We start from the raw sequence: 113,815 nt of genomic DNA on the forward strand, positions 1-113,815 counted from the left end.
CCGGCCGGCCGATTCCGTGTCTGTCGCACGAGGTGATGAACACTCGCACGGTACTCGGGTCGAGCCGAATCGGCGTAGGCACCATCGCATGAGACGTTGCCCAGGGCATCGATCCATCGGGGCCATAGACCAAGCCTAGTTTCTGCCAGCGCATGCTAAGACCTGATCTTGAAGAAGCGTGGAGCCGAAACCTTCGACTTCTCCGACGCATGCGCCGCGAAGAAATCGCCGTCCTGCGTGTTCTGCATGATCACGCTCCCTGGACTGAGCCAGTTGTCGCGCCCCACGCTCACGTTGTTGGAGATTGTCGAGTTCACCCCCAGAAAGCAATTTTCGCCAATGTCGCAGAAGCCCGAGATCACGACGTGCGACGAGACGAAGCAGTTGCTGCGGATGGTCGAATGGTGGCCGACGTGGTTGCCGCTCCAGAGCACGACGTTGTCTCCGATCTTCACGAACGGCTGCACGGTGTTGTCTTCGAAGATGAAGCAATGCTCACCGATTTCGGCGTTGCGCCAGACGAAGGCACGCGAGCTGACATACGAGGCCAGCGCGTAGCCCTTGGCCTTGGCGGCCGCCGCCAGTCGTGCCCGCAACCGGTTGAGCTGGGTGTAGACGATCGCGACATAGACATCGTGCTCGGCGGGATCGAATGTCGCTTCGATGTCCTCGAAGGCGACGACGCGCAAGCCCAGCAACGTGTCGCGCTTCTGGAATGCGCGCTCGACCGCGAAGGCCACGACCTCGTAGGCCGAGTCGGCATCGAAGTACTCGAACGCGATCTCGGCGAAAGCGGAATCGCCGACGATGATCAGTTTGCGAGTTTTGGACACTGCAGGCTCCTCCTCAAGGCCGGACGATCAGGATGTCTTCGCGGCGGTTCGCCATCGGAAGTTCGGGCGATTGCGGCAAGACGTAGCCGTGGAATCCGGCCGCGCGGGCACGGCCCAGGATGGCGAAGACGACCGCGTCATCGATGTGCGCCGGTTCCATGCGGTTGAAGCGGACCTCGGGCACCGCGTCGGCGGTCCGGGTGAAGACCCGGTGATGCGCGACACCACTGTCGCTGCCGAAGAAACGCTTGCGCATGGAGATGTTCGGGATGTCGCCGATCAGCAGCCTCCCGCCCGGTGCCAGCAGTCCGAGCGCCTCGTCGACGAAGCGGAAGACATTGCCATCCGCGAACACGTATTGCAGGACCGAGTAAGTCACGATCGCGTCCAGCCGTCCCTCGGCCTCGCGCAGGAGTTCGGGACAGTCGGGGAATTTTGCTGCGATTTTGACGATCGACGCGGCCGGCACGGCCGTCGAGCTGGCGCTTTCGGAGCCGTCGGGCAACTGCCCGAGCATCTCCGCCGAATCCAGGAGGAACAGCTGCTGCTCCCGGACCTGTGCGGTGCGCATCATCCATCGGGGCAGGTCGCTGCAACCGCAGCCGATGTCCAGGATGCGCGAGCCCTGCGCGGTCAGGGCGGGCACCTTGGCCTGGATGTCGGCGTAGATGCGCTCCTCGTGCTCGGCACGATAGGCATCCGGGAAACCGACCTTCTCGTAGACGGAAAGGCCGGGGTCGAGTGCCAGGCGTTGGAAGTCCTCGAAGCTCAGGTTCTCGAAAAAAGAAGGATCTCTGGGCATGATGGCCTCCATTCATTCACCGACGGGGGCCAGCGCGATGGGCGCGGTACCCCGTACGCAGGCCACGCTGAAGTCGACCGGCTGCCACACCATGCCCGGGAAGATGTCGTGCGCATCGCTGCCGAAGCTGCTCTGGAAGGTCACGACGTTCTCGACCACGTCGACGTACTCGTGTGCCCGGTTGTTGTCGACGACGCTTTCAAGGCCCAGTGTGAGCGTGTAGGCGCCCTGCGTGAGCACGTTCTCGCCCGCGATCTCCACCACATAGCTCTCGCCGGCCACGAGATCCGGCACGCTGCAATCCCGGTAGTTGGAGGTGAGCGAGCTGATGATCTGGTTGCCTTTGAGGTCGCGGAAAGAAAATCCGATGGCCGGGTTGGCCACCGCCTCGGTCGCGGTGATCAAGAGCCGGATCACGAACCGCTCGTGCAGCAGCAGCGTCTGGGCGCTGACGCCGCCGCTGTTGTGGATCATCACGTTCTGAATCCGCGCGCGGCCATCGCCGTAGCGCCGCCACCCTTTGGCGAAGGTGGCATGGGGCGCCATCGTGGTCATCGAGTCCTCCACAAAGTCGAGTTCGACGTCCTTGGAGCGGGTATCGACGTGGACCTGCGAAAGATGGTCGTTCATCGACAGGTGCGCCTCGGCCACATATTCGCCGAGGATCGACTCCGGGTCGCCGAAGGCCCTGACCTTGCCGCCCTCGAGCCACAGCACCTTCTTGCACAGGTTGCGCACGCTCGACGTGTCGTGGCTCACGAACAGCACCGTCGTGCCGTTGTCCATGAGCCGCTTGAGTTCGACCATGCACTTCGCCTGGAAGGCGATGTCACCGACCGCGAGCGCCTCGTCCACGATCAGGATGTCGGCGTCCACGTGGATCACGACGGCGAACGCGAGCCGCACGTACATGCCCGACGAATAGGTCTTGACCGGCTGGTCGAGGAAGTCACCGATGTCCGCGAACGCGACGATCCGGTCGAAACGTTCCTCGATCTCCCGCGTCGACAGGCCGAGCACGCCGGCGTTGAGATGGACGTTCTCGCGCCCGGTGAATTCGCCGCTGAAGCCCGCTCCCAGTTCGAGTAGCGCCGCCACGCGGCCGCTAATTTCGACCTCGCCCCCGGTCGGATTGAGCGTGCCGCAGAGCACCTGCAGCAGCGTCGACTTGCCTGCGCCGTTGCGCCCGATGATCCCCACCGTCTGCCCGCGCTCGACCTCGAACGAGACATCGCGCAGTGCCCAGAACTCTCGGAAATACGTCGGCGCCCGCTTGCCGAGCAGGCGGAACAGTCGCGGCAGGACGAACTGCTTGAGGCGATCTCGGGGTGTGCCGTAGATCTCGTAGCATTTCGCCAGGCTGCTGATGCGGATGGCAGCGGAATCAGAGGACATCGGCGAAGCCCTTGCGCGTTTTCTGGAACCAGGCGAAGCCGCCCCATGCGACCAGGGAGGCGACCACGGTGTAGATCACCAGCCCGATCCAGTTCGGCTGACGGCCCCAGACGAGCACGTCACGCGCCTGCTCGATGATGAAGGTGAGCGGGTTCGCCATGATGAACACTCGGAATCGCTCGGGCACGGCCGTGATCGGGAAGAACACCGGCGACAGGAACATCAGCACGGTCGTCAGGATGCCGATCGTCTGCCCGATGTCCCGCAGGAACACGCCCAGGGACGCCAGGAACCAAGCCAGTCCCGCCGCAAGGATCACCAAAGGCAGCAGCACGAAAGGCGCGAAGAGGACCGTCCAGTGCAGATAGCCGTTGAAGAGCAGGAAGGCCAGGAGGAAGACGCCGAGACTGATGAGCGCGTGGAACAAAGCAGCCATCATGCCGATGATTGGCAGTATCTCGATCGGGAAGACGACCTTCTTCACATAGTTGACGTTGCCCAGGATCAGGGTCGCGGAGCGGTTGAGTACCTCGCTGAAGAAGCCCAGCACGATGATGCCGACGAACAGGATCACGGCGAACTGGGTCTTGCTCTCGCCGGCACCGGCACTTCCCCAGCGGGCATTGAAGATCTCGGAGAACACGAAGGTGTAGACGATCAGCATGAAAACCGGGTTGAAGAAGGACCAGGTCAAGCCGAAGGCAGAGCCCTTGTAGCGGCCGACGACCTCCCGCCGGGTCATCTGCACGATCAGGGCGCGATGAACCACGAGGCTTCTCGCCAACGCAGCGAAGGATTTGGGATGGGCTGCATTTGGATTCATAAGCACAATCTGTCGACGCCGGACGCACCAAGGCTGCCACCGGGATCGATTCCACGTTCTAGACCGACGAAACCTCGGACAGGTTCAATCGAAGACCTCCGCATTCGCGAAGGTTGCTCCCGACCGATCTTTCGCCGACAGGTTGGGCAAGCCGCCGATATCCGGCCACATGATGCCGATGGATGGATCGTCCCAGGCAATGCAGCGCTCGGCGGCCGTGGCGTAGTAATCGGTCGTCTTGTAGAGGAAATCGGCCGTGTCGCTGAGCACCAGGAACCCGTGCGCGAACCCAGGCGGAATCCACAACTGGCGGTGGTTGTCTTCGCTCAATTCTTCACCGACCCATCGACCGAACGTCGGGGACGATCGGCGGATGTCTACCGCGACGTCGAACACCGAGCCACGCACGACCCGCACGAGCTTGCCCTGCGCATGGGGAGCGAGCTGGTAGTGCAATCCGCGCAGCACGCCTCTGGCGCTGCGACTGTGATTGTCCTGCACGAATTCGATGTCCAGTCCCGTGGCCTGGTTGAAAGAGATCTGATTGAAGCTTTCGTAGAAAAAGCCGCGTGCGTCGCCGAACACCCGGGGTTCGAGTCGGACGACGTCCGGGATCGCCAGTGGAACAGCCCTCATCAATAGACCTTTTCTTTCAATATGCGCATCAGGTACTGCCCATAGCCGTTCTTGCTCAATGGCTTGGCCAGTCGTTCCAGGCGGGCGGCATCGATCCAGCCCTGGCGGTAAGCGATCTCCTCGGGGCAGGCGACCTTCAGGCCCTGGCGGTGCTCCAGTGTCGCGATGAACTGGCCTGCCTCCAGCAGACTCTCGTGAGTACCGGTGTCGAGCCACGCATAGCCCCGACCCATGATCTCCACCCGAAGCTGTCCCTTCTCGAGATAGAGCCGATTGAGGTCGGTGATCTCCAGTTCCCCGCGCGGCGATGGCCGCAGGCGCTTGGCGAGTTCGACGACCTGCGCGTCGTAGAAATAGAGTCCGGTGACCGCGTAGTTGGACTTGGGCGCCGTAGGCTTTTCCTCAAGCGACAGCACTTGGCCTTGCGCGTTGAATTCGGCCACGCCGTAACGCTCTGGATCGTGTACGTGATAGGCGAAGACACTAGCACCCACTTCGTGGCGGTTGGCGCTGTCGAGCAGTTCTTGGAAGTGATGGCCGTGATAGATGTTGTCGCCCAGCACCAGCGCGCTCGGTGCGCCATCGAGAAACGTCTCGCCGATCACGAAGGCTTGGGCCAGGCCGTCGGGACTGGGCTGCACCGCGTACTCGATGTGGATACCCCACTGGTTGCCGTCACCGAGCAGTTGCTCGAAGCGCGGCGTATCCTGCGGCGTGCTGATGACCAGGATATTGCGAATACCCGCAAGCAACAGCGTGCTCAGCGGGTAATAGATCATGGGCTTGTCGTAGACCGGCAGGAGTTGCTTGCTGATGGCCAGCGTGGCCGGATGCAACCGGGTGCCGGAACCTCCGGCAAGGATGATGCCTTTGCGTGGAGTCGTCATGGTGTCGGGTGTGTTTATTTTTCTGACGGAAGATGGACACGACCACGGCGGGTCGTCTCCGGCATGGAGATCACAGCGTCTCGTGCAGCATCCGCGCCACGCCGACGCGCCAGTCGGACAGCACCAGGCCGAAGGTCGACTGCAGCTTGCGGGTATCGAGGCGCGAATTGCGCGGCCGCTGCGCCGGCGTCGGAAAGGCGCTGGTCGGCACGGCTTCGACGGCGTCGGGGCCGGCCTTGAGTTCGACGCCGGCTTTCGAGGCCTGCTCGAGCACGAAGCGCGCATAGCCGTGCCAGCTGGTCTCGCCACCGGCGACGGCGTGATAGAGCCCGGCCTTCGACGGATCGCGCAGGGTATCGCGGATGGCGTGGGCGGTGATGTCGGCCAGCAGTTCGGCCCCCGTCGGCGCGCCGAACTGGTCGTCGATGACGGTCAGGCGCTCGCGCTCCTTCGCCAGGCGCAGCATGGTCTTGGCGAAATTGCCGCCCCGTGCGGCATAGACCCAGCTGGTGCGGAAGATCAGGTGCTTCGTGCAATGCCGTGCCACCAGCTGCTCGCCTTCGAGCTTGGTGCGGCCGTAGACGCTCAGCGGGCCGGTGGGGGCGTCCTCGACCCAGGGCGCGCCGCCGCTGCCGTCGAAGACATAGTCGGTGGAGTAGTGGACGAGCAGCGCGTCGATCCGCTGCGCTGCCTGCGCGATGGCGCCGGGCGAAGCGGCGTTGATCAGGCGCGCGACGTCGGGTTCGCTCTCGGCCTTGTCCACGGCCGTGTGCGCGGCGGCATTGACGATGACGTCGGGGCGCACTTGCAGCACGGTCTCGGCCAGCGCATCGGGACGGCTGAAGTCGGCGGCGAATTCCTGACTGTCGAAATCGAGCGCGACCACCTCGCCCAACGGCGCCAGGCTGCGCTGGAGCTCCCAGCCCACCTGCCCGCCCTTGCCCAGCAGCAGCAGCTTCATGCGACGTCCTTCGACGTGTCGTACTGCTTCTCCACCCATTCGCGATAGGCGCCGCTCTGCACGTTGCGCACCCATTCGCCGTTGGCGAGGTACCACTCCACCGTCTTGCGGATGCCCGACTCGAAGGTCTCGGCAGGCTTCCAACCCAGTTCGCGCTCCAGCTTGCGCGCGTCGATGGCGTAGCGGCGATCGTGGCCGGGCCGGTCGGTGACGTAGGTGATCTGCTCGCGGTACGGCTTGCCGTCGGCGCGCGGGTGCAACTCGTCGAGCAGGGCGCAGACGATGTTCACGATGTCGATGTTGGGCTTCTCGTTCCAGCCACCGACGTTGTAGGTCTCGCCCAGGCGGCCACCTTCGAGCACGCGGCGGATGGCACTGCAATGGTCCTTGACGTAGAGCCAGTCGCGCACCTGCATGCCGTCGCCATACACCGGCAAGGGCTTGCCGGCGAGCGCGTTGACGATCATCAGGGGAATGAGCTTCTCCGGGAAATGGAACGGGCCGTAATTGTTGGAACAATTGGTAGTGAGCACCGGCAGCCCGTAGGTGTGGTGCCAGGCACGCACGAGGTGGTCGCTGGCGGCCTTGCTGGCCGAGTACGGACTGTTGGGCTCGTAGGTGTTTTCCTCGGTGAACGCGGGGTCGGTGGCCGACAGCGAACCGTAGACCTCGTCGGTCGACACGTGGAGGAAGCGGAAGGCGGACTTCTCCTCTGGCGGCAGCGTGTTCCAGTGGCCGCGCACGGCTTCGAGCAATCGGAAAGTGCCCAGCACGTTGGTCTGCACGAAGTCCTCGGGACCGTGGATCGAACGGTCGACATGCGACTCGGCCGCGAAGTTCACGACGGCGCGCGGCCGGTGTTCGGCGAGCAGTCGATCGAGCAGCGCGTTATCCCCGATATCGCCCTGAACGAAAATATGAGAAGCGTTGCCATCAAGCGACGCCAGCGTCTGCAGGTTGCCGGCATAGGTAAGCTTGTCGAGGTTGACGACCGGCTCGTCGTTGCGTGCGAGCCAGTCGAGAACGAAATTGGCACCGATAAAGCCGGCGCCGCCTGTGACCAGAATCATGTGGGAGCTTGTCCAGTTGACTTGTGCAACCGCCACTGCGACGGTCTGAGGGCCGGATTATCCACAAGGGGCACTTTTCGAACGTCGAACGAACTAGTTAGTCGGGCTTAAAGACGAATGTCGTTCGGAATGCTCCGCATTTCCGCGACATCCGTGACTTTCAGCCTGATCAGACTCCCTTTCATCCACTTTTCACGCTTCGCTTGCAAGACTTGAGAAACAATTGAGCGTTACATTACGCGTTCTTTTGTATTAAGTTGTCACCAAGTCGTGTGTCGCGGACGACGATGCGCATGACTGCTCCGAAACCCGTCCACCAAGACCGATCATTGCTCATGACCACTTCCATTCATCCAGTTGTTCTCTGCGGCGGCAACGGCACGCGCCTGTGGCCCCTGTCGCGCAAGGCGCTTCCCAAGCAGTTCACCCCCCTGATCGACGGCAAGAGCCTGCTGCAGATGACGCTCGAGCGCCTGCGCAGTCTCAACGACACGATCACCTGCATGGCCGCCGACGACCATCGCTTCCTGGTCCAGGAAGCCCTCGACGCCGCCAAGGTGTCGGGCAAGCTGATCCTCGAACCCGTGGGCCGCAACACCGCCGCCGCCATGGCCGCGGCCGCGCTTCTGGCCGACAGCGACGACCTGCTGCTGTTCGCCCCGGCCGACCATCACATCCCCGATGCCGAGCGTTTCGCCGAGACCGTGCGCGCCGGCGCCGATGCCGCCCTCGCCGGCAACATCGTCACCTTCGGCATCGCGCCAACCTTCCCGAGCACGGCCTACGGCTACATCGAGACCGGCGCGGCCCTGACCGGTGCGGACGGCGCCGAGGCCCCGGCCGGCAACGCCGTGGTGCGCTTCGTCGAGAAGCCGACCGAGGACGTCGCCCAGTCGATGCTGCTCAAGGGCGGCTTCCTGTGGAACGCGGGCATCTTCCTGGTGCGCGCGGGCACGCTGATCGAAGCCCTGCGCCAGCAGGCCCCGGACATCCTGGCCGCCTGCCAGCAGGCCACCGCCGGTGCCGCCGCCGACGGCAACTTCGTGCGCCTGAACCGCGAACCCTTCGCGGCCTGCCGCAGCGAGAGCATCGACTACGCGGTGCTGGAGAAGCACGCGGCCATCGCCGTGCTGCGCTTCGACGGCGCCTGGAGCGACGTCGGCAGCTGGAACGCCGTGGCCAACCTGTACCCGGCCGACGACGCCGGCAACCGCCTGAACGGCATGGCCAGCGCGCTCAACGCCAGGAACACCTTCGTGCACGCGCCGATCCGCCCGGTGGTCGCCCTGGGCACCGAGGACCTCATCATCGTCGACACCCAGGACGCCGTGCTGGTAGCCAACGTCAAGTACGCCGAGCAGGTCAAGGACGTGGTGAGCATGCTCAACCGCGAAGGCCGCCTCGAGGCCGTCGAGCACCGCCGCGTGGCCCGCCCCTGGGGCGCGTACGACGGCGTCGACTCGGGCGAGCGCTTCCAGGTCAAGCGCCTGACCGTCAAGCCGGGCGCCAAGCTGTCGCTGCAGATGCATCACCACCGCGCCGAGCACTGGGTGGTCGTCAAGGGCACCGCCAAGGTCACGCGCGACGAGGAAACGATCCTGGTGCGCGAGAACGAATCGGTCTACATCCCCCTGGGCACCGTGCACCGCCTGGAGAACCCGGGCAAGCTGATGCTCGAGGTCATCGAGGTGCAGTCGGGCGGCTACCTGGGCGAGGACGACATCGTGCGTTTCGACGACACCTACGGCCGCGTCACGCCCCTCAACGCTCGGGCAAAATAAAAGCAATGACCACGACTCTGAAAAAAGCCCTCATCACCGGCATCACGGGCCAGGACGGCTCCTACCTCGCCGAATTCCTGCTCGAGAAGGGTTACGAGGTGCACGGCATCAAGCGCCGTGCCTCCTCGTTCAACACCGACCGCATCGACCATCTCTATCAGGACCCGCACGAGCAGGATCGCCGCCTCCACCTGCACTACGGCGACCTGACCGACACTAGCAATCTGACGCGCATCGTGCAGCAGGTGCAGCCCGACGAGATCTACAACCTCGGCGCGCAGAGCCACGTGGCGGTGAGTTTCGAGGCGCCCGAGTACACGGCCGACGTCGACGCCATCGGCACGCTGCGCCTGCTGGAGGCCGTGCGCCTGCTGGGCCTGCAGGAAAAGACGCGCTTCTACCAAGCCAGCACCAGCGAGCTCTACGGTCTGGTGCAGGAGATTCCGCAGCGCGAGAGCACACCCTTCTACCCACGCAGCCCCTATGGCGTGGCCAAGCTCTACGCCTACTGGATCACCAAGAACTACCGCGAGGCCTATGGCATGTACGCCTGCAACGGGGTGCTGTTCAACCACGAGAGCCCGCGCCGCGGCGAGACCTTCGTGACGCGCAAGATCACGCGCGGCCTGTGCAACATCGCCCAGGGCCTGGAGAAGTGCCTGTTCGTCGGCAACCTCGACGCCCTGCGCGACTGGGGCCACGCCAAGGACTACGTGCGCATGCAGTGGATGATGCTGCAGCAGGAAGAGGCGCAGGACTTCGTGATCGCCACCGGCGTCCAGTACAGCGTGCGCGACTTCGTGCGCAAGTCGGCCGCCGAGCTGGGCATCGAACTCGACTTCATCGGTCGCGGCGTCGAGGAGAAGGCGATCGTGCGCGCGATCACCGGCGACAAGGCACCGGGCGTGCAGGTCGGCGACACGATCGTCTCGGTCGATGCCCGCTACTTCCGTCCGGCCGAGGTCGAGACGCTGCTGGGCGACGCCACGATGGCCAAGGACAAGCTCGGCTGGATCCCGGAGATCACGCTCGACGAAATGGTCGCCGAGATGGTCGCGCGCGATCTGGAAGATGCGCGCCAGCATTCGCTGCTGAGGAAGCACGGCTACCAGGTATCGGTCAGCCGCGAGAACTGACGACTTCGACTCCCGGCGCGTGCGGATTGATGCGATCTCCGGAGCCAAACGACAAAAACAGCGGCCATGGCCGCTGTTTTTTCTTTCGTCTTGAAATCACTGAATTTTGTTCGACAGGCGATCCGGATCGTGCAGATAGAACGGCAACCCACTGAGTCGCGAGATCGCCGTCAGTACCTGGAACGTCAAGCCGATGGCTGCGCCCACCGAAACATGCAGCAAGGACGCGAAGACGACATCGAAGGCCGCAGTGCCGACGCCGAAGCCACCCGCGAAGCCGAACGTGTTGCCGAAAATGGCCAGAGGGAAGACCGCGAATCCCTGCACGGCGGCGATCGATAGGCCGAAGGCCACCGTGATGCACAGCAGCGCCGCGCACCAGCATGCGTGATTGGCCACCGACAGCGCCATGACCCAGACCAGTTGGCGGGGCTGCTCGCGCAGCGAATTGAAGCTGCCGATGACCTGGCGCAGGAGAGAGCCACCGGGCAAACGCAGCATCGTGGCCGCCAGCCATTCGTTGCGGTAGAGGCGGCGAGAGCCGAAGATCCGGAAGAAGGCCAGCGATCCGATCGTGAACAGTGGCAACAACACCAGCAAGCGGCTGCTGCCGGGGAGTTGCTGCACGTATTTCCAGCCAGCCACGATGGTCAGGCTCGACAGCATGAACAGCCCGATCAATCCCAGGACGCGATCGAAGGCCACTGCCATGACACCACGGGTTCGCGAGCCCTGCCCGACATGCTTCACGACATAGGCCGCCTTGACGATGTCGCCTCCGGAATTGCTGGGCATCGCCAGATCGAAGAAGGAGCCGATCATCGTCCAGCGCAGCGCGATGGCGAAAGGCACGTCGATGCCCTGGTTCCTCAGCACCAACCAGAACCGACAGGAGACGATCGCATACGACGGCAGCATCAGCACGAACGCCAATGCGAGCCACGGCCAACGCTGCCCCAGTTCAGCGAAGGCACGCGGATCGATGCGGTTGAAGTGAACCAGCGTCGCCAGCACCAGCAACGCCAGCGCGATGCGGAACCAAGTCGACTTCAGAATGCGGATCACCCCGCCACGGTGGGCCGGTGCGGCCGGCACGACATCACGGTCAGTCACGTCTGAAGAACTCGAATTTGAGGTACTTGAGCAGGCGCTTTCCGGTCGGCCAGATCTTGAAGTGCGTCGTACCGTAGGCGCGGCCGACTTCCGAGGTCGGGAATTCCGCACGTGCGATCCGCAGCTTGTAGGCTCGCACCACCATCTCGATGTCGATCGACAGGCCGTGGTCGAGCACCTTCATCTTCTGGAATGCGCTGCGCGACCATCCTTTGAAGCCATGCAGGACGTCGCGGACCCAATAGCCATCGCGCTTCCACACCAGCATCGCCAGGACCGACAGGATCCACACGGCCCATTTGCGCGGTCGCCACAGGCTGACGTCCTCCTCGTTGACCGATCCGGCGATCTGCCGGCTGGCGACGACGAGTTCGTTACCCTGCGCGAACAACGGCCTGAACTTGAGAAGGTCGGTCACGGGCGTGGTCGCCTTCGGGAAGAACACGACGACGTGATCGCAGGTCGACATGTCGTTCGCGTGCACGTAGGCCGCGTTCAGGCCCTTCTTGGGCTGGACATGCACCGGGATGCCTTGCGATTCCAGGTAGGCGATGGTGCCGTCGGTGCTGCCGCCGTCGACGGCATAGATCTCGTCAAACTGGTCGCGCGGGAGTTGCGGCACGTCGATCTGGCAGCCCTGGAGTTCGTTCCAGGTGACGAGGCAGAGAGAGATCCTCATGACTGCGAACGTCCTTCGAGACGCGACTGCGCCAGGGACCGCGCGAGCGTCAGACCCTCGGCCACCGCGACATCGGAGTTCATGTGTTCCCACTTGCCCCAGCGACCGGCGCCGACGATGCCGTGCTTCGCAGCCCATTCGCAGATGCTGGCCACGGCCTCCGGCTTGCCGAGGGTGTTGATCGGATAGGCGAACTCGTTGCGATGGCGCCACGTGCCGGGTGCCACGGCGCGTGCCGAATTCGTCTCGGTCCAGTAGCCTCGCGAGCCTTTGGCGAAATTGGCGCGCAACAGCAGCCGGTGATGCGGAATGGCCTCGTCGGGCTCGTAGACCCAGTGCGAGGGGTTGTCGAGCGTCTCTTCGTGGTAGTCGACATCGATCGGAGCGTTCCGGAGCTTCGCGATAGCGGCGGCGATTTCGGCGGGAAGTTCGCAGAACCGATCCCAGAGCGTCCAGGGGACCGTGTTGATGATCGTCCGTCCCCGCCACTGGCCATTGACCACGCGCTCGTTCAGATCGATCGAGGTTACCGTCGTATCCAGTCGAAGCGAGTCGCCCAATCGCTCGCCCATGCGGCGCCAGACTTCCCCATAGCCGTGTGCCTTCGGATAAAGGAAGACACCGTGGGCCGGCAAGGCACCATAGGCGCTTCCCTCGAGGCAGCTGCGCAGCGTTTCGCGGAACGACACGTTGGGCAGCTTGTAGAGCCAGTAGGTGCCCAGCGCATTGGGGTCCATCGACCAGATCTTGCGGTTGTAGGGCAGCATGTAATCCTCGGCGATGCGCTCGCCGAGCTTCCATCGGGTCCAGTCGGCGAACGCCTCCGGCATGGGCTCGTCGCGCACGCAGCCGGCCTGGGCGATCGATTCGAGGTAGTCGACCTGCTCCGACTTGGGCAATTGCCACAGGTTGGCTTCCAGGGGATGGTCGACCTCGGTGCCCTTGATGCGGATCTTGGAGACGCGTGCGTACGTGTCCCATTCGCTCTCGGGCATGAAACGGAAGACGAAGTCCAGCACCTCCTGTCGCTTGACGTCCAGGAAATGCCCTCCGCCGATGTCGAGAGGCGCACCGTCGACCTGTTCGGAGCGACAAAGGCCTCCGGCGACGCTTTCCTTCTCGATCACGAGGATCCCGTCCTTGTCCACGCCTGCGTCGACCAGGGAATGCGCCAGGGTGAGTCCGGTGGGCCCTGCGCCCAAGATGATGTATTCGTAGTTTTTCACTGGAAATTCGTTTGAAGAAGCCATTTCGTCTCGACGAGGATTCGGGAGATTCGGCGGGTCGGGGATCGCAATCGAACCTGCAAGGATAATCGTGGTGAGACATCGACAAGACACGTCGAGTCCGACGAAGCTCCGGCGGAGCCATCGCTCTGCAGATGCGCAGTCCAGCCCCATTCAAAGGAAACGACCATGGCAACCCCTGAAGAAGACAAGGCCGCCGAGCGCATCAAGGACTCGGCCCAGCAGATCTGGCTGGCCGGGCTCGGCGCCTTCGCCAAGATGCAGCAGGAAGGCAGCAAGGCGTTCGAGGCCCTGGTGAAGGATGGCGTCGGCATCCAGAGGAAGACGCAGCAGGCGGCCGAGGAGACGCTGGCGCAGGCGCAGGCGCGCATGGCCGGCCTGGCCAGCGAGATCGGCAGCAAGGCCTCGGGCGGCTGGGGCAAGCTGGAGAACATCTTCGAGGAACGCGTGGCGCGCGCGCTGGCGAGCCTGGGCGTGCCCACCGCCGAGGAGTTCGCGGCGCTGAAAGCGCGCGTCGAGGAACTGGAGGACGAGCTCGACGCCCTTTCGAAGCCGCGCACCACTGCTCGCACCGCGCAGCGCCGGGCGCCGGACGACGACGCGTCCTGAAGCACCGCCCAGCCGGGACCCATGCGTACTTACCCGGCACAAGACTGGCACGCATCACCTGAAAGGTAACAGTTGAGCTAGAGTGTCCCGGAGACACCAACCGAGGCACCATCATGGCCAAGAAGGCGCCCAGACGCACTGCAGAGCGCATCCTCGAAGCGGCGCTGGACCTGTTCAACCGCTTCGGGGAGCCCAACGTGTCGACCACGCTGGTGGCGAGCGAACTGAACATCAGCCCGGGCAATCTCTACTACCACTATCCGGCCAAGGAAGAACTCATCAACCGCCTCTGCGAGGCCTACGAACACGAACTCGACGAGCTGCTCCACGCCGCCGAAGGCGTCAACGACGTCGAGGACGCCTGGTTCTTCATGCACAGCCTGTTCGAGCTGCTGTGGCGTCATCGCTTCCTCTACCGCGACCTGAACGACCTGCTGAGCAAGAACCGGCACCTGGAGATGCGTTTCCAGAGCGTGCTGCGCAACAAGGCCGACGCCGTGCGCACCATGCTCGCCGGACTGGGCCGGGCCGGCCACCTCGACATCGACGCGCAGGAGGCGGGCATGCTGGCGCAGAGCATGGTGGTCGTGCTGACCTACTGGCTGAGCTACGAGTACGTGCGCAACCCGCGCGAGGCGCTGGAGCCCGAGCATGCGCAGGCGGCCCTGCTGCGCGGCGCGCACCACACCCTGCACCTCATGGCGCCCTATCTCGCCCCGGCGCAGCGACGGCACCTGCTGGCCTTGAGCAGCGCCTACGCCCACGTCGACCAGGCCATGGCCGCATGACCGACCGCGACGACCGAGCCCAGGAGTCCCGCGAGACCATGCCGACATCGAACTTCAATCCACTGGGTTTCCTGCCCCGCACCGCCCGGCGATCGACCGCGGCCGGACCGGCGCCCGAACCCGCGACCGGTCCCTGGCTCTCGATGCCCCATGCCGACGTGCCGCGCTTCGACGCCGACACCCTGATGTCGCGCTGGGCGCGCCTGCATGCCGGGCAGGCGCTGGCCCGGCCCTCGTCGGCGGCCTTGATCGATGGCTGGATGCTCTATCACACGGGCCAGTTCGAGAGCGCCGCCGCTGCCGGCCTGATGCAGGGTGCCGAGGGCCTGACGCTCGCCAACCAGGCCACCGCCATCTACGCCAACTACCTGGAGCCGCGCGAGTCGGTGCGGCTGGCCCTGTTCCTGCAGGTGGCCGAACGCGCCGCCACCCAGCTCGCGAAGAACCCCGACGACCCGCAGGCGCTGTTCTGGGAGGCCTATGCCCTCGGGCGCTACAGCCAGGGCATCAGCGTGGCGCGGGCGCTGGCGCAGGGACTGGGCGGCCGCATCAAGGAGGCGCTGGAGCGCGTGGTCGCGCTGGAGCCGCTGCATGCCGACGCCCACATCGCGCTGGGCTCCTTCCATGCCGAGGTCATCGACAAGGTCGGCGCGCTGGTCGCGCGCATGACCTACGGGGTGCGCGCCGAGACCGCCATCGCCATGTTCGAGCGCGGCGTCGCGCTGAATTCCCATTCCGCCAGCGGCTGGATGGAATACGCGCGTGGCCTGATGATGCTCGAGGGCGACGCGAAGGCGGCCGAGGCCGGGCGCCTCTACGAACGGGCCCTGGCCATCGTGCCGGCCGATGCCCGCGAGCGCCTGGACGCCGAGCTGGCGCGGACCGCCAGCATCGGCTGAGCGCTCACCCTTCTTCCCTCTTTCCTTTTCATTTCTCCGCCGCTCATCCATGTCCGATCTGAACGCCCTCTTCGACACCGCACAGGCCAACTCCAAGCTGCTGACCGAACGACCCGACAACCCGACGCTGCTGAAGATCTACGGACTGTTCAAGCAGGCCACCCAGGGCGACAACACCGCCAAGCGGCCGAGCTTCAGCGATTTCGTCGCACGCGCCAAATGGGACGCATGGTCCGCGCACAAGGGCGTGTCGGCCGACGAGGCCAAACGGAAATACATCGATCTGATCGACTCACTCCGCGCCGGCTGACGCCGTGGGCGGCAACGCCGGCAGGGCGGCCCGGCGCTCGGCGGGGGGCAGCGCGGCGATGCGCCGGACCTCGGCGTAGAAGCGCGGCCAGTCGCGGCCCTCGCGCTCGAACACCGCCACGAACGCCGGCACCAGCGCGTCGTAGGCCGCCTGAGCGCCGAACATGGCGTTGTTGGCCCGCGCGATCCAGCCGTCGTAGGCCGCCTGCCGCTGCGGCGGCCAAGTGGCGCGCAGCGTGGCGAACTCGGCGCGGAAGGTGTCCATGACGGCACGCTTCAGCGGCTCCACCGTGGCCGCGTCGCCCGCGCGCGCGGCCGGCGTGTCGTAGACCGCCTGCAGGCGCTGGCGCGTCGCCAGGGTCAGGGCACGGAACTGGCGCCGCCGGGCGTCGAACTGCGCGTACTCGGCGCGTGCCGGCTCGCCGGCGCGTTCGGCCAGCCAGCGCATTCCGCCCAGACGCTCGACCGCCGTCGCGAAGGACTCGTTGAACAGCGTGTCGCCCGGCACGTAGACCACCTGGTGCGCCAGCTCGTGGAAGATCAGCCGCGCCAGCTCGCCCTCGGGATAGCCGATGAAGGTGTTGAGCAGCGGGTCGCCGCCGGCCCAGTCGAGCCAGCCGAGCGTCGAATAGGCCGGCACCGGATAGACCGCCGTCTCCAGGCCCTGCGCGGCCTGGGCCGCCGCCTCGGCGCGGGCGTCGGCCTCGGCGTAGTAGCCGCGGTAGCCGACGCAGCCCGCGACCGGGAAGCACCAGGTCTTGAGCGTCAGCGAATACGGCGGCGCCGCGACCACGTTCCAGACCGCCGCGTTGCGATGCAGGTCGGCATAGCCGGTGTAGCTGCGGTTGTCGGGCAAGGCGAGTTCGTCGACGGCGAAGCGGCGGATGCGCTGCGTGAGTTCGAGCCTGGCGCGCAGCGCGTCGCTGGTGGCCGGATCGGCGATCCACTGCGACACCGGCCGCGCCGCGCGCAGCAGGTCGACGTGGCCGTGGGCCGACTGCCAGTAGTAGCCCAGGTTGGCGCAGGCGCTCAGCCCCAGCGCCGCGAGGGCCGCCAGCGCGACGCCGACGACCGTGCGGCGGCCCGCGCGCCTCACGCCGCCGTGCTCCCCGTCGCCGGCGCCACCTCGACCAGGCAGTCGTAGAAGGTCGGCGCCCGGCCCAGGTCGGTCAGGCGCTGGCTGGTGAGCTGGTTGACGTTGGTGCCGTCGACGCCGAACTTGCGCCACCAGATGCCCAGGCCGTTGACCACGCCCGGCCGCGCCCGGCGCGAGACCTCGGCGCGGCAGCGGTGCTCGCCGCGGCGGTTCCAGACGCGCACCATCGCGCCGTCCTCGATGCCTCTTGCGGCGGCGTCGGCGGCGTGGATCTCCAGCACCGGCTCGACCTCGATGGCGCGCAGGCTGGTGACGTTGACGAAGGTCGAGTTGAGGAAGTTGCGCGCCGGCGGCGAGATCATGGCGAGCGGGAACTCGGCCGAGCTGCCGGGCGGCTCGTGGTTGGGCAGGTGGTCGGGCAGGCCGTCCTGGCCCCGGGCGGCGAGGCGCTCGCTGAAGAACTCGCAGCGCCCCGACGGCGTCGGGAAGCGGCCCTCGGCGAACGGTGCCTCGGGCAATGCGAGGGTCGCGAAGCCGTGGTCCAGCAGCCGGTCGAAGTCGACCGCCCCGGGCGCGAAGGCGCTGCGGCACAGCGTCTCGTCGTCGTCGCGGAAGCAGGGTTCGTCGAAGTCCATGCGCCGCGCCAGCTCGCGGAACACCCAGGCGTTGCTGCGCGCCTCGCCGCGCGGGGCGACGGCGGGCCGGTTGAGCAGCACGTCGGTGTGGCCGTAGCTCATGTGGATGTCCCAGTGCTCGATCTGCACGGTCGCCGGCAGCAGGTAGTCGGCGTGGTCGGCGGTGTCGGTGCGGAACTGCTCCATCACGACGGTGAAGAGATCCTCGCGCGCGAAGCCCGCCGCCACGCTGGCCGAGTCCGGCGCCACCGCGACGGGATTGCTGTTGTAGACCACCAGCGCGCGCACCGGCGGCCCGCCGTCGAGCGCGTCGGCGTCGCCGGCGAGCACCTCGCCGATGCGGCTCATGTTGAGGGTGCGCGTCGGCCGCCCGCCGGGCATCAGGTCGGGTCGCTGCAGGGTGGCGCGGTCGACCGGGAACTGGCTCGACGCGCTCATCAGCAGCCCGCCCGCGCGATGGCGCCAGGCGCCCACCAGCGCCGGCAGGCAGGCCACCGCGCGCACCGCGTTGCCGCCGCCGCGCACGCGCTGCATGCCATAGTTCAGTCGGATCGCCGCCGGCTTGATGGACGCGTAGTCGCGCGCCAGCGCCACGATCTGCGCCTCCGGCACGCCGCACACGGCGGCCGCGCGCGCGGGCGGCCACTGCAATGCACGCTCGCGCAGGGCGGCCCAGCCGAGCGTGTGGCGCTCGATGTAGTCGTGGTCGAGCGCGTCGTTCACGATCAGCTCGTGCATCAGCGCGAAGGCCAGCGCGGTATCGGTGCCGGGCAGCAGCGCGATGTGCTCGTCGCACTTGTCGGCGGTCTCGGAACGGCGCGGGTCGATGCACACCAGCCTGGCGCCGGCCCGCTTGGCGGCCTGCGCGTGGCGCCAGAAATGCAGATTGCTGCCGATCGAGTTGCTGCCCCAGATCAGGATCAGCTTCGACTCGGCGAAGTGCTCGACGCGCATGCCGACCTTGCCGCCGAGCGTCATGGTCAGGGCTTCGGCGCCGGCCGAGGCGCAGATGGTGCGGTCGAGCTGCGAGGCGCCCAGGCGGTGGAAGAAGCGCCGGTCCATCGACTCGCCCTGCACCAGGCCCATGGTGCCGGCATAGCTGTAGGGCAGGATGGTCTCGGCGCCCTCCGGCCCCGCGGCCAGGGCGCGCAGGCGCGCGGCGATGTCGTCGAGCGCCTCGTCCCAGGTGACGGGCTCGAAGCGGCCCTCGCCCTTGGCGCCGACGCGGCGCATCGGCTGCAGCAAGCGCTCCGGGTGCGCGCAGCGCTCCAGGTAGCGCGACACCTTGGTGCACAGCACGCCGCCGGTGTGCGGATGCGCCGGGTTGCCCTGCAGCCGGGTGGCGACGCCGTCCTGCACCGTCGTCACGAACGAGCAGGTGTCGGGGCAGTCGTGCGGACAGGCGCCGAGCACGGTGGCGGCAGCGCCGGCGGGAGCGGCGCCGGCGGCGAGAGCGCGGGATGCAAAAGCCTGGGGATCGGTCATCGCGCGAGTCTAAGTTCCATCGCCGCCCCCGGCTCGCCGACGCATCGGACGGCTGACCGACGCCAGGGCAAACCGCCTGCATCGCGGCCCGCGCCGGACCGGCCTACTCCGTCGCCATGGACCTCACCGACCCCACTTCCGCCACCGCCGCGGCCCACGCGCTCACCGAATTCGCCGCCCGCCATCCACGCCTGTTCGTCCTCACCGGCGCGGGCTGCAGCACCGAGTCGGGCATCCCCGACTACCGCGACGTGCGCGGCGAGTGGAAACGCCCCTCGCCCGTGACCTTCCAGGCCTTCACCGGCGAGGACGCCACGCGACGGCGCTACTGGGCACGCAGCCTGGTGGGCTTTCCGACCATGGCGCACGCGCGCCCCGGCGCCGCGCACCGTGCGCTGGCCGACCTGGAGGCGGCCGGCCGCGTCGAGTTGCTGCTGACCCAGAACGTCGACGGCCTGCACGAGGCCGCCGGCAGCCGCCGCACCATCGACCTGCACGGGCGCATCGACACCATCCGCTGCCTGGGCTGCGAGGCCCGCACGCCGCGCCCGCTGTTCCAGGCCGAGCTGCGACGCCGCAACCCGCGCTGGGCCGAACTCGAGGCCCGGGCCGCGCCCGACGGCGACGCCGACCTCGACGGCCTGGACTTCTCCGGTTTCGACGTGCCCGACTGTCCGATCTGCGGCGGCATGCTCAAGCCCGACGTGGTCTTCTTCGGCGAGAACGTCCCGCGCCAGCGCATCACGGACGCCTTCGCCGCGCTCGAGGCCGCCGATGCGATGCTGGTCGCCGGCTCCTCGCTGATGGTCTATTCCGGCTTCCGCTTCGTGCAGGCCGCCACCAAGGCCGGCAAACCCATCGCCGCCGTCAACCTCGGCCGCACCCGCGCCGACGAGCTGTTCGACCTGAAGGTCGAGCGGCCGGTGGGGGAGACGCTGGCGGCGCTGGCAAAGGCGTTGGGCGCCTGAGCGACGACTCGTTCGCTCGCAGGTGCGCTCAGCGTGGCCTGCATGAGTGCTGCATTCGCCAGGGACACCGTGGAACCGGCTCCGCCGGGCCACCGGTGTCGCCCCCTGAAAGGGGGTTGGCGAAGCGACACGAAGTGCGCGAAGACTGGGAGTGAGCCCAGACTCAGGCGGGCACGGCCTCGATCCCGGCGCGATCCCAATGCCGGTGCTTCGCGATCGCCGCGACGAAGTCGCTGGCGATCTGCAGCGCCGCCGTGGCGTCGCCAAGGTTGGTCACCGGCGTCGGCGCCACGACCACGCCGGCGGGCTTCACGCCTTCGGCCAGGCGCAGGACGTCCAGCAGCTGCGCGCCCTCGCCGACGGTGCAGATCGCCTTGCAGTGCTTGAAGGCCTCCATCACGTAGTGCACGGCCTCGCCGTTCTGCGCCAGCGCCGCGATGCCCTCCTTGCCGGCGGGCACCAGCACCGCGTCGAACATGATCGAGGGCATCGCCGAGAACGTCGCGTCGATCTCGATCTGGCGTTTGGACGCGCTCGACACCGTGCCCATGCGCGGCCCGACCACCTTGCAGGTGAGGCCGGCGTTCTCCAGCGCCTCGCGAATCGGCTTGAGCGAGGCCGAGTCGACGCCGTCGGCCACCAGGATGGCGACCTTGCGCGTCTTGACCGAGCCTTCGCCCGCATCGACCATGCTCAGCGCGCGCGACTCCTCGATGGTCGTCGCGATCTGGTGGTCGCGGAAGCCCGAGCGCCCCGCCGCGGCACGCGCGTCCGGCGCGCCGATGCCCAGCGGCTCGGCCACGCGGCGGGCCAGCTTCTCGTCGACGTGCGCGAGGTTGTCGACCACGCGCTGGCGGATCGCCGGCACCTCCAGCTTGGACAGCTCGAAGCGGAAGGCCGCGACGATGTGCTCCTTCTCGGCCGTGCTCTGGCTGTTGAAGAACAGGCGGGCCTGCGTGAAGTGGTCGTCGAACGACGGGCTGCGCCGGCGCACCTTGGGCGACTCGAGCGCCTCGGGGTACGACTGGAAGCCGGCGCTGGCGCCGTCGACCCGGTACTCGGCGCCGGTGGCCAGCGAGTTGGGCTCGTAGGCGACCTGGCCGCGCGGGATCGTCTGGCGGTGCATGCCATCGCGCTGGAAGTTGTGGAACGGACAGATCGCGCGGTTGATCGGCAGCTCGTGGAAGTTGGCGCCGCCCAGGCGCGAGATCTGCGTGTCGGTGTACGAGAACAGCCGGCCCTGCAGCAGCGGGTCGTTGGAGAAGTCGATGCCGGGCACGACGTGGCCGGGATGGAAGGCAACCTGCTCGGTCTCGGCGAAGAAATTGTCCGGGTTGCGGTCGAGCACCATGCGGCCGATCTTCTGCACCGGCACCAGCTCCTCGGGGATCAGCTTGGTCGGGTCGAGCAGGTCGAAGCCCAGCGAGTGCTCCTTGTCCTGCGGGATCATCTGCACGCCCAGCTCCCATTCGGGGAAGTCGCCGTTCTCAATGGCTTCCCAGAGGTCGCGGCGATGGAAGTCGGCGTCCTTGCCGGCGATCTTCTGCGCCTCGTCCCAGACCAGTCCATGCACGCCCAGCTTGGGCTTCCAGTGGAACTTGACGAAGTGCGACTCGCCGCGCGAATTGACGAAGCGGAAGGTGTGGACGCCGAAGCCTTCCATCATCCGGTAGCTGCGCGGGATGGCGCGATCGCTCATGGCCCACATCAGCATGTGGGTGGTCTCGGGCATCAGGGAGGCGAAGTCCCAGAAGGTGTCGTGCGCCGAGGCCGCCTGCGGGATGGCGTGGTGCGGCTCGGGCTTGACGGCGTGGATCAGGTCGGGAAACTTCATCGCGTCCTGGATGAAGAACACCGGCACGTTGTTGCCCACGAGGTCGTAGTTGCCCTGCTGGGTATAGAACTTGACGGCGAAGCCGCGCACGTCGCGCACCGTGTCGGCCGAGCCGCGCTCGCCCGCGACGGTGGAGAAGCGCACGAAAACGGGCGTGCGCTGCGACGGGTCCTGCAGGAAGTCGGCCGAGGTGAACTGCGACATCGACTTGTAGACCTGGAAGTAGCCGTGCGCGGCCGAGCCGCGCGCGTGCACCGCCCGCTCGGGGATGCGTTCGTGGTCGAAGTGCGTGATCTTCTCGCGGAGGATGAAGTCCTCCAGCAGCGTCGGACCGCGCAGGCCCGCCTTGAGAGAGTTGTGGTTGTCGGGGATGTGCACCCCCTGGTTGGTCGTGAGCTGCGAGGTCGGGTCCTGCGAGAAACCGGCGAGCTGCTGCTGCTTCGGGTTGACGGTGTCACCGGCCTTCGGACGGCGGCCGGCGGCGGCCCTGTTTCTGAGCGTCATTCCAAATCCTTGATGAAATTCTTCGATGCCCGGCCGCCCTCGTGAGGCGTCCGCAGCACGTTGCGAGAGGGGAAAAGACCATGGAGCAGGCGCGGACGCGACCGTCGACACCTTCCCTGGCCGGAACGAAGCCTATGTCGAGCAACATCCACATGGCACCTTAGGGGCGGGTGGTGGAATGCCCTCGCGGCAGCGGCCGACGGGACGCGTAGGACGCTGGATGGATTCACAGTAGGAAATGGTTCGGGGCTGCGACGATCAGCCTTCGCCTACGCCGGCACGCGTCGGCAATGCGGGGTGGAAACCACCGACACTGCATACCATCGACTGCACATTGGCATTGGGGCGGCACGTCTCGTGCTTGCACCCGTGGTGGTTTTCATTACACGAACCACTCCTCGTTCTTTTTCTTAGCTCACCCACTCCTGCGAGGCGCCATGCTCATCAAAATCGGCTACGACATCGAACTCGGCGTCAGCGCCCCCACCGCGCTGATCTACATGCTCAAGGTGCATCCGTCGCGCGCCGGCGACGTCACCCAGGGCGAGAACATCACCATCAGCCCGCCGCTGGTCACGGACTTCTACCGCGACAGCTTCGACAACGAGTGCGCCCGCGTGCACGTGCCCTGGGGCGTCAACAGCGTGCGCCTGCGCAACGAGGCCGTGGTCTACGACAACGGCCTGCCCGATCCGGTCGACTACGGCGCCAAGGAGCATGCCGTCGCCGAACTCCCGGTCGAGGCCCTGCCCTTCCTGCTGCCCAGCCGCTACTGCGAGGTCGACGGCGAACTGCTGGGCTTCGCCTGGCGCCAGTTCGGCAACGTCGCGCCCGGCTGGTCGCGCGTGCAGGCGATCTGCGACTTCGTGCACAACCACCTGCGCTTCGACTACCAGCAGGCGCGCGCCACCCGCACGGCGCAGGAAGGCTTCAACGAGCGCGTGGGCGTGTGCCGCGACTTCACGCACCTGGCCGTCACGCTGTGCCGCTGCATGAACATCCCGGCGCGCTACGTGACGGGCTACCTGGGCGACATCGGCATCCCGCCGGTGCCCTACCCGATGGACTTCAGCGCCTGGTTCGAGGTCTACCTCGGCGACCGCTGGCACACCTTCGACGCGCGCCACAACACGCCGCGCATCGGCCGCATCGTGATCGCCCGCGGCCGCGACGCCGCCGACGTGCCGATCACGATGGTGTTCGGCGCCAACACGCTGCAGCGCTTCGAGGTGGTGACGGACGAGGTCATTTGACCCACCCCCAGGCTTGCCCACTGCGTGTGGCAGCGCCCACCCCCTTCGAGGGGGCGACACCGGAGGCCCGGCGAAGCCGGTTCCTCGGTGTCCTTGGTTCACCCCCAGGCTTGCGCACTTCGTGTCGCAGCGCCTACCCCCTACCGGGGGCGACACCGGAGGCCCGGCGAAGCCGGTTCCTCGGTGTCCTTGGCCGGATGACTGTTCGCACCTGGACGGAGCTGCGCAATCGGCGCGGTGGGGCTCCCTCTCCCTCCGGGAGAGGGCAGGGGTGAGGGCCGACGGCGGTCGTTGAAGCTGAGCCACCTCCACCGCCCACGGCCTCTCACCCAGCCTCTCCCCGGTGGGGAGAGGGGCAAAACCAGTCCGTTCTCGGGCTCGGGGTCGAGTTCCGCATACAGCGAAGCGGAAGTTCTCCGCTTGTCTCCCAGTCCCGATCGCCAGGCGTGAGGGCGTCAGGGCGTCATCCGTCAGGCGCCAGCGATCGGATCCCGGCCATCAATCGGCGACCGACGCGGGCCTGAACCCGACTCGCTTCATCGCGGCCGCCAGTCCCTTGCGCGATCGCTCCATGTCGGCCCAGGGCGCGTTGCCGACGCTCGGGCGCGCGTCGATCGAGCGCAGCGTCCAGTGGGCGCCGCCGGTCAGCGAGGGCAGTTCGTCCCACGCCACCGGCACCGACACCCCCAGCCCCGGCCGCGCCCGCACCGACCACGCGCTCGCCGTGGTGGCGCCGAAGCCGTTGCGCAGGCAGTCGACGAAGACCTTGCCGACGCGGTGCCCGGCCCCGCTCTTCGCCGAGAAGCGTTCCGGGATCGTGGCCGCCAGGTGATCCGCCAATGCCTGCGAGAAGGCCCGCACCACCGCCCAGCCGTGGTGCCGACGCACCGGCACCACCACGTGCAGGCCCTTGCCGCCGCTGGTCTTGAGGAAGCCGGCGAGGCCGATCTCGTCGAGCAGCGTGCGCACCAGCAGCGCCGCCTCCCGCACCCGGTCCCAGGCCACGCCCTCGCCCGGATCGAGATCGAAGGTCATGCGGTCGGGCCGGTCGATGGCCGCCGAGGTCGCGTTCCAGGTGTGCAGCTCGATCACGTTCATCTGCGCCGCGCCCAACAGTCCCCGAACGTCGTCGATCCGCAGCAGCGGTGCGTGGCCGGGGTCGAGCGCCGAGTCGAGCCGCGTCACGCCGACGAGCCCGGGCCCCTTGGCGTGCTTCTGGAAGAACAGCTCGCCGCCGATGCCCTCGGGCGCGCGCACCAGCGACACCGGGCGGTCGTCGAGGTGCGGCAGCAGCAGCGGCGCAACGCGCTCGAAGTACGCCGCCAGTTCGCCCTTGGTGACGCCGCTGGCGGCGTCGATCACGCGCTCGGGGTGCGTGATGCGGGGGCCGCGGGCGGCAGCCGCGCGCGCGCCCGTGGCCGAATCCGTGCCCTTGCCCTTGCCCGCGCGCCCGCCCCGCGCATCGGCGGTCGCCGTGCCTGGCGACGACCCGGCCGCCGGCACCACCGCGCGCTCGCGCACGATCTCCCGCGCCGGCTTGTCGTCGCGCAGGCCGTGGAAGACGCCGTGGCGCACGCGGCCGTCGCGCGTCCATTCGCCGAAGGCCACCTCCGCCACCAGCACCGGTTCGACCCAGCGCGCCTTGACCGACCTCGGCACCTCGCCCGCCGCGAAGGGCGACGCCTCCGCCGCGTGCGCGTCGAGCCGCGCCTTGACGGCGTCGAGCGCCTCGCCGTCGAAGCCGGCGCCGACGTTGCCGCAGTAGCGCAGCACGCCCTGCGCGTCGTGCACGCCCAGCAGCAGCGCGCCGAATCGCTCGCGCACGCCCCGGGGCGCGGTGTGGCCGCCAATCACGAACTCCTGGCGCCGGCCGGTCTTGAGCTTGATCCAGTCGCCCGAACGGCGCGACACGTAGGGCGAGCCGTGCCGCTTGCCGATCAGGCCCTCGAAGCCGAGCCGGCCGACCGATTCGAGCAGTTCGCGCGGCGGCGCGTCGAAGGACTCGGAAAAGCGCAGCCGGGGCGCCTCCTCGTCGCCCAGCAGCGTGGCGAGCCGGGCGCGGCGCTCCGCGAGCGGCCGCTCGCGCAGGTCCTCGCCGTCGTGGAACGGCAGGTCGAACAGCCAGCAGACGATGCTCGCGGTGGCGCGCCGGTCGAAGGCGTTCTGCAAGGTCTGGAAGGACGGCCGGCCCTCGGCGTCCATGGCGACGATCTCGCCGTCGAGCCAACCCGAGCGCAGCTTCAGCCGGCCGAGCGCCCGCGCGATCTCGGGCAGCCGCGCCGTCCAGTCGTGGCCGTTGCGGGTGAAGCAGCGGGCCTCGCCGTGCGCGATGCGCACGAGGATGCGGTAGCCGTCGAACTTGAGCTCCCACGACCAGTCGGACGCCGGCCCGGGCGGCGCGGACGCCAGCGTGGCGAGCTGGGGCGCGAGCGAGTCCGGCAGCGCGGCGGACCCGCTCGACGCGGCCTCCGATGCCGGCCGGGCGACCGTCCGCGCGCGCGCCGGCACGCCGAACCGGGCCCGGCCCGACGCATCGGCCGACGCGGGCGCCGCGCCGTCGGACGCCGTGGCCAGCACGCTGTCGGGCAGCGCTTCCAGCACGTCGCCGTCCTCGGCGTCGCGCGCCTCGCCGTCGCGCTCCTTGATGAGCAGCCAGGGCGCCTTCTTCTCGCCCTTGCCGCGCATGCGCACCAGCGTCCAGCGCCCGCGCAGCTTGGTGCCGCGCAGCTCGAACTTCAGCTTGCCCGCGGCCAGGGCGGCGCGCGGATCGCCCTCGGGCCGCCACTCGCCCCGGTCCCAGACGATCACGGTGCCGGCGCCGTACTGGCCGGCCGGGATGGTGCCCTCGAAGTCGGCGTACGACAGCGGATGGTCCTCGACCTCGATCGCCATGCGCTTGACGGACGGGTCGAGGCTCGGCCCCTTGGGCACGGCCCAGCTGCGCAGCGTGCCGTCGAGTTCGAGGCGGAAGTCGTAGTGCAGGTGGCTGGCGTCGTGCTTCTGGATCACGAAGGACAGCATGCCCGGGCCGGCGCCGGCCCGGCGCCCGCCGTCGGCGGCGCGCTGCGGCTCGGGCGTGCGCGCGAAGTCGCGTTTCTCGCGGTAGGCGGCCAGCGATCCGCGTTCACCCGTGTCACCCGTGTCACCCATGGCGGGGCTCCTTGCGGTCGTGGCGTCGCGCGGGGTCTCAGGCGGCGCGGCGCGTCGGCGTCTTGGCCGGCGCGGCGCTCCGGCGCGCGGCGGCGCCCGTGGACCGAGCCGGCGCCTTCGCCTCGACAGCTTTCGTGGCTTTCGTGGTCCTCGGGGTCTTGGCGGTTCCGGTGGCCTCGCCGGCCTTCGCGGCGCGGGACGGCTTCGACGTCGCGCCGTCGCCGCGCGCCTTCGCACCGGGCGCCTTCGCCGCCTTTCCTCCACCAGCGCCCTTGCGCAGGCTGCGCTGCAGCAGTTCGGTCAGGTCGAGGATGCGGGCCTCGCTGCGCTTCGGATCGGGCGCGTCCTCGAGCGCCGTCGTGTCCGAGGTCTTGCCGCTGGCGACCTTGTGGTCGACCAGCTTCATGATCGCGTCCTTGAACGAGTCGCGCCAGGCGTGCGGGTCCCAGTCGCCGCTCATGTCCTCGACCAGCTGGACGGCCATCTTCAGCTCGCGCTCGCTCAGGCCGGCGGCCTCGGCACCGTCGGCGGGCAGCGGCAGGTCCTGCCAGGACCGGATGTCGGCGCCCCAACGCAGCAGGTTGAGCACCAGGCCCGGGCCGCTGGGCACCAGCACCGCCAGGTGCTGCTTGGTCTGGATCACCACCCGCGCCACGCCGACGCGGCCGGCGGCGCGCAACGCCTCGCGCAGCAGGGCGTAGACCTTGGCCGCCTTGCCCACCGGCGCGACGTAGTAGGGCCGCTCCAGGTAGATGAAGGGGATGCCGTCGGCCGGCACGAAGGATTCGATCTCGATGGTCTGCGTGGTGGTCGGATAGGCGGCGGCGATCTCGTCGTCGCCGAGCACCACGTAACGGCCGCTCTCGTACGCGATGCCCTTGACGATCTGCTCGCGCGGGATCTCGCGACCGGTCTTCTTGTTGATGCGCTTGTAGCCCACCGGGTCGAGCGTGCGCTTGTCGAGCCAGTCGAAGTCGATCGCGTGCTCGGAGGTGGCCGGGTAGAGCGCGATCGGGATGTGCACCAAGCCGAAGCTGATGGCGCCCTTCCACAGCGCGCGCGGCGCATGCGTCGTGGCGGACGGAGACGCCGAAGCGGCGGAGGACGAGGAACGCGGAGCACGGGCCATGGACGGTTCTCCCGGGACAGGACCCGTCAACCTAGTCCCGCGCCCGCCGCCGCCCTGTAGGAACCGGGCGGGTCCGGGCTTCAGGCGCCTTCAGGCATGTCCGCGCGCGCGCCCAGGTCGCGGTCGCTGGCCACCGCGAAATAGAACCACTCGGTGCCCACGCCGGCCCGGGCGTTGGGGAAGACGATGACACCGTCGCGCTCGGCGCGCAGTTCGGTGCCGTCGGCGCGCACGGCGACGAGTTCGCCGGCGGTCACGGGGTCGAAGGTCGCCCACTCGCGCACGAAGCGGTCGCCCTCGTGGTGGCGGTCCGTCACGCTCACCAGCCGCAGCAGCGTCGGCGCGGGCGGCGGCGCGGCGGCCATGGCGGCGGCGAGGTCGGCCGGCACGTCGATCAGGCCGAGCAGGCGCAGCGCGGCGTGGATGGCCTGGTAGGCGACCTCCGGCGCGGCCGGATCGCGGTGCTGGCCGCATTCGAGCGTGACGCCGTAGCCGCCGCGGCTGCGCATGTACTCGTTGGTGCCCCAGCCGAAGGCCAGCGCGGCGTCGCTCGGCGCGGCGCCGCCGGCGCGCTCGGCCAGGCTGGCGGCGTAGATGTCGAGCCAGCCCTCCACCACGCGCGGCGTGCCCAGGTGCAGCGCGAGCCGGCCCTCCTCGCGGGCGCGGGCGAAGGGTTCGAGCACGCCGGCGTTGTCGCGCGGGCCGATCATCGCGAAGGCCTCGCCCGCGCTCTGGAAGGAGTGCAGGTCGAGCAGCGCGTCGTGGCGGTCGAGCAGCGGGCACAGCAGGTTGGTCAGGCGCGCCTCGTGGTCGGCCGGCGCGGCGCTCGGGCGGAACGAGCGGTTGAGGTTGCGCTCGCCCTCGCGCCGGCCGAGCGCGCGGGCCAGCGGGTTGGCCACCGGCACCAGCGTGAGCCGGCCGCGCGCCAGGCGCAGGGCGCCGCCGTCGAGTTCGGCCAGCACGCGCTCGATGCCGACGGTGCCGCAGGTCTCGTCGCCGTGCACGCCGCCCAGCACGATCAGGCGCGGACCGGGTTCGGTGCTCTCGAAGGCGTGGACGCGCAGGGTGCCGGCGCGGGCGGGATCGGTGGCTGGGAGGGGGAGCTTCATGATCGGATCATCCTACCTACAGTCGCCGGCCCGGCGGTCCTACCGACACGCCGCGGCGGTGGACCGACAACGAGGACCAGGACATCGCCACACGGAGAGAACGACCATGAACCAGTCCACCGACAAGCCCGCATCCCGGCCCGAATCCCCGCCCCGTTCCGACGCCGGCGCCGACGGCGCCGACACCGATCCGCGCGAGAACGCCGCCGCGAGCAATTCCGACACGCCCGCCACGCCCGGTGCCGACAAGCTCGCCCAGGGCAACACGCGCGCCAGCCAGAACGGCGAGTCGCTGCCCCGCAACCCGAACGAGCGCGACCAGACGGCGGGCGGCGCGGGCACCCAGGAGCGGCGCGACGACCGGACCAAGGACGATCCGGTGGGTATCGGCAAGCGCGCCCACGACGACGCCGCCGGCGACACGCAGGACACCAGCCTGGCGCCGGTGACCGACAAGGTCTACAACGAGAAGGTCAAGCCGTGACGGTCTGATCCTGCCGCGACGCGCCCGCCACGGCGGCGAGGTTGCCGCGCATGGTGTCGATGACGCCGCGATAGTCCCGGGTACCGAAGATGGCGCTGCCGGCGACGAAAGTGTCGGCGCCGGCGGCGGCCACGCGTGCGATGTTGTCGGCCTTGATGCCGCCATCGACCTCCAGCCGGATGTCGCGGCCCGAGGCCTCGATCCGACGCCGCGCCTGCTCGATCTTGCGCAGCGCCGAGTCGATGAAGCTCTGGCCGCCGAAGCCCGGGTTCACGCTCATGATCAGAATCAGGTCGATCTCGTCGATGGCCCAGTCGAGCGCTTCCAGACCGCTGCCGGGATTGAAGACCAGCCCCGGCTTGCAGCCCGCCGCGCGGATCGCCTGGATGCTGCGGTGCACGTGCGGCGAGGCGTCCGGGTGGAAGCTGATGTAGTCGGCGCCGGCCTGCGCGAAGGCGGCGGCCAGGGCATCGACCGGCTGGATCATCAGGTGCACATCGATCGGCACCGGCGTGCCGTCGGGGCGCTTGGCGTGCGGGCGCAGCGCCTGGCAGACCATCGGTCCGAAGCTCAGGTTGGGGACGTAGTGGTTGTCCATCACGTCGAAGTGGATCCAGTCGGCGCCGGCGGCGATGACGTCGCCGACTTCGGCGCCCAGGCGCGCGAAATCGGCCGAGAGGATGGAGGGGGCGATGAGGAAGGGGGCGCGGGGGGTGCTCATGACCGGAATTGTCGCAGCGCCTCCCGGCATTCATAAGAAAGGCTCCAGTTACCATGCAGGCCATGTCCCAGAACCCACTGAGCGTGACGGTCGAACCGCGCTACCTCGCCGATCAGTCGGCCCCGGACGACCACGTCTACACCTTCTCCTACACCATCACCGTGACCCACGTCGGCAAGGTGCCGGCGCAACTGATCGCGCGCCACTGGGTCATCCACGACGCCTCGGGCCACCGGCAGGAGGTCAAGGGACTGGGCGTGGTCGGCCAGCAGCCATTGATGTCGCCGGGCGAGTCGTTCCGCTACACCAGCGGCTGCCGCCTGCGCGCGGCGAGCGGCACGATGCACGGCAGCTTCCTGGTGATCGACGAACTCGGCGAGCGCTTCGAGGTGCCGGTGCCGCTGTTCGTGCTGGAGGCCCAGGACGAGGCCGGCGAGCCGCCCGTGCCGCGCGTGCTCCACTAGCCTCGCCGCCTCCCCGCTCCCCCGCTTCTTCCCTCTCTCTTTCTCCCCTCCCATGGCCGCCGTGCGCGATCTGTCGACCCTGCTCGCCCGCCTCGACCCCGAGGCGGACCTAGCCGCGCGCCACGTCTGGCTGATCCGGATGTTCGACTGGGTGCGCGGCGACCGCGCCTCGCCGCAGGCGGCGGCCGGCCGCGCGATGCTGCTGGTCGACGCCATCGAGGCGCGCGCCGACCTGCGCGCGAAGGCGCGCGCGTGGTGGGCGGTGTTCACGCGCACGGTCGACCTCACGGCGCTGCTGGCCGACCACGGCTTCGCGCCGCGCACCGCCTTCCTGAGCGAACTGGGCGAGCGGCTGCGCCGCAAGGTCCTGCCCGGCACGCCCGAGACCACCGACGCCTCCGACCTGTTCCGCATGGTGCTGCCGGGCAATTTCGACGCCCGCTGGATCGCGCTGCTCGACGAGGACGCGCTCTCGCGCATCGGACGCCTGCTGGCGCTGCCGGACGCGACGGCGCCGACAGGCACCGACGGCCCCGCTCCCTATTGGCGCCTGACGGTCATGGACGCCGTCACCTACTGCGCCAGCCAGGTGGTGGCCGCCGGCTTCTCGCCCGAGCTGCGGCTGCGCATGGGACCGGTCGCGCCCGCCGGGCCGGACGGCGCGCCGCAGGCCTCGCGCGCCCTGGCCTTCCGCACGCTGATGAGCACCCTGGACGACCTGCGCGAGGAGGTGCTGCGCACGCCGCGCGACCCCGCCGCCTTGCAGGCCGCCTTCGTCGTCTTCCGCGACCGGCTCGACGACTGCCGGCTCGCGACCGCCTCGGTCTACGCGCACCTGGAGGACAACGGCATCTCGGTGGGCCTGGTGTTCCGCCTGCGTCAGCTGCGCGAGCGCGTGCTGCGCATCCGCGAGCTGCTCGACTGCGTGCTCGCGCCGGCCCCGGCGCCGAGCGTGGCGCGGCTGATCGGCCGCCTGGTGATCGCGGGCGGCGAGCGCAGCTCGGTCCGCGGGCTGATCGCCACCAATTCCTCGCTGCTCGCGGCCAAGGTCACCGAGCGCAGCGCCGAGGCCGGCGAGCACTACATCACCCGCGACCGCCCGGCCTACCTGCGCATGCTGCGCCAGGCCGCCGGCGGCGGCGCGCTGACCGCCGTCACGGTGCTGATGAAGTTCGCCATCGTGGCGGTCGGGCTGTCGGCCTTCTGGGGCGGCTTCTGGGCCGGCGCGATGTACGCGGCGAGCTTCGTGACGATCCAGCTGCTGCACCTCACGCTGGCCACCAAGCAGCCGGCCATGACGGCCCCGGCCATGGCCGCGCGGCTGCACCGGCTCAAGGAGCAAGGCGGCGTCGAGGCCTTCGTCGACGAGGTCACGCACCTGGTGCGCTCGCAGGTGGCGGCGGTGCTGGGCAACCTCGGCCTGGTGGTGCCGGCGATGCTGGGCGTGGCCGTGCTGGCCCGCACGGTGCTCGACCATCCGGTGCTCGACGAGGCCCACGCCCTGGCGGTGCTGAAGTCGCTCTCCCTGGCCGGCCCGACCGCCCTCTACGCCGCCTTCACCGGCGTGCTGCTGTTCGCCGCCAGCATCGTGGCGGGCTGGACCGAGAACGCCTTCGTGCTGCACCGGCTGGATTCGGCCCTGCGCCACAACCCGCGCATCGTCGCCGTGCTGGGCCCGAAGCGGGCGCGGCGCTGGTCCGGCTTCATGCGCACCCACGTCTCCGGCTTCGCCGCCAACGTTTCGCTGGGCTTCATGCTGGGGCTGGCGCCGGCGTTCGCGGCCTTCTTCGGCATCGCCCTGGAGGTGCGCCACGTCACGCTGTCGGCCGGGCAGATCGCCGCGGCGGCGGGCTCGCTCGGCCCGGACGCGCTGCACCTGCCGGCGCTGTGGTGGGCGGTGGCGGCGATTCCGGTGACCGCCACCCTCAACGTCAGCGTGAGCTTCTACTTCGCCTTCCGGCTGGCGCTGCGCGCGCACAGCGTCAGCCGCGCCGACCGGGTGCTCATCCGCGCGGCCATCCTCGCGCGCTGGCGCCGCCGCGCCACCAGCTTCTTCCTGCCCGTGGGGGCCGGCCGATGAACCCGTCCTCTCTCCTCCCCGCCGACCTGCTGGGCTTCTGGGCCGAGTGGCTGCGGCCCTCGGCCGGCCTGCCGACCGTGCTGTGGGCGCTGCTGCTGGCCGCCGCCGCCGCCGCCGGCCACCTGGTGCAGCGCTACCTGGGCCTGCCCAAGGTGGTGGGCTACTCGATGGTCGGCACCACGGTCGGCCTGGCCGGCTTCGAGGGCGCGGTCTGGCCGCTGCAGGGCATCCCGCTGTTCCTGCTGGAGCTGGGCGTGGCGATCGTGCTGTTCGAGGCCGGCGGGCGGCTGCCGCTGCGCTGGTTCCGCCACAACCCGCAGGTGCTGCTGCAGAGCCTGCTCGAATCGGCGCTGACCTACTTCGGCGTCTTCTGGACCCTGCACGCGATGGGCGTGCCCGACCCGGTGGCCAACCCGGTGGCGCTGATGGCCATCGTCGCCTCGCCGGCGGTGCTCAGCCGCGTGGTCATGGACACGCGCGCCTCCGGCCCCATGACCGAGCGCGCCATGACGCTCGCCACGCTCAACACCTTCTACGCGCTGGCGCTGGGCTACGCGCAGGCCGGCCTGCTCGAGCGCGGCCCCGAGGGCCTGCTCGGCAGGCTGCACCCGGTGCTGGTGGTGCTGGGCCTGTCCTTCGTGGTCGGGGCGCTGATGGCGCTGGCGTTGCGCTCGGCGCTGCGGGTGATGAGCCCGACGAGCGAGAACACCTCGATCCTGCTGCTGGCGATCATCGGCGCCGGCGCGGCGGTGGCGGCCCACGTCGGCGGCGCAGCGGCGCTGGCGGCGCTCATCGGCGGCATCCTGCTCAAGCAGCTCAACCCCAAGCCGTGGGCCTGGCAGCGCCAGCTGGGCACGGCGGCGTCGCTGCTGACGATGCTGATGTTCGTGCTGGTGTCGATCGTGGCGGCGCAGGGCGACTGGAGCGTGCCGGTCGCCGGCGTCGTCATGGCGCTCATCGGCGTGCGCGCGCTGGCCAAGATCGCCGGCGTGGCCATCGCCAACCCGGGCAGCGGCGCGAGCTGGAAGCAGGCCTTCTGGGTCGGCTGCGCGATGTCGCCGCTGTCCTCGATCGCGCTGCTGATCGCTTCCAACTTCTCCGCCGCCTCGCCCCTGCTGGGCGCCCTGATCACGCAGATCGCGCTGCCCACGATCCTGGTGATGGAGATGCTCGGCGCGGTGCTGGCGACGGTGGCCATCCACGCCTGCGGCGAGAGCTCGCGCCCCTGGCGGCCCGAGGCCTTCGTGACGTTCGCGGCCGACGACGACAACGACGACCGGGAGACCCGACGATGAGCACGCAGCCCCTGGACTCGCCCCAGGCCCGCCCCCTGCCGGCGCGCGAGGACCGCGCCGTCGCCCTGGAGCCCTTCAACGACTCGCGCGCGCTGTCGCTGGGCGTGGAGCTGGAGCTGCAGCTGGTCAACACGCACGACTACGACCTCGCCCCCTATGCCGAGGACATGCTGCGCCTGATGGCCGAGACGCCGCTGCCCGGCAGCGTGGTGCCGGAGATGACCTCCAGCATGATCGAGATCTCGACCGACGTCTGCCACTCGGCGCAGGACGTGATCGAGCAGCTGACCCCCATCCGCGACGCCCTGGTCCGGAGCGCCGACCGGCTCAACATCGCCGTGCTCGGCGGCGGCACGCACGCCTTCCAGCAGTGGCACGAGCAGCGCATCTACGACAAGCCGCGCTTCCGCCAGCTCTCCGAGCTCTACGGCTACCTCTCCAAGCAGTTCACCATCTTCGGCCAGCACGTGCACATCGGCTGCCCCGACGCCGACGCGGCGCTCCTGATGCTGCACCGCATGAGCCGCTACATCCCGCACTTCATCGCGCTGTCGGCCTCCAGCCCCTACGTGCAGGGGCAGGACACGCAGTTCGACTCGGCGCGGCTCAATTCGGTGTTCGCCTTCCCGCTGTCGGGCCGTGCGCCCTTCACGCTCAGCTGGGACGAGTTCGGCAACTACTTCGAGCGCATGACCCGCACCGGTGTGGTCCGCAGCATGAAGGACTTCTACTGGGACATCCGGCCCAAGCCGGAGTTCGGCACCATCGAGATCCGCGTCTTCGACACGCCGCTGTCGGTCGAGCGCGCCGCCGCGCTGGCCGGCTACGTGCAGTCGCTGGGGGCCTGGTTCCTGCAGGAGCAGCCCTTCGTGCCGACCGAGGACGACTACCTGGTCTACACCTACAACCGCTTCCAGGCCTGCCGCTTCGGCCTCGACGCGGTCTACGTCGACCCGGCCACCGGCGACCACATGCCGTTGCGCGACCACATCCTGATGACCATGACCGAACTCGAATGGCACAGCGAGGCGCTGAACGCCACGCGCGCCATCGCCGGCCTGCGCACCGACGTCGAGCGCGGCCACAACGACGCGCGCTGGCTGCGCGAGCGCCAGGCGCGCGAGAAGATGCTGCCGGAGGTGGTGCGCCAGGCGGCGCTGCGCTTCCGCGGCCCGACCTGAACCGGGCCGCGCCGGCTCACGGCGCGACGCCGCCCTGCGAGAACTGCCGCCGGTAGGCCGTGGGCGAAACCCGGAACGCGGCGACGAAGTGCCGGCGCAGCGACACCGCCGAGCCGAAGCCGGCATCGGCGGCCACCTGCTCGACCGACCGGCCGGTGGTCTCCAGCAGGCGCTGCGCCAGCGCCAGGCGCTGGTTCTGCAGCCACTGCCCGACGGTCGTGCCGGTGGATTCCCGGAAGCGCCGCGTGAAAGTGCGCCGGCTCATCAGCACGCGCCGGGCCAGGTCGTCGAGCGCGTGCGGGCAATGCAGCTCGCCGCCCAGCCACGCCAGCAGCGGCGCGAGGCGGTCGCGCCCGGCGGCCTCGGGCATCGGCTGGCGGATGTACTGTGCCTGCCCGCCCTGCCGGTGCGGCGCGACGACCATGCGCCGCGCGGCGCGGTTGGCGGCCTCGGCGCCGTGGCGCACGCGCAGCAGGTGCAGGCAGCAGTCGATGCCCGCGGCCGTGCCGGCGGAGGTCAGGACGTCGCCGTCGTCGACGTAGAGCACCTCGGGCCGCAGGTCGACGCGCGGATGGCGCCGCGCGAACGCCTCGGCCAGCTTCCAGTGCGTGGTGGCCGGCCGGCCGTCGAGCAGGCCGGCCTCGGCCAGCACGAAGGCGCCCAGGCACAGCCCGACCACGGTGGCGCCGCGGCGATGCGCCGCGCGCAGCGCGCCGACGAGCGCCTCCGGCGCCGCCCGGCCGTCGGCGTGCCAGGACGGCACCACCACGATGCGCGCGCGGCGGACCGCCGCCAGCCCGTGCGGGACGCCGATCGTGAAGCCCGCGTCGGTGCGCAGCGTGCCGGGTGCGTCGGCGCACACGCGCAGGTCGAAGCGTGGCGCGCCGGCCTCGTCGCGCTCCTCGCCGAACACCATGCAGGGCACGGACAGGTGGAACGGGCTGATGCCGTCGAAGGCGACGACGGCGACGGTCTCGACGGTTCGGTGGGCGGTCCTGCGCATGGCCCGATCCTATCGATGGATGGCCACCGGGCCACTTTCGGCCGGCGCGGCGGCGGCGAAGAATCGGGCTTCCGGCATCCGCCCCAACCTTCCAAGGACCCCTTCCAATGAGCTCCCCCGCACCGCGCCGCGCCCTCGTCGTCATCGACGTGCAGAACGAGTACTTCGCCGATGGCGGCCTGCCGATCGCCCATCCGCCGGTGGAGACCTCGCTGCCCAACATCGCCCGGGCGATGGACGCCGCCCGGGCGGCCGGCACGCCGGTGGTCGTGGTGCGCCACCACGCGGCGCCGGGCGCGCCGGTGTTCCAGGCCGACGCGCCGTCCGGCCGGCTGCACCCGGAGGTCGCGCGGCGGCCGCACGACCTGCTCGTCACCAAGTCGCTGCCCAGCGTCTTCGCCGGCACCGGCCTCGCCGACTGGATCGAGCGCCACGGCATCGACACGCTCTGCGTGGCCGGCTACATGACCCACAACTGCGGCGCCTCCACCGTCTTCGAGGCGATGCACCGCGGGCTGGCCGTGGAATTCCTGTCGGACGCCACCGGCGCGCTGCCCTACGCCAACGCGGCCGGCCGGGCCAGCGCCGAGGAGATCCAGCGCGTCTTCAGCGTCGTCTTCCACAGCAACTTCGCCGCCGTCGTCGCCACCGGGGAATGGATCGCGGCCTTGCGCGAGGGCCGTGCGCTGGAGAAGGACAACGTCGTCCTGTCGAGCCGCCGCGCGCGCGGCTGAGCCGGCACCGCTTATGCTCGATCCCCCATGGGGGAATTCGACCTGATCACGCGCCATTTCAAGCGCCCCGCCACGCGCTCGCCCCTGGGCGTGGGCGACGACTGCGCCCTGCTGGCGCCGGCGCCGGGCATGCAGCTGGCGGTGTCGTCGGACATGCTGGTCGAGGGGCGGCACTTCCTCTCCACCGTCGATCCGGCGCGGCTCGGCCACAAGGCATTGGCGGTGAACCTGAGCGACCTGGCCGCCTGCGGCGCGAAGCCGCTGGCCTTCACCCTGGCGCTGGCGCTGCCGGCGGTCGACGAGCCCTGGCTCGAAGGCTTCTCGCGCGGCCTCTTCGCCCTGGCCGGAGCGCACGGCTGCGAACTCGTGGGCGGCGACACCACGCGCGGCCCGCTCAATGTCTGCATCACCGTCTTCGGCGAGGTGCCGCCCGGCGCGGCGCTGCTGCGCTCGGGCGCGCGCGCGGGCGACGACGTCTGGGTCAGCGGCACGCTGGGGGACGCCCGGCTGGCGCTGGAGGTGTTCCGCGGCACGCTGACCCTGCCGGCCGCCGCCTTCGAACTCGCGCGGCGGCGCATGGAGACGCCCGTGCCGCGCGTCGCGCTGGGCCTGGCGCTGCGCGGCATCGCCACGGCGGCGCTCGACGTCAGCGACGGGCTGGTCGGCGACCTGCGCCACATCCTGGAAGCCAGCGGCGTCGGCGCGACGCTCGACGCCGACGCCGCCGCGGCACGAGTGGCGCTGGGCACGCCGGACGCGGACGCCGGCCTGGACATCGACACCCTGCGCCTGTGCGCGCTCTCCGGCGGCGACGACTACGAGCTGGCGTTCACCGCCCCGGCCACCGCCCGCGCCGCCGTCGAGGCCGCCGGCCGCGCCGCCGGCACGCCGGTCGCGCGCATCGGCCGCATCGACGCCGAACCCGGCCTGCGCATCGTCGACGCCGCCGGCGCGCCGGTCGCGCAGCGGTTCGCGTCCTTCGACCACTTCGCTTAGAAAAGCCCTGTGCATCCATTTGCCATGTCGCCCGTCGCCCCTCCCACCTTCGCCTTCATGCGCTCGCATCCGGCGCACTGGATCGCCTTGGGCTTCGGCTCGGGGCTGGCGCGGCGCGCGCCGGGGACCATCGGCACGCTGTGGGGCTGGGTCGCGTTCCTGGTGATGCAGAGCTTCGGCTGGTCGGACGCGACGCTCGGCGGGGTGATCCTGGCGTCGCTGCCGGTGGGCTGGTGGGCCTGCACCGTGACGGCGCGCCACATGGGCGTGGCCGATCCCGGCAGCATCGTCTGGGACGAGATCGTCGCCTTCTGGATCGTGCTGTGGCTGATCGCGCCGGCGGGCCTGTGGGGCCAGGTCGTCGCCTTCGCTCTGTTCCGCTACTTCGATGCCGCCAAGCCCGGTCCGGTGGGCTGGGCCGACGCATTGTTCAAGCCCGACCCGACCGGCCGGGCGCGCTGGCAGGCGGCGGGTTTCGGCATCCTGTTCGACGACCTGGTGGCCGCCTTCTGCACGCTGTTCGTCATCGCGCTGTGGCGCGCCTTCGCCTGACCGGCGCCTTTCCTCTCCATGCCCATCACCTCGACGGAGCCCGCGATGAACGACGGCATCCCGCACGACCCGCAAGACGCCATCGACGACAGCGACGACGTCTCCGCGCTGACCGCGCGCCTGGCCGCCCTGCTGCAGCGCGACGGCCGCCTGCTGGCCACCGCCGAGAGCTGCACCGGCGGCCTGATCGCCGGCGCCTGCACCGACCTGGCCGGCTCCAGCGCCTGGTTCGAGCGCGGCTTCGTCACCTACTCCAATGCCGCCAAGCACGACCTGCTGGGCGTCGACGCGGCGCTGATCGACGCGCACGGCGCCGTCAGCGAGCCGGTGGCGCGGGCCATGGCCGCCGGCGCCGTCGCGCGGTCGCTAGCCCGGGTGGCGGTGGCCGTGACCGGCGTCGCCGGCCCCACGGGCGGCTCGGCCGACAAGCCGGTCGGCACGGTGTGGTTCGGCTGGGCGCTCGATGGCGACGTGCGCACCGAGCGCCGCCGCTTCGAGGGCGACCGCGCCGCCGTGCGTCGCGCTACCGTGCGCCACGCGCTGCGCACGCTGGTGCTGCGGCTCGAAGCGCCCGGGAGCGCCTGAGCCGCCCGGGCGCCGGCCGTTATTTCGCCTGCGCCGCCTTGACGATCAGGTCGGCCACCGCACGCGGCTGCGACTGCATCGGCACGTGGCCGGTGGGCACCTCGACGGTCGTCGCGTTCAGCTTCTTCGCCAGGTCGCGTTCCAGCTGCGGCTGGATCATGCGGTCCTTGGCCGCAACGAGGTAGTAGTTGGGCTTGGTCTTCCAGGCCACGACGGTCACCGGCTCGGCGAAGGCCTTGCTCTGGATCGGGCCCTGGGTCGCCGCCATGACGCGCAGGGTGGCGCGCGGCAGGTCCTGCGCGAACTCGGTGGCGATGTCCTCCGGCGACATCGACAGGAAGCCCGCCGCGTCGGCCTTGACCTTCTGGATGCCGGTGGTCGGCGGGTAGTCCTTGCCGACGTCGGCCGAGGACTGGCCCTCGGAGGGCGCGAGCGCCGCGACGTAGACCAGCGCCTTGACCTTGTCGCCGGCGCCGGCCTGCGTGATCACGGTGCCGCCCCACGAGTGGCCCACCAGCACGACCTTGCCGGTCGCCGCGTCGATGGCGCGCTGGGCGGCGGCCACGTCGTCGGCCAGCGAGGTCAGCGGGTTCTGCACCGCCACCACCTTCAGGCCCTTGGCCTGCAGCAGCGGGATGACCTTGTCCCAGCTCGATCCGTCGGCGAATGCGCCGTGGACCAGCACGACGGTGGTGTCGCCCATCGCGGCGGCGGCGGTCGGCGCCGCGGCCTTGCCGGCGGCGAGGGCGGGCACGCAGGTGGCGGCGGCCAGGGCGAGGGCGGCGGCCAGGAAGGTCTTGGAAGCGGTGGGGTGCGTCATGCGAAAGATCCGATCGAGTGAAGGCATGGAAGTTAACGTCGGCACCTCGATTGGTGAATTCGATTGATCGAATCCCATCGATATCCAAATCCAATGCGAAGGATTTGGCATTCGGCTGCGACGCCGCTTCAAGTCGCATGCCGGCCCTGCCGATATCCCCGTCATGAAGCCCTCCCACTACCGCCTGAACATGGAAGCGAGCCCGGATGCGACCCCGGCGGCGCCCCCGGGTCCGGCGGTCGCCGGCCTGCGACTGTCCGAACTCATCGGCTCGCTCAGCCACGCGCTGGACATCACCGAGGGCCAGCCGCGCGGCCACTGCGTGCGCGCCTGCTGGATCGGCATGCACATCGGCCGGCAGATCGGGCTCGACGAGGCGTCGCTGCGCGACCTCTACTACACGATCCTGCTCAAGGACCTGGGCTGCAGCAGCAACGCCGCGCGCATCTGCGAGCTCTACATGACCGACGACCTGAGCTTCAAGCGCGACTTCAAGACCGTCGGCGACAGCCTGCCGCAGATGCTGAGCTTCGTCTTCAGCCACACCGGACTGAAGGCCGGCCTGTCCGACCGGCTGCGCGGCATCGTGAACATCATGCGCAACGGGCCGCGGATCGCCGACGAGCTGATCCAGACGCGCTGCACGCGCGGCGCCGACATCGCGCGCCAGCTGCGCTTCGGCGAGCCGGTGGCCGAGGGCGTCGGCAGCCTCGACGAGCACTGGGACGGCGGCGGCCGGCCGCAGCACCTGGCCGGCGAGCGCATCCCGCTGTACGCGCGCATCGCGCTGCTGTCGCAGGTGATCGACGTCTTCCACACCGCCGGCGATGCCGACGCCGCGATCCAGGAGGCCCGGCGCCGCGCCGGCGGCTGGTTCGACCCGGCGCTGGTCAAGGCCTTCGAGCGCGTCGCGCTGGACCCGGCGTTCTGGCGCCACCTGGCCTCGCCGGGCGTCGAGGCGCTGGTGTTCGCGATGGAGCCGGGGTCGGGCCGCGTGGTGCTCGACGAGGACTACCTCGACGACATCGCCGAGGCCTTCGGGCAGGTGGTCGACAGCAAGAGCCCGTTCACCAGCGGCCACAGCGCGCGGGTGGCCGACTACGTCGAGGCCATCGCAGCCGACCTGGGCATGGCGCCCGAGCGGCGCCGCTGGCTGCGCCGGGGCGCCCTGCTGCACGACGTCGGCAAGCTGGGCGTGAGCAACTCGGTGCTCGACAAGCCGGCCAAGCTCGACCAGGAGGAATGGGTGTCGGTGCAGCAGCACGCGCAGCACACCGAGGCCATCCTCTCGCGCATCGGCGCCTTCGAGGAACTCGCGCGCATCGCGGCGGCGCACCACGAGCGGCTCGACGGCAAGGGCTACCCGCGCGGCATCGGCGCCGACCGGATCTCGCTGGAGACCCGCATCATCACCACCGCCGACATCTTCGACGCCATTTCCGCCGACCGCCCCTACCGCGGCGCCATCCCCGTGGAGGGCACGCTGGAGATCATGGCCGGGAGCGTCGGCACGGCGATCGACCCGGACTGCTTCGAGGCGCTGAAGCGGGTGGTGCGGCGGGCGTGACGCCCGAACGCGCCGCGGCCTCCCAGGCGCGCCGGCCCCAGAGCGCGGCGGCCTCGCGGTCCTCGAACACCTCGGGCGGCGCCTCGCGGTAGGAGGTGCGGACCGTCCGGTCGCCGCGCGCGTAGGCGAAGGCTTCCAGTCGCAGCGCCTCGAACGCCTCGACGCTGCGCGCGTCGGTTTTCAGGTAGAGCCGGTCGCGCACCACCACCGCGAACATGCGGCCCGCGTGGAACACGCCGTGGCCGCCGAACATCCGCCGCAGTTCGACCGGGCCGAGCGGCTCGAAGAGTTCGTGGAGTTGGGCGGTGAAGTCATTCATGGCCATGGCTCGACGGAGGTGATGTGATCAATGCCGACTCTCCGGCGTCGCATCGGGGAAAGGACTCACGGCCCAATGCCCTCCTGGCTCTTGCTTGACCGACAGTCGGTCGTAGGTCTTCACCATTTCCAGCAAGCCCGAATGCCCGAAGAGCTTGGGTGAGAACGCAGGATCGACGCGCTTGAGGTAGCTGCCGAGTGCACCCAGGTGGACCCTGTTTTCCGACGTGTCGCTCGACAGCAGCGTCACGGCCTCGACGACGAACAACGGCCGACGCTTGACCACCGGCCTGGCGGCCTCCGGTCGTGGTGCATCGGCACGGATCGGTTCCGCCTTCGCCGGAGCCTTGTCGAGAGGATCGACGGCCGGCTCGGGCGGCGGCTCGGGTCGGGTCCACTCGAAGAACTGGTCGCTCGCATTGCGCAATGCGTCCGGCGTCTTCGCCTCGCCGACGATGCAGACCGTCGCACCGCGCTCGCGGAGCTTGCGGCACAGGTAGGCGAAGTCGGAGTCGCTGGTGACGAGGCAGAAGATCTCGGCGCGCTGGTCGAACATGGCCTCCATCGCATCCAGCGCGAGCGCGATGTCGGCCGTGTTCTTGCCCGCGGCGTACTGGAATTGAAGGCACGGCGTGAATGCAAGGCGCACGAGCGCCTCCTGCCACCTGTTCGCCAACGTCGAATGATTGCCATAGCCCCGTCGCAGCACCACCCGCCCGAATTGCGCGATGACGCGCAATGCATGTTCCAGGATCTCGGGCGAGACGTTGTCGCAATCCACGAGCACCGCGACCCTGGCTTCCCTGGCATGACCTGCACTCATCTCGATGCGCCCCCTGATCGACCTTGAACGCCCAGGCGAACTCAGGCCGCCCCGCAGCCCCCGGGCCTGAACACCCGTTCGGTCGACGCCGGCGCGTTGGCCAGCTTGCCCGCCGGCCGGCGCGGGCGCGGCAGCAGTTCGCCGCCGCAGTTGGGACAGGCGCCGGCCAGGCGCCGCGTGGCGCAGTCGGCGCAGAAGGTGCATTCGAACGAGCAGATCCGCGCGTCGGCGGCGTCGGGGGGCAGGTCGCGGTCGCAGCATTCGCAGCCGGGGCGCATCTGGAGCATGGCGGGGCCTTCCGGAATCAGTAGGGCACGGCCTTGCGCGCGCGCTGCTCGCGCGCCGCTTCGGTCCACCACGCCAGGTCTTCGGCGAAGCGGCCGAAGGCGCGGTCGAGCGATTCGCCCGGCTTGCCGACCGGTCGGGCCTGCTCGTCGAGCGTCTGCGCGATCGGGCCGACGGCCAGCGTGCTGGAGACCACCACCATGCCCATCTCCGAGAGGATCGGATGCCAGGCCGCGCCCGCGCGCACGCCGGAGAAGCGGCCGGCCGAATAGCTCGCGATGGCCGCCGGGCGCCAGAACCACTCCTCCAGGAAATGGTCGGTCAGGTTCTTCAGGCCGGGCTGCGGGCCCCAGTTGTATTCGCCGGTGACGAAGACGAAGGCGTCGGCGGCGCGCAGCTTGCCGGCCAGCGCCTCCATCGCCGCCGGGGCCTCGCCCGGCGGGTATTCCTTGTACATGCGGTCGAGCAGCGGCAGGCCGACGGCCCGGGCGTCGATCAGTTCGGCCTCGGCGCCGCGCGCCGTCAGGCCGGCGACGACGTAGTCGGCCAGGCGGATGCCCTGGCGGTCGCGCCGGTACGAGCCGTAGAACACCAGCACCTTGTCGGCCATGGACGTCGCTCCTGGGAGTCGGGTTGGAATGGGAATCGGAGGGCGCCGCTCAGGCGCCGTGGCACTTCTTGAACTTCTTGCCGCTGCCGCACGGGCACGGGTCGTTGCGACCCGGCGCGGCCTCCTTGCGGATCGTCTCCTGGCGCGGACCCATGCTCTTCCAGAGCTGGCGCAGGTCGTAGACGGCCCAGATCGCCTCGCCGAATTCGTCGAGCCGGCGCTGGCTGACGCTGGGCGGGCCGTCCTCGCTGAACATCGAGACCTCGGGCCTGCCGGTGTCGTCCTCGGTCAGCGCGACGATGGCGTCGAGCGCGTCGTCGAGCATGCCGGCGGCCTCCTTGTCGCGCGGCGCGGCCCAGTCCTCGGGCCAGTTCTCGACCGCGAACATGAAGCCCAGCGCCCACACCTGGGCGAACGACGGGATGGCCTCGCCCGCGACCTCGGCGCGCTCCTCCTCGGGCAGCGAGGCGATGGCGCCGCGCGTGTCGAGCACCTCGGGCTGGTAGGCGCGGTCGTCGTCGAGCGCCTCCACGGCGGCGTCGAGCGCGGTCTCGATCTCCTTCCAACGGCGCTTCCAGTGCCACACCAGCTCCATGTTGCGCGCGGCGACGAAGTCCTCGCCGAAGATCATCGGGAAGTACTCGGTGGGCGGCACGGGGCGGCGCGAGCAGATCAGCGCGGCCATGAAGCCCTCGCAGAACTCCCACTGCGGGACCTCGTCGTCGCTCTCGCGCAGGGCGTCGAGCAGGCTGTCGAGCAGGTCGAAGTCCTCGGGGCCGAGCGGCTTGTCGCCGGTGAGGGCGGGCAGCGGCGTCGACGATGCGGTGCCGCCGGGGGCGGCCGGTTCGGCGGGGACGTCGGAGGGCAGGTCGGAGGCGGGCGTGGTCATGGCGGGATCGGACGGGTGGGCGCACGGGGCGCACCGGGGGGAAAGGAAGGGACTTCGCGGGGGCGCTCGGCCGGCGAAATCGGCCCTCTATGATGCAGCAGGCTCCCGGAGACCGATCATTCCCGCTTCTACTTTTTCGCCCTTCCCGGTCCGCTACACGGTCCTCGCGCTGTGCGCGGCCGGTTTCGCGGCCGGCCTGGGCGGCCTCGCGCTGGCATCGCCGGCCTCCGCCGGCCCCGGCTGGATCGCGCTGGCGGCGGTCTCCGGCGCCTTGACGATGCTGGGCCTGCGCGACCTGCGGCAGTCGCGCCACGCCATCCTGCGCAACTACCCGGTGGTGGGCCACCTGCGCTTCCTGCTCGAGTACGTCCGGCCGGAACTGCGCCAGTACTTCATCGAGAGCGACCGCGAGGCGGCGCCCTTCTCGCGCGCGCAACGCTCGCTGGTCTACCAGCGCGCCAAGGGCGAGCCGGACAACCGACCCTTCGGCACGCAGCTCGACGTCGGCGAGACCGGCTACGAGTGGATCAACCACTCGATGCAGCCGAGCCGGCTCGACGGCCACGACTTCCGCATCGTCATCGGCGGCGTGCCGGCGCCCGGTGCCGCGCCCGGCACCGGCTGCACCCAGCCCTACAGCGCCAGCGTGTTCAACATCTCGGCGATGAGCTTCGGCTCGCTGTCGGCCAACGCCGTGCTGGCGCTCAACCGGGGCGCCAAGCTCGGCGGCTTCGCGCACGACACCGGCGAGGGCTCGATCTCGCGCCACCATCGGGTCCACGGCGGCGACCTGATCTGGGAGATCGGCTCGGGCTACTTCGGCTGCCGCGAGGCCGACGGCCGCTTCAGCGAATCGCGCTTCGAGGAGAACGCGCGCGATCCGCAGGTGAAGATGATCGAGATCAAGCTCAGCCAGGGCGCCAAGCCGGGCCACGGCGGCGTGCTGCCGGGGCCGAAGGTGACGGCCGAGATCGCCGAGGCGCGCGGCGTGCCCGAGGGCGTGGACTGCATCTCGCCGTCCGGCCACAGCGCGTTCTCCACGCCGGTGGAGATGATGCATTTCGTCGAGCGGCTGCGGCGCCTGTCGGGCGGCAAGCCCACCGGCTTCAAGTTCTGCCTGGGCCATCCGTGGGAGTGGTTCGCGATCGTCAAGGCGATGCAGGCGACCGGCATCACGCCCGACTTCATCGTGGTCGACGGCGCCGAGGGCGGCACCGGCGCGGCGCCGGTCGAGTTCATCGACCACGTCGGCGTGCCGATGCAGGAGGGGCTGCTGCTGGTGCACAACACGCTGGTGGGCACGAACCTGCGCCATCGCATCGCCATCGGCTGCGCCGGCAAGGTGATCACCGCCTTCGACCTGGCACGCGTGATGGCGCTGGGCGCGGACTGGTGCAACGCCGGGCGCGGCTTCATGCTGGCGCTGGGCTGCATCCAGGCGCAGACCTGCCACACGGGTTTCTGCCCCACCGGCGTGACCACGCAGGACCCGGTGCGCCAGCGGGCGCTGGTGGTGCCCGACAAGGCCGAGCGCGTGCGCAACTTCCATCGCTCGACGCTGCACGCGCTGCAGGAACTGGTGCAGGCCGCCGGGCTCGCGCACCCGCGCCAGATCACCGCCCACCACATCGTGCGGCGCATCTCGGCCACCGAGGTGCGGCTGCTGAGCAACCTGGTGATGCAGGTCGCGCCGGGCGCCCTGCTCGGTCCGCTGGACGACCAGCACACGGTGTTCCGCAACTACTGGCCGCTGGCGAGCGCGCACAGCTTCCAGGCGGTCGACCCCCATGCGCCGGACGCGCAGGCCGCCGCCGGCCGGACGCCCGCCACGGCCTACGGCCTGGTCGCCGACCCCGTGCCGGCCTCGCGCGCCAGCGCCGACATCGCCCGCGACATCTGCGCCCGCGACGCCGACGGCGCGCCACGCCCCCTCGCGCCCGCGCCGGCCGCCCCGCCGCCCGCCACGACCGCTCCCACCGAGACCGCTCCCACCGAATGAACCCCTTCCGACGCCGCGCCCGCGTCGCCGCGCCGGAGCACCCGACGCCCGGCGAACGCGCCTCCTCCTCCCGACCCGTACCGCTCGCCGCGCCGGCGCCCGGCCAGCCACCCGCTCCCGCCCAGGTCCCGGGCGACTACGCCGGCTTCCTGCGCGCGATGCTGCCCCGGCAGTCGCGCGGCGTCGCCAGCCACCGCTTCGACGGCGAGCGCGTCTGGCTGAAGAAGGCCGGGCCGCGCCACGGCGCCTGGCGCTACCGGGTGCTCGGATTCATCGCCGCCGTGCTGCGGCTCGACGTGCTGCGCCCGGTGCCCAACCCGGGCGGCGAGGCGGCCATCGCCATCGAGGCGCGGCGCCTGCGCGAACTCGACGCGCTGGGCCTGCGCGTGCCGCGCGTGCTGGCGCAGCAGGACGACGGCCTGCTGCTGTCGGACCTGGGCGAGAGCCGCGCGACGGTGGTGGTGCTGCAGGAGCGCCTGGACCAGGCCGCCGCCGTCGGGCCGGCCGCGCTGCTCACGGTGTGGCGCGACGGGCTCGACGCCATCGCCGCCGTGCACGCGCGCGGCGCCTGCCTGAGCCAGGCCTTCGACCGCAACCTGGTGCAGTGCCCGGACGGCGTGATCGGCTACATCGACTTCGAGGACGACCCGCGCGCCACGCTCGGCCTGGCCGAATGCCAGGTGCGCGACTGGCTGAGCTACCTGCATTCCACCGCGATGCTGGTGCGCGCCGCCACGCCCCAGGCCGCCGGCGAGCACTGGCACGCCGCGCTGGCCGATGCCGACGCCACGGTGCGCGAGCGCATCGCCGCCGCCGCGCGCCGCATGCGCTGGCTGCGCCACCTGCCCCGGGGTCGGCGCTGGGGCCGCGACACCCAGCGCGTGCGGGCCTGCGCGCGGCTGCTGGCGCGCTGGCACGGCGCCGAGACCTGAGGCCGGGGCCGGAACCGACGTCGGCTCAGACAGGTCGACGACCGCCGCCGCCGGGCGCCGACGTCGCCCAGCGCGCGATGCGCCAGGTCAGCCACAGGCCGCCCACCGGCACGATCACCGTCTGCACCAGGAACACCACCATCAGGTCCACGATGCGGTCGGCCCAGGTGCTCGCCGAGGCCAGGATGGCGGCGTAGCCGGCCCGGAGGTCGGGCACGCCCTTCCACCAGCGCTCGAAGCGCTCGGTCAGGCCGCGCTTCTCCGCCACGGCGGGATCGGGCACGGCCTCGGGCGTCCGGTCGACCAGCGCCAACGCCGCGTCGTGCTGCGGCTTCATGTAGGCGACGTAGAGCCGCTCGTTGGCCAGCGCGATCGCCGGCACGGCGAACCGGGCGAGCAGCAGCAGCACCAGCGCCGGCTGCAGCCAGCGTGCGGCGCGGCCGTCGCGCCACGCCATCGCCGCGAACCAGAGCACGGCGACGACGCTCAGCGCCACCGCCACGGCGGGGGCGCCGCCGATGTCGAGCAGCACGCGCTGCACGCCGAACGCCACGCTGGCCGCCAGCATCGCGGTGGCGAAGTGGTCCACCAGCTCGTTGACGGGCTGCAGCACCTGACCGGGCGCCGTGCCCACGCCGACGCCGCCGGGCTTGACGTCGACCTGCGTGCCCTGCGCCACCGAGATCACCGCGCCCAGCGTGCGCGCGGCGGCGAAGGCCACCAGCGCGCGCTTGAGCCCGGCGTCGACGCTCGCGCGCGCCGGCTCGCTGAACGGCGCCGCCCACGCGCCCAGGAGGACGACGAGCGTGACGACGAGGGCGACCAGGCGGCGGGGCAGTGGGGAGGAAAAGGCCGAGGTCGGGGAAGGAGCGGACGACGAGTTCATGGCGGAGAGCTTAGGGGCCGCATCCCCGGTGCGGGTCCTGGTCCGACCCCCCTCTCCCGCTGGCGGGAGCGGGTTGGGGTGAGGGGGTCCACGCGCGCGCGGTACCTTGCAAAGGCCGCCGGATCGGATTCACTCCTCTCCCCTCCGGGGAGAGGTCGGGTGAGGGGCCGCGGGCGGTGGAGGCGCTGCGGCCTCGATGACCGCCGCCGGCCCCCACCCCCGCCCTCCCCCGGAGGGCAGGGAATCGGACAGGACGCGTGTTCAGCCGAAGGCCGGCGCCACCGCCACGCCCAGGGTCGCGAGCCGCTTCCTCATCGACAGCACCGCGCGGTCCTTGCTCAGCAGCCGCGCGCGGTGGGCGACGGCGAGGTCGATGAACATCTGGTCGTCGGTGTCTTTGCAGACGAAGGGTGCGCGCGGCGGCACGGCCGCGACGGTGCGCGCGACGGCGTCGAAGGCGGCCAGCACGGCCTCCGGCGCGCGCGCGTCGCGCAGCAGCCGCCGCGCGATCAGCGGATAGCCCAGCACGCGCGCCAACTCGGCGCGCATGGCCGGCGTGGCGATCCAGCGCAGCGCGCCCGCCGCCAGCCCGGCGTGCAGCGCCGCCCAGGATGGATCGGCGAACACCAGCAAGTCGAGCGCGATGTTGGTGTCGACGACGATGGGCGCCGGGGGTGCGCCACCGTCGCCGACGGCGACAGCCACGGCGCCGGCATCGGACGCGACGACGACGCCGCCCGCCGCCGTCACGGCAAGGGCCGCGGCGCCGCCGCCTTCAGGGCGCGCCACGGGGCGTGCGCGCCGAGCCCGCCACCATGTCGAAGCGGAACAGTCGGCACTCGATCGGCCCGTTCCACATCGGCACGCGGCGCGATTCCTTCAGGCGCATGCGCTTGGGGCACTGCAGGTCGGGCGTGAGCATCCAGGCGGTCCAGCCGGCGTAGTGCTTCTTCCAGTGGCTCGCGAGCTGGACGAAGAACTCGCCGCCGTCCTCGGTCTGCGCCTGCTCGCGGCCGGCGGCGGCGCGCGGCGCGGGCGCCTCGTCGTCGAACCCGCCGTCGCGCTGCGGCGGGCGCACCGGGCCGCCCCGCGCGCCGCGCGCGGCCACGCCGCCGACCTCGATGCGTTCGCCGTAGGGCGGGTTGAGCATGATCACGCCGCCCTCGGCCGGCGGCATGCGCTGCAGGGCGTCGCCGCCGCGGAAGTCGATGGCATCGGCCACGCCGGCGCGCTCGGCGTTGCGCTGGGCGAAGTCGACCATGCGGTGCGAGACGTCGCTGCCGAAGATGACGGGCGTCGCCGACCCCGCCGCGTCGCGGACGGCGGCCTGTTCGGACTCGGCCTTGAGCGCCGCCCAGACGTGGGCCTGGAACGGCAGCAGCTTCTCGAAGCCGAAGCGCCGCTGGCCGCCGGCGGGCAGGCCGCGCGCGATCTGCGCCGCCTCGATGGCGATGGTGCCGCTGCCGCAGCAGGGGTCGTACAGGGGCGCCGACGAGACCTCGCCGGTCTCCGGGTTCCACCAGCCGCTGGCCGCCAGCATCGCCGCCGCCAGCGTCTCCTTCAGCGGCGCGTCGCCCTTGTCCTGGCGCCAGCCGCGCTTGAACAGCGGCTCGCCGGAGGTGTCGATGTAGAGCGTGCAGGTGTCGGTGGTGAGGTGGGCGAAGACGCGGCAGTCGGGCCACTGCGTCTCGATGCTCGGGCGCACGCCGCCGGCCTTGGCGCGGAAGCGGTCGGCGATGGCGTCCTTGATGCGCAGGGTGGCGAAGTTCAGGCTGGTGAGCGGACTGTGCTGCGCCGTGGTCTCGATCTTGAAGGTCTGCCTGGGCGTGAACCAGATCTCCCAGGCCACGCCGCCGGCGATGGCGTAGAGGTCGTTCTCGCTGCGGTATTCGCCGTGGGCCAATTCCACCAGCACGCGCTGGGCGAGCCGGCTGTGCAGGTTGAGTTCGAGGGCGTCGCGCCACGAGCCGCGCACGAACACGCCGCCGCGCGAGGACATCAGATCGTCGCCGGCCAGGCCGGTGAGGTGGTGGACCTCCTGGGCCAGGAAATCCTCGACGCCGGCGGCGCAGGGCAGGAAGAGTCGCAGTTGGTTCATGGTGGGGATCGGGTCAGAGCGCCTTGCGCAGGTTGGCCGGCGCGATGCGCAACGCCTCGCGGTACTTGGCGACGGTGCGCCGCGCGCATTCGATGCCCTGCTCCTTGAGCATCTCGGAGATCTGGCTGTCCGACAGCGGCTTCTTCACGTCCTCGGAGCCGACGAACTGCTTGATGAGCGCGCGCACGGCGGTGCTGGAGGCGTTGCCGCCGGTCTCGGTGCCCAGCGCCGAACCGAAGAAGTACTTCAGCTCGACCGTGCCGAAGGGCGTGGCCATGTACTTGGCGGTGGTCACGCGGCTGATGGTGGATTCGTGCAGGCCCAGCTCGTCGGCGATCTCGCGCAGCACCAGCGGACGCATGGCCAGCTCGCCGTGGATGAAGAAGCTCTTCTGGCGCTCGACGATGGCGTTGGACACGCGCAGGATGGTGTCGAAGCGCTGCTGGATGTTCTTGATGAACCAGCGCGCCTCCTGCAGCCGCTGCGACAGCGCCTGGCTGCCCTCGCCCTTGTGCTGCTTGAGCGCCCCGGCGTAGATGTCGTGCACGCGCAGGCGCGGCATGACGTCCGGGTTGAGCGCGACGCGGAACTTGACGTTCGTGCCCCGCCCGGTGCGCGTGACGATCACGTCGGGCACGACCACGTTGCGCTCGACGTCGACGAAGCGCCGGCCCGGCTTGGGCTCCAGCGTCGCGACGAGCTGCAGCGCGGCGCGCACCGTCTCCTCGTTGCTGCGCACCAGCGTGGCCAGGCGCTTGAAGTCGCGCCGCGCGAGCAGCTCCATCGGCTGGCGGCACACGGCGATGGCGACGCGGCGCACCTGCGCGACCGCCTCGGACTCGCCCGGCCGCGCCAAGGCGCGCAGCTGGATCGTCAGGCATTCGCCCAGGTCGCGCGCGCCGACGCCCACCGGCTCCAGGCTCTGCAGCAGGCCGAGCGCGACCTGGAAGTGATGCACCAGGCCGTCGAACTCGTCGTTGTCGTCGCCCGCCAGGCCCGAGGCCAGCGCCGGCAGCGAGTCCTCCAGGTAGCCGTCGTCGTTGAGGGATTCGATGAGGAAGGCCAGCGCGGCCCGGTCGTTCTCGCCCAGGCGCAGGCTCAGGGCCTGCCGGTGCAGGAAGGCCGGCAGTGACTCCTGGTTGCGCGCGAACTCGGCGGCGTCGGCGCGCTCGCCGTCGTCGTTGGAAGCGGTGTTGCGCGCCGGCGCGTCGCCGCCCCACTCGCTGTCGTCGGGCGCCATGTCGACGGTGCCGTCGCCCTCCCAGTCGGGCTGGGCATCGGCGGCGGCGGTGGAGTCGACGGCGTCGGCGCTCGGCGCGTCGCCCTCGGTCGACGACGAGGTGGCGGTCGACGCGGCGGACGCCGTGGCCGCGGCGCCGTCGAGGAACGCATCGGCCTGGGCATCGGCGCCCGACCCGGCGAAGTCGTCGCCGTCGCCGTCGTCGCGCCTGGCCGGCGCATCGGCCGCGTCGACGCCGAACTCCTCGCGCGCGGCCTCCTCCATCGTGCGTTCGAGGAACGGGTTCTCGTCGAGCATCTGCTCGACCTCCTGGCTGAGTTCGAGCGTCGACAGCTGCAGCAGCCGGATCGACTGCTGCAGCTGCGGCGTGAGCGCCAGATGCTGCGAGACGCGGAGGGAAAGGCCTTGTTTCACGGGCGTGGGATCGATGCGGCGGGAAGGATCGAGGAAGTCAAATCAATACGGATGCGTTGAAGAAGGAACGAATGGAAGGCGAGGCGCCAGCCGAAGCCTTCCTGCGCCAGAAGCACCGCGGAACCGGCTCCGCCGGGCCGCCGGTGCTGCCCCCGGTAGGGGGGAGGCGAAGGCGACACGCAGTGCGCCGCAGCCTGGGGGCGAGCAACCAGCTACATCTTGAAGTGCTCGCCCAGGTAGACCCGCCGCACTTCCGCGTTGTCGACGATCTCCGAGGGCGTGCCCTGCGCCAGCACGTGACCGTCGCTGATGATGAAGGCGTGGTCGCAGATGCCCAGGGTCTCGCGCACGTTGTGGTCGGTGATGAGCACGCCGATGCCGCGTCCCTTCAGGAAGCTCACGATGCGCTGGATCTCGATCACCGCGATCGGGTCGATGCCGGCGAAGGGCTCGTCCAGCAGGATGAAACGCGGCTGCGTGGCCAGGGCGCGCGCGATCTCCACGCGCCGGCGCTCGCCGCCCGACAGGGCCAGCGCGGGCGAGTTGCGCAGGTGCTCCACGCGCAGGTCGGCCAGCAGTTCCTCCAGGCGCTCGTCGATGCGCTGCTTCGACAGCGGCGCCATGCGGCCGCGCGCGTCGGGCTCCTCCTGCAGTTCCAGCACGGCGCGCACGTTCTCGCGCACCGTGAGCTTGCGGAAGATCGAGGCCTCCTGCGGCAGGTAGCTCAGGCCCATGCGCGCGCGCTTGTGGATCGGCATGTGGGCGATCGGCTCGCCGTCGATGCTGATCTCGCCGGCGTCGGCGCGCACCAGGCCCACGATCATGTAGAACGAGGTCGTCTTGCCCGCGCCGTTGGGACCGAGCAGCCCGACGACCTCGCCCTTCTGCACCTGCAGCGAGACGTCCTTGACCACCTTGCGGCTGCCGTAGCTCTTCTGCAGCCCGTGGGCGATCAGGCGGCTGACGACCGGCGCCTTGGCACCGGCGTCGGATCGGGCCGGTGCGCCGGCGCCCACGAGGTTGGCGTCGATGGCGCTCACTGGGCCGGGGCTCCGTTGCCGCCGCCGAGCGTGGTGCTGGGGCGCAGGCCGCGACCGGCCGGCGCGGCGGGCGGCGGGGCGGGCGCGGCCGGCGCACCGGCAGCGCCCTCGGTCGCCGCGCGCGGCGTCAGGACGGCGCGCACGCGCCCGCCCTGCGCGCCGGCCGCGACGCTCGCGCCCGGCGGCACCGAGGTGCCGTTGACGGTGAAGGTGTCGTTGCTCTGGTCGTAGATGATCATGGCGCCGGTCGTCTCGTCGTTAACCTTGCTGCCGATGAGGCGGCGCATCACGGCGCGGCGGATGAACTTCACGTTGTCGGCGCGGCTGTCGTACTCGATGACCTCGGACTCGCCCTCGGTCCACTCGTCCGTGCCGCTGTCGCGCTTCTGCTTGTAGTAGGCCAGCTTGCCCGGCGCGGCGGTGACGATGCCGTACTGGTAGCCCTCCGGGTCCTGGCGCACGTCGATGCGCGCGCCGCGGATGATGATCGTGCCCTTGGTCACCAGCACGTTGCCGGTGAACACGCTGGTCTGCTTGAGGTCGTCGTAGCGCAGGGCGTCGGCCTCGATGTTCATCGGCTTGGTCCGATCGGCCTTCTCGGCCCGGACCGGCGCCGACACGCCCGCCAGCAGCGATCCCAGCACCAGCGAGGCGATCAGCGCGACGGTGGAACGCGTCAGCTTGGAAGTAGTGGAAAGCATTAATCGCAGGTTCATGGATGCAGGGAGGACACGAGGGACTCTGAAACTCTGGCACCGCACGGGCGCAAAGGCACGAAACTTGCTCGACGATTGTATGCGCCCGTCCCCGCGCACCGCCTCGCCCAAAACAAAGCCCGCCGAGGCGGGCTGGATGGCCTGCGCGCCGAGGACCGCCCCGCACGACCTTCGAAACCGTCACTCCTCAAATGCCGGGGATACCGGGGAACCGGCTCCGCCGGGCCCCTGGTATCGCCCCCTGAAAGGGGGTTGGCAAAGCGACACGCAGTGCGCGAAGACTGGGGGTCAGCCTTTCCTGGCTTCGACGATCAGCCCGTCCGTCACTTGCAGCGCGCGCTCCAGCGACCCGGCCGTGCCGCCGTCGACATAGAAGCGGCCCGCCACGCCCAGCGCCGGCACGCCCTCGACCTTGTAGTCGGTGGTCAGCTGCATCGCCCGCTTGGCCTTGCCCACGACCGTGAACGACTTGAACAGCTCGTTGAACTTCTTCATGTCGACGCCCGGCTGCTTCTCCATCCAGGCCGTGATGCCGGCGTCGCCCGTGAGCGGCTGGCGCTGCTGGTGGATGGCCTGGAACACCTTGAGGTGGAGTTCGTCGAGCTTGCCCATCGCCTCGAGCGTGTAGTAGAGACGCTGCTTGGGCTCGGTGTCGTTGCCCACGAAGGGCACCGGGATGCGCTTGAAGACCACGTCCGCCGGCAGCTGCTTGACCCAGCTCTCCAGCCGGGGCTCGAAGGCGGCGCAATGCGGGCAGTTGTAGGAGAAGAATTCGACGACCTCGACCTTGCCGGCGGGCGAATCGGTCGGCGCGCGCTTGCCCAGCACCTGGTAGTCGGTGCCGGCCTTGGGCGCGCCGCCCTGGGCGTGCGCGACACCGGTCGTGGCGGCCACGGGCAGCAGCGCGATCGAGGCGGCGGTCAGCGAGAAGTCACGGCGTTTCATCATCATCAAAAATTCTCCTGTAGGGCTGAGAGGAGCCGGAAGGCCGGCGGGGAGTTCCCGCGCGGCGTGCCGCCGGGTCCCGGGAGGTCGGCCGGGACGGCCCGGCGTTCGGAAGGAAGAGCGGGAGGGCGTCGTCAGCGCTGGACGCGCACCAGGTTCGATTCGAGTCCGCCGCTGTCGAGCCGTTCCTTGAGGCGGTCGGCGTCGTCCTTCTTGTTGAACGGGCCGGCGCGCACGCGGTAGACGGTGCGCCCGGCCTGCTCGCGCTCGGTGACGCGGGCCTCGACGCCCATCAGCGACAGCTTGGCGCGCTGGGCGTCGGCGTCGTCGTTGCTGCGGAAGGCGCCGGCCTGGACGAAGTACATGAACGGATCGGCCTCGCCCGCCGCCGGAGCGGCGGTGCCGGCGCGCGCGCGCGCCAGGTCGCCCAGCGGATCGCTCGACGCCGAGGGGATGCTGGCCGTGGTGGTCGAGGGCTTCACCTCGGCCGGCACCGGCGCGCGCGTGGCGCGTGCCGTGTTGCCCGCCGCGCCGCCGCTGCCGCCGCGCGCGTCGGGCGCCACGGTGACGGGCACCGGACCCGAACCGGTGGTGCCGTCCGAGACGGGGGGATTGAGCGGTCCGACCGTGGCGGGCTGCGTCGGCGTCGTGCGGGCGGCCTTGCCCGAGAGCGGCGCGTTCGGATTCCAGTCGCGGTTCTTGCGCGCCTCGGCCTCGTCCTGGTCGGCGCCCCCGCGCTGGGTCTTGTTCATGAACGGGACCGGCACCTTCGTCACGTAGAGCGCGATGCCGAGCGCCACGCCCAGACCGACGACGATGCCGATGATCAGGCCGATGGCCGTGTTGCCGCGTTGTCTGTGTTTCATGGTCGGGGAAGAAGAGAACCGAGAGAACCGGGGATCGGGACGATCACATCTTGCGCGGCGCGCTCACGCCGAGGACCGCGAGGCCATTGTGCAATACGCGTGCCGTGGCGGCGACCAGCGCCAGGCGGGCCCGCTTGACCGCCTCGTCCTCGACCAGGATGCGCTCGGCGTCGTAGTAGCTGTGGTAGCTGGCGGCGAGTTCGCGCAGGTAGAAGGTGACGTCGTGCGGCGCGAAGTCGCGCGCGGCGGCGGTGAGCATCTCCGGGTACTTGGCCAGCATCAGCATGAGCGCCTGGGCCGGCGCGCTGTCGAGCGCCGACAGGTCGGCGTCCGCGAGGGCCGCCTCGTCGCCGCCCCAGGCCGCCAGCACCGAGCAGATGCGCGCGTGCGCGTACTGGACGTAGTAGACCGGGTTGTCGTTGTTCTTCGTCACGGCCAGGTCGACGTCGAAGGTGTATTCGGTGTCGGGCTTGCGCGATAGCAGGAAGAAGCGCACGGCGTCGGTGCTGGTCCACTCGATGAGGTCGCGCAGCGTGACGTAGCTGCCGGCGCGCTTGCTGATCTTGACTTCCTCGCCGCCCTTGACCACGCGCACCATGGTGTGGAGCACGTAGTCGGGATAGCCCTCGGGGATGCCGACATCGGCGGCCTGCAGGCCGGCGCGCACGCGCGCGATGGTGCCGTGGTGGTCGGTGCCCTGGATGTTGACGACGCGGTGGAAGCCGCGCTCCCACTTGGCGATGTGGTAGGCCACGTCGGGCACGAAGTAGGTGAAGCCGCCGTCGGACTTGCGCATGACGCGGTCCTTGTCGTCGCCGTAGTCGGTCGACCTGAGCCACAGCGCGCCGTCCTGCTCGTAGGTCTTGCCGGCGTCGACGAGCTTCTGCACGGTGGCCGCCACGCGGCCGCTGGTGTAGAGGCTCGACTCCAGGTAGTAATGGTCGAACTTCACCTGGAACGCGCGCAGGTCGAGGTCCTGCTCGTGGCGCAGATAGGCCACGGCGAACTGGCGGATCGCCTCCAGGTCGTCGATGTCGCCCGTGGCCGTGACCTCGCGGTCGTCGGCCTTGACGGTCTTGCGGGCCTTGAAGTCGGCGGCGATGTCGGCGATGTAGTCGCCGTTGTAGGCGGCGGCCTTCTCGCCGCTCGGCCACTCGGGGTCGCCGGGCTTGAAGCCCAGCAGGCGCAGCCGGGTGCTCGCGGCCAGCGTCTGGATCTGCACGCCGGCGTCGTTGTAGTAGAACTCGCGCCAGACGTCGGCGCCCTGGGTCGCCATCAGGTTGCAGATGGCGTCGCCGAGCGCGGCCTGACGGCCGTGGCCGACGTGCAGCGGGCCGGTCGGGTTGGCCGAGACGAACTCGACCAGCACGCGCTCGCCGGTGGGCGGGCGACGGCCGAAGTCCGCGCCGGCGGCCAGCACCTCGCGCACCACCTCCTGCTTGGCCGCCGTCTTCAGGCGGATGTTGAGGAACCCGGGGCCGGCGATGTCGACGGCCTCGACCCAGCGATCGAAGACCGGCGTGGCGCGCAGCGCGGCGGAGATCTCCTCGGCCAGTTCGCGCGGTTTGCGCCCGAGCGGCTTGGCCAGCTGCATGGCCGCCGTGGTGGCGAAATCGCCATGCGCCGCGACCTTGGGGGATTCGAAGACGGCCCGGGCGCCGGCACCGGGGGAGAAGGATTCGAGCGTGCTCGCAAGGGCGGCGAGCAGCTCCTGTTTGACCAATAGCATCGACGGATTTTACCGGGGCGCTCCCGGCCCCCCGGCGGGTGTCATCCGCGTCGATCATGCGGGCGTTAACCAAAGTGGTCACTTTCAGAGCAGTTGACCAGCTTGTACGTTCTTATTCTTAATCCTCCAAGGACTCCGCACCATGAAGACGTTTCTCTCCCTGATCGCCCTGGGCGCCTGTCTTTCCTTCGGCGCGGCGCAGGCCCAGCCCGCGGCTCCGATGTCGGCGCCCTCGGCCGCGCCGCAGTCCTCGGCCCCGGCCCAGTTCCAGAACGCCCCCGATCGCGCGCCGACCGCGCAGCAGAACAAGATGACGGCCTGCAACAAGGACGCCGCCGGCAAGAAAGGCGACGAGCGCAAGGCGTTCATGAAGCAGTGCCTGTCGGCCGCCGGCACGCCCGTCGCCGCCAAGGCGACGCAGCAGGACAAGATGAAGACCTGCAACACCGGCGCCACCGACAAGAAGCTCAAGGGCGACGACCGCAAGACCTACATGAAGGCCTGCCTGAGCACGCCCGCCGCCTGACATCGGCCCGGCCCATCGCGCGCGGCGCCCGGAGCGATCCGGGCGCCGCGCTGCTTTCCGGATGCTCAGCCCCGCATCATTTGCCGTAGCCGCGCGCCAGGAACACGGCCAGCAGCGGGATCACGGCGATGATGTGCGCCTGCACCATGACCAGGCGCCGCGTCTTCGCGATCTGCGCCTCGCCCGGCAGGCTGCCGTCGGCGCGCAGGGCCTTGCGCCAGCGCAGGAAGGTCAGCGTCGGGAAGATCGAGATCACGCCGACCACCACGAACAGCGTGAGCTTCATGTGCAGCAGCGGGTTGCTCCAGTACCACGCCGTGCCCTTGACGCCCAGCAGCGTGCGCGCCAGCCCGGTGGCCAGCACCGCCAGCGCGGCGAAGCCGTAGACGCGGTCGACCCGGGCCAGGCGCTCGACCACGGCGGCGTTGAGCCACTGCACGCGGCACAGCGCGGCCTCGCTGGCGACGAAGACGACCATCGTCAGGATGGCCAGCAGGTGCAGGTAGGCGAGGATGGCTTCGAGGGTCATCGGGGGGACTCCGTGGGGGCTGGGGCGCGCGGGGCGGGTCGCGCCATTGTGCGGGGCGCCGGGCCCGCGCCGGCCCAGAAATCGGCGCGGCCGTATTCCGCCTTCAGGAAGTCCAGCCACAGCCGCACGCGCAGCGGCAGGTGCTTGGCGCCGGGGAACACGGCGTAGATGCCGTTGGGCGGCGCGGCGAACTCGTCGAGCAGCGGCACCAGAGCGCCGGCCTCGATCTCGGCGTCGATCTCCCAGGTGCTGCGCCAGGCGATGCCGTGGCCGGCGAGGCACCAGTCGTGCAGTACCTGGCCGTCGCTGCAGTCGAGCGGGCCGTGCGGCTTGAGGTGCACGGTCGTGGCGGCGTCTGTGCCGCCCGCGCCGTCCTGGGTGGGCACGCGGAAGGCCCAGCCGCGCGTCTGCGAGGCGTCGCTCGACAGCGTCAGGCAGGCGAAACGCGCCAGGTCGGCCGGATGGCGCGGCGTGCCGTGGCGCTGCAGGAAGGCCGGCGTGGCGACGCAGCGGCGGCGGTTGTCGGCCAGCCGCAGGCTGACCAGCGACGAATCGGGCAGATCGCCCACGCGCACGGCGCAGTCGAAGGCCTCGCCCGCCACGTCGACCACGCGGTCGCTCAGGTTCAGGGAGATCGTGACCTCCGGATGCAGGGCGTGGAAGCGCGGCACCAGCGGCGCGACGTGGCGGCGCCCGAAGCCCGCCGGCGCCGTCACGCGCAGATGGCCGCGCGCCTTCAGGCCGCCCGCACTGACACCGGCCTCGGCGTCGGCGACGCCCGCCAGCAGGCGCTGGCAGTCCTCCAGGAAGGCGCTGCCCTCGTGCGTGAGCGTCAGGCGCCGCGTGGTGCGCACCAGCAGCTTGACGCCCAGCCGGGCCTCCAGGGCGTCGATGCGCCGGCCGATGATCGCGCTCGCCACGCCCTCGGCGCGCGCCGCCGCGGCCAGGCTGCCGCGAGTGGCGACGGCGACGAAGGATTCGAGCTGGGTGAGGCGGTCCATGCAAGGATTATCCAAGGCCGATCGACAGTCTGGCCGCCGCTGGATGGTCGATTACCCTCATCCATGTCACGAATCCAAGGCGGCGGCGGTGCTCGATCTTCGCGCGTCGATCTCCTAAAGTACGACATGCGTCACGCGGCGAAGCGCTTACGCTTGCCGCCCGCCGACCAGCGCGCTCCGCGCCGGTCGGTCCGGCCCCCTTTTCTTTCAACGAGGTTCCCATGTCCGATCGCACCACCGTCCACGGCCTCCAGGTCGCCAACGAACTCCATCGCTTCATCGAGGACCGGGTGCTGCCGGCCACCGGCGTCGACAGCGCCGCCTTCTGGAAGGGCTTCGACGCCATCGTGGCCGACCTGGCGCCGAAGAACGCCTCGCTGCTGGCCGAGCGCGACCGCCTGCAGGTCGAGCTCGACACCTGGCACAAGCTCAACCCCGGCCCGATCACCGACATGCCGGCCTACCGCGCGCACCTGGAGAAGATCGGCTACCTGCTGCCGCAGCCGGCCGACGTGCAGGCCACCACCGCCAACGTCGACGCCGAACTGGCGCAGCAGGCCGGCCCGCAGCTGGTGGTGCCGATCCTCAACGCGCGCTACGCGCTCAACGCCGCCAACGCGCGCTGGGGCTCGCTCTACGACGCGCTCTACGGCACCGACGCCATCCCCGAGACCGACGGCGCGGAGAAGGGCAAGGGCTACAACCCGGCGCGCGGCGCCAAGGTCATCGCCTTCGCCCGCGACGTGCTCGACCAGGCCGCGCCATTGGTCAACGGCTCGCACAAGGACGCCACCGGCTACGCCGTGAAGGACGGCGCGCTGGTCGTCGCGCTGCACAGCAGCAGCACCGGCCTCAAGGACCCGGCCGCGTTCGTCGGCTACCAGGGCGACGCCGCCGCGCCTTCGTCGGTGCTGCTCAGGCACAACGGCATCCACCTGGACCTGCGCATCGACCGCACGACCGCCATCGGCAAGACCGATCCGGCCGGCGTGTCCGACCTGGTGCTGGAAGCCGCGCTGTCGACCATCCTCGACCTGGAGGACTCGGTGGCGGTGGTCGACGCGGCCGACAAGGTGCTGGCGTACTCGAACTGGCTGGGCATCATCGAGGGCACCCTGACCGAGCAGGTCGACAAGGGCGGCAAGACCTTCACGCGCGGCCTCAACGCCGACCGCGAATACACCGGCGCCGACGGCAAGCCCCTGAAGCTGCACGGCCGCTCGCTGATGTTCCTGCGCAACGTCGGCCACCTCATGACCAACCCGGCGATCCTGTACGGCACCGCCGGCAAGGAGATCCCCGAGGGCATCCTCGACGCCGTGGTGACGACCACCATCGCCACCATCGACCTGAAGCGCAAGGGCAACTCGCGCACCGGCAGCGTCTACATCGTCAAGCCCAAGATGCACGGCCCGGCCGAGGTGGCCTTCGCCAGCGAGCTGTTCGGCCGCGTCGAGCAGCTGCTGGGCCTGCCGACCAACACCGTCAAGCTGGGCATCATGGACGAGGAGCGCCGCACCAGCGTCAACCTCAAGGCCTGCATCGCCGAGGCGGCCGCGCGCGTGGCCTTCATCAACACCGGCTTCCTCGACCGCACCGGCGACGAGATGCACACCGCCATGCGCGCCGGCCCGATGCTGCGCAAGGGCGACATGAAGACCACGCCCTGGATCGCCGCCTACGAGCGCAACAACGTGCTCACCGGCCTGTCCTGCGGCCTGCGCGGCAAGGCGCAGATCGGCAAGGGCATGTGGGCCATGCCGGACCTGATGGCCGACATGCTCAAGCAGAAGATCGCCCATCCCAAGGCCGGCGCCAACACCGCCTGGGTGCCCTCGCCCACCGCCGCGGTGCTGCACGCCCTGCACTACCACCAGGTCAGCGTGGCCGACGTGCAGAAGGAACTGGAGAAGATCGACGCCAACGCCGAGCGCGACCGCATCCTGAACGACCTGCTGCAGGTGCCCGTGGCGCCCAAGGCCGACTGGAGCGACGCCGACAAGCAGCAGGAGCTCGACAACAACGTCCAGGGCATCCTGGGCTACGTGGTGCGCTGGATCGACCAGGGCGTGGGCTGCTCGAAGGTGCCCGACATCCACAACGTCGGCCTGATGGAGGACCGCGCGACCCTGCGCATCTCTAGCCAGCACATCGCCAACTGGCTGGTGCACGGCGTGGTGACCTCGGCCCAGGTGAACGAGACCTTCGAGCGCATGGCGGCGGTGGTCGACGGCCAGAACGCCGGCGATGCGCTCTACCAGCCGATGGCCGGCAACTTCAAGACCTCGGCGGCCTACCAGGCGGCGCAGGACCTGGTGTTCAAGGGCGTCGACCAGCCCAGCGGCTACACCGAGCCGCTGCTGCACGCGTGGCGGCTGAAGGTAAAGGGCGAGGCCTGATCTAAAAAGGCGCCTCACGGCGCCTTTTTCATGCTCCTGTTGTCACCGCGAACTGGAAGAAATCCTGCAGCCGCTTGTCTTCCGTCACTTGCTCGTGAGGAACAAGCAGGTACAGCCAAGGCTTAGCTCCGATCTCTTTCGCGTTCGTTGATGCATGTCGGCACCAGAGTGCACCGGCCTGAGCTTTGGCCAGCACATCTTCTGCTTCCAAGTCTTTACGCGCCTTGGTTTCGCACAGCAACAAATGATCGGTGGTCTCGACTACGAAGTCGGGCACGTATTCGGGGTGTTCGTGGTTCAGCTTGTAGAAGATCTGAAATTGCCCTTTCGCCGGCTTGAACCACTTACTTGAATCCCGCTCAAGAATCACGGCAAAGCGGCGCTCAGTGTCCGAGTCGAATTTCTGAATTGGATAGAGGCAGCGCGAGAAGCCCCCGAACAGCATCTGCTTGATGCGGCTCGGATCGTCAACAGTCTGGCGATAGTCCCTCGGCACCTGACCCGCCGTGGTCGTGTAAGTCGGCGCCTTCAGCGCGGTGAACCCTCGCCGCACTTCCACGTCGTACTGGGTGGCATCCGATTCGAAGAAGTGCTGCGCCATCTGCGCATGAATATTTCGCGCGATGAGTTGCCGGTCGAGATCAAGGACATTGCGAACCTCCGTCTCATCGGACAGATAGCTGCGCAAATGCGAAACCATCTGCCCTGCGAGGTCGTACAGCAACGCTGCGTGCGTCATGTAGTCGATGTCGTCGAAGTCGATGAGCGCATGGACAATGTAGTCCTCCAAGCGACGCTCGATACGCCCACTCTGCGCAGACAGCGTGAACTGCTCATGCGTACGCAAAGTTTGACCAACGAGCGAACGGTCCTTTGGCTGCAGATGCAGGCTCGAGACATCCAAAGTGAAGGGCCGGAAACCGCTCGTCACCTCACCTTTGGGGGCTACGACAATGCGAGGGATATCAATCGTTTGCTGAACAAGATTTTCGACAGCACGTCGCACGACATCCGCAAGATTGATCTCCGGCGGCGCATCGTCTCCCTCCAGCAGCGTGACCTGTTGCGGCGGCAGTTTTGCCCTCACGGCTTCCGTGATGCGCGCCTGAAATTCGGGCGTCAGAAGGGTCTGACGGGTGGGTGCGTCTTTCGGAAGCAACTCGTAGCTCGCGGCCGCTTCCATCGCCAGAACCGCTGCCTGCCGCTCAGGCTCTGTGTTGAACAGCGGGGGTTGTGAAGTCCTGTCCCCGCTCGGCTGAACGGCCTGGGAGCCGGTTATCGCCAGCCCGCCGATGGCGCGTTCCCAATTTGGCTGTACGACGACGCTGCGCGGCATGTCTCCAGCTTCTCTACCCATCGGATCCAGGTAGAACTCTTTGAGTCGTATGGGCGAGTCAGCCCGGTTTGCATCGTCGATGATTTCCTGGAAGCGATCGTGCGCGATGATGCTGAGTCGATCGACCTTGGCAACGCCGGTCCGTTTCCCATAGGGAAGTCGCAGCCCACGTCCGATCGACTGCTCCACCAACGTGCGCGCATTGGCTGCCCGCAGCGGCACGATGGTGTAGAGGTTGGTGACGTCCCAGCCCTCCTTGAGCATGTTGACGTGGATCACGATCTCGGTCGGCTCGTCCACACTTTCCACCGCCAGCAGGCGGCGCACCATCTCCTCCTCCTCAGCGCCGGTCTTGCTGCTATCCACCTGGATGACCTTGCCTTTGTAGCGACCGCTGAAGAACTCATTCGACTGCAGGTGCGCTATCAGCTGGCCGGCATGCGTAGTATCGCGTGCAATCACCAGCATGAATGGCTTGACCTCCTTCGCGCCGTTCGTCCGCGCGTAAGTCTGCAGCTCGACCTTGGTCGCCTCGTGCATGCGCACGCCGTCCTGCAGCTTGACGCGCTCCACCTCTTCGGGCGGCATCTTGCTGGCGTCGAAGTTGCGCTGCGTGACCACGGCCGGCTCTTTCACAAAGCCGTCTTCCATGGCCTGTGCCAGCGGGTAGTTCATCACCACGTTCTTGAATGGCACCGGACCCTTGGTCGTTTCGACGAAGGGTGTTGCCGTCAGCTCCAGCCCGATCAGCGGCTTCAAGTCGTTGATGGCGCGCACGCCCGCACTGGCGCGGTAACGGTGCGACTCGTCCATCAACAGCACCAGGTCAGGCAAGCCCGCCAGATAGTCGAAGTAGCTCTGCCCGATGTACTCCGACAGCCGCTTGATGCGCGGCGACTTGCCGCCACGCACCTCGGAGTTGATCTTCGAGATGTTGAAGATGTTGATGGTCACCGGCGAAAGCAAATCGCCCAGCGCCTGGGCTCGCTCTTCGTAGTTGTCGCCCGTGATGATCTCGGGCGGATAGGCCGCGAAGTCGGACACACCCTTGAACACGTACTTGGGCGTGTTGGGCGTGAAGTCGCCGATCAGCTTGTCATAGATCGTGAGGTTGGGCGCCAGCACGAAGAAGTGCTTGATGCTGTGCGCCTTGTACAAGTAAGCGATGAAGGCGCCCATCAGCCGCGTCTTGCCAACGCCCGTTGCCAAAGCGAAGCACATCGACGGAAACTCCCGCTCGAAGTCTTGCAGCGACGGGAACTGCCCTTTGAGCGTTTCCAAGACTTCGGCCACGTCTGCCGCATCGCGCTGATGCTTGAGCATGCCGGGCGCCGCCTCCAGCGCAGCGGCGAGCTTGACGAGCGATTCCCTTTGCGGCGCCCGCAGGCTCATGCGCCCAGCGGTATCGTTGACATCGCGCTGACTCATGGCTTGCCCTCTTTCGTCTTTTTCTTAGTTGGCACCTTGGCTGGTGCGCTGATGGAAAGCTGCCGCAGTTCGCGGCGAAGCTCATGCTCCAGTTCCTGCTCCGTTGGCAGATGCAACTGGTAGCGGCTCGTGAAGATGTTGCGTTCCTGCTGCTCGCCGAGGGTGTACTTCACCACCGCATCGTTCTTGTCCGGGCACAGGATCACCCCGAGCGTTGGGTTGTCGCCCTCGGTGCGGCGCTCACGATCGAAGTAGTTCACGTAGAACTGGATCTGACCCAGGTCGCCATGCGTCAGCTTGCCGACCTTGAGATCGATCAGCACATAGCACTTAAGCACCGCATGGTAGAAAACCAGGTCGATGTAGAAGTGATCGCCATCGACCGTGATTCGCTCCTGGCGCGATACAAAGGCAAAGCCTTTGCCCAGTTCGAGCAAGAAGGTCTGCAGGTTGTCGATGAGCGCCTGCTCCAGCTTCGACTCCACCAGCTTCGGCGATTCGGGCAGTCCGAGAAACTCGATCACCAACGGATCCTTCAGCGCATCGAGCGGTTGCATCACCTCCTGCCCGTGCGTGGCGAGGCGCATCAAGCCCTTCTTGTCCTTGCTCTTGGCCAACCGGTCATACAACAGACTGGCTGTCTGCCGCGACAGCTCGCGCACCGACCACGCATTGCGGATCGCCTCGATCTCGTAGAAGGCGCGGGCCTCGCTGCGCGCGACGCGCAGAAGCTGACGGTAGTGGCTCCACGACAACGAGGGATGCAGCACGCCGGGTCGCCAGGCTTCGTCAGCCTTCGATGATTTCCGAGAAGGCGTCTCGGGCGTTGAGGCCAAGGGCAGCACCAAGGAGCCCACCGCTGATTTCCGAGACAGCGTCTCGGAAATCAACTGCGGGTAGTCGAGATAGAACTGCCGGAACGCTTCGAGGTTGTCGACCGAGTAGCCACGCCCGAACTCTGCATTCAACCGCGCCGACAACTCGGCCAGCAGCTTGCCGCCGTAGCCCGCGCGTCGCTGCCCGCGCTGCTCTTCCTCCACGATTTCCCGGCCGATCAACCAGTTGGCCGCCACCTGCGTGGTATTGACCGTGCGCACCACACCGGCACGAGCGGCCTCCAGGATGTCGCGCACACGGCCATAGAGCGGCGGCGCAACCTCGACAAGTTTCTTGCGCAATGGTGTTGCCACCTCAGTCGGCCTCACCGTCGGCGGCGTCGGTGAAGAAATCAGGCTGCGCTGGCGCGTCCACCGTCTTCTGCGCCATCGGCAAGTTGGCAACGTTCAGGCTGTAGTCGTCATGGCCCCATTCGCAGCGGTCCTTCACCATCTTGGGGATCTTCTTGATAGTGAGATTGGGCCAGCGCTCTGCCGCTTGCTCTCCTGAAACACCGTGCCACGCGCCGCAGCAGACCAGCAAGGAACGGTCCGAGCCGACCTCGTCGCTCAAGGCGGCGAGTTGGTCGGCGGACAGGGTTTGCGTGGTGACATAGATGAAGTCCCGCTCGCTGGAATGGCCTTGCTTCCACCACAGCACGTCGGAAGGCGCATAGCTGAACCCTTCGAGTTTGCACATGGCCGCCGCTAGCATGCTGGCGTCGTATTCGACATTAATAACGAGGTTGCCCCAGCGGTCAGTAGATAGCAGTGTGGGGGCTATTTCGTAATAGCGAAAACCACCTCCACCCTGCCACCCTGTGGTCTGAGTTACGCCGCTGGCATCTTGCCCATCAATAACCTTCTGCAGCCGCGGAATGATATGCGTGTCGCAATGCTCGCCCAACTCCACCATGATCCAGCGGCGACCCATTTTGTGGGCTACCGCACCTGTAGTCCCAGAGCCGGCAAAGGAATCCAGAACCAAATCTCCTGGTCTTGAAAAATGTCTTAGAACGACTTCGAGTAAAGCCTCGGGCTTTTTCCCAGACCTGAAGTCAACACCCCCTTCATGTCTGCAGTTTCCAAAACTTCCAGCAAGATCGTAAAAATTCTCAATCGGCGACGCTTGTTCAACGCCCTCGCTCTCAAGTTTGTCAAGTGGAACGCCCTGGTAGTACTTCCCTTTGGTTGCAGTAGCGCGCGCTGGACCAGTTATGTACCGATAGCCCAGACCATCATCCCCGATTCCTGGCACCTTATAGAGCATGCCCAATCCGTCAATCTTTGACCTGCCAGCAAGATGATCGCGAAAAAATCGACCAGTTGAGTTGCCATCAAGGATTGAGCCTGTGGCCCAAATTTCCTTTAACCCTTTGGCTGAGCCCTCCTGCTTTTTGACCTCCCATTCGTGAGCCTCAAATGCCCGGACATCGCGCCCTCCAAGCTTCACTATCCTTCCCTCACCCTTCTCCTTAACGTGATAGCAGAACTTCTCAAAGTCGAGCGCGCGACTGTTCTGAACAGGTTGCGCACCAAATTGCTTTCTGTAAACATGAATTTGCTCAATCTGTTTATGAAAAGCCATGTCCTGCTTCAGCGTTTTCTCAGAATATCTAACTTGTACATACAAAGTTACAAGGTAATTTGCGCGTCCAAACACCTCATCCATCAAGACTTTTAGGTACGGCCCTTCCGAATCATCGATATGACAGCAAATGAATCCATCTGGCGCCAACAGGCCACGCAACCGCTCAAGCCGATCACGCATTAATCCAATCCAAATCGAATGTTCTAGCGCATCATCGTAATGCTCGAACGCACTTCCGGTGTTGTACGGTGGGTCAATGAATACGCACTTCACTTTGCCAGCGAACTCCGCCTCCAGCGCTTTAAGCGCCAACAAGTTATCACCCTTGATCAAACGGTTGTCGAATATGTCTAAATCGGACCTGCACGAAGACGCGTAGTACCTGCGATTCGGGTCTTCCAATAAGATGCGCGGCTCCAAGCGCGGCCGCTGATCCTTACCGATCCAGGTCAGTTCTAGTTTTTGTCGAGTCATGCGAATTATTTTGTGATCTTCAAGGCGCGCATTACATCGGCCTTGAGGGCCTGTAGATTTCCCGGATGGGAGAAAATTTCGGCTGGCGGCTTTCCAACCCAATGGGCTTCTGCGCAGGCTTTGGCCAACTCGCTCCGGACCTCATCGATGGCGACCGATATTTCCATGCGCTCCGCGCTGGTCAAGGTCAGCGTCACGGCGTCGGTCAGCGTTCTCTTGCGCGTGAAGACAAGGTGCGAAACCAGTTCGATCGTTTCTCGAGTGAAGGCGGCATCCTCTAAAGATTGCGTCGCTAGATCCGCGTTGATAGTCGTTCGGATCATGCGGCCGATCTGCGTGGTCCGCCACAGCTTCCGGGCCGTCAGTTCGTCTGGAAACAACTGTCCGTAGAGCGAATCCGCAGTCTGCGCGACCGCATCGCCCGCCAGATTGCGCCTGCGGTCCCACAGACGCTCTGGCGTGCTGCGCAGCGCAGAGAGCAATTGCATGCTCGCCGTGCCGGTCAAGGAACACGCTAAGCAGTTGGCCGCCTCCTGCGCGGTGAAGACCTTCTCTGCAGCATGCGGGTCCGATGCACTTTGCTTGTAGATGTAGGTGATGCCGGCAGCCTTCAACGTGCGGCGCCAGTCTTCCTGGTTGTCGTCCAGCGCAATGAAGTCCTGCACCGTCACCGCGTTCTGACTGTTCCGGTATTCCGTCACTCGGTCGCCGAAGTCAGCCGCGCCGCCCTCCTGAATGCAGGTCACCAGAACATAGGCCTCGTGCGTGTCGTAGTGCGCCAGCGGTTGCTGCGCCACAGTGCCTGCGGTCTGGGCGCCGTTGATGATGGAGACGCCTGTGAGCTTGAAACGCCCGCGTGATCGCTGCGCATCCATGGGGCCGACCGGCGTGATCCGCTGACACAAGAGGGTGATGCCGTTGTTGAAGTAGAGAAAGTCCGCGGGTGCCTGCGTCAGCGTGCGGGTGATCTCCGCGTTGACTTCGGACGAGCCCCTATAGCGGCGGATGTTGGCGCGAACGAGTGCGTGATCATGCGTTTGATAGAGCGATGCCAAGTCTCGAACTCGCATGACACCGTAGAAGGCGCGAGCAGGCGCTTCCACCAAACCGAAGTTCTGCAGTTCGATCTCCACCTCGATGACCTGTTCGGCACGGCGCGCCATGAGAACGTCATGGAAATCGCTGAGACCAAAGCGCGTGAATTGCGCGCGCCCCGGATGGATCGCATTGATGCGCTGCACCACATCGGAGAACAGTGTGCGGCGATCTTCATCCAGCGATGTTCCTGTGTAGGCCAGTGCAAATCGCAGTTTGTAGTCGCCATTCATTGCGGCTTCGATAGCCGCCTTGCGCTGCTGTAGGGCCGCATTGAACCGCTCGAATCTCCCCGCAGCGAAGTCCAGCACACCCAGTTGAAATTTGGACGCATCACCCAGGATGGGCTCACCGAGCCCGCTGTGGATGTACTTGGACTGAACGAGCCAGATCACGCCGGTCGTACCGATGTAGACCGAGTCAACGCCATGGTCTTGGCCCCCATCAATGCTTGCCGCCACCGCCTCAGCCTTCGAAGCGCCGGCCTGTGACATCAGAAAGAAGGCAGCCAACGCTTTCGATAGGAAGTTGCGATCTTTGTCTTTCTCATTGCCAAGGCCCTCGATGGAACCAGCAAATTCGGCTTTGAGAAAGGCTTGAATCTGCTGGACTTCCAACGGGCGCGGTGTTGCGGTTGCCATTACACCAACTCCCAAGCGATGACGAAAACATCTTGCAACCGGGCCGCGCTCGACAAGCGCGACTCCAGGTCGTCGATCAACCTGCTGCGCTGTGCATCGATCTCGTCCTGCCGATCGAAAATCCGCCGACGCAACTGGCCGCGCTTGTCTTCGAGCGCCCTCTGCTGCTTCTGCCAATGCAGCTTTTCGTCCAACGTGCCGGAGACGCTGGCCGTCCGGCGAACGTCCTTGATCTCGCGGTCGAGCTCTTTGACTTCGTTCTCCAACCCGATTTTCAGATCGTCGGCCCAGGCGTCGAGCTTCTGCACTTCGCCATCGAAGTACCCGAGGTTGCGCAGATTGATCTCCCCCAGGCGAGCACTTTCCAGAGCCAACATCTGGTTGTCGAGCGATGCCGGAGGTTCGTCGAAAAGTTGCGTTTCGAGCAGTTGCGCAGGAAGGCGCAGTAGCTTTTCAGGGTCTTCATCGTGCAGAGGCTTGCCTTGGCTGTCGACCGCCGTCACCAGCAAGTGCTCTTCTTTCGTTCCAAGAGAGTCCACTGAAAGGACACTGAGGGCAAGCCACCCATGCTGACCTCGAAGATCGCGCAAAGTGGCGACGTGAACACCGTGGGCCTCGTAGTCGAAGCGCAAACGGGCAGGCGGCAGGCGCCTTGCACGGGCGCTGGCGATGAGCGCCTGCGCCAGCGGGTGACCGACCCGGTACAGGTGAGCATCACTGTTACGGCGGGGCAACTCGTAGCGCCCCAATGGAATGCTAGAAGCATCGGCTGCCTCGACCGCCTGCGGAAGCGCGTGCAATTCGAAACCGCCTTCATCGGCAGTGGCGAGGTCTTTTAACTCCGATCGCGTCAGGTCCAGCAGCAAACGCTCAAAACGTGTGCGCGAGCTTTTGCTCTGGGTCTCCCGCAGCTTGAGTTTTTCCTGCACCGCCTCGTCGAAGTTCTCCAACAACAGTTGGCGTGTCTTCAGCATGGTGCTGTTGATTTCCCCCGCCAGATCGAGCTGCAGTTGGCGGAAAGAGTCTTCGATCTCATCGGGCTTCCGGCAGCCCTCATAGATTGCGGCGATGCGCCGTTCGATATCAACGCCACTCTCCAGCGCACCCAAAACCTCATCGCTGGCACCGAACACGCCCTCGAAAAGCTGAAACTTTTCGGCTAGGAGGTCATAGACACGCCGATCCGCCGCGTTGCTCAGATCGATGAAGTTGACAACCACCACGTCGTGCTTTTGACCATAGCGGTGGCAGCGACCGATCCGCTGCTCGATGCGCTGCGGATTCCACGGCAAGTCGTAGTTGATGACGAGCGAACAGAACTGAAGGTTAATGCCTTCGGCGCCCGCTTCGGTCGCGATCATGATATTGGCGTGATCCTTGAAGTGCTCAACCAGCGCGGCACGCGTGTCCGCGGTGCGCACGCCCGTGATGCGATCGGTGCCCGCATGGCGGGCGAGCCACCCTTGATAGAGATCCGTCGCCTGAGCGCTGTTGTTGGTGCCGTTGAAAAGCACGGTTTGGCTGGCCCATTTACTCCTTTCGAGTAGCCCGAGCAGGTAATCCTGCGTGCGCCTCGACTCTGTGAAGATCAGAGCCTTCTTCGGCGCATCCATGCTTTCCAGCTTAGTGAATGCCAAGTCCAGCGCCTTAAGCAACGCATCGCCCTTGGCGTTGTCGTGCAACGTGCCGGCCCGCCGTTGGAAGTCCCGCAACTCGGCAATTTCCTCGGCAACGCTCGAACTCACCGTTGAATCCGGCCGCGCCCGTTGCTCCGACCACTCCTCTTCGGTTTCGTCGAGCGCCTCGTAGTCTTCGTCCAATGTCTCCGTCAACGACTCGTCCAACGGCTTGCTGGCCAACTCGGCCTCTAGCCGGGTGGCCATCGTGCCCAACGCACCTGCGATGGCGAAACTGGAGGACGCCAGCAGCTTCCAGAGCACCAGCGAGATCAGCTGCCGCTGCGCGCCGGGAAGTGCGTTGAGCACCGGTCTACGCAGGTAATCCGCGACGTCTTCATGCAGCGCCTGCTCCTCCGCCCGGGGCGTGAAGTCCTGAACCATCGGAATGCGCCGCGTGTACGGGATGAAGGGCTGCACCTGCCGGCGAAGCGTGCGGATGCAGACGGTATCGAGCCGGCTGCGCAGGCGCGCAAAGGTATCGGGGTTGCCCAATCCGCTGAACTGCTCGCGGAAGCTGTCGGCGTCGCCGAATACCCTGTCATCCACTAAGCTAACCAAGCCATACAGCTCCATCAGCGAGTTCTGCAGTGGCGTGGCTGTAAGCAAGACTTTCGGCGCATGACTCAGCGCATCTTTCAGCGTCTTGCCGATGACGTTGCCCCGCTTGTAGACATTGCGCAGACGATGCGCTTCGTCCATGACGACCAAGTCCCAGGCGATACCCTTCAGCTCGTCGGCTTTCGTTTTAGCGAACTGGTAGGAGCAAATGACGATTCGATCCGCCAGTTCGAACGGATTCTTGAGCCCTTGTTTGAGAAGCTGCCTGAAGCTCTTGGCTTCAAGAACGACAGCGTTCAGGCTGAACTTGTCTTGCAGTTCCTGGTGCCATTGCTTTCGAAGGTTGGCCGGAACGATGATGAGGATGCGTCGCTTCCGCTCGGCCCAGCGCTGCGCGATGACCAAGCCCGCTTCTATCGTCTTTCCCAGACCGACTTCATCGGCAAGGATGGCGCCCTTCGACAGCGGGCTACGGAAGGCAAACAGCGCTGCGTCGACCTGATGCGGATTTAAATCCACCTGCGCGTCGACCAGCGTCGACGCTAGCTTGTCGGCAGACGAGCCCTCAATCTGGCGTGAAAGCAGCCATGCGAAGTACTGCGTTTGATATAGGGTAAATCCGGTGACCAAGCGTCATTCCTTCTGGAGCAACCAGATTATCGGTGTGGTCCCGCAGCCTCCGAGCTTTTTAACATCGTAGAAGGGTGCAATGAGACGAGCGGGACGGACCAACCCGGTCGGCAACAGCAACGTGGTGTTCGAGCCCTCGCTGTCGACCCTCCTCGACATTCAAGCCCAAGATGCACGGCCCAAACGAGGTGAACTTCGACAGCGAGCTGTTCGGCCGCGTCGAGCAGCTGCTGGGCCTCCCCGCCAACACCGTCAAGCTAGACCTCATGGACGAGGAGCGCCGCACCAGCATCAACCTCAAGGCCTGCATCGCCGAGGCTGCTCCGCGAGCGTGGCTTTCATCAACACTGGCTTCGTCGACCAGACTCTCGTGAAACGTACAATTTAAACGTACGTTTTTAAAGAGCTTTTTTCCTGCAGCACATTCCCCTCTCACAAGTCCGTGCCAACCTCGCCGACACCTCGCGCATGGTGGAAATCAGCACGGAACCGGCGTTGATTTCGCGCCGTGGCGAACCCGCTGCCGTGCTGATGTCGATCGCGCAGTTCCGTCGGCTATCGGGTGCTCCGCGGAACTTCGCGGAACTGCTCGATGGCTGGCGCCAGCATCATCTCGACGGCGATGCTCCGATCGACGACTCGTGGGTCGACGTTCGCGATCCATTACCGGGGCGCAAGGTCGAATGGTGAGCTGGCTGCTCGATACCAACGTGCTCTCCGAAGCGACGCGCCCGGCGCCCGATGCAGACGTGAAGGCGGCGTTAACGCGCCATGCCGGCGAACTGGCCATCGCGACGCCGGTATGGCACGAACTGCGGTTCGGATGGCTGCGCATGCCCGAAGGCAAGCGGCGCGATGCGATCGAGCGCTACCTGACCGACGTGGTGGGCTCGCTGCCCATGCTGCCCTACGACGCGGCCGCTGCACGTATCCATGCCGAGCTCCGCGAGGATCGCGAAAAGGCGGGTGCGGCGTTGCCTTTCGTCGAGGGGCAGATCGCAGCGATCGCCATCGCGCACGGACTGACGCTGGTCACGCGGAATCAGAAGGACCTCGTGTCCGTTCCCGGCCTGCGAACGGTGAACTGGTGGGGTGCCGGCTGATGTCCCGCGCTACTCATACAGACCTCGATACGTTGTCCACAGGCGATCATCGACGGGTCGAGCCGTCGACGATCTCCACCTCGGGCAATGCTACGCTGTGCCCCTTGTGCGGCGCGTCGAACGCCTGCGCGATGGAGGCGGCACGCTCGACCGGGGCCGACGCACCGGCATCCTGTTGGTGCCAGTCGGTCGACTTCACGGCCGCGCTGAAGGCGCCCCTGCCCAATGGAGCGCGCGACGTCGCCTGCATCTGCGCACGCTGCGCAGCGCACGCCACCGCCGGAGCAGCCACGACTCAGGCGCCGACCTGAGCCGGCGCGTGGTCCCGCGGCGCTGACGGCACCGGTACGAAACCGTCGTCGGACGTGCCGTCGCCCCGACCTCCGACTTCTTCTTCCGGCACGTCCGTCGTGCCGTCGTCGCCCGTCGTCTCCGGCACCGGCATCTCGCCGATGGCCTGCGCGTGCAGGCGCTGCTCGGTGACGATCTGGTGGATGAACTGCAGCTTGCCGACCGCCGCGCGCGGCAGCGTGAAGGGGTAGTAGTCGGACTGGCCCATGCTGCGCGAGAGTTCGTTGAGCACGTTGGTCAGGCGCACCCAGCCGTTGAGGAAATCCAGGAACTTGGACGCGCCCGGGTGGTCGGGCTGCCACAGGTCGGCGAAGTCGAACAGGTCGCCGGAGAGCTCGACGTTGCGCGCGTCGACGCCGAAGCTCATCGCCGTGTCGGCCGCGTCGGCCATGTGCAGGTAATGCGCCCAGGTCTCGGCCCAGTCCTCCCACGGGTGCGCGCTGGCGTAGCTGGTGACGCAGCGGCCGGCCCAGTCGGGCCGCGGACCCTGCTCGTAGTGGACGCGCAGCGCGTCCGCATAGCTGGCGCGCTCGTCGCCGAAGAGTTCGCGGAAGTCGAACAGCCAGTCCGTCGGGTAGACCAGCCGGTCCCAGTAGTAGTGGCCGATCTCGTGGCGGAAGTGGCCCACCAGCGTGCGGTAGGGCTCGCGCATCTCGGCGCGGATGCGCTCGCGCACCACGTCCTCGGCTTCGGCGGCGTTCAACGTGATGACGCCGCCCTCGTGGCCGGTCAGGACGCGCGGCCCGCCGGGCAGCTCGCTCAGGAAGTCGAAGGCCAGGCCGCCGACCGGGTCGGCATGGCGCGTGACGATCGGCAGGCCCAGCACGAGCAGTTGCGACATCAGCCGGCGCTTGGCCAGTTCGAGCTTGTTCCACAGCGCGCCGTTGCCCTCGACCGACTGGTCGGGGATGGTGCGCGTGGCGCTGCACGACAGGCAGAAGCCGTCGAGCAGGCCGTGCCCCGTGCACTCCGCATCGTCGCCGGTCCGGGGCTGAGGCACCATCCAATTGCAACGCGAGGCCGTATTGAAGTTGGCGCAGCGCCGCCACGTCCGCCCGCCGTGGTCGCCATGGACCACGTACAGATACGGGTCGGCGCCGTCCTCGTGCGCGGACTCCAGCGGCACCACGCCCAGGCGGTCGGTGACGTAGCCCAGGTGCGTGCCGCAGGCCAGGCACTGGCTGTTGCGCAGGTAGACCGGGCGACCGCACTGGCACTGGTAGGCCCGGCTGATGGTGGGCGCGCGCAACTCGACCGCGAGCGAGCCGCTGTCCTCCTCGCGGGGCTCGGCCATCTCGGGACCGGCATCGATCTCGGAGGGGACGCGGCCGTTGTCGGAGGGCGGGCGGGAGTCGGGTGCGAAGGCGTCCATGGTGGAGAAATGTCGAAGCGGTGATGCGGAAGTGCGAGCCGGTCATTGTTGGGCGCCTCCTCCTGCAACCCCGCCTCGCAAAGGCCGATATCCTCGTAGGACACCCATGTCCAATCCCGACCCCGTCTCTCCCCTGCGGGCCCGCTACGGCGAGCGCTACCGGTGGTTCCTGCTGCTGTCGGTGATGGTCGGCGTGATGGCGTCCATCATGTCCTCGACCATCGTCAACGTGGCCATTCCCGACATGAGCCACTACTTCGTGCTCGGGCAGGAGCGCGCGCAGTGGGTCAGCTCGGGCTTCATGGTGGCGATGACGGTGTCGATGCTCACCACGCCCTGGCTGCTCGGGCGCTACGGCTACCGGCGCACCTACGTCGGCACGATGGTGCTGCTGCTGGCCGGCGGCGTGGCCGGCGGGCTGGCGACGGACTTCTCGCTGGTGCTGGCCGCGCGCATCGTCGAGGGCCTGGCCGCGGGCGTGGTGCAGCCCATTCCGGCCATCATCATCCTGCGCGCCTTCGAGCCGCACGAGCAGGGCCGTGCCAGCGGCATCTTCGGCATGGGCGTGGTGCTGGCGCCGGCCATCGGCCCGAGCATCGGCGGCGTGCTGGTCGACCTGTTCGGCTGGCGCTCGATCTTCTTCATGGTGGTGCCGTTCTGCGTCGTGTCGATCGCGCTGGCCTACCGCTTCGTGCCGGTCACCGCGCCCGGCGGCGTGGCGGCGGCGCGCGACCGGGCGCTCGACTGGCGCGGCCTGCTCATCGGCACGGCGGGCACGCTGTGCCTGCTCAACGGGCTGGTGGCGCTGCGCGGCGACTCGCCGTTGCAGGCGGGCGTGCTGCTCGCCGGCGCCGTCGTCGCGCTGGTGGCCTTCATCCGGCTGCAGCGGCGCATGACGGCGCACGGCGAGTCGCCGCTGATGCACATGGGCCTCTTCGGCTACCGCCAGTTCTCGATGGGCAGCGTGGTGGCCTTCATCTACGGCGCGGCCCTGTTCGGCTCGACCTACCTGCTGCCGGTGTACATGCAGGTGGCATTGCACCTGTCGGCCTCGCACGTGGGCACGATCATGCTGCCGGCAGGCATCGTTCTGGCCATCACCATCGCCGGCGTCGGGCGCCTGGCCGACCGCCAGCCGACTTGGCTGCTAGTGAGCATCGGACTGGCGCTGCTGGCCGTCTCGTTCGCGCTGATGGTCACGCTGCGCATGGACAGCCGGCTGTGGTGGCTGGTGGCCTTCGCCATCGTCGGGCGCGTCGGGCTGGGCTTCATCCTGCCCTCGCTCAACCTGGGCTCGATGCGGCCGCTGGCCAAGCCGCTGATCCCGCAGGGCGCCAGCGCGATCAGCTTCCTGCGCATGCTCGGCGGCGCCGCCGGCGTGAGCCTGTGCGCCATCGCGCTCGAATGGCGGCTCGCCGCGCATGGCGACTCGCTCGCCCGGGCCGCGAGCAGCCCGGCGCGGCTCGCGGCCTTCAACGAAGTCTTTCTGATGCTCGCGTCGCTGTGCGCCATCGCGCTGCTGGCGGCCTGGCAGCTGCGCACCGATGGCGATGCCCCGTCGCCCGCCTCGCGTCCCAAGGAGTCCTGATCCCATGTGCCAGCTGCTCGGCATGAACTGCAACACGCCCACCGACGTCACCTTCAGCTTCCGGGGCTTCGCGCACCGGGGCGGGCGCACCGACCATCACGCCGACGGCTGGGGCATCGCGTTCTTCGAGGACCGCGGCCTGCGGCACTTCGTCGACCACCTGCCCGCGTGCGAGTCGCCGGTGGCCGAACTGATCCGCCGCTACCCGATCCAGAGCCGCAACGTCATCGCCCACATCCGCAAGGCGACCCAGGGCCGCGTCAACCTGCAGAACTGCCACCCCTTCGTGCGCGAGCTGTGGGGCCGCTACTGGGTCTTCGCCCACAACGGCGATCTCAAGGACTTCCGGCCCCGGCTGCACGGCAGCTTCCATCCGGTGGGCGACACCGACAGCGAGCACGCCTTCTGCTGGCTGATGCAGGAGCTGGCCAAGTCGCACGCCGACGTGCCCAGCATCGAGGAGCTCACGCTGACGCTGCGCGAGCTCGCGCCCCGCGTGGCGCGCCACGGCACCTTCAACTTCATGCTCTCCAACGGCCAGGCGCTGTGGTCGCACGCCTCGACCCACCTCTGGTACATCGAGCGCCAGCACCCCTTCATGCTGGCCCACCTGGCCGACGAGGACGTGGCGATCGACTTCGCCCAGCACACCACGCCCGAGGACCGCGTGGCGATGGTCGTGACCGCGCCGCTGACCACCAACGAGATCTGGACGGCCTTCGCGCCGGGCGAGCTGGCGGTGTTCGTGGACGGCCGTCGGCAGCGCTGAGCACGGTCGAGGCGATGTAGCACCGAAGGTCGCATCCAAACAACAGTGCGACGGTTCCCGCCACCGAGAGCGGACGCTGACGCCAGCCGGATGAGGATAATAACGGTTCGCATTCGCGAAACCGTCCCACGCTCATTCCCATCCCGATGTCCTCCTCCTTCCCGCTCCGCCCGATCACGATCGCCGCCGCCCTGGCGCTCCACGCGCTCGGCGCCCTGGCGCAGACCGCGCCCGCCGCCACCGCCGACGGTGGCAACGCCACCCTCTCGACCGTGACCGTCGAGGCCAGCGCCGACGCCTCGGCCGAAGGCCTCGCCAAGCCCTTTGCCGGCGGCCAGGTGGCGCGCGGCGGACGGGTCGGCATCCTGGGCACGCAGGACGTGATGGCCACGCCGTTCTCGACCACCAGCTACACCAACGAACTCATCCAGGACCAGCAGGCCAAGAGTGTCGCCGACGTGCTGCTGAACGACCCATCGGTGCGGCAGGCACGCGGCTTCGGCAACTTCCAGGAACTCTACGTGGTGCGGGGCTTTCCGGTGTATTCGGACGACGTTTCGTACAACGGCCTCTACGGCATGCTGCCGCGCCAGTACATCGCCTCCGAATTCTTCGAGCGCGTCGAGGTCTTCAAAGGCGCCAACACCTTCCTCAATGGTGCGGCCCCTGGCGGCAGCGGCATCGGCGGCGCCATCAATCTGCTGCCGAAACGGGCACCGAGCGAATCCTTGACGCGCGTCGGCCTCGGCGTGCAGACCGGCGGCCAGGGTTTCGTGAATGCCGACATCGCGCGCCGCTTCGGACCCGACCAGAGCACAGGCATCCGTGTGAACGCCGTGCGCCGCGACGGCGGCACCGGCATCGACAACGAGAAGCAGGAACTCAGCGCCGTGGGCGTCGGCCTGGATTGGCGCAGCCGCAACGTGCGGGTGTCGGCCGACGTCGGCTACCAGAACTACGACCTGCGCGAGGGCCGTCCCAGCCTGACACCATCGGCCACATTGCCGATCCCGCGTGCGCCCTCCGCCGACGTGAACTTCGCGCAGCCCTGGACCTACTCGAAGGAGCGCGACAAGTTCGCGACCGTGCGCGCCGAGGTGGACATCACCGAAGGCATCACCGCCTGGGCTGCGGGCGGGATACGCCGCAGCGACGAGGACAACGTGCTGTCCAACCCGACCCTCACCAACGCCGCCGGTGGCACCCGCAACACGCGCTTCAGCAACACGCGCGACGACAAGGTCGGCACCGGAGAACTCGGTGCGCGCGGCAGGTTCACGACGGGCTCGGTGAAGCACACGGTGGTGGCCTCGCTGGCGAGCTACAGCAACGACCGCAAGAACGCCTATGCGATCTCTTCCGGCGCGGTGCTCAACAACATCTATTCGCCCTTCGCGTCGGCCCTCCCGGTGGCCAACGGATTCGTCGGCAATGCGCTGAGCGCCCCGGGACTGACCGACAAGATCCGGACCTCCAGCCTCGCCGTGGCCGACACGATGTCCTTCGCGGACGACCGTGTGCTGCTCACGCTGGGCGCCCGCCGCCAGACCATCGAGCAGACCAGCTTCGCCTACACCACGGGCGTCGAGTCCAGCAGCTACGACAAGAGCCGCACGACGCCGGTGGCGGGCGTCGTGTTCAAGGCCGCCCCGAACACGTCGGTCTACGCCAACTACATCGAGGGCCTGGTCAAGGGCAACGTCGCGGGCACGACGGTGAACAACCTTCCGGTGACCAATGCCGGCGAGGTCTTCGCACCCTACCGCGCCAAGCAGAAGGAAGTCGGCGTCAAGTACGACGGCGGCACTCTCGGCGCGGGCGCGGCATTCTTCACCACCGATCAACCGACCTACTACTACCAGGGACAGACCTACGGTGCCTATGGCGAGCAGCGCAATCGTGGTCTGGAGTTCTCGGTCTTCGGGCAACCGGCCCAGGGCGTGCGAGTGCTCGGCGGCCTGACCTTGCTGGATGCCAAGCAGCGGCAGACCCAGGGCAATGCGACCAATGGGCTCGATGCCATCGGCGTGCCGGACAAGCAATTGAACCTGGGAGCCGAATGGGACGTTCCCGGCGTTCCCAACCTGTCGCTGAATGCGCGGGTCCTGTACACGTCCAAGCAATACGCCAATGCGACCAACACGCAGCAAGTGCCGGGCTGGACCCGCATGGACATCGGTGCGCGCTACCTGGTGGACATCGGCAACGGTCGCCTGCTGACGTTGCGCGCCCGCATCGACAACCTCGCCAACAAGGCCTACTGGGCATCGGTGGGCGGCACGCAGGGTTCCAACTACCTCGTGCTCGGCGCGCCGCGCACCGTGTCGGTGAGCGGCTCCATCGACTTCTGATCCTGTCGCGCCGAGCGCCGGCTGACGCCAGGTGCGAGCGGCGCTCTACGACGCCGCCAGGTGCGCCTCCAGCGCATCCACGAACATCGCCGGCACGTCGAAGCCGGTCTGGTCGGTGATCTCCTGGAAGCAGGTCGGGCTGGTGACGTTGATCTCGGTGACCGAGTCGCCGATGACGTCCAAGCCGATCAGCAGCAGGCCGCGCGGCGCGAGCGTGCGGCCCACGGTCTCGGCGATCTCGCGGTTGCGGGCGGTCAGCGGCTGCGCCACGCCCTTGCCGCCGGCGGCCAGGTTGCCGCGCACCTCGCCGCCTTGCGGGATGCGCGCGAGCACGAAGGGCGCCGGCTCGCCCGCGATGATCAGGATGCGCTTGTCGCCCTCGGCGATCTGCGGCACGAAGCGCTGGACCATGATGGTCTCGGCGCCGCCCTTGTTGAGGGTCTCGACGATCGAGCCCAGGTTGAGGCCGTCCTGCCGCACGCGGAAGATGCCCATGCCGCCCATGCCGTCGAGCGGCTTCAGGATGACGTCGCCGTGCTCGGCGTGGAAGGCCTTGACCGCCGCCTCGCTGCGCGTGACCAGGGTCGGCGTGGTGAACTGCGGGAACTGCATGATCGCCAGCTTTTCCGGGTGGTCGCGCAACGCGCGCGGCTTGTTGACCACGCGCGCGCCCTCGCGCTCGGCCTGTTCCAGCAGGTGCGTCGCGTAGATGTACTCGGCGTCGAAGGGCGGGTCCTTGCGCATCAGCACGGCGTCGAAGTCCTTCAGCGCCTTCGTCTCCAGGCCGTCCTCGTGGAACCAGTCGTCGGCCGCGCCGGTGAGCGTGATCTTGCGCACCGTCGCCTCCACCACGCCGCCGGACTTCCACTGCAGGTCCTGCGGCAGGCACGCCGCGATGCGGTGCCCGCGGCGCTGGGCCTCGCGCATCATCGCGAAGGTGGTGTCCTTGTAGGTCTTGAATTGCTCGATCGGGTCGGCGACGAAGAGGAGGTTCATGGTCGGGTCGGGGAGGAAGGATTCGAGGAGGTGGCGGTGCCCAGGGACGCCGCCGGATCGGCCGGGGAAACGGCCGCGGGGGCGCCCGCGCGGGCGTCGAGCCTGATCTTGCAGGCCGGCGCGATGTCCTTGTCGGCGGGGGTCTTTGCGCGGCCGACGCGCTGGACCGCGAGCGCCACGGCGCCCGCCACCACGCCCCAGAAGGCCGAGCCGATGCCCGCGACGGTCACGCCCGAGAGCGTCACCAGGAAGGTGATGAGCGCCGCCTCGCGGTAGGGCTCCTCGCGCAGCGCCGCGGCCAGCCCGCCGCCGATGGTGCCCAGCAGCGCCAGCCCGGCGATGGCGGCGACCAGCTCCTTCGGGAACGCCGTCAGCAATCCCGTCACGGCGGCGCCGAACAGGCCGATGACGACGTAGATCGCGCCGCAGCTCACGGCCGCCGCGTAGCGCCGCGCCGGGTCCTCGTGCGCCTCGCGGCCCATGCAGATGGCGGCGGTGATGGCGCTGAGGTTGAGCGCGTAGCCGCCGAAGGGCGCGAGCACCAGCGTCGCCACGCCGGTCAGGGTGATGAGCTTCGAGATCGGCAGGTCGTAGCCGGCCGCGCGGATGGCCGCCACGCCCGGCAGGTTCTGCGACGCCATGGTGACGACGAACAGCGGCAGCGCCAGGCTGACGGCCGCCTGCCAGGTGAACACCGGCATCGTGAAGACCGGCACCGCCAGGCTGAAATGCACCGCCGACCACGACAGCTCGCCGCGCGCCGCCGTGAACGCCACGGCCGCCAGCAGCGTCAGCGGCACCGCGTAGCGCGGCACGAAGCGCCTGCCGGCGAGGTAGGTGCCCAGCATCAGCAGCACCAGCGGCAGCGCGGTCTGCGCGGCGGCGAAGCCGGCGAGGCCGAAGCGCGCCAGCACGCCGGCGAGCAGCGCCGAGGCGATCGCCATGGGGATGCGGTTCATCACGCGCTCGAACCACCCGGTGGCGCCGGCCAGCGTGACGAGCGCCGCGCAGACGATGAAGGCGCCCACCGCCTCGCCCATGCCGTGGCCGGCGCCGGCGGTCGCCAGCACGGCCGCGCCGGGCGTGCTCCAGGCCACCATCACGGGCTTGCGCAGCCACAGCGAGGGCAGCGCCGACGCCAGCCCCATGCCCAGCCCCAGCGCCCACATCCACGAGGCGATCATCGCCGGCGTCGCGCCGAAGGCCTGCGCGGCCTGGAACACGATCACCACCGAGCTGGTGAAGCCCACCAGCACGGCGACGAAGCCGGCCGTGAAGGCGGAAAGGCTCAGGTCCTTGAAGAAACGCATCGCGGGATTGTGCCGGGCACGCGGCGGCAGTCCTGCGACCGGGCGCGTCGCGTCGCCCGCCCGTCGCGCGAGGCGCCGGACGACGGCGAGGTCGCATCCGATCGCACGGATCCGGCCGGGCCGACGTGGGAACGTCGACGACGGGCATGTGACTTGCAGCACGAGCACATGCCGACCGCTGCCCACGCAGTGCCTTCCAGCCCCCACGCCATCCGATGGAGCGCCCCATGAACACCGACCGAGCGACCGACGCCCCGACTCCGACCCCGACCGACCCCGCCGCCGTGGTCGACGAGTTCCTGCGCCTGGTCATGATCCCCGACCCCGCGTCCGCCTCGCGCCACACGGCGCCGGACATCCGCATCCGCTTCACCGGCAACCGACCGATGACGCGGCCCGCCGACACCTCGGCCTTCAACGCGCAGCGCTACGCCTGGGTGAAGAAGCGGATCGAGCGCACCGAGGTGGTGGCCGGCGGCACGCCGGAGGAGACCGTGGTCTACAGCCTGGGCACGCTGTACGGCGCCTGGCCCGACGGCGAGGCCTTCGAGGGCAACCGCTATGTCGACCGCTACGTGGTCAGCCACGGTCTGATCGTGCGGATGGACGTCTGGAACGACAGCGCCGAATGGCTGCTGGTGCGCGCCGGCCTCGCCACCCTCTGAGCGTCTCCGGATGACGAATCCCACCCCCACTGCGGTCCGCTGGCCCGACCGGCTTCCCGACCACGGCCGCTTCGACTACCGGCCCATCACGCGGCGCCCTGACCACCTCTGGCCGAACGGCGCCCGGCTGGCGGTGTACCTCGGCTTCAACATCGAGCACTTCGCCTTCGGCGACGGACTGGGCGCCGGGATCGGCCCGGCCTCGCCGCAGCCCGACGTGCTCAACCACGCCTGGCGCGAGTACGGCAACCGCGTGGGCGCGTGGCGCTGCCTCGAGCTGTTCGACGCGCTCGGTCTGCCCGCCGGCGCGCTGGTCAACACCGCGCTCTACGACCATTGCCCCGAACTGGTGGCGGCCTGCGTGGCGCGCGGCGACGAGCTCGTCGGCCACGGCCACAGCAACGCCGAGCGCCAGGGCGGACTCGCCGAGGCCGACGAGCGCGCCCTGCTGCTGCGCTGCCGCGACCGCATGGAAAAGGAGAGCGGTCGCGTGCCGACGGGCTGGCTGTCGCCCTGGATCTCCGAGAGCGCCCTGACGCCCGACCTGCTGGCCGAGACCGGCTACGCCTACACCCTCGACTGGTGCCACGACGACCAGCCGACGCGCCTGCGCACGCGCGGCGGCGGCACGCTCTGGTCGGTGCCCTACCCGCAGGAGCTCAACGACATCCCGATGATCATGGGCCGGCAGATGGACATGAAGGACTTCGCCGCCCTGGTGATCGACAACTTCGACGAGATGCGCGCGCAGTCGTGCGCGCAGCCGCTGGTGATGGGCTTGGCGCTGCATCCGTACATCGTCGGCCAGCCCTACCGCCTGCGGCACCTGCGCACCGCGCTGCAGCACCTGGCGCGCGCCCGGGACCGGGGCGAGATCTGGTTCACCACGCCGGGCGCCATCGCCGCGCACATGCAGGCGCTGGCGGCCGAGCGCCCGGAGGACTTCGCCTGAACAGGTCCGGCGGAGGCGGCGCGTCCGGCGGCGCTACACCGCCGTCACGTAGCGCCCCGGCTTGTGGTTAACCGCCAGGAACACGCTCATCACCACCGCCGCCAGCACGGAGTACAGCACCCGGACCGGATCGATCACCAGGAAGGCCAGCGCGACGATGCTGCAGTCGATGGCCATCTGCACCTTGCCGGCGCGCCAGCCGTGCTTCTCCTGCATGTAGAGCGAGACGATCGTCGCGCCGCCCAGGCTGCCGCGATGCCGCGCCAGGAACAGGCAGCCCGCCCCCAGCAGCAGGCCGCCGAGCACCGCCGCGTAGGCCGGATGCAGCCGCTCGATGGCGAACAGCGCGGGCGACCACTCGGTCATCGCCGAGAGCACCGTGATCGCCACGAAGGTCTTGAGCGTGAACTCGCGTCCCATGCGCACCCAAGCGAAGCCGTAGAACGGCAGGTTGATCAGGAAGAACAACTTGCCGAAGCCGATGCCCGTCAGATAGTGCAGCAGGAAGGCGATGCCCGCCACGCCGCCGGTCATCAGCCCGACCTGCTTGAACAGGATCAACGCGAGCGAGACGAACAGCGTGCCGGCGAAGATCGCCTGGGCGTCCTCGAAGTGGCTGTGGCGCAGGGAAGGCATGGATGCGGCACACGCAAGATCCGGGCGAGGGGCTCCGTCCTCAGATCTCGATCTTGGAGCCCAGCTCTACGACAGCGTTGGTCGGGAGGTTGAGGAAGCCCGCCGCGCCGCTGGCGTTGTGGTGCATCTGCGCGAACAGCTTCTCGCGCCAGGGTGCCATGCCGCTGCCCAGCGTGGGGATGACGACGTCGCGCGAGAGGAAGTAGCTCGTCGTCATGCGCTCGAGCTGACAGCCGCGCATGCGGGCGTTCTCCAGGGCGCGCGGCAGGTCGATGTCGTTCTTGAAGCCGTAGTTCACCACCACCTGCCAGCAATGGTGGCCCAGCGGCGTGATCTCCACGCGCTGCGCCATCGGGATCCAGGGCACCTCGTGGCTGCGCACCGTGACGAACAGGTTCTGCTCGTGCAGCACCTTGTTGTGCTTGAGGTTGTGCAGCAGCGCGTTGGGCACCGAGCCCGGCTCGGCGGTCAGGAAGACGGCCGAACCCTCCACGCGCACCGGCGGGCTGACGAAGACGGCGTCGAGGAAGCTGCGCAGGTCGATGGCGTCGGAGCGCTGCGCCTCGCCCATCAGGCGCCGCCCCTCCTTCCAGGTGATCATCAGCATGAAGATGCCGCCGCCGATCATCAGCGGGAACCAGCCGCCCTGGGGCAGCTTGAGCAGGTTGGAGGCGAAGAAGGCGAAGTCGATGACGAAGAAGGCCGAGGTCGCACCGATGCACAGCGCCAGCGGCAGCTTCCAGGCGTAGCGGATGACGAAGAAGGTCAGCACCGTCGTGATGAGCATGTCGGTGGTCACGGCGATGCCGTAGGCCGCGGCCAGGTTGCTCGACGAGCGGAACATCACCACCGCCAGCACGATGGCCACGAACAGCCCCCAGTTGATGAACGGGATGTAGATCTGCCCGGCCGAGCGCACGCTGGTGTGCTCGATGTTCAGGCGTGGCAGGTAGCCCAGCTGGATCACCTGGCGCGTGACGCTGAAGGCGCCGGTGATGAGCGCCTGCGAGGCGATCACCGTGGCCAGGGTGGCCAGCAGCACCAACGGGATCAGCGCCCACTCCGGCGCCATCATGAAGAACGGGTTCTTCACCGCCTCGGGGTTCTCCAGCAGCAGCGCGCCCTGGCCGAAGTAGTTCAGCGTGAGCGCGGGCATCACGACCGAGAACCACGCGATGCGGATCGGCCCCTTGCCGAAGTGGCCGAGGTCGGCGTAGAGCGCCTCGGCGCCGGTCACGCACAGCACGGTCGCGCCCAGGACGATGAAGCTGGTCAGCGGGTTGTCCCAGATGAACTTGAGCGCGTAGTAAGGGTTGATCGCCTTCAGGATCTCCGGGTGGTTGACGATCTGCGAGACCCCCAGCACCGCCAGCACGACGAACCACACCAGCGTCACCGGCCCGAAGAACTTGCCGATGCCCGCCGTGCCGCGCTTCTGCACCAGGAACAGCACGAACAGCACCACCAGCGTGATCGGGATGACGTAGTGGGTGAAGTGCGGCGACACCACCTCCAGGCCCTCGACCGCCGAGAGCACCGAGATGGCCGGCGTGATGACGCCGTCGCCGTAGAACAGCGAGGTGCCGAAGATGCCCACGGCCAGCAGCACACCGCGCAATCGCGGCTTGTCCGCCACGGCGCGCGAGGCCAGCGCCAGCATCGCCACCAGGCCGCCCTCGCCCTCGTTGTCGGCCCGCAGCACCAACACCACGTACTTGATCGACACGATGACGGTCAGCGTCCAGAAGAACATCGACAGGATGCCGTAGACGTTCTCGATCGTGAAGGGCACGTGGCCGTGGCCGAACACCTCCTTGGTGGCGTAGAGCACGCTGGTGCCGATGTCGCCGTAGACGACGCCGATGGCGCCGAGGATCAGGCCGGCCGAGGAACTTTTGGGGGAAGACACGAGTCGGGTGGAAGCGCGCCGATGCGATGCCCGGGCCGCACTGCCCGTTCGTGTCGCGTCGCCTGGTTTTCCGTTGGCTGTGGGGCCGCTATTCTGCCTTTGCCGCATTGCAGCGGCAAAGTCGAGGACGCTTGTTACTCGTAGATCTCGGCGTCCGGGTCGGTCGCTTCCATCTCATAGCTGGCCGCGACCATCGCCAGGCGGCCGATCACGCCGTACATGTAGAAGCGGTTGGGCGCGCTGGCTCCCGGCTTGGCGCCGGGCTGCGGCAGGTGCGCGCTGTCGGAGAAGGCCAGCGGCACGAAGCTCGCGCCCGGCAGGGCCAGGGTCTCGTCGGTGCTGCGGCCGGCATGCACGCGGTAGAAGCCGCCCACCACGTAGCGGTCCATCATGTAGACCACCGGCTCGGCCACGCCGTCGTGCACGCGCTCGTTGGTCAGCACGCCTTCCTGGACGATCACGTCGTGCGTGCCGAGGCCCGGTCCGCCGCCCTCGGCCTGCTCGCGCAGCCGGCGACCGAACGCCTCGAAGTCCTTGGCGTCGCGCACCGTGGTCACGCCCATGCCGTGGCTGCCGTCGTCGGCCTTGACGACGACGAAGGGCTTCTCGTTGATGCCGTATTCCTTGTACTTGCGCCGCACCTTGGCCAGCATGGCGTCGACGTGGCCGGCGATGTCGTCCTGGCCGGCACCCGTGGACAGGTCGACGTCGCGGGCGTGGGTGGACATCGGGTTGATCAGCCACGGGTCGATGCCCAGCAGCTTGCCGAAGCGCTTCGCGATCTCCTCGTAGCCGCGGAAGTGGTTGCTCTTGCGGCGGATCGACCAGCCCGCGTGCACCGGCGGCAGCAGGTACTGCTCGTGCAGGTCCTCCAGGATGCCCGGCGTGCCGGCGGCGAGGTCGTTGTTCAGCAGGATGGTGCAGGGATCGAAGTTCTTGATGCCCAGGCGGCGCTTGGTGCGCACCACCGGCTCCAGGGTCACGACGTCGCCGCTGGGCAGTTCGATGGTGCGGGGCGCCTTGATCGCCGGATCGATCGAGCCGACGCGCACATTGAGCCCGGCCATGTGGAAGATGCGCACCAGCTGGGCGATGTTGGCCAGGTAGGAGGTGCTGTCGGACCGGTTTTCCGGGATCACCAGCAGGTTGCGCGCCTCAGGGCAGATCTTCTCGATGGCCGCCTGGGCCGCCTGCACCGCCAGCGGCAGCATCTGCGCCGTGAGGTGGTGCCAGCCGCCCGGGAACAGGTTGGTGTCCACCGGCGCCAGCTTGAAGCCGGCGTTGCGGATGTCCACCGCGCTGTAGAACGGCGGCGTGTGCTCCATCCATTCGAGGCGGAACCAGCGCTCGATGGCCGGAGTGGAGTCGAGGACGCGCTGTTCGAGTTCGTTGATCGGGCCGGTCAGGGCGGTGACGAGGTGGGGGACCATACGGCGGCCTTGTGCGTTGCGCGAAAAAGTTGAGTGGAACTTCAGGATCTGGGGACGACGCGACGATTCGCAACGCAAGCCGTGACTCGACGGCGACACCGCCCGCCGCCGCCGATCGTCCACGCGGTCAGCCGCGGATCTCGCCCTGCCCCAGCACCACGTATTTCAACGAAGTCAGCCCCTCGATCCCGACCGGACCACGCGCATGAAACTTGTCGGTGCTGATGCCGATTTCCGCACCCAGCCCGTATTCGAAGCCGTCCGCGAAGCGCGTGCTCGCATTCACCATCACGCTGGCCGAGTCGACCTCGCGCAGGAAGCGCTGGGCGTGGACGTGGTCGCGCGTGACGATGGCGTCGGTGTGGTGGCTCGAGTAGCGGTTGATGTGGTCGATCGCCTCGTCCAGCCCGGCCACCACCTTGATGCTGATGACGGCGGCGAGGTACTCCTCCGACCAGTCCGATTCCACCGCGTCGACGACCCGCTCGGCCACCCCCGCGTGCGTGTCGGCGCGTAGGATGGCGGCGGCGGCCGGGTCGCAGCGCATCTCCACGCCCTTGGCTGCGAACACGGCGGCGATCTCCGGCAGGAAGATCTCGGCCACCGAGGCCGCCACCAGCAGGCCCTCGGCGGCGTTGCAGGGGCTGTACTTCTGCGTCTTGGCGTTGTCGACCACCCGCACGGCCATGTCCAGCGGCGCCGTGTCGTCGACGTAGACGTGACAGTTGCCGTCCAGGTGCTTGATGACCGGCACCTTGGCCTCGCGGCTGATGCGCTCGATCAGCCCCTTGCCGCCGCGCGGGATGACGACGTCGACGAACTGCGGCATCGCGATGAGCTGGCCGACGGCCTCGCGGTCGGTGGTGCGCACCAGCTGCACGGCCTCGGGCGGCAGGCCGGCCTCCTCCAGCGCCTCGGTCACCAGCTGCGCCAGCGCCTTGTTCGACTCGATGGCCTCCGAGCCGCCGCGCAGGATCGCCGCGTTGCCGCTCTTGATGGCCAGGCTCGCGGCCTCGATGGTCACGTTCGGCCGGCTCTCGTAGATCATGCCGAAGACCCCGATGGGCACGCGCATCTGGCCGACCCGGATGCCGCTGGGCTGCTGCTTGAGGCCGATGATCTCGCCGATGACGTCGGCCATGGCGGCGAGCTGCTCGCAGCCGAGGGCCACCGTCTCGATGACCGGCGGCGTGAGCTTGAGGCGGTCGACCATCGGCGCGGCGAGGCCGGCGGCGGTGGCGCGCGCGATGTCGCGGGCGTTGGCCTCGGCCAGGCCGGGGCCGGCCTCGCGCAGGCGGCGGGCCAGCGCCCGCAGGGCGGCGTTGCGGACGGCGGCGCTGGACTTGGCCATCAGGGCCGAGGCGGCCTTGGCCTGGGAGCCCAGGGCCTGCATGGATTCGTTCGGGTTGAAGGCGTTCATGACGGCATTTTCCCACCGCCGCCGTCCCCGGCGCCCGAAAGCGCCTGCGCCGTCCCGGCTATGCGGTGGCCGGCGCGGCCATGCAGGCGCGGCACAGCATCAGCGCCAGACGCTGCAGGGCGGGCCAGCCGCCGGCGGGCCAGTCCGGCTGCCGCAGGCCCTTGACGATGCCGTCGACCACGTGCGCGGCGCGCAGCAGCCGCGCCAGGGCACGGTCGTCCAGGCGCGGCAGCACGCGCTCGAAGGCCCGCTCGCGCGCGCCCCAGATGCGGTTCTCGCGCAAGGCCATCGGCAGCGGCCGGCCGGCGGCCATGGCGTCCTTCACGCGCTTCAAGGCGCGGATGTCCTCGGCCAGGGCGTAATGCACCAGCACCTCGGCCTCGCCCTCGGCGCGCAGGCCGTCGAGCATGCGCGCCACGCGCACCGGCTGGCCGGCGAGCACCGCCTCGGAAAGCTTGAAGACGTCGTAGCGCGCGACGTTGTTGACCGCGCCCTCGACCTGATCCCAGGCCAGCTCGCCGGCCGGGTGCAGCAGCGCGAGTTTCTGGATCTCTTGGTGCGCGGCCAGCAGGTTGCCCTCCACGCGGTCGGCGAAGAACTGCAGCGTGCGCTGGCCCTCCTCGCCGGCCTTCACGCGCTGGCCCTGCTGCGCCAGGCGCTGGGCGATCCACTGCGGCAGCGCGGCACGCTCCACCGGATCGACCTGCAGCGTGACGCCGTGGTTCTCCAGCGCCATGAACCAGGCGCCGCTGCGCGTGGCCTTGTCCAGGCGCGGCAGCAGCACCAGCGTGAGCGTGGTGTCGTTGCCGTCGGCGGCCTCGGCGATCTGCTGCAGGGCGGCGCTGCCGTCCTTGCCGGGCTTGCCCGAGGGGATGCGGATCTCCACCACCTGCCGGTCGGCGAACAGGCTGAGCGAGCCACCGGCGGCGAGCACCGTGCTCCAGTCGAAGTGCGCGCCGGCCACCGTGTGGGAGGTGCGCTCGGTGTAGCCGCGCTCGCGGGCCGCGCCACGGATGGCGTCGGCCGCCTCCTGCGCGAGCAGCGGCTCGTCGCCGTGGATCGCGTAGAGCGCCCGCAGGCCCTTGGCCAGGTGCGCCGGCAACTGCGCCGGGCTCAATTGCATGGGGTGCGTCCGCCTACAGTTCCTTGACCGCCGCGAGCCGGCGCAGGAGCTGCTGGGCGATGTCGTTCTGCATGTCGCGGAACAGCAGCTCGGCCTCGCCCTCCTTGGCCAGCGCGGACGTCTCGTTGTAGGTCAGGTCGCGCTGCTGGATGATCTCGTCGGCCTGCAGCTCCTTGCCCGCGGGGGTGTAGAGCCGGAAGCGCACGCGCAGGCGCAATTGCAATTCGCGCACCTCGCCGGCCGAGTTGGTCGACAGCACCCGGCGCTCGCGGCCTTCGCCCAGGATCGCCAGGATGGCCTCGGCCTCGTTGGCGCGCTCGGCCGGCAGCAGCGTGACCGTTCCGGCGGCGGCGATCAGGCGGCGCAGGTAGTTGATGAAGGCCGAGTTGCCGCCCACCGACAGCGTCTTGAAGGCGAAGATCGGCGCCTTGCGCAGCGCGAAGCCGCAGCCGGCGAGGCCGGCGGCCAGCACCGGGGCGCCCAGCAGGGCGAGCGCGCCGCGGCGCGACGGGAAAGCGGGGAGGGTCGTCTTCATCGGGATGGAGCGCACGGGGCGATCGGTTGAGCGTGTCACAGGACCACGTTGACGAGCCGGCCGGGCACCACGATCACGCGCTTGGGCACCGCGCCCGCCGCGTGCAGGGCCAGCGCCTCGCTGCCGCGCGCGATCGCCTCGATCTCCTCCTTGGAGGCGCCGGCGGGCACGCGCACCGCGCCGCGCAGCTTGCCGTTGACCTGCAGCATCAGCTCGATCTCGTCCTGCACCAGCGCGTCGGGGTCGACCACCGGCCAAGGCGCGTCGAGCAGTTCGCCATGGTCGCGGGCGTAGGCCAGCTCGTTCCACAGCTGCTGCGCGATGTGCGGCGTGGCCGGGTAGAGCACGCGCAGCAGGATGCCGAAGCCTTCGCGCAGCGCCGCCGCGTCGCCCGGCTCGCCGGTCGACTTGAACGACTCCAGCGCGTTGAGCAGCTTCATCGCGCCCGAGACGACGGTGTTGTACTGCATGCGCTGGTAGTCGTAGTCGATCTGGCGCAGGACGATGTGGACCTCGCGGCGCAGGGCCTGGGCGGCCTTGCCGAAGGCGGCTGGCGTGCCCGGCACCCCGGCGTCGGCCTGCGCGGCCTGCCGCGCGACGCCGAAGTTCCACACCCGCCGCAGGAAACGGTAGCTGCCCTCGACGGCCGCGTCGTTCCATTCCAGCGTGGCCTCCGGCGGGGCGGTGAACATGGTGTAGAGGCGGGCCGTGTCGGCGCCGTACTTCTCGATCAGGTCCTGCGGGTCGACGCCGTTGCGCTCGCTCTTGCCCATCTTGCCGACGCCGCCGTACTCGACCGCCGAGCCGTCGGTCCAGGTGCCGCCGGTGATGCGGCCCTGCGCGTCGAGCACCGGCGTGACCTCCAAGGGCGGGAAGTAGTCCTTGCCGCCCTTCTCGTTGCGCCGCCAGTAGATGTGGTTGAGGACCATGCCCTGCGTGAGCAGCCTGGCGAAGGGTTCGTCGACCGTCACCAGGCCGAGGTCGCGCATCACCTTGGTCCAGAACCGCGCGTAGAGCAGGTGCAGGATGGCGTGCTCGATGCCGCCGATGTACTGGTCCATCGGCATCCAGTACCGCGCGCCCGCGCCGACCATGGCCTGGTCGTTCTTCGGGTCGCAGTAGCGCATGAAGTACCACGACGAGTCGACGAAGGTGTCCATCGTGTCGGTCTCGCGGCGCGCCGGCTGGCCGCACACCGGGCAGACGACGCCGGCGTGGAAGCCTTCGTGCCTGACGAGCGGGTTGCCGGAGCCGTCGGGCACGCAGTCGGTGGGCAGCACGACCGGCAGGTCGGCCTCGGGCACCGGCACGGCGCCGTGCTCGGGGCAGTGGATGATCGGGATCGGCGTGCCCCAGTAGCGCTGGCGGCTCACGCCCCAGTCGCGCAGGCGCCAGGTGGTCTGCTTCTCCCCCAGCCCCTTCTGCTCCAGCGCGTGCGCGACGGCGGCGACGGCCTCCTTGAAGTGCATGCCGCTGAAGTTGTCGGAGTTGATGGTCACGCCGCGGGTCTTGTCGGCGTACCAGTCCTGCCACTTGTGATAGTCGAAATGCGGTTCGTGGTCGACCAGCACGACCTGGATGATCTCGAGTCCGTACTTGTTGGCGAAGGCGAAGTCGCGCTCGTCGTGCGCCGGCACGCCCATGACGGCGCCGTCGCCGTAGCTCATCAGCACGTAGTTCCCGACCCACACCGGCACCGGCTCGTCGGTGATCGGGTGCGACACCACGAGGCCGGTGGGCACGCCCTTCTTCTCCTGCGTGGCGAGCTCGGCTTCGGTGGTGCCGCCGTTCCTGCACTCGTCGATGAAGGCGGCGACCTTCGGGTCGGTCTTCGCCGCGTGCAGGGCGAGCGGGTGCTCGGGCGCGACGGCGCAGAAGGTCACGCCCATGAGGGTGTCGGCGCGTGTCGTGAAGACGTACAGGCGGCCGTCCTGGATGGCTCGGCCGTCGTCGCCGCGGATGTCGTGCGGGAAGGCGAAGCGCACGCCCTCGCTCTTGCCGATCCAGTTCTCCTGCATCAGCTTCACGCGCTCGGGCCAGCCCGGCAGCTTGTGCTGGGTGTGCTCGAGGAGTTCGGGGGCGTAGTCGCTGATCTTGAGGTAGTAGCCGGGGATCTCGCGGCGCTCGACCGTGGCGCCGGTGCGCCAGCCCTTGCCGTCGATCACCTGCTCGTTGGCCAGCACGGTCTGGTCGACCGGGTCCCAGTTGACGACCTGGGTCTTGCGGTAGGCGATGCCCTTCTCCAGCATCTTCAGGAACAGCCACTGGTTCCACTTGTAGTAGGCCGGATCGCAGGTGGCGATCTCGCGGCTCCAGTCGATCGCCAGGCCCATCGCCTGGAGCTGGCCGCGCATGTAGTCGATGTTCTCGTAGGTCCACTTCGCCGGCGGCACGCCGTTCTTGAGCGCCGCGTTCTCCGCCGGCAGGCCGAAAGCGTCCCAGCCCATGGGCATGAGGACGTTGTAGCCCGACATGCGCAAATAGCGCGCGAGCATGTCGTTGATGGTGTAGTTGCGCACGTGGCCCATGTGCAGCTTGCCGCTGGGATAGGGCAGCATCGAACAGGCGTAGTACTTCTTCCGGGACGCGTCCTCGGTCACGCGGTAGGCGTCGGCGGCCGTCCACTGCTGCTGGGCGCTGGCTTCGACTTCGGAGGGCTTGTAGCTGGGATTCATGGGGGTTCGGGCAACGGCCCGGCGCTCGGTCGGCCGGGGAGGAGGGATTATCGCGGTCAACGCCCTACAGTCTGGCCCGACCCTTGCTGCAAACGCATTCCTTCCACATCCGGTACGACCGATTCCCATGCTCACCGAAGGACGGCCCTTTCCCCTGGGTGCCACGGCCGGCCCCGCCGGCGTCGATTTCGCGCTCGCGGCGCCCGATGCCACGAAGGTCGAGCTCTGCCTGTTCGACGCCGCCGGCCGCGGCGAGCAGCAGCGCCTGACATTGCCGGCCTGCACCGACGGCGTCTGGCACGGCCGCCTCCCCGGCGCCGGCCCGGGCCTGGTCTACGGGTACCGGGTGCATGGCCGCTGGGCGCCGCACGAGGGCGCGCGCTTCAATCCGGCCAAGGTGCTGCTCGACCCGTACGCCCGCGAGATCGTCGGGCGCTACGACGGCGGCGACCTGTTCCTCGGCCACGCGAGCGGCCAGCCCGCGCGGCGCGACGTGCGCGACAACGCCGCCGTCGCGCTCAAGGCGCGCGTCGAGGTCCCGGTGCCGGCCGGCGCCCTGCCGCCGCCGATCGAATCCCGCGCGCGCATCGCCGCGACGGACCGCGTCGTCTACGAACTCCACGTGCGCAACCAGACGATGCGCCACCCCGGCGTGCCCGAGGCCCTGCGCGGCACCTACGCCGGCCTGGCCGAGCCGGTCGTGCTCGACCACCTGCGGCGCCTGGGCGTCACCACGCTCAGCCTGATGCCGGTGCAGCACCGCGCCGACGAGGAACGGCTGCTGAAGGCGGGCCTGACGAACCACTGGGGTTACAGCACCATCGGCTGGTTCGCCCCGGAGGCGCGCTACTGGAGCGGCCGCCCGGGCACCACGCCGGCGGGCGAGTTCCGCGCCCTGGCCGAGGCGGTGCACGCGCGCGGCATGGAGCTGCTCGTCGACGTCGTCTACAACCACAGCGCCGAGACCGACGAGGCCGGCCCGACGCTGTCGCTGCGCGGCATCGACAACGCGCGCTACTACCACCTGCGCGCCGACGACCGCGCCCGCTACGAGAACTGGACCGGCTGCGGCAACTGCCTGAACTTCGCCGAGCCGCGCGTCGTGCAGCTGGCCACCGACAGCCTGCGCCACTGGGTGCAGGCACTGGGTGTCGACGGCTTCCGCTTCGACCTCGCGCCGGTGCTGGCGCGCCGCGCCGGCGGCGAGTTCGACCCGCGCGCGCCGTTCCTGGCCGCCGTCGCGCAGGACCCGGTGCTCGCGCGCGCGCTGTTCGTGGCCGAACCGTGGGACATCGGCCCCGGCGGCTACCGGCTGGGCGGCTTCCCGCCGGGCTGGCTCGAATGGAACGACCGCTTCCGAGACGCCCAGCGCGGCTTCTGGCTCGACCACGGCACCGGCCTGGGCGAATTCGCGCACCGCTTCGCCGGCTCCAGCGGGGAGTTCCAGCACGGACGCCGCTCGCCGGCGGCCAGCGTCAACTTCGTCACCGCGCACGACGGCTTCACCCTGCGCGACGTGGTGAGCTACGAGGAGCGCCACAACCTGGCCAACGGCGAGGGCAACCGCGACGGCAGCGGCCACAACCTCAGCCGCAACTGCGGCGTCGAGGGCGAGACGGCCGACCCCGCCGTGCGCGAGCGTCGCGCCCGGCTGCAGCGCGTGCTGCTCGCCGCCCTGCTGCTGTCGCAGGGCACGCCGATGCTGCTGGCCGGCGACGAGATCGGCCACACCCAGGGCGGCAACAACAACGCCTACTGCCAGGACAACGCGACCACCTGGCTCGACTGGGCGCAGGCCGACGCCGGCCTGCAGCGTTGCGTCGCGCAGCTGCTCGCGTTGCGCCGCGAGGCCGTGCCGCTGCGCAGCACCGCCTGGTGGCCGGCGACGCACCCGGCGGCGGCGGACGAGCCCGGCGGCGCTTGCGTCCTGCGCTGGCTCACCCCCGACGGCACCGACATGCAGCCCGAGGACTGGCTGCGCCGTGGCCGCCACGCGCTGGCGATCCTGTTCGACGCACCGCCTTCGGAGGTGGCATGGCTCGTGCTGGTGAACGCCGGTCCGGAGGCGGTCGAGTTCGATCTGCCGCCGGGCACGTGGCGGCGCCGGTTCGCGAGCGAGGCGGCATCGGACGACGGGACGCGGGACGCGCCGCTGGCGGCGTCGCGGAAACAACCGGCCGGCGCTCTTTGGCTCGCCTGCCGCGCCTCGTCCGCCCCCGCCGGTGCTACGCTGGCGTGATCAACGTCAGGGAGTCCCAGAACAACACGACGACACCGGCGCGGCGACGCCGCCGCGGCACGGCATTCCAATCCCAGGAGACACCCATGGACTCACCACGCAACCCGGCCACGCCGCTCCAGTCGCACCAGCTGGTGCGGCGCACCATCGCCCTCGTGCTCGCGGGCGGACGCGGCTCGCGGCTCAAGCAGCTGACCGACCGGCGCGCCAAGCCGGCGGTGTATTTCGGCGGCAAGTTCCGCATCATCGACTTCGCCCTGTCGAACTGCCTGAATTCGGGCATCCGGCGCATGGCGGTGGTCACGCAGTACAAGTCGCACTCGCTCATGCGCCACCTGCAGCGTGGCTGGAGCTTCCTGCGCGCCGAGCTCAACGAGATGGTCGACGTGCTGCCCGCGCAGCAGCGCACCGGCGACGAGCACTGGTACCGCGGCACGGCCGATGCCGTGTTCCAGAACCTCGACATCATCCAGACGCGCTCGACGATGCACGACTACGTCGTGGTGCTCGCCGGCGACCACATCTACAAGATGGACTACTCCATCATGGTCAAGGACCACGCCGAACGCGGCCTGGGCTGCACGGTCGGCTGCATCGAGGTGCCGCGCATGGAGGCCACCGCCTTCGGCGTCATGGCCATCGACGGCGACCGCAAGGTCACCGCCTTCCTGGAGAAACCGGCCGACCCGCCGGCCATGCCCGGCCACCCGGACGTCGCGCTCGCGAGCATGGGCATCTACGTGTTCGATTCCAGCTACCTCTACCAGCTGCTGGAGGAGGACGCGGCCAACCCGGACTCGGATCACGACTTCGGCAAGGACATCATCCCGCGCGCCGTGGCCGCCGGCCGCGCGCTGGCGCACCCGTTCGGCATGTCGTGCGTCACGCGCGGCCCGCGCGGACCGCAGACGCAGGCCTACTGGCGCGACGTGGGCACGATCGATGCATTCTGGGCCGCCAACCTCGACCTCGCCTCCGTCACCCCGGAACTCGACATCTATGACACCGACTGGCCCATCTGGACCTACCAGCGCCAACTGCCGCCGGCGAAGTTCGTCGTCGACATCGACGGCAACAACGGCACGACGGTCAACACCATCGTCTCGGGCGGCTGCATCGTCTCGGGGTCCAAGGTGAAGGACTCGGTGCTGTTCTCGGGCGTGCGCATCCACTCGTTCTGCGACGTCCTGCAGGCCGTGCTGCTGCCCGACGTCGAGGTCGGCCGCGGCGCGCGGCTGAGCAAGGTCGTGGTCGACCGCGGCTGCGTGATCCCGGCGGGCATGGTCATCGGCGAGGACGCCGAGGCCGACGCGGCACGCTTCGAGCGCACCGAGACGGGCGTGGTGCTCGTCACGCGCGACATGCTCACGGCCCTCGAGAAGGCGCCCGCCTGATGCGCGTCCTGCAAGTCAGCGCCGAGCTGTTCCCGCTGCTCAAGACCGGCGGGCTGGCCGACGTCACCGGCGCCCTCCCGCTGGCGCTCGGCACCGCCGGGGAGGACGTGCGCGTGCTGCTGCCGGGCTTCCCGGCCATCGTCGCGGGCGTGGCCGACGCGGTCGAGGTGGCGGCGTTCGACGCCCCCTGGGGCGAGCGCGCCGTGCTGCGGCTCGGCCGCATCGCCATCGCGCCGGCCTCGGCCAAAGCGGCCGCGACGAGCATCACCGCCTACGTCGTCGACGCGCCCGCGCTCTACGACCGTCCCGGCAACCCCTACGAGGACGCGTCCCGCCAGCCCTACGGCGACAACCACCGCCGCTTCGCGCTCCTGGGCTGGGCGGCGGCGCGGCTGGCGCAGGGCCTGGACCCGGCCTGGCGCCCCGAGGTGGTGCATGCCCACGACTGGCACGCCGGCCTCGCGCCCGCGTACATGGCCCTGGCGCCGGCCACGCCGGGCGTCCCGCGCGCGGCCAGCGTCTTCACCGTCCACAACCTGGCCTACCAGGGCGTGTTCCCGGCCTGGGCGCTGGACGGCCTGGGCCTGCCGCGCGAGGCCTTCGACGTCCGCGGCGTCGAGTTCCACGGCCAGCTCTCGTTCATGAAGGCCGGCCTGTTCTACGCCGACCGACTCACCACCGTGAGCCCGACCTACGCGCGCGAGATCCAGACGCCCGAGCAGGGCTGCGGACTCGAAGGCCTGCTGCGCGACCGCGCCGGCGCGCTCACGGGCATCCTCAACGGCGTCGACGACGCCGTCTGGAACCCGGCCACCGACGCCCTGATCCCGCATCCCTACGACGTGCGCCGCCCGGCCGGCAAGGCGGCGTGCAAGGCGGCGCTGCAGGCGTCGCTCGGCCTGGTCGTCGACCCCGACGTGCCGCTGTTCGTGATGGTCAGCCGCCTGACGCAGCAGAAGGGCCAGCCGCTGGTGCTCGACGGGCTCGACGCCCTGGTCGCGCGCGGCGGCCAGCTCGCCGTGCTCGGCAGTGGCGACGCCGCGCTGGAGCGCGCCTTCGTCGGACGCGCCGCCGCCACGCCGCGCTCGGTGAGCGCGACCATCGGCTACGACGAGCGCTTCGCGCACCTGCTCTTCGGCGCCGGCGACGTGACCCTGGTGCCCTCGATGTTCGAGCCCTGCGGCCTGACCCAGATGTACGGCCTGCGCTACGGCTGCCTGCCGCTGGTGCACCGCGTCGGCGGCCTTGCCGACACGGTGGTCGACTGCGCGCTGGAGCACATGGCCGACGGCAGCGCCACCGGCTTCGTCTTCGACGGCTTCGAGCCCCACCGCTACGCGGCCGCCGTGCGCCGCGCCTTCGCCCTCTACGAACGGCCGGCCGACTGGCGCCGCGTGCGCGCCGCCGGCATGCGCCGCAGCGCCGACTGGGCCGGCCCGGCGGCGCGGTACGCCGAGGTCTACCGGCAGGCGCTGGCGGCCTGAGGACGAGGCACCGTCATCGTTTCCCCTCAACATACCGACCCCGACCTTCCCAACGACGAGTCCTCCTCCATGACGATCAAAGACTTCGCCTACGACCATCCCGACCGTGACGTCGCCGCCTTCAAGCGCGCCGTGGCGAACAAGCTCATCTACGCGGTCGGCAAGGACCCCGTGACCGCCAGCCCCGACGACTGGCTCAACGCCACCGCGCTGGCCGTGCGCGACCAGCTGGTCGAGCGCTGGATGGCGACCACGCGGGCGAGCTACGACCAGGAGCTCAAGCGGGTCTACTACCTGTCGATGGAATTCCTCATCGGGCGCACCTTCACCAACGCCCTGCTGGCGCTCGACCTGCAGGCCACGGTGAAGCAGGCATTGGCCGACTTCGGCGTCGACATGGCGGAGCTGGCCGAGCGCGAGCCCGACGCGGCCCTGGGCAACGGCGGCCTGGGCCGGCTCGCGGCCTGCTTCCTGGATTCGATGGCCACCCTGGGCGTGCCGGGCTTCGGCTACGGCATCCGCTACGAGTACGGCATGTTCCGTCAGAAGATCGTCGACGGCCAGCAGGTCGAGACGCCCGACTACTGGCTCACGCGCGGCAACCCCTGGGAGTTCCAGCGGCCCGAGGTCACCTACCGCGTGCGCTTCGGCGGCCGCGTGCAACGCCGCGCCGGTCCCCAGCGCGAGGGCCAGCCGCCGAGCTCGCAGAGCGAGCCCTTCGGCGCGGCCGACTGGGTCGACACGCACGACGTGCTGGCCATGGCCTACGACACCATCATCCCGGGCTACGGCACGCAGGCGACCAACACGCTGCGCCTGTGGTCGGCGCGCGCGACCGAGGAGATCGACCTGTCGGCCTTCAACCGCGGCAACTACATGCAGGCGGTGGAGAGCAAGAACCACTCGGAAAACGTCTCGCGCGTGCTCTACCCGGACGACTCCACGCCGTCGGGGCGCGAGCTGCGCCTGCACCAGGAGTACTTCTTCGTCAGCGCCAGCGTGCAGGACCTGCTGCGCCGCTACCTGCGCAACCACGACACCTTCGACGCCCTGTCCGACCAGGTCAGCATCCACCTGAACGACACCCACCCCGTGCTGGCGGTGCCCGAGCTCATGCGCCTGCTGCTCGACGAGCACGGCCTCGACTGGGACGCCGCCTGGGCGCAGACGCAGAAGGTCTTCAGCTACACCAACCACACCCTCATGCACGAGGCGCTGGAGACCTGGCCGGTGGAGATGATGGGCCGCATCCTGCCGCGCCACCTGCAGATCCTCTACGACCTGAACTCGCGCTTCCTCGGCTCCGTGACCGAGAAGCTGGGCAACGACGTCGAACTGCTGCGGCGCCTGTCGCTGATCGACGAGACCGGCGAGCGCCGCGTGCGCATGGCCTACGTGGCGGTGCTGGCGAGCCACTCGATCAACGGCGTCTCCGGGCTGCACTCGGAACTCATGACGCAGTCGATCTTCGCGGACTTCTACCGGCTGTTTCCCGAGCGCTTCAACAACAAGACCAACGGCGTCACGCCCCGGCGCTGGCTGGCGCAGGCCAACCCGCCGCTGGCCGCCCTGCTCGACCAGCGCATCGGCCGCGGCTGGCGGCGCGACCTCACGCAGCTGCAGGCCCTGCGCCCGATGGCCCAGCAGGCGCCCTTCATCCGCGCCTTCCGCCATGCCAAGCGCGAGAACAAGCTGCGCCTGGCCAACTGGATCGAGCAGCACATGGGCCTCGTGATCGATACCGACGCCATGTTCGACGTCCAGGTCAAGCGCATCCACGAGTACAAGCGCCAGCTCCTGAACGTGCTGCACGTCGTCGCGCGCTACCGCCGCATCGTCGCCGCCCACGACGCCGGCCAGCCGGCCGACGTGGTGCCGCGCGTGGTGGTGTTCGCAGGCAAGGCGGCCTCGGCCTACCACGCGGCCAAGCTGGTGATCCGGCTCATCAACGACGTCGCCGCCGTGGTCAACAACGATCCGCGCGTGGGCAAGCTGCTCAAGGTGGTGTTCCTGCCCAACTACAGCGTCAGCCTGGCCGAGATCATCATGCCGGCGGCCGACCTCTCCGAGCAGATCTCCACCGCCGGCACCGAGGCCTCGGGCACCGGCAACATGAAGTTCGCGCTCAACGGCGCGCTGACCATCGGCACGCTCGACGGCGCGAACGTCGAGATGAAGGAGAACGTCGGCGACGAGAACATCTTCATCTTCGGCAACACCACGCCGCAGGTGGCCGACATCCGCGCCCAGGGCTACCAGCCGCGCCACTTCTACGAGTCGAACCCCGAGCTCAAGGACGTGCTCGATTCCATCCGCGACGGCGCCTTCTCGCCGGGCGAGCCCGCGCGCTACCAGGGCATCTTCGACACGCTGGTGAACTGGGGCGACCAGTACCTGCTGCTGGCGGACTATGCGAGCTACGTGGCGATGCAGGCCAAGGTCGACGCGCTCTACCGCGACGCCGACGCCTGGACGCGCATGGCGATCCTGAACGTCGCGGGCATGGGCGCGTTCTCGTCGGACCGCACCATCGCGCAGTACGCGCACGAGATCTGGCGGACCAAGCCCGTCACACTGAACTGACCCCCAGTCTTCGCGCACTGCGTGTCGCTTCGCCAACCCCCTTCCAGGGGGCGACACCGGAAGCCCGGCGAAGCCGGTTCCTCGATCGTTGGCTCACCCCCAGGCTCGCGCGCTTCGCGTGGCAGGGTCTCTCCCCACACCAGAGGCCCCGGTGAAAGCGGTCTGTCGATGTCGGGGGCGGCGCAGGCCGCTCGGCGCGGTCAGCGGGACGGGGCGGGAGCAGGCGTATCGGCGACGAACCCGATGCGGGTGAGGCCGGCGCGGCCGGCGAGGGCCATGAGTTCGACGATGCGGCCGTAGGGGACGGTGCGGTCGGCGCGTAGCTGGACCTCGGTGTCGGGCGCGGCGGCGGCGAGGGCCGTCAGGCGCGTGGCCAGGGCGGCTTCGTCGACCGGCTGGTCGTCGAGGAACAAGGCGCCCTGGGCGTTCACCGACAGGCGCGCGGGCCAGGACGGCTGGGCGTTGGACGCGGCGCGGCCGGCGTCGGCGCGCGGCAGGTCGACGCGGATGGTGCTGGCCATCAGGGGCGCGGTGACGATGAAGATCACGACCAGCACCAGCATCACGTCGACCAGCGGCGTCACGTTGATGTCGGAGAGCGGACGCTGGCCGCCCGCGCCGGTCGCGCGGCCACCGCCTCCTCCCGATGCGGGACCGCCGGCCATGAGGCTGCGACCGAAGGCCATCAGACGGGCATGGGCCGCGCCGGCGGCAGTGGCGCCGCCGCCGGGCGCGGCTCGCCGAAGACGCCCAGCAGGTCGTGCGCGAAACCCTCGAGCTCGGCCTCGATGCGGCCGATGACGCGACCGAACACGTTGTAGGCCAGCACGGCCGGCAGGGCGACCGCCAGGCCGAGCGCGGTCATGACCAGCGCCTCGCCCACCGGACCGGCCACGCGGTCGATGGTGATGCCGCCACCGGCGGCACCGGACAGGCCCGCCAGGGCGCCGTGGATGCCCCAGACCGTGCCGAGCAGGCCGACGAAAGGCGCCGTGGCCCCGACCGTCGCCAGCAGGATCTGTCCGCCCTGCAGACGGCGCAGGACCGTGTGGAGCGCATCGCGCAAGGCGCGCGTGAGGCGCGGATCGTGACCGCCGGCCGTGCCCAGGTTCTGCGCTCCTTCGTCGTCGCGCGACCGCCGCGCCCGCGCGGCGAACGCCTGGAGCGCCGCCACCGTCGGCGCGATCCAGCCCCGGGCGTCGAACGCCGCCAGATCGCGCTCGGCATCGGCAAGCGTGGGAGCCTGCCAGAACGCCGCGATGCTGCGCAGCACCCTGTGGGTGCCGCCGCGCAGCAGCCAGGCCTTCCAGAGGATCGTCACCCAGCTGGCCACCGACATCGCCAGCAGCAGCACCGCCACCGCGCGGCTGACGCCGTCGCCATGGCCCAGCAGCTGCAGCACGGTCACGGCCGGGCGCCCTTCAGCGCAGGCCCAGGACGTCGAACATGTCGAACAGGCCGGCCTTCCGCGTCGCCAGGAAGCGCACCGCGCGCAGGCTGCCCTGCGCATAGGTCGTCCGGCTCGCCGACTTGTGGGTGATCTCGATGCGCTCGCCGGTGCCGGCGAAGAGCACCGTGTGGTCGCCGACGATGTCGCCGCCACGGATGGCGGAAAAACCGATCGACGACGGATCGCGCTCGCCGGTCACGCCTTCGCGGGCGTAGACGGCGCAGTCCTTGAGGTCGCGTCCGAGCGCCTCGGCGATCACTTCGCCCATCTTCAGGGCGGTGCCCGAGGGCGCATCGACCTTGTGCCGATGGTGCGCCTCGATGATCTCGATGTCGTAGCCGGTGGAAAGCGCCTTGGCCGCCATCTCCAGCAGCTTGAGGGTCACGTTCACGCCCACGCTCATGTTGGGCGCCATCACGATGGCGATGTCGCGGGCGATGTCGGCGATCTCGGCCTTCTGCGCCTCGCTGAAGCCGGTGGTGCCGATGACCGCCTGCACGCCCAGTTCGCGGCACACGGCCAGATGGGCGAGCGTGCCCTCGGGGCGCGTGAAGTCGATCAGCACCTGCGCGCCCTGCAGACCGGCGCGCAGGTCGGCGGCGATCGTCACGCCGCTGTCGAAGCCCAGGAAGGCGCCGGCGTCGCTGCCGATCGTGGGGCTGCCAGGCATGTCCAGGGCACCCGCCAAGGCGCAGTCCGACGCGTCGCGCACGGCCTCGATCAGCATGCGGCCCATGCGGCCGGAGGCTCCGGCGATCGCGATGCGATGCGGCGCGTCGGTGGACGACGAAGGAGCGGAAGAGGAAGCGAGGGATGCGGTCACGGGAAGAGGCCTTCAACGATTCGACGGGGCCGGTACCGGCTCGACGCCGGCTTCGGCATGCTGGGGCGACGGCGCCGCGACGGAACGTCGAGCGTCGCCCTGAAACTCAGCGCTCCAGCGGCGGATAGCTGGCGGGCAACGGAGGCAACGGTGCGGGCACGGCATCGGACGAGGGCGTGGCCTTGGCGGGCGCCACCTTGTCGAGCTGCGCCTCGGAGGCCTCGAGCACCGGCACCCGGCCCGTGCGGCGGCGGGTGTCGAGCTTGGCGACGAAGTCCTGTTCGCTCGGCATCTCGTCGCCCTGGAAGCGGTCGAGCAGTTCGCCCTTGAAGAACAGCGTCAAGCGGCGCTGCTGCGGCTCGACGCCCTGACGCCGGATGGTGAAGACGTAATCCCACCGGTCGGAATGGAACACGTCGGTCAGCAGCGAGGTGCCCAGGATCTCGCGCACCTGCTGGCGCGACTGTCCGGGCTTAAGCAGCGCGACCTGCTCGCTGGAGACGAAATTGCCCTGCACCACCTCGACCTTGTAGGGCGTCACGGCGACCAGGGCGCCCCGGGTGCGCTCGGTGACGCTGCTGCAGGCGCCCAGCGACAAGCTCACGCCCGCGGCAGCGACCATCGGCCACAGGCGGCTTTGGAGATTGACAAGCATGAAAAGAGGATGGAACGATATGATCGGACGATTGTAACGGCTGCCCTTCGGAGGCTCATCCCTGCAGGGCAGGCGCAGGAAAAGACCATGGGCAACATCGACGAACTCAAGAGCACGGGCCTGAAGGCCACGCTGCCCCGACTGAAGATCCTCCAGATCTTCCAGACCACGAGCCAGCGGCACATGACCGCGGAAGATGTCTTCCGCGTGCTGCTCAACGAGCACTCGGACATCGGCTTGGCCACCGTCTATCGCGTGCTGACGCAGTTCGAACAGGCCGGCATCCTGGAGCGCAGTCATTTCGAGAGCGGCAAGGCCGTCTATGAACTCAACGAGGGCTCGCACCACGACCACCTGATCTGCACGTCCTGCGGCAAGGTCGAGGAGTTCTACGACGCGGAGATCGAGCGCCGCCAGCAGCTCGTCGCCCAGGACAAGGGCTGGATCCTCCAGGACCACGCGATGTCGCTCTACGGCCTGTGCGCCGACTGCGCCGGCAAGCGCTGAGGTCCGCCCGCCTCGGTGCGATGTCGGGACTTCAGTTGTCGGCGCTGCTTTCCATGGCGCGCTGGTGGCGGGCGACGAAGTCGGCATAGGTGTCGATGCCGCGCAGCTGCAGGATCGAATTGCGCACCGCGGCCTCCACCAGCACCGCGATGTTGCGCCCGGCGACCACCTGGATGATGACCTTGCGCACCGGGATGCCCAGCACGTCCTGCGTCAACGGCGCCGCCGGCATGCGCTCGTAGTCGCGCTCGAAGCTGTCGCGGCGCACGAGGTGCACGATGAGCTTCAGGCGCATCTTCCGCCGCACCGCCGTCTCGCCGAAGATCGCGCGGATGTCCAGCAGGCCGATGCCGCGCACCTCCAGCAGGTTCTGCAACAACTCGGGGCAGCGGCCCTCGATGGTGTTCTGGTTGATGCGGAACAGGTCGATCGCGTCGTCCGCGACCAGCCCGTTGCCGCGCGAGATCAGTTCCAGCCCCAGTTCGCTCTTTCCCAGGCCCGATTCGCCGGTGATCATCACGCCCAGGCCCAGGATGTCCATGAACACGCCGTGCATCGACGTGCGCTCGGCGAAGTGCTTGGACAGGTAGGCGCGCAGCAGATCGATGACGAACGCCGAACTCTCGCGCGTCGCGAACAGCGGCAACTGCGCCCGCTCGCAGATGGCGAGCAGTTCGTCGGGGGCGGTCTGGCCGTCGGCCAGCACCAGCATCGGCGGCTCGAGCATCACGATGCGGGCGACGCGCCGGGCGCAATCCTCCTGGGTGCCACGGGTCAGGTAGGCGACCTCGCGCGTACCGAGGATCTGGACACGGTAGGGATGGATGTAGTTGAGGTAGCCCACCAGATCGGCGGCGGACTGCGCGCGACTGATGACGTCGGGGTCGAACTGGCGCTCCGACGCACCCAGACCCGCGAGCCATTCCCAGCGCAACGAGGCGCGGAACTCCTCGAACATCGCATCCGCGCTGATCACCGTCGGTTTCATGCGCGGTGCGTCGAGGTGGAACTCAGGCGACCTGGGCGGACTGCCAGCCGGCGATCAGGGCATGAAGCGCCTGGGCGTCGGTGCTCGACTTGATCTGTTCGCGCAGACCGGCATCGCTGAGCAGTTCGGCGATCTCCGAGAGGATTTCCAGATGCTTCTGCGTGGCGGCTTCGGGAACGAGCAGGAAGATCAGCAGCACGACCGGCTGCTCGTCCGGCGCATCGAACCCGATGGGATCGGCCAGGCGGAACACCGAGGCCATCGGCGACTTGAGACCCTTGATGCGACCGTGGGGAATGGCGACGCCGTGACCGAGACCCGTCGAGCCGAGTCGTTCGCGGGCGAAAAGGCTGTCGGTGATGAGGGCGCGTGCGAGACCGTGGAGGTTCTCGAACAGCAGCCCCGCTTCCTCGAAAGCGCGTTTCTTGCTCGTGGCATCGACGCTCACGAGGACTTGAGCGGGCGGCAGGATGGACGCGAGGCGATTCATGGTGATGTCGGGGCGGGGGCGATTATGCACCCGCATCCCAAAAAGCCAAGGCCACCCGAAGGTGGCCTGCAAGAGGATTTGCCCGAATGACGCTTACATCACGCGCTTGGGCGCTTCGTGATGGTGATCCTGCAGACGGTCCTTGTGTCGCACGACCTGGCGGTCGAGCTTGTCGACCAGATCATCGACGGCGGCATAGAGATCAGCATGGCTCGATTCCGCGAACATGTCGTTGCCCTTGACGTGGATGTTGCACTCCGCCTTCTGGCGTCGCTCCTTTTCCTTCTGATTTTCCACCGTGAGGATCACCTTCACGTCGACCACCTGGTCGAAGTGCCGGGTGATCCGGTCCAGCTTGGTGGTGACGTAATTGCGCAAGGCGGGAGAAACGTCGAGGTGATGACCGCTGATCGTCAAATTCATGAAATGACCTCCTGGAATTGACGGTTGGGAAAATGACCGACGCTCCGGAATGAAGACGTCGATCGGCGAAAAAAGAGAGGGGGAGACGAATTGCTGGAATGCGAAATGCGGCGGAATGAAGTCGGCGGCGATGGGTCGTTGAAGTGAAGATGGACCTGTGGCGAGTCCATGTCGAGTCGGACAAAGACGCGAATCGAGGAAGACGGATTCACTATGCCGAAGGCCCATGGGCATTGCAACCTGCATGAGGCAGTTCGCGGGAAACAGGCTGTAGCAGAAGCACTGGTGCTATCCAATGCATAGCAAGACAGTGTTGCTGGATGCTGTGCTCCACAGACATTAAGAAAAAAGATTAAAACTTGAAGAAGCGCTTTCGACCCTGCCGCAGGCAAGGCCTCCCCGGAGCTTTCGAAACCGATGTCAGCGCCAGGCGGCCCGCATGCGGCTGAGCAGGTCGATGGTGGCGGCCGGCGGCGGGACGGCCGGTCCGCGTGGCGGCGGCGGTGGCCAGGTGACGCGCTCGAAGCGGGCGGCATCGGCCTCGGTGATGAAGCGGGTGCGCGAGGCATACAGGTGGCGGTCGCCGCGCACCGCCTGCTGCGTGACGTAGAAGCGCTGCGGCACCAGGACGTGCAGATGGTCCCGGGCCCGCGTCATGGCCACGTAGAGCAGCCGTCGCTCCTCCTCCAGTTCGTGCGCGCCCTGCGCCACGTCGGCGGGCAGGCAGCCGTCGACGGCGTTGAGGACGTGTACCGACGTCCATTCCTGGCCCTTGGCCGAATGGATGGTGGACAGGACGAGGTAGTCCTCGTCGAGCGATGGCGGGCCGGGCCGGTCGCTGGTCGCCTCGGGCGGGTCGAGCGTGAGTTCGGTCAGGAAGCGTTCGCGCGAGGCGTAGCCGACGGCGAGCCGGGCGAGTTGCTCGACGTCGCCGCGCCGGATGGCGGCGTCGTCGTGCAGGCGTTCCAGATGCGGCAGGTACCAGCCCAGGGCGATGTCCATGTCGGCCGGCCACGACAGGTCGGGCCGGCGCAGCGCGGCGTAGGCCCGCGCGAACCGCGTCCATTCCACCTTCGCGCTGGCAGGCGGCACGAACGCCCGCACCGCGTCGGCGGGATCGACGGCGGCGTCCATCGCGTCGAGCAGTCGCGTCGAGGTGGCCGGGCCGATGCCGGGGATGAGCTGGGTGACGCGGAATCCCGCCATGCGGCCGCGCGGGTTCTGGGCGAAGCGCAGCACGGCCAGCAGGTCCTTGACGTGCGCCGCCTCCAGGAACTTGAGCCCGCCGTATTTGACGAACGGGATGTTGCGCCGCGCCAGCTCCAGTTCCAGCGCCGCGCTGTGGTACGAGGTGCGGAACAGCACGGCCTGCGACTTCAGCGCCAGCCCGCCTTCGCGGTGCGCCAGCACGCGGTCGGCCACCCACTGCGCCTGCTGAGCCTCGTCGGGGACCAGCACGAGCTGAGGCCGGCCGGCCGAGGGCTTGTCGGTCCACAGCGTCTTGGCATGCCGCTCGGCGGCGGCGGCGATGACGGCGTTGGAGACGTCGAGGATCGGCTGCGTCGAGCGGTAGTTGCGCTCCAGCGTGACGATGCGCGCCGCCACCGGCTGCGATCCCTCGGGTGAGGGGCGCGCGAACTGCCCGGGGAAGTCGAGGATGTTGCGCACCGTCGCGCCGCGGAACGAATAGATCGACTGCGCGTCGTCGCCCACCACCGTAAGGCCGCGTCCGTCGGGCTTGAGCCCGAGCAGGATCGAGGCCTGCAGGCGGTTGGTGTCCTGGTACTCGTCGACCAGCACGTGGTCGAAGCGTGCGCCGATGTGCGCGGCGAGCGCCGGCTCGGCCACCATGCCGGCCCAGTACAGCAGCAGGTCGTCGTAGTCGAGAGCCCGCTGATGCTGCTTGGCATCGACGTAGGCGGCGAAGAGGCGCTTGAGTTCGCCCTCCCATTCGGCGCACCACGGGAACGCCTCCGCCAGCACCCGGCCGAGCGGCATGCAGGTGTTGACGGTGCGCGAGTAGATCGACAGGCAGGTGCCCTTCTGCGGGAAACGCCGGGTGGTGGACGACAGGCCCAGGTCGTGCCGGACCAGGCCCATCAGGTCCTCGGCGTCGCCGCGGTCGTGGATGGTGAAATGCTCGTCCAGGCCGATCCGCGCGGCGTACTCGCGCAGCAGCCGCGCGCCGATGCCGTGGAAGGTGCCCGCCCACGGCAACGCGGGCGCGGCGTCGGCACGCAGGCCCAGCACCCGCGCTGCGACCTGGCCGGCGCGACGCGACATCTCCTGCGCCGCGCGGCGCGAGAAGGTCAGCAACAGGATGCGCTGCGGGTCGGTGCCACGGGCGATCAGGCCGGCGACGCGATGCGCGAGGGTGCTGGTCTTGCCCGATCCGGCGCCGGCGATCACCAGCAGCGGACGCGTGTCGGCATCGACCGCGCCAGCCGCCGCCACGCCGTGCTCGACCGCCTCCCGCTGGGCGTCGTTGAGGGTCGAGAGCGCCTCGGCGAGGCGCTCGGTCGACGTGGACGGCGCGGAGGCCGGGATGGTCGCGATGGTGGACATCGGGCCCGACTTTACTGGATGTCCATCCAGAGCGGACGGCGTTTCCGGCGGCCCGCGTCTACGGGTAAATGCCGAGGCCCGATGCCATAATCGCGGGTCGCTGCAACCGGAGATTTCGACTTGGAAAGCTACCCGTCTCGGCAGCTTTCGACTCCCGTCTGAACGCCATCGGCGAGGGAATCGGAAGCGCCCCCCACCCTCGCCCATCGTCAGAATTTTCACGGGAGTGAGCCCATGCTCAACATCTTCACGCTCGCCAACGGGCGCCTGGTCCAGGAAGAGATCGAGGCGCTCGAGGAGCTGTCGCAGTTCCAGCCCATCTGGGTCGACCTCGAATCGCCGACGCTCGAGGAGAAGCGCTGGATCAAGCAGTACTACGGCCTGTCCATCCCCGAGGACGCGATGGACGAGGACATCGAGGAGTCCGCGCGCTTCTACGAGGAGGACAACGGCGAACTGCACATCCGCAGCGACTTCCTGATCGACGACGACGAGAACCCGCGCTCGGTGCGCGTCGCCTTCATCCTGAACCAGCACAACGCCGAGCTGCGCAGCCGAGGCGTGCTGTTCTCCATCCACGACGAGGACGTGCCGGTGTTCCGCCTGCTGCGCATGCGCGCGCGCCGCGCGCCGGGCCTCATCGAGGACGCCAAGGAGGTGCTGCTCAAGCTACTCGACGCCGACGCCGAGTACTCGGCCGACACGCTGGAGAACATCTACGACGAGCTGGAGGTCGTCGGCAAGAAGGTGCTGGCCGGCAACGTCAGCGACGAGCTCGCCGGCGAGGTGCTGGGCGCCATCGCCCGGCAGGAGGACCTGAACGGACGCATCCGCCGCAACGTGATGGACACGCGCCGCGCGGTGAGCTTCATGATGCGCAGCCGCATGCTCAACGCCGACCAGTTCGAGGAGGCGCGCCAGATCCTGCGCGACATCGAGTCGCTGGACAACCACACCGCGTTCCTGTTCGACAAGATCAACTTCCTGATGGACGCGACGGTCGGCTTCATCAACATCAACCAGAACAAGACCATCAAGATCTTCTCGGTGGCCAGCGTGGCACTGCTGCCGCCCACGCTGATCGCGAGCGTCTACGGCATGAACTTCAAGTTCATGCCCGAGCTCGACTGGAGCTACGGCTACGGCTACGCGATCGCGCTGATGGTGGCGAGCGCGCTGGGGCCAATGTGGTACTTCCGCCGGCGCGGCTGGTTGAAGTAGGGCTCACCCCCAGTCTTCGCGCACTGCGTGTCGCTTCGTCAACCCCCTTGCAGGGGGCGATACCGGAGGACCGGCGGAGCCGGTTCCTCGGTATCCCCGGCATGGAGACCGCGACGCGTCGGGTGGGTGACGCGCGGCGTCCTCAGGCTTTGTCGCGCAGTTCGCGCCGCAGGATCTTGCCCACCGGCGTCTTGGGCATGTCGGTGCGGAACTCGATGCGCGCGGGCCGCTTGTAGCCGGTGAGGTGCTCCTTGCAGAAGGCGCGCACCTGAGCCTCCGTGAGGTCCGCGCTCTTCCTGACGATCACCAGCTTGACGGCCTCGCCCGTCTTCTCGTCGGCGATGCCGACGGCGGCGCATTCGAGCACGCCCGGCATCTGGGCGACCACGTCCTCGACCTCGTTCGGATAGACGTTGAACCCGGAGACCAGGATCATGTCCTTCTTGCGGTCGACGATGCGGAAGAAGCCGCGCTCGTCGACCCGGCCGATGTCGCCCGACTTGAACCAGCCGTCGGCCGTCATGACCTTGGCCGTCTCGTCGGGGCGCTGCCAGTAGCCGGCCATCACCTGCGGTCCCTTGATCGCGATCTCCCCGGCCTCGCCGGGCGCCGACGGTCGGCCATCGTCGTCCAGCAGGGTCATCCAGGTGCCGGGCAGCGGCACGCCGATGGTGCCGGTGTAGGCCGTGCTGGTGGTCGGGTTGCAGCTCACCGACGGCGACGTTTCCGACAGGCCGTAGCCCTCGCAGATCGGGCAGCCGGTCTTCTCCAGCCACAGCCTGGCGACCGCGCCCTGCACCGCCATGCCGCCGCCGACCGACACCTTCAGGTGCTTCCAGTCCACGGTGCCGAAGTCCGGGTGGTTGGCCAGCCCGTTGAAGAGCGTGTTGACGGCCGGAAAGCTGTGGAAGGTGTGCTTCGACAGCTCCTTGAGCGTGGCCGCGAGGTCGCGCGGATTGGGAATCAGGATCACCTTGCCGCCGGTTCGCAGGCCCAGCATCATGTTCACCGTGAAGGCGAAGATGTGATAGAGCGGCAGCGCGCAGACGCTGGTGGACTGCTCGCCGGCGGGCACCTTCGCCATCACCGGCTCGTTCCAGGCCTCGGACTGCAACACGTTGGCGATCACGTTGCGATGCAGTAGCACCGCGCCCTTGGAGACGCCGGTGGTGCCGCCGGTGTACTGCAGCACCGCGATGTCGTCGGGCCCGATGTCGGCCGGCCGGAACGCCGCGCGTCCGCCCCGCTCGAGCGCCGCGTTGAAGGGCACCGCGCCCGGCAGGTCGTAGGCCGGCACCAGCTTCTTCACCCTGCGCACCACGAAGTTGACCAGCGCGCCCTTGAGCAGGCCGAGCCGGTCGCCCATGGCGCAGCGCACGACGTGCTTCACGGGCGTCGAGGCCAGGCACTGCGCGAGCGTGGCGGCGAAGTTCTCCATGATCACGATCGCCGTGGCGCCGCTGTCCTCGAGCTGATGGGCGAGTTCGCGCGGGGTGTAGAGCGGATTCACGTTCACCAGCACCAGGCCGGCGCGCAGGATGGCCGCGACGGCGATCGGGTACTGGGTGCAGTTGGGCATCATGACGGCGACGCGGTCGCCCGGTGCCAAGCCGAGTCCCTGCAGGTAGGCCGCGAAGGCACGGCTCAGCCGGTCGACCTCGGCGTAGCTGGCGTCGCGGCCCATGAAGCTGTAGGCGGTTCGATCCGCGTGCGCGGAGAAGCTTTCATCCATCAGGGCCGGCAACGACGCATAGCGGGCGACGTCGATGTCGGCCGGCACGCCGGGGGGATAGCTGGCGAGCCAGGGGCGGTCGTTCATGAAGCGGCGATCCTCGGGGCTGTGCGGTTCATTCGATGGCCTTGCCCATGTCCTCGACGACCTTCTTGGCGTCGCCGAAGACCATCAGGGTCTTGTCCATGTAGAAGAGCTCGTTGTCCAGGCCGGCGTAGCCCGCGGCCATGGAGCGCTTGTTGACGATGACGGTCTTGGCCTTGTAGGCCTCCAGGATGGGCATGCCGTAGATCGCGCTGCCCTTGGTGTGGGCCGCCGGGTTCACCACGTCGTTGGCGCCCAGGATGATCGCCACGTCGGCCTGGCCGAACTCGCCGTTGATGTCCTCCATCTCGAAGACCTGGTCGTAGGGCACCTCGGCCTCGGCCAGCAGCACGTTCATGTGCCCGGGCATGCGCCCGGCCACCGGGTGGATCGCGTACTTCACCGTGATGCCCTTCTCCGTGAGCTTGGCCGCGAGCTCCTTGACCGCGTGCTGCGCGCGCGCCACGGCCAGGCCGTAGCCCGGCACGATCACCACCGTCTCGGCGTTGGACAGCACGAAGGCCGCGTCGTCGGCGCTGCCGCTCTTGACCGGGCGCTGCACCGCCGCGCCGCCGGCGCCGGCCGTGACCGCCTCGCCGCCGAAGCCGCCCAGGATCACGTTGAAGAAGCTGCGGTTCATCGCCTTGCACATGATGTAGCTCAGGATCGCCCCGGAGCTGCCCACCAGCGAGCCCGCGACGATGAGCATGGCGTTGTTCAGGCTGAAGCCGATGCCCGCGGCGGCCCAGCCCGAGTAGCTGTTGAGCATCGACACCACCACCGGCATGTCCGCCCCGCCGATGGGGATGATGATGAGCACGCCCATCACGAAGGCCAATGCCAGCATGGCGAAGAAGGCCGCCCAGCTCTCGGTCGCGACGAAGACCAGGCCCAGCGCCACGGTCGCGAGGCCCAGCACGAGGTTGAGCAGGTGCTGGCCCTTGAAGGCCACCGGCGCGCCCTGGAACAGGCGGAACTTGTATTTCCCCGAGAGCTTGCCGAAGGCGATGACCGAGCCGCTGAAGGTGATCGCGCCGATGGCCGCGCCCAGGAACAGCTCGAGCCGGTTGCCGTAGGGGATGGCGTAGCGCAGCACGCCGTCGACCAGCACCGCGCCGGTGGTGGTCGCCGTGGCCGCCACCGCCGCCACGGGCGGGGGCGTGATGCCGAAGGCCCACGGCTCGGCCACCGCCGCCACGCCGATGAACACCGCCGCCAGGCCGATCATGCTGTGCATGAAGGCCACCAGCTCGGGCATCTTGGTCATCTCGACCTTGTGGGCCATGAAAGCGCCCGCGCCGCCGCCGACCACCAGCGCGGCGAGCACCCAGGCGATGCCGCTGGCGAAGCCCACGCCCAGCATGGCGGCCTGGCCGTGGACGAGCGCGACGGTGGTGACCACCGCGATGGCCATGCCGCTCATGCCGAAGAGGTTGCCCCGGATCGAGGTGGTCGGATGGGACAGGCCCTTGAGCGCCTGGATGAAGCAGACGCTGGCCACCAGGTAGAGCAGCGTGACGACGTTCATGCTCACTTGGCGTCTCCCTTGGCGGCAGTGGAAGCGGGGCCGGACGCGGCGGGCGCCTTGCGCTCCTTCTTCCGGAACATCTCCAGCATCCGGCGCGTGACCAGGAAGCCGCCGAAGACGTTGACCGCCGCCAGCGCCACGGCCAGCACCCCCATGGTCTTGCCCAGGGGCGTGACCGTCAGCGCCGCGGCCAGCATGGCCCCCACGATGACGATGGCCGAGATGGCGTTGGTCACCGCCATGAGCGGCGTGTGCAGCGCGGGCGTGACCGTCCACACCACGTGGTAGCCCACGTAGAT

The 113,815-nt window shown here is 68.9% G+C and carries 99 protein-coding genes and 1 pseudogene (1 of these 100 cut by a window edge); 37 read left to right on the plus strand and 63 right to left on the minus strand.

From position 1 onward, the window contains the following. From ABID77_RS09900 to rfbB, 9 genes are all read right to left on the minus strand, one after another. Positions 1 to 154, minus strand: the 5' end (the start) of a protein-coding gene (locus ABID77_RS09900) for a hypothetical protein (RefSeq protein WP_429594476.1). 773 nt of this gene lie to the left of the window's left edge; 154 of the gene's 927 nt are visible here — the first part of the coding sequence; it begins with the start codon at positions 152 to 154; its stop codon lies beyond the left edge, outside the window. A 1-nt stretch (position 155) separates the two neighbouring features. Next, on the minus strand, positions 156 to 833 hold the full coding sequence (locus ABID77_RS09905; RefSeq protein ID WP_429594479.1) for an acetyltransferase: 678 nt from the start codon (positions 831 to 833) through the stop codon (positions 156 to 158). A gap of 13 nt (positions 834 to 846) precedes the next feature. Further along, positions 847 to 1,635 carry an SAM-dependent methyltransferase gene (locus ABID77_RS09910; protein ID WP_429594481.1) on the minus strand — a complete coding sequence of 263 codons (789 nt, stop codon included), beginning with the start codon at positions 1,633 to 1,635 and terminating at the stop codon, positions 847 to 849. Positions 1,636 to 1,647: 12 nt separating this feature from the next. Continuing rightward, positions 1,648 to 3,030 carry an ABC transporter ATP-binding protein gene (locus ABID77_RS09915; RefSeq protein ID WP_429594484.1) on the minus strand — a complete coding sequence of 461 codons (1,383 nt, stop codon included), beginning with the start codon at positions 3,028 to 3,030 and terminating at the stop codon, positions 1,648 to 1,650. Beyond that, on the minus strand, positions 3,020 to 3,853 hold the full coding sequence (locus ABID77_RS09920) for an ABC transporter permease (RefSeq protein WP_429594487.1): 834 nt from the start codon (positions 3,851 to 3,853) through the stop codon (positions 3,020 to 3,022). The genes ABID77_RS09915 and ABID77_RS09920 overlap by 11 nt, the downstream gene beginning before the upstream one ends. An 84-nt stretch (positions 3,854 to 3,937) precedes the next feature. After that, positions 3,938 to 4,489 (minus strand): dTDP-4-dehydrorhamnose 3,5-epimerase, encoded by a 552-nt coding sequence (gene rfbC / locus ABID77_RS09925; protein ID WP_429594490.1) that lies wholly within the window; start codon positions 4,487 to 4,489, stop codon positions 3,938 to 3,940. Then, positions 4,489 to 5,376: a glucose-1-phosphate thymidylyltransferase RfbA gene (gene rfbA, locus ABID77_RS09930; RefSeq protein WP_429594492.1), complete on the minus strand. Its 888-nt coding sequence runs from the start codon at positions 5,374 to 5,376 to the stop codon at positions 4,489 to 4,491. Before rfbA ends, rfbC begins: the two co-directional genes overlap by 1 nt. Before the next feature lie 70 nt (positions 5,377 to 5,446). Then, positions 5,447 to 6,337, minus strand: coding sequence for a dTDP-4-dehydrorhamnose reductase (rfbD, locus tag ABID77_RS09935; protein WP_429594495.1), 891 nt, complete (start codon positions 6,335 to 6,337; stop codon positions 5,447 to 5,449). Further along, on the minus strand, positions 6,334 to 7,407 hold the full coding sequence (gene rfbB, locus ABID77_RS09940) for a dTDP-glucose 4,6-dehydratase (protein ID WP_429594498.1): 1,074 nt from the start codon (positions 7,405 to 7,407) through the stop codon (positions 6,334 to 6,336). The genes rfbD and rfbB overlap by 4 nt, the downstream gene beginning before the upstream one ends. A 335-nt stretch (positions 7,408 to 7,742) precedes the next feature. Here rfbB and ABID77_RS09945 point away from each other — a divergent pair, with 335 nt between their 5' ends. Then, entirely contained in the window at positions 7,743 to 9,188 is a 1,446-nt protein-coding gene (locus ABID77_RS09945) for a mannose-1-phosphate guanylyltransferase/mannose-6-phosphate isomerase (RefSeq protein ID WP_429594501.1), read from the plus strand. A gap of 5 nt (positions 9,189 to 9,193) precedes the next feature. After that, positions 9,194 to 10,324, plus strand: coding sequence for a GDP-mannose 4,6-dehydratase (gene gmd, locus ABID77_RS09950; protein ID WP_429594503.1), 1,131 nt, complete (start codon positions 9,194 to 9,196; stop codon positions 10,322 to 10,324). Positions 10,325 to 10,420: 96 nt separating this feature from the next. On the opposite strand, the gene ABID77_RS09955 is transcribed toward gmd, so the two are convergent. The 3 genes from ABID77_RS09955 to ABID77_RS09965 are packed head-to-tail and all read right to left on the minus strand — an operon-like array spanning position 10,421 to position 13,342. Beyond that, positions 10,421 to 11,437 (minus strand): lysylphosphatidylglycerol synthase transmembrane domain-containing protein, encoded by a 1,017-nt coding sequence (locus ABID77_RS09955; RefSeq protein WP_429594505.1) that lies wholly within the window; start codon positions 11,435 to 11,437, stop codon positions 10,421 to 10,423. After that, positions 11,430 to 12,116 (minus strand): glycosyltransferase, encoded by a 687-nt coding sequence (locus tag ABID77_RS09960; RefSeq protein WP_429594508.1) that lies wholly within the window; start codon positions 12,114 to 12,116, stop codon positions 11,430 to 11,432. Before ABID77_RS09960 ends, ABID77_RS09955 begins: the two co-directional genes overlap by 8 nt. Then, positions 12,113 to 13,342 carry a protoporphyrinogen/coproporphyrinogen oxidase gene (locus ABID77_RS09965; RefSeq protein WP_429594511.1) on the minus strand — a complete coding sequence of 410 codons (1,230 nt, stop codon included), beginning with the start codon at positions 13,340 to 13,342 and terminating at the stop codon, positions 12,113 to 12,115. The genes ABID77_RS09960 and ABID77_RS09965 overlap by 4 nt, the downstream gene beginning before the upstream one ends. Before the next feature lie 189 nt (positions 13,343 to 13,531). Here ABID77_RS09965 and ABID77_RS09970 point away from each other — a divergent pair, with 189 nt between their 5' ends. The 4 genes from ABID77_RS09970 (at position 13,532) to ABID77_RS09985 (ending at position 15,969) form a co-directional block, all read left to right on the plus strand. Further along, on the plus strand, positions 13,532 to 13,972 hold the full coding sequence (locus ABID77_RS09970) for a phasin family protein (RefSeq protein WP_429594514.1): 441 nt from the start codon (positions 13,532 to 13,534) through the stop codon (positions 13,970 to 13,972). Positions 13,973 to 14,085: 113 nt separating this feature from the next. After that, positions 14,086 to 14,760, plus strand: coding sequence for a TetR/AcrR family transcriptional regulator (locus ABID77_RS09975; protein ID WP_429594517.1), 675 nt, complete (start codon positions 14,086 to 14,088; stop codon positions 14,758 to 14,760). Further along, a complete protein-coding gene (locus ABID77_RS09980) occupies positions 14,757 to 15,659 on the plus strand; it encodes a hypothetical protein (RefSeq protein WP_429594519.1) in 903 nt (300 codons plus the stop codon). The genes ABID77_RS09975 and ABID77_RS09980 overlap by 4 nt, the downstream gene beginning before the upstream one ends. 49 nt (positions 15,660 to 15,708) lie before the next feature. Beyond that, the gene (locus ABID77_RS09985) at positions 15,709 to 15,969 is read left to right on the plus strand and encodes an acyl-CoA-binding protein (RefSeq protein WP_429594522.1); all 261 of its coding nucleotides are present in this window, start codon (positions 15,709 to 15,711) and stop codon (positions 15,967 to 15,969) included. Here ABID77_RS09985 and ABID77_RS09990 read toward each other — a convergent pair. Continuing rightward, complete coding sequence (locus ABID77_RS09990) at positions 15,952 to 17,064, minus strand: aminopeptidase (protein WP_429594525.1); 1,113 nt, start codon at positions 17,062 to 17,064, stop codon at positions 15,952 to 15,954. The genes ABID77_RS09985 and ABID77_RS09990 overlap by 18 nt on opposite strands. Continuing rightward, complete coding sequence (locus ABID77_RS09995) at positions 17,061 to 19,184, minus strand: molybdopterin-containing oxidoreductase family protein (protein ID WP_429594528.1); 2,124 nt, start codon at positions 19,182 to 19,184, stop codon at positions 17,061 to 17,063. The genes ABID77_RS09990 and ABID77_RS09995 overlap by 4 nt, the downstream gene beginning before the upstream one ends. 116 nt (positions 19,185 to 19,300) lie before the next feature. On the opposite strand from ABID77_RS09995, the gene ABID77_RS10000 reads away from it, so the two are divergent. Continuing rightward, positions 19,301 to 20,152, plus strand: a complete 852-nt coding sequence (locus tag ABID77_RS10000; RefSeq protein WP_429594531.1) for an NAD-dependent protein deacetylase — start codon at positions 19,301 to 19,303, stop codon at positions 20,150 to 20,152. Positions 20,153 to 20,315: 163 nt separating this feature from the next. Here ABID77_RS10000 and katE read toward each other — a convergent pair whose 3' ends face one another. Further along, positions 20,316 to 22,490, minus strand: coding sequence for a catalase HPII (gene katE, locus ABID77_RS10005; protein ID WP_429594534.1), 2,175 nt, complete (start codon positions 22,488 to 22,490; stop codon positions 20,316 to 20,318). Between the two features lie 437 nt (positions 22,491 to 22,927). Between katE and ABID77_RS10010 the strand changes: the two genes are divergently transcribed. Then, entirely contained in the window at positions 22,928 to 23,743 is an 816-nt protein-coding gene (locus ABID77_RS10010) for a transglutaminase-like domain-containing protein (RefSeq protein ID WP_429594536.1), read from the plus strand. A gap of 498 nt (positions 23,744 to 24,241) precedes the next feature. On the opposite strand, the gene ligD is transcribed toward ABID77_RS10010, so the two are convergent. From ligD to ABID77_RS10025, 3 genes are all read right to left on the minus strand, one after another. After that, entirely contained in the window at positions 24,242 to 26,893 is a 2,652-nt protein-coding gene (gene ligD, locus ABID77_RS10015) for a DNA ligase D (protein ID WP_429594539.1), read from the minus strand. Between the two features lie 37 nt (positions 26,894 to 26,930). Beyond that, complete coding sequence (locus ABID77_RS10020) at positions 26,931 to 28,022, minus strand: Ku protein (RefSeq protein ID WP_429594542.1); 1,092 nt, start codon at positions 28,020 to 28,022, stop codon at positions 26,931 to 26,933. Between the two features lie 80 nt (positions 28,023 to 28,102). Continuing rightward, entirely contained in the window at positions 28,103 to 29,131 is a 1,029-nt protein-coding gene (locus tag ABID77_RS10025) for a succinylglutamate desuccinylase (RefSeq protein WP_429594545.1), read from the minus strand. A 106-nt stretch (positions 29,132 to 29,237) separates the two neighbouring features. Between ABID77_RS10025 and ABID77_RS10030 the strand changes: the two genes are divergently transcribed. Beyond that, positions 29,238 to 29,615, plus strand: a complete 378-nt coding sequence (locus tag ABID77_RS10030; protein WP_429594548.1) for a hypothetical protein — start codon at positions 29,238 to 29,240, stop codon at positions 29,613 to 29,615. On the opposite strand, the gene rpe is transcribed toward ABID77_RS10030, so the two are convergent. Beyond that, positions 29,605 to 30,336: a ribulose-phosphate 3-epimerase gene (gene rpe / locus ABID77_RS10035; RefSeq protein WP_429594551.1), complete on the minus strand. Its 732-nt coding sequence runs from the start codon at positions 30,334 to 30,336 to the stop codon at positions 29,605 to 29,607. The two genes, ABID77_RS10030 and rpe, sit on opposite strands and share 11 nt — an antisense overlap. 62 nt (positions 30,337 to 30,398) lie before the next feature. Here rpe and apaG point away from each other — a divergent pair, with 62 nt between their 5' ends. The 4 genes from apaG to ABID77_RS10055 are packed head-to-tail and all read left to right on the plus strand — an operon-like array spanning position 30,399 to position 35,356. Then, complete coding sequence (gene apaG, locus ABID77_RS10040; protein WP_429594795.1) at positions 30,399 to 30,800, plus strand: Co2+/Mg2+ efflux protein ApaG; 402 nt, start codon at positions 30,399 to 30,401, stop codon at positions 30,798 to 30,800. 52 nt (positions 30,801 to 30,852) lie between these two features. After that, positions 30,853 to 32,880: a site-specific recombinase gene (locus ABID77_RS10045; protein ID WP_429594554.1), complete on the plus strand. Its 2,028-nt coding sequence runs from the start codon at positions 30,853 to 30,855 to the stop codon at positions 32,878 to 32,880. Continuing rightward, on the plus strand, positions 32,877 to 34,175 hold the full coding sequence (locus tag ABID77_RS10050) for a cation:proton antiporter (protein WP_429594557.1): 1,299 nt from the start codon (positions 32,877 to 32,879) through the stop codon (positions 34,173 to 34,175). The genes ABID77_RS10045 and ABID77_RS10050 overlap by 4 nt, the downstream gene beginning before the upstream one ends. Continuing rightward, entirely contained in the window at positions 34,172 to 35,356 is a 1,185-nt protein-coding gene (locus ABID77_RS10055) for a YbdK family carboxylate-amine ligase (RefSeq protein ID WP_429594560.1), read from the plus strand. The genes ABID77_RS10050 and ABID77_RS10055 overlap by 4 nt, the downstream gene beginning before the upstream one ends. A gap of 16 nt (positions 35,357 to 35,372) precedes the next feature. Here the strand turns inward: ABID77_RS10055 and ABID77_RS10060 are convergent, their stop codons facing one another. Beyond that, positions 35,373 to 36,359: a GlxA family transcriptional regulator gene (locus ABID77_RS10060; RefSeq protein ID WP_429594563.1), complete on the minus strand. Its 987-nt coding sequence runs from the start codon at positions 36,357 to 36,359 to the stop codon at positions 35,373 to 35,375. Positions 36,360 to 36,466: 107 nt separating this feature from the next. On the opposite strand from ABID77_RS10060, the gene ABID77_RS10065 reads away from it, so the two are divergent. Genes ABID77_RS10065 through ABID77_RS10080 form a run of 4 tightly spaced genes read left to right on the plus strand, consistent with a single transcriptional unit; the run spans position 36,467 to position 39,226 of the window. After that, entirely contained in the window at positions 36,467 to 37,093 is a 627-nt protein-coding gene (locus ABID77_RS10065; protein ID WP_429594566.1) for an isochorismatase family protein, read from the plus strand. 27 nt (positions 37,094 to 37,120) lie between these two features. Beyond that, positions 37,121 to 38,089, plus strand: a complete 969-nt coding sequence (thiL, locus tag ABID77_RS10070; protein WP_429594569.1) for a thiamine-phosphate kinase — start codon at positions 37,121 to 37,123, stop codon at positions 38,087 to 38,089. A 24-nt stretch (positions 38,090 to 38,113) separates the two neighbouring features. Next, positions 38,114 to 38,641 (plus strand): phosphatidylglycerophosphatase A family protein, encoded by a 528-nt coding sequence (locus ABID77_RS10075; protein WP_429594572.1) that lies wholly within the window; start codon positions 38,114 to 38,116, stop codon positions 38,639 to 38,641. Positions 38,642 to 38,686: 45 nt separating this feature from the next. Further along, positions 38,687 to 39,226, plus strand: a complete 540-nt coding sequence (locus ABID77_RS10080) for a CinA family protein (protein ID WP_429594574.1) — start codon at positions 38,687 to 38,689, stop codon at positions 39,224 to 39,226. Positions 39,227 to 39,245: 19 nt separating this feature from the next. Here ABID77_RS10080 and ABID77_RS10085 read toward each other — a convergent pair whose 3' ends face one another. Continuing rightward, entirely contained in the window at positions 39,246 to 40,046 is an 801-nt protein-coding gene (locus tag ABID77_RS10085) for an alpha/beta fold hydrolase (RefSeq protein WP_429594577.1), read from the minus strand. A 163-nt stretch (positions 40,047 to 40,209) separates the two neighbouring features. Here ABID77_RS10085 and ABID77_RS10090 point away from each other — a divergent pair, with 163 nt between their 5' ends. Beyond that, positions 40,210 to 41,613 carry an HD-GYP domain-containing protein gene (locus ABID77_RS10090; protein WP_429594580.1) on the plus strand — a complete coding sequence of 468 codons (1,404 nt, stop codon included), beginning with the start codon at positions 40,210 to 40,212 and terminating at the stop codon, positions 41,611 to 41,613. Here the strand turns inward: ABID77_RS10090 and ABID77_RS10095 are convergent. Genes ABID77_RS10095 through ABID77_RS10115 form a run of 5 tightly spaced genes read right to left on the minus strand, consistent with a single transcriptional unit; the run spans position 41,537 to position 44,538 of the window. Next, on the minus strand, positions 41,537 to 41,932 hold the full coding sequence (locus tag ABID77_RS10095) for a TfoX/Sxy family protein (RefSeq protein WP_429594583.1): 396 nt from the start codon (positions 41,930 to 41,932) through the stop codon (positions 41,537 to 41,539). The two genes, ABID77_RS10090 and ABID77_RS10095, sit on opposite strands and share 77 nt — an antisense overlap. A 27-nt stretch (positions 41,933 to 41,959) precedes the next feature. Beyond that, the gene (locus ABID77_RS10100; protein ID WP_429594586.1) at positions 41,960 to 42,754 is read right to left on the minus strand and encodes an NYN domain-containing protein; all 795 of its coding nucleotides are present in this window, start codon (positions 42,752 to 42,754) and stop codon (positions 41,960 to 41,962) included. A gap of 41 nt (positions 42,755 to 42,795) precedes the next feature. After that, a complete protein-coding gene (locus ABID77_RS10105; RefSeq protein ID WP_429594589.1) occupies positions 42,796 to 43,041 on the minus strand; it encodes a DUF1272 domain-containing protein in 246 nt (81 codons plus the stop codon). A gap of 17 nt (positions 43,042 to 43,058) precedes the next feature. Beyond that, positions 43,059 to 43,649 (minus strand): NADPH-dependent FMN reductase, encoded by a 591-nt coding sequence (locus tag ABID77_RS10110; protein ID WP_429594592.1) that lies wholly within the window; start codon positions 43,647 to 43,649, stop codon positions 43,059 to 43,061. A 49-nt stretch (positions 43,650 to 43,698) separates the two neighbouring features. Next, on the minus strand, positions 43,699 to 44,538 hold the full coding sequence (locus ABID77_RS10115; protein ID WP_429594595.1) for a UPF0149 family protein: 840 nt from the start codon (positions 44,536 to 44,538) through the stop codon (positions 43,699 to 43,701). A 277-nt stretch (positions 44,539 to 44,815) separates the two neighbouring features. Here ABID77_RS10115 and ABID77_RS10120 point away from each other — a divergent pair, with 277 nt between their 5' ends. Further along, positions 44,816 to 46,537, plus strand: coding sequence for an FMN-binding glutamate synthase family protein (locus ABID77_RS10120; RefSeq protein ID WP_429594798.1), 1,722 nt, complete (start codon positions 44,816 to 44,818; stop codon positions 46,535 to 46,537). Then, on the plus strand, positions 46,534 to 47,469 hold the full coding sequence (locus ABID77_RS10125) for a hypothetical protein (RefSeq protein WP_429594598.1): 936 nt from the start codon (positions 46,534 to 46,536) through the stop codon (positions 47,467 to 47,469). Before ABID77_RS10120 ends, ABID77_RS10125 begins: the two co-directional genes overlap by 4 nt. A 25-nt stretch (positions 47,470 to 47,494) precedes the next feature. Here ABID77_RS10125 and ABID77_RS10130 read toward each other — a convergent pair whose 3' ends face one another. From ABID77_RS10130 to argS, 9 genes are all read right to left on the minus strand, one after another. Beyond that, positions 47,495 to 48,355 carry a hypothetical protein gene (locus tag ABID77_RS10130; RefSeq protein WP_429594600.1) on the minus strand — a complete coding sequence of 287 codons (861 nt, stop codon included), beginning with the start codon at positions 48,353 to 48,355 and terminating at the stop codon, positions 47,495 to 47,497. Between the two features lie 261 nt (positions 48,356 to 48,616). Beyond that, entirely contained in the window at positions 48,617 to 49,060 is a 444-nt protein-coding gene (locus tag ABID77_RS10135; RefSeq protein ID WP_429594801.1) for a PIN domain-containing protein, read from the minus strand. 70 nt (positions 49,061 to 49,130) lie between these two features. Next, a complete protein-coding gene (locus ABID77_RS10140) occupies positions 49,131 to 50,453 on the minus strand; it encodes a THUMP domain-containing class I SAM-dependent RNA methyltransferase (RefSeq protein WP_429594603.1) in 1,323 nt (440 codons plus the stop codon). A gap of 13 nt (positions 50,454 to 50,466) precedes the next feature. Further along, the gene (gene rpoN / locus ABID77_RS10145) at positions 50,467 to 52,107 is read right to left on the minus strand and encodes an RNA polymerase factor sigma-54 (RefSeq protein ID WP_429594606.1); all 1,641 of its coding nucleotides are present in this window, start codon (positions 52,105 to 52,107) and stop codon (positions 50,467 to 50,469) included. Positions 52,108 to 52,319: 212 nt separating this feature from the next. Beyond that, positions 52,320 to 53,123 carry an LPS export ABC transporter ATP-binding protein gene (gene lptB, locus ABID77_RS10150; RefSeq protein ID WP_429594803.1) on the minus strand — a complete coding sequence of 268 codons (804 nt, stop codon included), beginning with the start codon at positions 53,121 to 53,123 and terminating at the stop codon, positions 52,320 to 52,322. 20 nt (positions 53,124 to 53,143) lie between these two features. Next, complete coding sequence (gene lptA / locus ABID77_RS10155; RefSeq protein ID WP_429594609.1) at positions 53,144 to 53,863, minus strand: lipopolysaccharide transport periplasmic protein LptA; 720 nt, start codon at positions 53,861 to 53,863, stop codon at positions 53,144 to 53,146. Positions 53,864 to 54,151: 288 nt separating this feature from the next. Continuing rightward, positions 54,152 to 54,808: a thiol:disulfide interchange protein DsbA/DsbL gene (locus ABID77_RS10160; RefSeq protein ID WP_429594806.1), complete on the minus strand. Its 657-nt coding sequence runs from the start codon at positions 54,806 to 54,808 to the stop codon at positions 54,152 to 54,154. Positions 54,809 to 54,942: 134 nt separating this feature from the next. Continuing rightward, positions 54,943 to 55,674: an SPOR domain-containing protein gene (locus tag ABID77_RS10165; protein WP_429594612.1), complete on the minus strand. Its 732-nt coding sequence runs from the start codon at positions 55,672 to 55,674 to the stop codon at positions 54,943 to 54,945. Between the two features lie 43 nt (positions 55,675 to 55,717). Beyond that, entirely contained in the window at positions 55,718 to 57,403 is a 1,686-nt protein-coding gene (gene argS / locus ABID77_RS10170) for an arginine--tRNA ligase (protein WP_429594614.1), read from the minus strand. Between the two features lie 142 nt (positions 57,404 to 57,545). Here argS and ABID77_RS10175 point away from each other — a divergent pair, with 142 nt between their 5' ends. Continuing rightward, positions 57,546 to 57,929: a PsiF family protein gene (locus ABID77_RS10175; protein ID WP_429594616.1), complete on the plus strand. Its 384-nt coding sequence runs from the start codon at positions 57,546 to 57,548 to the stop codon at positions 57,927 to 57,929. 76 nt (positions 57,930 to 58,005) lie between these two features. Here ABID77_RS10175 and ABID77_RS10180 read toward each other — a convergent pair whose 3' ends face one another. Further along, positions 58,006 to 58,458, minus strand: coding sequence for a DUF2214 family protein (locus ABID77_RS10180; RefSeq protein WP_429594619.1), 453 nt, complete (start codon positions 58,456 to 58,458; stop codon positions 58,006 to 58,008). Further along, positions 58,455 to 59,459 carry a LysR family transcriptional regulator gene (locus tag ABID77_RS10185; protein ID WP_429594622.1) on the minus strand — a complete coding sequence of 335 codons (1,005 nt, stop codon included), beginning with the start codon at positions 59,457 to 59,459 and terminating at the stop codon, positions 58,455 to 58,457. Before ABID77_RS10185 ends, ABID77_RS10180 begins: the two co-directional genes overlap by 4 nt. Positions 59,460 to 59,680: 221 nt before the next feature. On the opposite strand from ABID77_RS10185, the gene ABID77_RS10190 reads away from it, so the two are divergent. Further along, the gene (locus tag ABID77_RS10190; RefSeq protein WP_429594624.1) at positions 59,681 to 61,858 is read left to right on the plus strand and encodes a malate synthase G; all 2,178 of its coding nucleotides are present in this window, start codon (positions 59,681 to 59,683) and stop codon (positions 61,856 to 61,858) included. Between the two features lie 28 nt (positions 61,859 to 61,886). Here ABID77_RS10190 and ABID77_RS10195 read toward each other — a convergent pair whose 3' ends face one another. From ABID77_RS10195 to ABID77_RS10215, 5 genes are read right to left on the minus strand one after another with little or no spacing between them, the layout of a single operon-like run. Then, positions 61,887 to 64,622, minus strand: coding sequence for a DEAD/DEAH box helicase (locus ABID77_RS10195; RefSeq protein WP_429594626.1), 2,736 nt, complete (start codon positions 64,620 to 64,622; stop codon positions 61,887 to 61,889). Next, complete coding sequence (locus ABID77_RS10200; protein ID WP_429594629.1) at positions 64,619 to 65,800, minus strand: PDDEXK nuclease domain-containing protein; 1,182 nt, start codon at positions 65,798 to 65,800, stop codon at positions 64,619 to 64,621. The genes ABID77_RS10195 and ABID77_RS10200 overlap by 4 nt, the downstream gene beginning before the upstream one ends. Before the next feature lie 13 nt (positions 65,801 to 65,813). Beyond that, positions 65,814 to 67,562, minus strand: coding sequence for a site-specific DNA-methyltransferase (locus ABID77_RS10205; RefSeq protein WP_429594631.1), 1,749 nt, complete (start codon positions 67,560 to 67,562; stop codon positions 65,814 to 65,816). Positions 67,563 to 67,567: 5 nt separating this feature from the next. Beyond that, positions 67,568 to 69,298: an AIPR family protein gene (locus ABID77_RS10210; protein WP_429594634.1), complete on the minus strand. Its 1,731-nt coding sequence runs from the start codon at positions 69,296 to 69,298 to the stop codon at positions 67,568 to 67,570. Continuing rightward, the gene (locus tag ABID77_RS10215) at positions 69,298 to 72,165 is read right to left on the minus strand and encodes an SNF2-related protein (RefSeq protein ID WP_429594637.1); all 2,868 of its coding nucleotides are present in this window, start codon (positions 72,163 to 72,165) and stop codon (positions 69,298 to 69,300) included. Before ABID77_RS10215 ends, ABID77_RS10210 begins: the two co-directional genes overlap by 1 nt. A gap of 161 nt (positions 72,166 to 72,326) precedes the next feature. Between ABID77_RS10215 and ABID77_RS10220 the strand changes: the two are divergent. The 4 genes and pseudogenes from ABID77_RS10220 to ABID77_RS10235 form a co-directional block, all read left to right on the plus strand. Then, positions 72,327 to 72,532: pseudogene (locus tag ABID77_RS10220) on the plus strand (hypothetical protein); the annotation flags it as partial. A 56-nt stretch (positions 72,533 to 72,588) separates the two neighbouring features. Next, positions 72,589 to 72,855: a type II toxin-antitoxin system Phd/YefM family antitoxin gene (locus ABID77_RS10225; protein WP_429594809.1), complete on the plus strand. Its 267-nt coding sequence runs from the start codon at positions 72,589 to 72,591 to the stop codon at positions 72,853 to 72,855. Beyond that, positions 72,852 to 73,268: a type II toxin-antitoxin system VapC family toxin gene (locus tag ABID77_RS10230; RefSeq protein ID WP_429594640.1), complete on the plus strand. Its 417-nt coding sequence runs from the start codon at positions 72,852 to 72,854 to the stop codon at positions 73,266 to 73,268. Before ABID77_RS10225 ends, ABID77_RS10230 begins: the two co-directional genes overlap by 4 nt. A gap of 131 nt (positions 73,269 to 73,399) precedes the next feature. Next, positions 73,400 to 73,579: a cysteine-rich CWC family protein gene (locus ABID77_RS10235; RefSeq protein WP_429594812.1), complete on the plus strand. Its 180-nt coding sequence runs from the start codon at positions 73,400 to 73,402 to the stop codon at positions 73,577 to 73,579. Here ABID77_RS10235 and ABID77_RS10240 read toward each other — a convergent pair. Beyond that, positions 73,564 to 74,991, minus strand: a complete 1,428-nt coding sequence (locus tag ABID77_RS10240) for a zinc-binding metallopeptidase family protein (RefSeq protein WP_429594643.1) — start codon at positions 74,989 to 74,991, stop codon at positions 73,564 to 73,566. The genes ABID77_RS10235 and ABID77_RS10240 overlap by 16 nt on opposite strands. 106 nt (positions 74,992 to 75,097) lie before the next feature. On the opposite strand from ABID77_RS10240, the gene ABID77_RS10245 reads away from it, so the two are divergent. The 3 genes from ABID77_RS10245 to ABID77_RS10255 all read left to right on the plus strand — a co-directional run bounded on the left by ABID77_RS10245 (position 75,098) and on the right by ABID77_RS10255 (position 79,699). Continuing rightward, positions 75,098 to 76,579, plus strand: coding sequence for an MFS transporter (locus ABID77_RS10245; protein ID WP_429594646.1), 1,482 nt, complete (start codon positions 75,098 to 75,100; stop codon positions 76,577 to 76,579). Between the two features lie 4 nt (positions 76,580 to 76,583). Then, positions 76,584 to 77,348: a class II glutamine amidotransferase gene (locus tag ABID77_RS10250; protein ID WP_429594648.1), complete on the plus strand. Its 765-nt coding sequence runs from the start codon at positions 76,584 to 76,586 to the stop codon at positions 77,346 to 77,348. Between the two features lie 146 nt (positions 77,349 to 77,494). Next, complete coding sequence (locus tag ABID77_RS10255; protein WP_429594651.1) at positions 77,495 to 79,699, plus strand: TonB-dependent receptor; 2,205 nt, start codon at positions 77,495 to 77,497, stop codon at positions 79,697 to 79,699. 45 nt (positions 79,700 to 79,744) lie between these two features. Here ABID77_RS10255 and gshB read toward each other — a convergent pair whose 3' ends face one another. Beyond that, positions 79,745 to 80,695, minus strand: coding sequence for a glutathione synthase (gene gshB, locus ABID77_RS10260; protein WP_429594653.1), 951 nt, complete (start codon positions 80,693 to 80,695; stop codon positions 79,745 to 79,747). Beyond that, complete coding sequence (locus ABID77_RS10265) at positions 80,692 to 82,005, minus strand: benzoate/H(+) symporter BenE family transporter (RefSeq protein WP_429594655.1); 1,314 nt, start codon at positions 82,003 to 82,005, stop codon at positions 80,692 to 80,694. Before ABID77_RS10265 ends, gshB begins: the two co-directional genes overlap by 4 nt. Positions 82,006 to 82,232: 227 nt before the next feature. Here ABID77_RS10265 and ABID77_RS10270 point away from each other — a divergent pair, with 227 nt between their 5' ends. Further along, a complete protein-coding gene (locus ABID77_RS10270) occupies positions 82,233 to 82,670 on the plus strand; it encodes a nuclear transport factor 2 family protein (protein WP_429594658.1) in 438 nt (145 codons plus the stop codon). Between the two features lie 10 nt (positions 82,671 to 82,680). Then, positions 82,681 to 83,622: a polysaccharide deacetylase family protein gene (locus ABID77_RS10275; protein WP_429594660.1), complete on the plus strand. Its 942-nt coding sequence runs from the start codon at positions 82,681 to 82,683 to the stop codon at positions 83,620 to 83,622. A 33-nt stretch (positions 83,623 to 83,655) separates the two neighbouring features. Here the strand turns inward: ABID77_RS10275 and ABID77_RS10280 are convergent, their stop codons facing one another. From ABID77_RS10280 to leuS, 7 genes are all read right to left on the minus strand, one after another. Beyond that, positions 83,656 to 84,258, minus strand: coding sequence for a YitT family protein (locus ABID77_RS10280; RefSeq protein ID WP_429594663.1), 603 nt, complete (start codon positions 84,256 to 84,258; stop codon positions 83,656 to 83,658). Positions 84,259 to 84,298: 40 nt separating this feature from the next. Beyond that, entirely contained in the window at positions 84,299 to 86,167 is a 1,869-nt protein-coding gene (locus ABID77_RS10285) for a potassium transporter Kup (RefSeq protein WP_429594665.1), read from the minus strand. A 134-nt stretch (positions 86,168 to 86,301) separates the two neighbouring features. Beyond that, complete coding sequence (gene gshA / locus ABID77_RS10290) at positions 86,302 to 87,597, minus strand: glutamate--cysteine ligase (protein WP_429594668.1); 1,296 nt, start codon at positions 87,595 to 87,597, stop codon at positions 86,302 to 86,304. 127 nt (positions 87,598 to 87,724) lie between these two features. Beyond that, positions 87,725 to 89,017, minus strand: coding sequence for a glutamate-5-semialdehyde dehydrogenase (locus ABID77_RS10295; protein ID WP_429594670.1), 1,293 nt, complete (start codon positions 89,015 to 89,017; stop codon positions 87,725 to 87,727). A gap of 58 nt (positions 89,018 to 89,075) precedes the next feature. Continuing rightward, positions 89,076 to 90,140, minus strand: coding sequence for a DNA polymerase III subunit delta (gene holA, locus ABID77_RS10300; RefSeq protein WP_429594672.1), 1,065 nt, complete (start codon positions 90,138 to 90,140; stop codon positions 89,076 to 89,078). Between the two features lie 13 nt (positions 90,141 to 90,153). Further along, positions 90,154 to 90,675 carry an LPS assembly lipoprotein LptE gene (gene lptE, locus ABID77_RS10305; protein ID WP_429594675.1) on the minus strand — a complete coding sequence of 174 codons (522 nt, stop codon included), beginning with the start codon at positions 90,673 to 90,675 and terminating at the stop codon, positions 90,154 to 90,156. Positions 90,676 to 90,710: 35 nt separating this feature from the next. Further along, positions 90,711 to 93,350, minus strand: a complete 2,640-nt coding sequence (gene leuS, locus ABID77_RS10310; RefSeq protein WP_429594678.1) for a leucine--tRNA ligase — start codon at positions 93,348 to 93,350, stop codon at positions 90,711 to 90,713. A gap of 127 nt (positions 93,351 to 93,477) precedes the next feature. On the opposite strand from leuS, the gene glgX reads away from it, so the two are divergent. The 4 genes from glgX to ABID77_RS10330 all read left to right on the plus strand — a co-directional run bounded on the left by glgX (position 93,478) and on the right by ABID77_RS10330 (position 101,050). Then, a complete protein-coding gene (gene glgX / locus ABID77_RS10315; protein ID WP_429594681.1) occupies positions 93,478 to 95,589 on the plus strand; it encodes a glycogen debranching protein GlgX in 2,112 nt (703 codons plus the stop codon). An 86-nt stretch (positions 95,590 to 95,675) separates the two neighbouring features. After that, positions 95,676 to 96,983, plus strand: a complete 1,308-nt coding sequence (gene glgC / locus ABID77_RS10320; protein WP_429594683.1) for a glucose-1-phosphate adenylyltransferase — start codon at positions 95,676 to 95,678, stop codon at positions 96,981 to 96,983. After that, a complete protein-coding gene (glgA, locus tag ABID77_RS10325; RefSeq protein WP_429594686.1) occupies positions 96,983 to 98,467 on the plus strand; it encodes a glycogen synthase GlgA in 1,485 nt (494 codons plus the stop codon). Before glgC ends, glgA begins: the two co-directional genes overlap by 1 nt. 69 nt (positions 98,468 to 98,536) lie before the next feature. Beyond that, positions 98,537 to 101,050, plus strand: a complete 2,514-nt coding sequence (locus ABID77_RS10330) for a glycogen/starch/alpha-glucan phosphorylase (RefSeq protein ID WP_429594689.1) — start codon at positions 98,537 to 98,539, stop codon at positions 101,048 to 101,050. Between the two features lie 200 nt (positions 101,051 to 101,250). Here the strand turns inward: ABID77_RS10330 and ABID77_RS10335 are convergent, their stop codons facing one another. From ABID77_RS10335 to ABID77_RS10350, 4 genes are all read right to left on the minus strand, one after another. Next, the gene (locus ABID77_RS10335) at positions 101,251 to 101,736 is read right to left on the minus strand and encodes a biopolymer transporter ExbD (protein WP_429594692.1); all 486 of its coding nucleotides are present in this window, start codon (positions 101,734 to 101,736) and stop codon (positions 101,251 to 101,253) included. Then, positions 101,736 to 102,458, minus strand: a complete 723-nt coding sequence (locus ABID77_RS10340) for a MotA/TolQ/ExbB proton channel family protein (protein ID WP_429594695.1) — start codon at positions 102,456 to 102,458, stop codon at positions 101,736 to 101,738. The genes ABID77_RS10335 and ABID77_RS10340 overlap by 1 nt, the downstream gene beginning before the upstream one ends. A 13-nt stretch (positions 102,459 to 102,471) precedes the next feature. Continuing rightward, positions 102,472 to 103,323: a 4-hydroxy-tetrahydrodipicolinate reductase gene (gene dapB, locus ABID77_RS10345; protein ID WP_429594698.1), complete on the minus strand. Its 852-nt coding sequence runs from the start codon at positions 103,321 to 103,323 to the stop codon at positions 102,472 to 102,474. Positions 103,324 to 103,429: 106 nt separating this feature from the next. Next, positions 103,430 to 103,978 (minus strand): outer membrane protein assembly factor BamE, encoded by a 549-nt coding sequence (locus tag ABID77_RS10350; RefSeq protein ID WP_429594700.1) that lies wholly within the window; start codon positions 103,976 to 103,978, stop codon positions 103,430 to 103,432. An 87-nt stretch (positions 103,979 to 104,065) separates the two neighbouring features. Between ABID77_RS10350 and fur the strand changes: the two genes are divergently transcribed. Next, on the plus strand, positions 104,066 to 104,485 hold the full coding sequence (fur, locus tag ABID77_RS10355; RefSeq protein WP_429594703.1) for a ferric iron uptake transcriptional regulator: 420 nt from the start codon (positions 104,066 to 104,068) through the stop codon (positions 104,483 to 104,485). A 31-nt stretch (positions 104,486 to 104,516) separates the two neighbouring features. On the opposite strand, the gene hprK is transcribed toward fur, so the two are convergent. The 4 genes from hprK to ABID77_RS10375 form a co-directional block, all read right to left on the minus strand. Next, positions 104,517 to 105,473 (minus strand): HPr(Ser) kinase/phosphatase, encoded by a 957-nt coding sequence (gene hprK, locus ABID77_RS10360; RefSeq protein WP_429594706.1) that lies wholly within the window; start codon positions 105,471 to 105,473, stop codon positions 104,517 to 104,519. Between the two features lie 22 nt (positions 105,474 to 105,495). Further along, positions 105,496 to 105,963 (minus strand): PTS sugar transporter subunit IIA, encoded by a 468-nt coding sequence (locus ABID77_RS10365; RefSeq protein WP_429594709.1) that lies wholly within the window; start codon positions 105,961 to 105,963, stop codon positions 105,496 to 105,498. Between the two features lie 93 nt (positions 105,964 to 106,056). Further along, positions 106,057 to 106,386 carry a ribosome hibernation-promoting factor, HPF/YfiA family gene (gene hpf, locus ABID77_RS10370; protein WP_429594712.1) on the minus strand — a complete coding sequence of 110 codons (330 nt, stop codon included), beginning with the start codon at positions 106,384 to 106,386 and terminating at the stop codon, positions 106,057 to 106,059. 420 nt (positions 106,387 to 106,806) lie between these two features. Next, a complete protein-coding gene (locus ABID77_RS10375) occupies positions 106,807 to 108,951 on the minus strand; it encodes an ATP-dependent helicase (RefSeq protein ID WP_429594715.1) in 2,145 nt (714 codons plus the stop codon). Between the two features lie 234 nt (positions 108,952 to 109,185). On the opposite strand from ABID77_RS10375, the gene corA reads away from it, so the two are divergent. Then, positions 109,186 to 110,172 carry a magnesium/cobalt transporter CorA gene (gene corA / locus ABID77_RS10380; protein WP_429594718.1) on the plus strand — a complete coding sequence of 329 codons (987 nt, stop codon included), beginning with the start codon at positions 109,186 to 109,188 and terminating at the stop codon, positions 110,170 to 110,172. Positions 110,173 to 110,314: 142 nt separating this feature from the next. Here corA and ABID77_RS10385 read toward each other — a convergent pair whose 3' ends face one another. The 3 genes from ABID77_RS10385 to ABID77_RS10395 form a co-directional block, all read right to left on the minus strand. Continuing rightward, entirely contained in the window at positions 110,315 to 111,991 is a 1,677-nt protein-coding gene (locus ABID77_RS10385; RefSeq protein ID WP_429594721.1) for a long-chain-fatty-acid--CoA ligase, read from the minus strand. A gap of 28 nt (positions 111,992 to 112,019) precedes the next feature. Next, the gene (locus ABID77_RS10390) at positions 112,020 to 113,522 is read right to left on the minus strand and encodes an NAD(P)(+) transhydrogenase (Re/Si-specific) subunit beta (RefSeq protein ID WP_429594724.1); all 1,503 of its coding nucleotides are present in this window, start codon (positions 113,520 to 113,522) and stop codon (positions 112,020 to 112,022) included. Further along, positions 113,519 to 113,815, minus strand: a 297-nt coding sequence (locus ABID77_RS10395; RefSeq protein ID WP_429594727.1) for an NAD(P) transhydrogenase subunit alpha, incomplete at its 5' end; no start/stop codon positions are given. The genes ABID77_RS10395 and ABID77_RS10390, both read right to left, overlap by 4 nt.

This window comes from Variovorax sp. PvP013 (genome assembly GCF_050435945.1).
In the GTDB taxonomy this organism is placed as follows: domain Bacteria; phylum Pseudomonadota; class Gammaproteobacteria; order Burkholderiales; family Burkholderiaceae_C; genus Variovorax.

Excerpts from the sequence above, each read along its gene's own strand:
- ABID77_RS09910 (WP_429594481.1), bottom strand. The coding sequence starts at position 1,635 with ATGCCCAGAGATCCTTCTTTTTTCGAGAACCTGAGCTTCGAGGACTTC.
- ABID77_RS09915 (WP_429594484.1), bottom strand. The coding sequence starts at position 3,030 with ATGTCCTCTGATTCCGCTGCCATCCGCATCAGCAGCCTGGCGAAATGC.
- ABID77_RS09920 (WP_429594487.1), bottom strand. The coding sequence starts at position 3,853 with ATGAATCCAAATGCAGCCCATCCCAAATCCTTCGCTGCGTTGGCGAGA.
- rfbC (WP_429594490.1), bottom strand. The coding sequence starts at position 4,489 with ATGAGGGCTGTTCCACTGGCGATCCCGGACGTCGTCCGACTCGAACCC.
- rfbA (WP_429594492.1), bottom strand. The coding sequence starts at position 5,376 with ATGACGACTCCACGCAAAGGCATCATCCTTGCCGGAGGTTCCGGCACC.
- rfbD (WP_429594495.1), bottom strand. The coding sequence starts at position 6,337 with ATGAAGCTGCTGCTGCTGGGCAAGGGCGGGCAGGTGGGCTGGGAGCTC.
- rfbB (WP_429594498.1), bottom strand. The coding sequence starts at position 7,407 with ATGATTCTGGTCACAGGCGGCGCCGGCTTTATCGGTGCCAATTTCGTT.
- ABID77_RS09945 (WP_429594501.1), top strand. The coding sequence starts at position 7,743 with ATGACCACTTCCATTCATCCAGTTGTTCTCTGCGGCGGCAACGGCACG.
- gmd (WP_429594503.1), top strand. The coding sequence starts at position 9,194 with ATGACCACGACTCTGAAAAAAGCCCTCATCACCGGCATCACGGGCCAG.
- ABID77_RS09960 (WP_429594508.1), bottom strand. The coding sequence starts at position 12,116 with ATGAGGATCTCTCTCTGCCTCGTCACCTGGAACGAACTCCAGGGCTGC.
- ABID77_RS09970 (WP_429594514.1), top strand. The coding sequence starts at position 13,532 with ATGGCAACCCCTGAAGAAGACAAGGCCGCCGAGCGCATCAAGGACTCG.
- ABID77_RS09975 (WP_429594517.1), top strand. The coding sequence starts at position 14,086 with ATGGCCAAGAAGGCGCCCAGACGCACTGCAGAGCGCATCCTCGAAGCG.
- ABID77_RS09980 (WP_429594519.1), top strand. The coding sequence starts at position 14,757 with ATGACCGACCGCGACGACCGAGCCCAGGAGTCCCGCGAGACCATGCCG.
- ABID77_RS09985 (WP_429594522.1), top strand. The coding sequence starts at position 15,709 with ATGTCCGATCTGAACGCCCTCTTCGACACCGCACAGGCCAACTCCAAG.
- ABID77_RS09995 (WP_429594528.1), bottom strand. The coding sequence starts at position 19,184 with ATGACCGATCCCCAGGCTTTTGCATCCCGCGCTCTCGCCGCCGGCGCC.
- ABID77_RS10000 (WP_429594531.1), top strand. The coding sequence starts at position 19,301 with ATGGACCTCACCGACCCCACTTCCGCCACCGCCGCGGCCCACGCGCTC.
- katE (WP_429594534.1), bottom strand. The coding sequence starts at position 22,490 with ATGACGCTCAGAAACAGGGCCGCCGCCGGCCGCCGTCCGAAGGCCGGT.
- ABID77_RS10010 (WP_429594536.1), top strand. The coding sequence starts at position 22,928 with ATGCTCATCAAAATCGGCTACGACATCGAACTCGGCGTCAGCGCCCCC.
- ligD (WP_429594539.1), bottom strand. The coding sequence starts at position 26,893 with ATGGGTGACACGGGTGACACGGGTGAACGCGGATCGCTGGCCGCCTAC.
- ABID77_RS10020 (WP_429594542.1), bottom strand. The coding sequence starts at position 28,022 with ATGGCCCGTGCTCCGCGTTCCTCGTCCTCCGCCGCTTCGGCGTCTCCG.
- ABID77_RS10025 (WP_429594545.1), bottom strand. The coding sequence starts at position 29,131 with ATGAAGCTCCCCCTCCCAGCCACCGATCCCGCCCGCGCCGGCACCCTG.
- ABID77_RS10030 (WP_429594548.1), top strand. The coding sequence starts at position 29,238 with ATGAACCAGTCCACCGACAAGCCCGCATCCCGGCCCGAATCCCCGCCC.
- rpe (WP_429594551.1), bottom strand. The coding sequence starts at position 30,336 with ATGAGCACCCCCCGCGCCCCCTTCCTCATCGCCCCCTCCATCCTCTCG.
- apaG (WP_429594795.1), top strand. The coding sequence starts at position 30,399 with ATGTCCCAGAACCCACTGAGCGTGACGGTCGAACCGCGCTACCTCGCC.
- ABID77_RS10045 (WP_429594554.1), top strand. The coding sequence starts at position 30,853 with ATGGCCGCCGTGCGCGATCTGTCGACCCTGCTCGCCCGCCTCGACCCC.
- ABID77_RS10050 (WP_429594557.1), top strand. The coding sequence starts at position 32,877 with ATGAACCCGTCCTCTCTCCTCCCCGCCGACCTGCTGGGCTTCTGGGCC.
- ABID77_RS10055 (WP_429594560.1), top strand. The coding sequence starts at position 34,172 with ATGAGCACGCAGCCCCTGGACTCGCCCCAGGCCCGCCCCCTGCCGGCG.
- ABID77_RS10060 (WP_429594563.1), bottom strand. The coding sequence starts at position 36,359 with ATGCGCAGGACCGCCCACCGAACCGTCGAGACCGTCGCCGTCGTCGCC.
- ABID77_RS10065 (WP_429594566.1), top strand. The coding sequence starts at position 36,467 with ATGAGCTCCCCCGCACCGCGCCGCGCCCTCGTCGTCATCGACGTGCAG.
- thiL (WP_429594569.1), top strand. The coding sequence starts at position 37,121 with ATGGGGGAATTCGACCTGATCACGCGCCATTTCAAGCGCCCCGCCACG.
- ABID77_RS10075 (WP_429594572.1), top strand. The coding sequence starts at position 38,114 with ATGTCGCCCGTCGCCCCTCCCACCTTCGCCTTCATGCGCTCGCATCCG.
- ABID77_RS10080 (WP_429594574.1), top strand. The coding sequence starts at position 38,687 with ATGAACGACGGCATCCCGCACGACCCGCAAGACGCCATCGACGACAGC.
- ABID77_RS10085 (WP_429594577.1), bottom strand. The coding sequence starts at position 40,046 with ATGACGCACCCCACCGCTTCCAAGACCTTCCTGGCCGCCGCCCTCGCC.
- ABID77_RS10090 (WP_429594580.1), top strand. The coding sequence starts at position 40,210 with ATGAAGCCCTCCCACTACCGCCTGAACATGGAAGCGAGCCCGGATGCG.
- ABID77_RS10095 (WP_429594583.1), bottom strand. The coding sequence starts at position 41,932 with ATGAATGACTTCACCGCCCAACTCCACGAACTCTTCGAGCCGCTCGGC.
- ABID77_RS10100 (WP_429594586.1), bottom strand. The coding sequence starts at position 42,754 with ATGAGTGCAGGTCATGCCAGGGAAGCCAGGGTCGCGGTGCTCGTGGAT.
- ABID77_RS10105 (WP_429594589.1), bottom strand. The coding sequence starts at position 43,041 with ATGCTCCAGATGCGCCCCGGCTGCGAATGCTGCGACCGCGACCTGCCC.
- ABID77_RS10110 (WP_429594592.1), bottom strand. The coding sequence starts at position 43,649 with ATGGCCGACAAGGTGCTGGTGTTCTACGGCTCGTACCGGCGCGACCGC.
- ABID77_RS10115 (WP_429594595.1), bottom strand. The coding sequence starts at position 44,538 with ATGACCACGCCCGCCTCCGACCTGCCCTCCGACGTCCCCGCCGAACCG.
- ABID77_RS10120 (WP_429594798.1), top strand. The coding sequence starts at position 44,816 with ATGCTGGGCCTGCGCGACCTGCGGCAGTCGCGCCACGCCATCCTGCGC.
- ABID77_RS10125 (WP_429594598.1), top strand. The coding sequence starts at position 46,534 with ATGAACCCCTTCCGACGCCGCGCCCGCGTCGCCGCGCCGGAGCACCCG.
- ABID77_RS10130 (WP_429594600.1), bottom strand. The coding sequence starts at position 48,355 with ATGAACTCGTCGTCCGCTCCTTCCCCGACCTCGGCCTTTTCCTCCCCA.
- ABID77_RS10140 (WP_429594603.1), bottom strand. The coding sequence starts at position 50,453 with ATGAACCAACTGCGACTCTTCCTGCCCTGCGCCGCCGGCGTCGAGGAT.
- lptA (WP_429594609.1), bottom strand. The coding sequence starts at position 53,863 with ATGAACCTGCGATTAATGCTTTCCACTACTTCCAAGCTGACGCGTTCC.
- ABID77_RS10160 (WP_429594806.1), bottom strand. The coding sequence starts at position 54,808 with ATGAAACGCCGTGACTTCTCGCTGACCGCCGCCTCGATCGCGCTGCTG.
- ABID77_RS10165 (WP_429594612.1), bottom strand. The coding sequence starts at position 55,674 with ATGAAACACAGACAACGCGGCAACACGGCCATCGGCCTGATCATCGGC.
- argS (WP_429594614.1), bottom strand. The coding sequence starts at position 57,403 with ATGCTATTGGTCAAACAGGAGCTGCTCGCCGCCCTTGCGAGCACGCTC.
- ABID77_RS10175 (WP_429594616.1), top strand. The coding sequence starts at position 57,546 with ATGAAGACGTTTCTCTCCCTGATCGCCCTGGGCGCCTGTCTTTCCTTC.
- ABID77_RS10180 (WP_429594619.1), bottom strand. The coding sequence starts at position 58,458 with ATGACCCTCGAAGCCATCCTCGCCTACCTGCACCTGCTGGCCATCCTG.
- ABID77_RS10185 (WP_429594622.1), bottom strand. The coding sequence starts at position 59,459 with ATGGACCGCCTCACCCAGCTCGAATCCTTCGTCGCCGTCGCCACTCGC.
- ABID77_RS10190 (WP_429594624.1), top strand. The coding sequence starts at position 59,681 with ATGTCCGATCGCACCACCGTCCACGGCCTCCAGGTCGCCAACGAACTC.
- ABID77_RS10195 (WP_429594626.1), bottom strand. The coding sequence starts at position 64,622 with ATGAGTCAGCGCGATGTCAACGATACCGCTGGGCGCATGAGCCTGCGG.
- ABID77_RS10205 (WP_429594631.1), bottom strand. The coding sequence starts at position 67,562 with ATGACTCGACAAAAACTAGAACTGACCTGGATCGGTAAGGATCAGCGG.
- ABID77_RS10210 (WP_429594634.1), bottom strand. The coding sequence starts at position 69,298 with ATGGCAACCGCAACACCGCGCCCGTTGGAAGTCCAGCAGATTCAAGCC.
- ABID77_RS10235 (WP_429594812.1), top strand. The coding sequence starts at position 73,400 with ATGGAGGCGGCACGCTCGACCGGGGCCGACGCACCGGCATCCTGTTGG.
- ABID77_RS10240 (WP_429594643.1), bottom strand. The coding sequence starts at position 74,991 with ATGGACGCCTTCGCACCCGACTCCCGCCCGCCCTCCGACAACGGCCGC.
- ABID77_RS10245 (WP_429594646.1), top strand. The coding sequence starts at position 75,098 with ATGTCCAATCCCGACCCCGTCTCTCCCCTGCGGGCCCGCTACGGCGAG.
- ABID77_RS10250 (WP_429594648.1), top strand. The coding sequence starts at position 76,584 with ATGTGCCAGCTGCTCGGCATGAACTGCAACACGCCCACCGACGTCACC.
- ABID77_RS10255 (WP_429594651.1), top strand. The coding sequence starts at position 77,495 with ATGTCCTCCTCCTTCCCGCTCCGCCCGATCACGATCGCCGCCGCCCTG.
- gshB (WP_429594653.1), bottom strand. The coding sequence starts at position 80,695 with ATGAACCTCCTCTTCGTCGCCGACCCGATCGAGCAATTCAAGACCTAC.
- ABID77_RS10265 (WP_429594655.1), bottom strand. The coding sequence starts at position 82,005 with ATGCGTTTCTTCAAGGACCTGAGCCTTTCCGCCTTCACGGCCGGCTTC.
- ABID77_RS10270 (WP_429594658.1), top strand. The coding sequence starts at position 82,233 with ATGAACACCGACCGAGCGACCGACGCCCCGACTCCGACCCCGACCGAC.
- ABID77_RS10275 (WP_429594660.1), top strand. The coding sequence starts at position 82,681 with ATGACGAATCCCACCCCCACTGCGGTCCGCTGGCCCGACCGGCTTCCC.
- ABID77_RS10280 (WP_429594663.1), bottom strand. The coding sequence starts at position 84,258 with ATGCCTTCCCTGCGCCACAGCCACTTCGAGGACGCCCAGGCGATCTTC.
- gshA (WP_429594668.1), bottom strand. The coding sequence starts at position 87,597 with ATGGTCCCCCACCTCGTCACCGCCCTGACCGGCCCGATCAACGAACTC.
- ABID77_RS10295 (WP_429594670.1), bottom strand. The coding sequence starts at position 89,017 with ATGAACGCCTTCAACCCGAACGAATCCATGCAGGCCCTGGGCTCCCAG.
- holA (WP_429594672.1), bottom strand. The coding sequence starts at position 90,140 with ATGCAATTGAGCCCGGCGCAGTTGCCGGCGCACCTGGCCAAGGGCCTG.
- lptE (WP_429594675.1), bottom strand. The coding sequence starts at position 90,675 with ATGAAGACGACCCTCCCCGCTTTCCCGTCGCGCCGCGGCGCGCTCGCC.
- leuS (WP_429594678.1), bottom strand. The coding sequence starts at position 93,350 with ATGAATCCCAGCTACAAGCCCTCCGAAGTCGAAGCCAGCGCCCAGCAG.
- glgX (WP_429594681.1), top strand. The coding sequence starts at position 93,478 with ATGCTCACCGAAGGACGGCCCTTTCCCCTGGGTGCCACGGCCGGCCCC.
- glgC (WP_429594683.1), top strand. The coding sequence starts at position 95,676 with ATGGACTCACCACGCAACCCGGCCACGCCGCTCCAGTCGCACCAGCTG.
- glgA (WP_429594686.1), top strand. The coding sequence starts at position 96,983 with ATGCGCGTCCTGCAAGTCAGCGCCGAGCTGTTCCCGCTGCTCAAGACC.
- ABID77_RS10330 (WP_429594689.1), top strand. The coding sequence starts at position 98,537 with ATGACGATCAAAGACTTCGCCTACGACCATCCCGACCGTGACGTCGCC.
- ABID77_RS10335 (WP_429594692.1), bottom strand. The coding sequence starts at position 101,736 with ATGGCCTTCGGTCGCAGCCTCATGGCCGGCGGTCCCGCATCGGGAGGA.
- ABID77_RS10350 (WP_429594700.1), bottom strand. The coding sequence starts at position 103,978 with ATGCTTGTCAATCTCCAAAGCCGCCTGTGGCCGATGGTCGCTGCCGCG.
- fur (WP_429594703.1), top strand. The coding sequence starts at position 104,066 with ATGGGCAACATCGACGAACTCAAGAGCACGGGCCTGAAGGCCACGCTG.
- hprK (WP_429594706.1), bottom strand. The coding sequence starts at position 105,473 with ATGAAACCGACGGTGATCAGCGCGGATGCGATGTTCGAGGAGTTCCGC.
- ABID77_RS10365 (WP_429594709.1), bottom strand. The coding sequence starts at position 105,963 with ATGAATCGCCTCGCGTCCATCCTGCCGCCCGCTCAAGTCCTCGTGAGC.
- hpf (WP_429594712.1), bottom strand. The coding sequence starts at position 106,386 with ATGAATTTGACGATCAGCGGTCATCACCTCGACGTTTCTCCCGCCTTG.
- ABID77_RS10375 (WP_429594715.1), bottom strand. The coding sequence starts at position 108,951 with ATGTCCACCATCGCGACCATCCCGGCCTCCGCGCCGTCCACGTCGACC.
- corA (WP_429594718.1), top strand. The coding sequence starts at position 109,186 with ATGCTCAACATCTTCACGCTCGCCAACGGGCGCCTGGTCCAGGAAGAG.
- ABID77_RS10385 (WP_429594721.1), bottom strand. The coding sequence starts at position 111,991 with ATGAACGACCGCCCCTGGCTCGCCAGCTATCCCCCCGGCGTGCCGGCC.